Annotated in this window: 116 protein-coding genes and 1 tRNA gene (1 of these 117 running past the window's edge); 70 read left to right on the top strand and 47 right to left on the bottom strand. The window is 65.3% G+C overall.

Going from position 1 to position 108192, the window contains the following annotated elements:
* A protein-coding gene (locus ROH8110_RS07760) for an Rv1443c family protein (protein ID WP_085817206.1) crosses the window boundary here: on the bottom strand, positions 1–23 show its 5' end (the start). Its footprint begins 475 nt before the window's first position; 23 of the gene's 498 nt are visible here — the first part of the coding sequence; the start codon lies at positions 21–23; its stop codon lies beyond the left edge, outside the window.
* Between the two features lie 179 nt (positions 24–202).
* Positions 203–1579 carry a cytochrome P450 gene (locus tag ROH8110_RS07755; RefSeq protein ID WP_245962820.1) on the bottom strand — a complete coding sequence of 459 codons (1377 nt, stop codon included), beginning with the start codon at positions 1577–1579 and terminating at the stop codon, positions 203–205.
* Positions 1580–1792: 213 nt separating this feature from the next.
* Here ROH8110_RS07755 and ROH8110_RS07750 point away from each other — a divergent pair, with 213 nt between their 5' ends.
* The 4 genes from ROH8110_RS07750 to ROH8110_RS07735 are packed head-to-tail and all read left to right on the top strand — an operon-like array spanning position 1793 to position 9243.
* Positions 1793–4033, top strand: a complete 2241-nt coding sequence (locus ROH8110_RS07750) for an acyl-CoA dehydrogenase (RefSeq protein ID WP_085817205.1) — start codon at positions 1793–1795, stop codon at positions 4031–4033.
* Entirely contained in the window at positions 4030–5322 is a 1293-nt protein-coding gene (locus ROH8110_RS07745; RefSeq protein ID WP_085817204.1) for an acetyl-CoA C-acetyltransferase, read from the top strand. Before ROH8110_RS07750 ends, ROH8110_RS07745 begins: the two co-directional genes overlap by 4 nt.
* Positions 5319–7406, top strand: coding sequence for a 3-hydroxyacyl-CoA dehydrogenase NAD-binding domain-containing protein (locus ROH8110_RS07740; RefSeq protein ID WP_085817203.1), 2088 nt, complete (start codon positions 5319–5321; stop codon positions 7404–7406). The genes ROH8110_RS07745 and ROH8110_RS07740 overlap by 4 nt, the downstream gene beginning before the upstream one ends.
* A complete protein-coding gene (locus ROH8110_RS07735; protein WP_254903756.1) occupies positions 7399–9243 on the top strand; it encodes an acetyl-CoA hydrolase/transferase C-terminal domain-containing protein in 1845 nt (614 codons plus the stop codon). The genes ROH8110_RS07740 and ROH8110_RS07735 overlap by 8 nt, the downstream gene beginning before the upstream one ends.
* On the opposite strand, the gene ROH8110_RS07730 is transcribed toward ROH8110_RS07735, so the two are convergent.
* The 3 genes from ROH8110_RS07730 to ROH8110_RS07720 are packed head-to-tail and all read right to left on the bottom strand — an operon-like array spanning position 9240 to position 12657.
* On the bottom strand, positions 9240–9560 hold the full coding sequence (locus ROH8110_RS07730) for a hypothetical protein (RefSeq protein ID WP_085817201.1): 321 nt from the start codon (positions 9558–9560) through the stop codon (positions 9240–9242). The two genes, ROH8110_RS07735 and ROH8110_RS07730, sit on opposite strands and share 4 nt — an antisense overlap.
* On the bottom strand, positions 9557–12040 hold the full coding sequence (gene ctaD, locus ROH8110_RS07725) for a cytochrome c oxidase subunit I (protein ID WP_085817200.1): 2484 nt from the start codon (positions 12038–12040) through the stop codon (positions 9557–9559). Before ctaD ends, ROH8110_RS07730 begins: the two co-directional genes overlap by 4 nt.
* Complete coding sequence (locus ROH8110_RS07720) at positions 12037–12657, bottom strand: cytochrome c oxidase subunit II (protein ID WP_085817199.1); 621 nt, start codon at positions 12655–12657, stop codon at positions 12037–12039. Before ROH8110_RS07720 ends, ctaD begins: the two co-directional genes overlap by 4 nt.
* A 66-nt stretch (positions 12658–12723) precedes the next feature.
* On the opposite strand from ROH8110_RS07720, the gene ROH8110_RS07715 reads away from it, so the two are divergent.
* Positions 12724–13245 (top strand): DUF2231 domain-containing protein, encoded by a 522-nt coding sequence (locus tag ROH8110_RS07715; RefSeq protein WP_245962821.1) that lies wholly within the window; start codon positions 12724–12726, stop codon positions 13243–13245.
* Here the strand turns inward: ROH8110_RS07715 and ROH8110_RS07710 are convergent.
* Together ROH8110_RS07710 and ROH8110_RS07705 are read right to left on the bottom strand one after the other, a co-directional pair.
* On the bottom strand, positions 13215–13727 hold the full coding sequence (locus ROH8110_RS07710; protein WP_085817197.1) for a CopD family protein: 513 nt from the start codon (positions 13725–13727) through the stop codon (positions 13215–13217). The two genes, ROH8110_RS07715 and ROH8110_RS07710, sit on opposite strands and share 31 nt — an antisense overlap.
* Positions 13721–14422: a cytochrome c oxidase assembly protein gene (locus tag ROH8110_RS07705; protein ID WP_085817196.1), complete on the bottom strand. Its 702-nt coding sequence runs from the start codon at positions 14420–14422 to the stop codon at positions 13721–13723. Before ROH8110_RS07705 ends, ROH8110_RS07710 begins: the two co-directional genes overlap by 7 nt.
* 314 nt (positions 14423–14736) lie before the next feature.
* Between ROH8110_RS07705 and ROH8110_RS07700 the strand changes: the two genes are divergently transcribed.
* The gene (locus tag ROH8110_RS07700; protein WP_170156494.1) at positions 14737–15741 is read left to right on the top strand and encodes a PAS domain-containing HWE histidine kinase family protein; all 1005 of its coding nucleotides are present in this window, start codon (positions 14737–14739) and stop codon (positions 15739–15741) included.
* A gap of 156 nt (positions 15742–15897) precedes the next feature.
* Here the strand turns inward: ROH8110_RS07700 and trxB are convergent, their stop codons facing one another.
* Positions 15898–16842, bottom strand: a complete 945-nt coding sequence (gene trxB, locus ROH8110_RS07695; RefSeq protein ID WP_085817194.1) for a thioredoxin-disulfide reductase — start codon at positions 16840–16842, stop codon at positions 15898–15900.
* Between the two features lie 163 nt (positions 16843–17005).
* Positions 17006–17752: a DUF1194 domain-containing protein gene (locus ROH8110_RS07690; RefSeq protein ID WP_170156495.1), complete on the bottom strand. Its 747-nt coding sequence runs from the start codon at positions 17750–17752 to the stop codon at positions 17006–17008.
* A gap of 295 nt (positions 17753–18047) precedes the next feature.
* Here ROH8110_RS07690 and ROH8110_RS07685 point away from each other — a divergent pair, with 295 nt between their 5' ends.
* The gene (locus tag ROH8110_RS07685; protein ID WP_085817192.1) at positions 18048–18548 is read left to right on the top strand and encodes an Lrp/AsnC family transcriptional regulator; all 501 of its coding nucleotides are present in this window, start codon (positions 18048–18050) and stop codon (positions 18546–18548) included.
* A gap of 24 nt (positions 18549–18572) precedes the next feature.
* On the opposite strand, the gene ROH8110_RS07680 is transcribed toward ROH8110_RS07685, so the two are convergent.
* The 4 genes from ROH8110_RS07680 to lgt all read right to left on the bottom strand — a co-directional run bounded on the left by ROH8110_RS07680 (position 18573) and on the right by lgt (position 22693).
* Positions 18573–19358 carry a Hint domain-containing protein gene (locus ROH8110_RS07680; protein ID WP_085817191.1) on the bottom strand — a complete coding sequence of 262 codons (786 nt, stop codon included), beginning with the start codon at positions 19356–19358 and terminating at the stop codon, positions 18573–18575.
* 628 nt (positions 19359–19986) lie between these two features.
* Positions 19987–20742: a peptidoglycan editing factor PgeF gene (gene pgeF / locus ROH8110_RS07675; RefSeq protein ID WP_085817190.1), complete on the bottom strand. Its 756-nt coding sequence runs from the start codon at positions 20740–20742 to the stop codon at positions 19987–19989.
* Entirely contained in the window at positions 20739–21809 is a 1071-nt protein-coding gene (locus ROH8110_RS07670; RefSeq protein ID WP_085817791.1) for a class I SAM-dependent methyltransferase, read from the bottom strand. Before ROH8110_RS07670 ends, pgeF begins: the two co-directional genes overlap by 4 nt.
* Complete coding sequence (lgt, locus tag ROH8110_RS07665; RefSeq protein WP_085817189.1) at positions 21806–22693, bottom strand: prolipoprotein diacylglyceryl transferase; 888 nt, start codon at positions 22691–22693, stop codon at positions 21806–21808. The genes ROH8110_RS07670 and lgt overlap by 4 nt, the downstream gene beginning before the upstream one ends.
* Positions 22694–22789: 96 nt before the next feature.
* Here lgt and ROH8110_RS07660 point away from each other — a divergent pair, with 96 nt between their 5' ends.
* From ROH8110_RS07660 to ROH8110_RS07625, 8 genes are all read left to right on the top strand, one after another.
* Positions 22790–23035, top strand: coding sequence for an accessory factor UbiK family protein (locus ROH8110_RS07660; RefSeq protein ID WP_085817188.1), 246 nt, complete (start codon positions 22790–22792; stop codon positions 23033–23035).
* Between the two features lie 478 nt (positions 23036–23513).
* Positions 23514–24014, top strand: coding sequence for a type III secretion system chaperone family protein (locus ROH8110_RS07655; RefSeq protein WP_085817187.1), 501 nt, complete (start codon positions 23514–23516; stop codon positions 24012–24014).
* Between the two features lie 84 nt (positions 24015–24098).
* Positions 24099–24914 (top strand): pyrroline-5-carboxylate reductase, encoded by an 816-nt coding sequence (proC, locus tag ROH8110_RS07650; protein ID WP_085817186.1) that lies wholly within the window; start codon positions 24099–24101, stop codon positions 24912–24914.
* Complete coding sequence (locus ROH8110_RS07645; protein WP_085817185.1) at positions 24907–25248, top strand: tRNA-binding protein; 342 nt, start codon at positions 24907–24909, stop codon at positions 25246–25248. Before proC ends, ROH8110_RS07645 begins: the two co-directional genes overlap by 8 nt.
* Entirely contained in the window at positions 25245–26204 is a 960-nt protein-coding gene (locus ROH8110_RS07640) for a 2-hydroxyacid dehydrogenase (RefSeq protein WP_085817184.1), read from the top strand. Before ROH8110_RS07645 ends, ROH8110_RS07640 begins: the two co-directional genes overlap by 4 nt.
* Before the next feature lie 97 nt (positions 26205–26301).
* On the top strand, positions 26302–27423 hold the full coding sequence (locus ROH8110_RS07635) for a beta-ketoacyl-ACP synthase III (RefSeq protein WP_085817183.1): 1122 nt from the start codon (positions 26302–26304) through the stop codon (positions 27421–27423).
* Positions 27424–27748: 325 nt separating this feature from the next.
* On the top strand, positions 27749–28207 hold the full coding sequence (locus tag ROH8110_RS07630; RefSeq protein ID WP_085817182.1) for a phage regulatory CII family protein: 459 nt from the start codon (positions 27749–27751) through the stop codon (positions 28205–28207).
* Between the two features lie 287 nt (positions 28208–28494).
* The gene (locus ROH8110_RS07625; protein ID WP_085817181.1) at positions 28495–29151 is read left to right on the top strand and encodes a hypothetical protein; all 657 of its coding nucleotides are present in this window, start codon (positions 28495–28497) and stop codon (positions 29149–29151) included.
* Positions 29152–29153: 2 nt separating this feature from the next.
* Here the strand turns inward: ROH8110_RS07625 and ROH8110_RS07620 are convergent, their stop codons facing one another.
* Entirely contained in the window at positions 29154–30113 is a 960-nt protein-coding gene (locus tag ROH8110_RS07620; RefSeq protein ID WP_085817180.1) for a LysR family transcriptional regulator, read from the bottom strand.
* A gap of 111 nt (positions 30114–30224) precedes the next feature.
* Here ROH8110_RS07620 and ROH8110_RS07615 point away from each other — a divergent pair, with 111 nt between their 5' ends.
* The 10 genes from ROH8110_RS07615 to ROH8110_RS07570 all read left to right on the top strand — a co-directional run bounded on the left by ROH8110_RS07615 (position 30225) and on the right by ROH8110_RS07570 (position 39537).
* Entirely contained in the window at positions 30225–31091 is an 867-nt protein-coding gene (locus ROH8110_RS07615; RefSeq protein WP_085817179.1) for an ABC transporter permease, read from the top strand.
* Positions 31091–31894, top strand: coding sequence for an ABC transporter permease (locus ROH8110_RS07610; protein ID WP_245962823.1), 804 nt, complete (start codon positions 31091–31093; stop codon positions 31892–31894). Before ROH8110_RS07615 ends, ROH8110_RS07610 begins: the two co-directional genes overlap by 1 nt.
* A 58-nt stretch (positions 31895–31952) precedes the next feature.
* Complete coding sequence (locus ROH8110_RS07605) at positions 31953–33095, top strand: extracellular solute-binding protein (RefSeq protein ID WP_085817789.1); 1143 nt, start codon at positions 31953–31955, stop codon at positions 33093–33095.
* 85 nt (positions 33096–33180) lie between these two features.
* Positions 33181–34254 (top strand): ABC transporter ATP-binding protein, encoded by a 1074-nt coding sequence (locus tag ROH8110_RS07600; protein ID WP_085817178.1) that lies wholly within the window; start codon positions 33181–33183, stop codon positions 34252–34254.
* Between the two features lie 4 nt (positions 34255–34258).
* A complete protein-coding gene (locus ROH8110_RS07595; RefSeq protein WP_085817177.1) occupies positions 34259–35611 on the top strand; it encodes an aminotransferase family protein in 1353 nt (450 codons plus the stop codon).
* Between the two features lie 18 nt (positions 35612–35629).
* Positions 35630–36556, top strand: coding sequence for a 3,5-dioxohexanoate:acetyl-CoA acetone transferase (kce, locus tag ROH8110_RS07590; protein WP_085817176.1), 927 nt, complete (start codon positions 35630–35632; stop codon positions 36554–36556).
* 2 nt (positions 36557–36558) lie between these two features.
* Positions 36559–37047 carry a GNAT family N-acetyltransferase gene (locus ROH8110_RS07585; protein ID WP_085817175.1) on the top strand — a complete coding sequence of 163 codons (489 nt, stop codon included), beginning with the start codon at positions 36559–36561 and terminating at the stop codon, positions 37045–37047.
* Positions 37044–38066 (top strand): histone deacetylase family protein, encoded by a 1023-nt coding sequence (locus ROH8110_RS07580; RefSeq protein WP_085817174.1) that lies wholly within the window; start codon positions 37044–37046, stop codon positions 38064–38066. Before ROH8110_RS07585 ends, ROH8110_RS07580 begins: the two co-directional genes overlap by 4 nt.
* Complete coding sequence (locus ROH8110_RS07575) at positions 38063–39187, top strand: NAD(P)/FAD-dependent oxidoreductase (protein ID WP_085817173.1); 1125 nt, start codon at positions 38063–38065, stop codon at positions 39185–39187. The genes ROH8110_RS07580 and ROH8110_RS07575 overlap by 4 nt, the downstream gene beginning before the upstream one ends.
* The gene (locus tag ROH8110_RS07570; protein ID WP_085817172.1) at positions 39184–39537 is read left to right on the top strand and encodes a RidA family protein; all 354 of its coding nucleotides are present in this window, start codon (positions 39184–39186) and stop codon (positions 39535–39537) included. The genes ROH8110_RS07575 and ROH8110_RS07570 overlap by 4 nt, the downstream gene beginning before the upstream one ends.
* Before the next feature lie 111 nt (positions 39538–39648).
* Here ROH8110_RS07570 and ROH8110_RS07565 read toward each other — a convergent pair whose 3' ends face one another.
* Both ROH8110_RS07565 and trpA read right to left on the bottom strand, forming a co-directional pair.
* On the bottom strand, positions 39649–40815 hold the full coding sequence (locus tag ROH8110_RS07565; RefSeq protein WP_085817171.1) for an alpha-hydroxy acid oxidase: 1167 nt from the start codon (positions 40813–40815) through the stop codon (positions 39649–39651).
* 115 nt (positions 40816–40930) lie between these two features.
* A complete protein-coding gene (gene trpA, locus ROH8110_RS07560; RefSeq protein ID WP_085817788.1) occupies positions 40931–41722 on the bottom strand; it encodes a tryptophan synthase subunit alpha in 792 nt (263 codons plus the stop codon).
* A gap of 124 nt (positions 41723–41846) precedes the next feature.
* Between trpA and ychF the strand changes: the two genes are divergently transcribed.
* On the top strand, positions 41847–42944 hold the full coding sequence (gene ychF, locus ROH8110_RS07555) for a redox-regulated ATPase YchF (RefSeq protein WP_085817170.1): 1098 nt from the start codon (positions 41847–41849) through the stop codon (positions 42942–42944).
* Positions 42945–43054: 110 nt separating this feature from the next.
* Positions 43055–43144, top strand: a tRNA-Ser gene (locus ROH8110_RS07550).
* A 193-nt stretch (positions 43145–43337) separates the two neighbouring features.
* On the opposite strand, the gene ROH8110_RS07545 is transcribed toward ROH8110_RS07550, so the two are convergent.
* Positions 43338–44606, bottom strand: a complete 1269-nt coding sequence (locus tag ROH8110_RS07545; RefSeq protein ID WP_085817169.1) for an MFS transporter — start codon at positions 44604–44606, stop codon at positions 43338–43340.
* A 319-nt stretch (positions 44607–44925) separates the two neighbouring features.
* Here ROH8110_RS07545 and ROH8110_RS07540 point away from each other — a divergent pair, with 319 nt between their 5' ends.
* The 5 genes from ROH8110_RS07540 to ROH8110_RS07520 are packed head-to-tail and all read left to right on the top strand — an operon-like array spanning position 44926 to position 50796.
* Entirely contained in the window at positions 44926–45966 is a 1041-nt protein-coding gene (locus tag ROH8110_RS07540) for a BMP family protein (protein WP_085817168.1), read from the top strand.
* Positions 45967–47532, top strand: coding sequence for an ABC transporter ATP-binding protein (locus ROH8110_RS07535; protein WP_085817167.1), 1566 nt, complete (start codon positions 45967–45969; stop codon positions 47530–47532). It begins immediately after the preceding gene.
* On the top strand, positions 47522–48571 hold the full coding sequence (locus ROH8110_RS07530; RefSeq protein ID WP_085817166.1) for an ABC transporter permease: 1050 nt from the start codon (positions 47522–47524) through the stop codon (positions 48569–48571). Before ROH8110_RS07535 ends, ROH8110_RS07530 begins: the two co-directional genes overlap by 11 nt.
* 3 nt (positions 48572–48574) lie before the next feature.
* On the top strand, positions 48575–49519 hold the full coding sequence (locus ROH8110_RS07525) for an ABC transporter permease (protein WP_085817165.1): 945 nt from the start codon (positions 48575–48577) through the stop codon (positions 49517–49519).
* Positions 49519–50796 (top strand): amidohydrolase family protein, encoded by a 1278-nt coding sequence (locus tag ROH8110_RS07520; RefSeq protein ID WP_085817164.1) that lies wholly within the window; start codon positions 49519–49521, stop codon positions 50794–50796. Before ROH8110_RS07525 ends, ROH8110_RS07520 begins: the two co-directional genes overlap by 1 nt.
* A 7-nt stretch (positions 50797–50803) precedes the next feature.
* Here the strand turns inward: ROH8110_RS07520 and ROH8110_RS07515 are convergent, their stop codons facing one another.
* Positions 50804–51370, bottom strand: a complete 567-nt coding sequence (locus tag ROH8110_RS07515; RefSeq protein ID WP_245962825.1) for a YqgE/AlgH family protein — start codon at positions 51368–51370, stop codon at positions 50804–50806.
* Between the two features lie 132 nt (positions 51371–51502).
* Between ROH8110_RS07515 and ROH8110_RS07510 the strand changes: the two genes are divergently transcribed.
* The gene (locus tag ROH8110_RS07510) at positions 51503–52312 is read left to right on the top strand and encodes a protein-disulfide reductase DsbD domain-containing protein (RefSeq protein WP_085817163.1); all 810 of its coding nucleotides are present in this window, start codon (positions 51503–51505) and stop codon (positions 52310–52312) included.
* Between the two features lie 24 nt (positions 52313–52336).
* Here the strand turns inward: ROH8110_RS07510 and moaB are convergent, their stop codons facing one another.
* The 4 genes from moaB to ROH8110_RS07490 are packed head-to-tail and all read right to left on the bottom strand — an operon-like array spanning position 52337 to position 54918.
* Entirely contained in the window at positions 52337–52879 is a 543-nt protein-coding gene (gene moaB / locus ROH8110_RS07505) for a molybdenum cofactor biosynthesis protein B (RefSeq protein WP_085817162.1), read from the bottom strand.
* Positions 52880–52883: 4 nt separating this feature from the next.
* Entirely contained in the window at positions 52884–53507 is a 624-nt protein-coding gene (locus ROH8110_RS07500) for a LysE family translocator (protein WP_085817161.1), read from the bottom strand.
* Positions 53504–54103, bottom strand: coding sequence for a metallophosphoesterase family protein (locus ROH8110_RS07495; protein WP_085817160.1), 600 nt, complete (start codon positions 54101–54103; stop codon positions 53504–53506). The genes ROH8110_RS07500 and ROH8110_RS07495 overlap by 4 nt, the downstream gene beginning before the upstream one ends.
* Positions 54100–54918, bottom strand: a complete 819-nt coding sequence (locus ROH8110_RS07490) for a uracil-DNA glycosylase (RefSeq protein ID WP_085817159.1) — start codon at positions 54916–54918, stop codon at positions 54100–54102. The genes ROH8110_RS07495 and ROH8110_RS07490 overlap by 4 nt, the downstream gene beginning before the upstream one ends.
* Positions 54919–55034: 116 nt before the next feature.
* On the opposite strand from ROH8110_RS07490, the gene ROH8110_RS07485 reads away from it, so the two are divergent.
* From ROH8110_RS07485 to plsY, 5 genes are read left to right on the top strand one after another with little or no spacing between them, the layout of a single operon-like run.
* On the top strand, positions 55035–55985 hold the full coding sequence (locus ROH8110_RS07485) for an aspartate carbamoyltransferase catalytic subunit (RefSeq protein ID WP_085817158.1): 951 nt from the start codon (positions 55035–55037) through the stop codon (positions 55983–55985).
* Entirely contained in the window at positions 55982–56518 is a 537-nt protein-coding gene (locus ROH8110_RS07480) for a hypothetical protein (protein WP_085817157.1), read from the top strand. Before ROH8110_RS07485 ends, ROH8110_RS07480 begins: the two co-directional genes overlap by 4 nt.
* 20 nt (positions 56519–56538) lie before the next feature.
* Entirely contained in the window at positions 56539–56967 is a 429-nt protein-coding gene (locus ROH8110_RS07475; RefSeq protein ID WP_170156499.1) for a hypothetical protein, read from the top strand.
* Positions 56964–58244 (top strand): dihydroorotase, encoded by a 1281-nt coding sequence (gene pyrC / locus ROH8110_RS07470; RefSeq protein WP_085817155.1) that lies wholly within the window; start codon positions 56964–56966, stop codon positions 58242–58244. Before ROH8110_RS07475 ends, pyrC begins: the two co-directional genes overlap by 4 nt.
* On the top strand, positions 58244–58849 hold the full coding sequence (gene plsY, locus ROH8110_RS07465; RefSeq protein ID WP_085817154.1) for a glycerol-3-phosphate 1-O-acyltransferase PlsY: 606 nt from the start codon (positions 58244–58246) through the stop codon (positions 58847–58849). The genes pyrC and plsY overlap by 1 nt, the downstream gene beginning before the upstream one ends.
* Positions 58850–58943: 94 nt before the next feature.
* On the opposite strand, the gene ROH8110_RS07460 is transcribed toward plsY, so the two are convergent.
* The 3 genes from ROH8110_RS07460 to ROH8110_RS07450 form a co-directional block, all read right to left on the bottom strand.
* A complete protein-coding gene (locus ROH8110_RS07460) occupies positions 58944–60314 on the bottom strand; it encodes a glutamate--cysteine ligase (RefSeq protein WP_085817153.1) in 1371 nt (456 codons plus the stop codon).
* 62 nt (positions 60315–60376) lie between these two features.
* Positions 60377–60889: a hypothetical protein gene (locus tag ROH8110_RS07455; protein ID WP_085817152.1), complete on the bottom strand. Its 513-nt coding sequence runs from the start codon at positions 60887–60889 to the stop codon at positions 60377–60379.
* The gene (locus ROH8110_RS07450) at positions 60886–61611 is read right to left on the bottom strand and encodes a 16S rRNA (uracil(1498)-N(3))-methyltransferase (RefSeq protein ID WP_085817151.1); all 726 of its coding nucleotides are present in this window, start codon (positions 61609–61611) and stop codon (positions 60886–60888) included. Before ROH8110_RS07450 ends, ROH8110_RS07455 begins: the two co-directional genes overlap by 4 nt.
* Before the next feature lie 11 nt (positions 61612–61622).
* Between ROH8110_RS07450 and ubiA the strand changes: the two genes are divergently transcribed.
* The 3 genes from ubiA (at position 61623) to ROH8110_RS07435 (ending at position 64880) form a co-directional block, all read left to right on the top strand.
* Positions 61623–62588 carry a 4-hydroxybenzoate octaprenyltransferase gene (gene ubiA, locus ROH8110_RS07445; protein ID WP_085817150.1) on the top strand — a complete coding sequence of 322 codons (966 nt, stop codon included), beginning with the start codon at positions 61623–61625 and terminating at the stop codon, positions 62586–62588.
* 62 nt (positions 62589–62650) lie between these two features.
* Positions 62651–64567, top strand: a complete 1917-nt coding sequence (locus ROH8110_RS07440) for an OmpA family protein (protein WP_085817149.1) — start codon at positions 62651–62653, stop codon at positions 64565–64567.
* Complete coding sequence (locus ROH8110_RS07435) at positions 64554–64880, top strand: hypothetical protein (protein WP_085817148.1); 327 nt, start codon at positions 64554–64556, stop codon at positions 64878–64880. Before ROH8110_RS07440 ends, ROH8110_RS07435 begins: the two co-directional genes overlap by 14 nt.
* 6 nt (positions 64881–64886) lie before the next feature.
* Here ROH8110_RS07435 and ROH8110_RS07430 read toward each other — a convergent pair whose 3' ends face one another.
* The 3 genes from ROH8110_RS07430 to ROH8110_RS07420 form a co-directional block, all read right to left on the bottom strand.
* Positions 64887–65825, bottom strand: coding sequence for a sterol desaturase family protein (locus ROH8110_RS07430; protein WP_085817147.1), 939 nt, complete (start codon positions 65823–65825; stop codon positions 64887–64889).
* Positions 65822–66214 carry a hypothetical protein gene (locus tag ROH8110_RS07425; RefSeq protein ID WP_085817146.1) on the bottom strand — a complete coding sequence of 131 codons (393 nt, stop codon included), beginning with the start codon at positions 66212–66214 and terminating at the stop codon, positions 65822–65824. Before ROH8110_RS07425 ends, ROH8110_RS07430 begins: the two co-directional genes overlap by 4 nt.
* A 62-nt stretch (positions 66215–66276) precedes the next feature.
* The gene (locus tag ROH8110_RS07420) at positions 66277–67179 is read right to left on the bottom strand and encodes a DMT family transporter (protein WP_085817145.1); all 903 of its coding nucleotides are present in this window, start codon (positions 67177–67179) and stop codon (positions 66277–66279) included.
* A 267-nt stretch (positions 67180–67446) separates the two neighbouring features.
* Here ROH8110_RS07420 and ROH8110_RS07415 point away from each other — a divergent pair, with 267 nt between their 5' ends.
* From ROH8110_RS07415 to gnd, 3 genes are all read left to right on the top strand, one after another.
* Entirely contained in the window at positions 67447–68631 is a 1185-nt protein-coding gene (locus ROH8110_RS07415) for an aspartate aminotransferase family protein (RefSeq protein ID WP_085817786.1), read from the top strand.
* A gap of 93 nt (positions 68632–68724) precedes the next feature.
* The gene (gene argF / locus ROH8110_RS07410) at positions 68725–69651 is read left to right on the top strand and encodes an ornithine carbamoyltransferase (RefSeq protein ID WP_085817144.1); all 927 of its coding nucleotides are present in this window, start codon (positions 68725–68727) and stop codon (positions 69649–69651) included.
* Positions 69652–69694: 43 nt separating this feature from the next.
* Positions 69695–71104 (top strand): NADP-dependent phosphogluconate dehydrogenase, encoded by a 1410-nt coding sequence (gene gnd / locus ROH8110_RS07405; RefSeq protein ID WP_085817143.1) that lies wholly within the window; start codon positions 69695–69697, stop codon positions 71102–71104.
* Between the two features lie 12 nt (positions 71105–71116).
* Here the strand turns inward: gnd and ROH8110_RS07400 are convergent, their stop codons facing one another.
* The 3 genes from ROH8110_RS07400 to hrpB form a co-directional block, all read right to left on the bottom strand.
* Complete coding sequence (locus tag ROH8110_RS07400) at positions 71117–72598, bottom strand: inorganic phosphate transporter (protein WP_085817142.1); 1482 nt, start codon at positions 72596–72598, stop codon at positions 71117–71119.
* 92 nt (positions 72599–72690) lie between these two features.
* Positions 72691–73116, bottom strand: coding sequence for an NUDIX hydrolase (locus tag ROH8110_RS07395; RefSeq protein WP_245962826.1), 426 nt, complete (start codon positions 73114–73116; stop codon positions 72691–72693).
* Between the two features lie 106 nt (positions 73117–73222).
* Positions 73223–75679 carry an ATP-dependent helicase HrpB gene (gene hrpB, locus ROH8110_RS07390; RefSeq protein WP_085817785.1) on the bottom strand — a complete coding sequence of 819 codons (2457 nt, stop codon included), beginning with the start codon at positions 75677–75679 and terminating at the stop codon, positions 73223–73225.
* A 126-nt stretch (positions 75680–75805) separates the two neighbouring features.
* Here hrpB and meaB point away from each other — a divergent pair, with 126 nt between their 5' ends.
* Positions 75806–76780 (top strand): methylmalonyl Co-A mutase-associated GTPase MeaB, encoded by a 975-nt coding sequence (gene meaB, locus ROH8110_RS07385; protein WP_085817140.1) that lies wholly within the window; start codon positions 75806–75808, stop codon positions 76778–76780.
* A 3-nt stretch (positions 76781–76783) separates the two neighbouring features.
* Here the strand turns inward: meaB and cuyB are convergent, their stop codons facing one another.
* From cuyB to ROH8110_RS07370, 3 genes are all read right to left on the bottom strand, one after another.
* A complete protein-coding gene (gene cuyB, locus ROH8110_RS07380; protein WP_085817139.1) occupies positions 76784–77464 on the bottom strand; it encodes a cysteate racemase in 681 nt (226 codons plus the stop codon).
* Positions 77465–77501: 37 nt separating this feature from the next.
* The gene (hisD, locus tag ROH8110_RS07375) at positions 77502–78809 is read right to left on the bottom strand and encodes a histidinol dehydrogenase (RefSeq protein WP_085817138.1); all 1308 of its coding nucleotides are present in this window, start codon (positions 78807–78809) and stop codon (positions 77502–77504) included.
* Between the two features lie 142 nt (positions 78810–78951).
* Positions 78952–79395: a low molecular weight protein-tyrosine-phosphatase gene (locus ROH8110_RS07370; RefSeq protein WP_085817137.1), complete on the bottom strand. Its 444-nt coding sequence runs from the start codon at positions 79393–79395 to the stop codon at positions 78952–78954.
* Between the two features lie 43 nt (positions 79396–79438).
* Here ROH8110_RS07370 and ROH8110_RS07365 point away from each other — a divergent pair, with 43 nt between their 5' ends.
* The gene (locus ROH8110_RS07365) at positions 79439–80131 is read left to right on the top strand and encodes an NAD-dependent deacylase (protein WP_085817136.1); all 693 of its coding nucleotides are present in this window, start codon (positions 79439–79441) and stop codon (positions 80129–80131) included.
* A gap of 53 nt (positions 80132–80184) precedes the next feature.
* On the opposite strand, the gene ROH8110_RS07360 is transcribed toward ROH8110_RS07365, so the two are convergent.
* From ROH8110_RS07360 to rpmB, 3 genes are all read right to left on the bottom strand, one after another.
* On the bottom strand, positions 80185–80622 hold the full coding sequence (locus ROH8110_RS07360; protein WP_085817135.1) for a copper chaperone PCu(A)C: 438 nt from the start codon (positions 80620–80622) through the stop codon (positions 80185–80187).
* Between the two features lie 47 nt (positions 80623–80669).
* The gene (locus ROH8110_RS07355) at positions 80670–81020 is read right to left on the bottom strand and encodes a hypothetical protein (RefSeq protein WP_139837393.1); all 351 of its coding nucleotides are present in this window, start codon (positions 81018–81020) and stop codon (positions 80670–80672) included.
* Between the two features lie 106 nt (positions 81021–81126).
* Positions 81127–81417, bottom strand: coding sequence for a 50S ribosomal protein L28 (gene rpmB / locus ROH8110_RS07350; RefSeq protein WP_085817784.1), 291 nt, complete (start codon positions 81415–81417; stop codon positions 81127–81129).
* A 350-nt stretch (positions 81418–81767) separates the two neighbouring features.
* On the opposite strand from rpmB, the gene ROH8110_RS07345 reads away from it, so the two are divergent.
* From ROH8110_RS07345 to ROH8110_RS07335, 3 genes are all read left to right on the top strand, one after another.
* Entirely contained in the window at positions 81768–82175 is a 408-nt protein-coding gene (locus ROH8110_RS07345) for a (R)-mandelonitrile lyase (protein ID WP_085817133.1), read from the top strand.
* A gap of 158 nt (positions 82176–82333) precedes the next feature.
* Positions 82334–82648 carry a hypothetical protein gene (locus ROH8110_RS07340; protein ID WP_085817132.1) on the top strand — a complete coding sequence of 105 codons (315 nt, stop codon included), beginning with the start codon at positions 82334–82336 and terminating at the stop codon, positions 82646–82648.
* A gap of 51 nt (positions 82649–82699) precedes the next feature.
* Complete coding sequence (locus ROH8110_RS07335; RefSeq protein WP_085817131.1) at positions 82700–83590, top strand: dihydrodipicolinate synthase family protein; 891 nt, start codon at positions 82700–82702, stop codon at positions 83588–83590.
* An 11-nt stretch (positions 83591–83601) separates the two neighbouring features.
* Here ROH8110_RS07335 and ROH8110_RS07330 read toward each other — a convergent pair whose 3' ends face one another.
* Entirely contained in the window at positions 83602–84576 is a 975-nt protein-coding gene (locus tag ROH8110_RS07330) for a glutathione S-transferase family protein (RefSeq protein ID WP_085817130.1), read from the bottom strand.
* 304 nt (positions 84577–84880) lie between these two features.
* On the opposite strand from ROH8110_RS07330, the gene ROH8110_RS07325 reads away from it, so the two are divergent.
* The 9 genes from ROH8110_RS07325 to ROH8110_RS07285 all read left to right on the top strand — a co-directional run bounded on the left by ROH8110_RS07325 (position 84881) and on the right by ROH8110_RS07285 (position 92790).
* Entirely contained in the window at positions 84881–85111 is a 231-nt protein-coding gene (locus ROH8110_RS07325) for a DUF6732 family protein (RefSeq protein WP_085817129.1), read from the top strand.
* Positions 85108–86373, top strand: coding sequence for a sirohydrochlorin chelatase (locus tag ROH8110_RS07320; RefSeq protein ID WP_085817128.1), 1266 nt, complete (start codon positions 85108–85110; stop codon positions 86371–86373). Before ROH8110_RS07325 ends, ROH8110_RS07320 begins: the two co-directional genes overlap by 4 nt.
* A gap of 72 nt (positions 86374–86445) precedes the next feature.
* Positions 86446–87084: a precorrin-8X methylmutase gene (locus tag ROH8110_RS07315; RefSeq protein ID WP_085817127.1), complete on the top strand. Its 639-nt coding sequence runs from the start codon at positions 86446–86448 to the stop codon at positions 87082–87084.
* A gap of 69 nt (positions 87085–87153) precedes the next feature.
* On the top strand, positions 87154–88356 hold the full coding sequence (gene cbiE, locus ROH8110_RS07310; RefSeq protein WP_085817783.1) for a precorrin-6y C5,15-methyltransferase (decarboxylating) subunit CbiE: 1203 nt from the start codon (positions 87154–87156) through the stop codon (positions 88354–88356).
* 79 nt (positions 88357–88435) lie between these two features.
* Positions 88436–89137 carry a precorrin-2 C(20)-methyltransferase gene (cobI, locus tag ROH8110_RS07305; RefSeq protein ID WP_085817126.1) on the top strand — a complete coding sequence of 234 codons (702 nt, stop codon included), beginning with the start codon at positions 88436–88438 and terminating at the stop codon, positions 89135–89137.
* Complete coding sequence (cobJ, locus tag ROH8110_RS07300) at positions 89128–90936, top strand: precorrin-3B C(17)-methyltransferase (protein WP_085817125.1); 1809 nt, start codon at positions 89128–89130, stop codon at positions 90934–90936. Before cobI ends, cobJ begins: the two co-directional genes overlap by 10 nt.
* Positions 90937–90970: 34 nt before the next feature.
* The gene (cobM, locus tag ROH8110_RS07295) at positions 90971–91744 is read left to right on the top strand and encodes a precorrin-4 C(11)-methyltransferase (RefSeq protein WP_085817124.1); all 774 of its coding nucleotides are present in this window, start codon (positions 90971–90973) and stop codon (positions 91742–91744) included.
* Positions 91745–91828: 84 nt separating this feature from the next.
* Positions 91829–92179, top strand: a complete 351-nt coding sequence (locus ROH8110_RS07290; RefSeq protein ID WP_085817782.1) for a hypothetical protein — start codon at positions 91829–91831, stop codon at positions 92177–92179.
* 20 nt (positions 92180–92199) lie between these two features.
* Positions 92200–92790: an AAA family ATPase gene (locus tag ROH8110_RS07285; protein WP_306372204.1), complete on the top strand. Its 591-nt coding sequence runs from the start codon at positions 92200–92202 to the stop codon at positions 92788–92790.
* A 50-nt stretch (positions 92791–92840) separates the two neighbouring features.
* Here ROH8110_RS07285 and ROH8110_RS07280 read toward each other — a convergent pair whose 3' ends face one another.
* Together ROH8110_RS07280 and ROH8110_RS07275 are read right to left on the bottom strand one after the other, a co-directional pair.
* A complete protein-coding gene (locus ROH8110_RS07280; RefSeq protein ID WP_085817780.1) occupies positions 92841–93380 on the bottom strand; it encodes a DUF3833 domain-containing protein in 540 nt (179 codons plus the stop codon).
* Between the two features lie 83 nt (positions 93381–93463).
* On the bottom strand, positions 93464–94636 hold the full coding sequence (locus ROH8110_RS07275) for a MalY/PatB family protein (RefSeq protein ID WP_085817123.1): 1173 nt from the start codon (positions 94634–94636) through the stop codon (positions 93464–93466).
* Between the two features lie 256 nt (positions 94637–94892).
* Here ROH8110_RS07275 and def (ROH8110_RS07270) point away from each other — a divergent pair, with 256 nt between their 5' ends.
* From def (ROH8110_RS07270) to ROH8110_RS07250, 5 genes are read left to right on the top strand one after another with little or no spacing between them, the layout of a single operon-like run.
* Positions 94893–95417 (top strand): peptide deformylase, encoded by a 525-nt coding sequence (gene def, locus ROH8110_RS07270; RefSeq protein WP_085817122.1) that lies wholly within the window; start codon positions 94893–94895, stop codon positions 95415–95417.
* 3 nt (positions 95418–95420) lie between these two features.
* Entirely contained in the window at positions 95421–95918 is a 498-nt protein-coding gene (def, locus tag ROH8110_RS07265) for a peptide deformylase (protein ID WP_085817121.1), read from the top strand.
* Positions 95919–95931: 13 nt separating this feature from the next.
* Complete coding sequence (gene fmt, locus ROH8110_RS07260; protein ID WP_085817120.1) at positions 95932–96837, top strand: methionyl-tRNA formyltransferase; 906 nt, start codon at positions 95932–95934, stop codon at positions 96835–96837.
* 15 nt (positions 96838–96852) lie between these two features.
* Positions 96853–97095, top strand: coding sequence for a hypothetical protein (locus tag ROH8110_RS07255; RefSeq protein ID WP_085817119.1), 243 nt, complete (start codon positions 96853–96855; stop codon positions 97093–97095).
* A gap of 12 nt (positions 97096–97107) precedes the next feature.
* Entirely contained in the window at positions 97108–97350 is a 243-nt protein-coding gene (locus ROH8110_RS07250) for a GlsB/YeaQ/YmgE family stress response membrane protein (RefSeq protein WP_085817118.1), read from the top strand.
* 1 nt (position 97351) lies between these two features.
* Here the strand turns inward: ROH8110_RS07250 and ROH8110_RS07245 are convergent, their stop codons facing one another.
* A complete protein-coding gene (locus ROH8110_RS07245) occupies positions 97352–97873 on the bottom strand; it encodes a winged helix DNA-binding protein (RefSeq protein WP_085817117.1) in 522 nt (173 codons plus the stop codon).
* Positions 97874–98072: 199 nt separating this feature from the next.
* Here ROH8110_RS07245 and ROH8110_RS07240 point away from each other — a divergent pair, with 199 nt between their 5' ends.
* The 6 genes from ROH8110_RS07240 (at position 98073) to ROH8110_RS07215 (ending at position 103504) form a co-directional block, all read left to right on the top strand.
* The gene (locus ROH8110_RS07240) at positions 98073–99038 is read left to right on the top strand and encodes a TRAP transporter substrate-binding protein (RefSeq protein ID WP_370738115.1); all 966 of its coding nucleotides are present in this window, start codon (positions 98073–98075) and stop codon (positions 99036–99038) included.
* A 67-nt stretch (positions 99039–99105) separates the two neighbouring features.
* Complete coding sequence (locus ROH8110_RS07235) at positions 99106–99654, top strand: TRAP transporter small permease (protein WP_085817779.1); 549 nt, start codon at positions 99106–99108, stop codon at positions 99652–99654.
* A gap of 9 nt (positions 99655–99663) precedes the next feature.
* A complete protein-coding gene (locus ROH8110_RS07230; protein WP_085817115.1) occupies positions 99664–100959 on the top strand; it encodes a TRAP transporter large permease in 1296 nt (431 codons plus the stop codon).
* Positions 100960–100967: 8 nt separating this feature from the next.
* Positions 100968–101708: a 5-oxoprolinase subunit B family protein gene (locus ROH8110_RS07225; protein WP_085817778.1), complete on the top strand. Its 741-nt coding sequence runs from the start codon at positions 100968–100970 to the stop codon at positions 101706–101708.
* Positions 101705–102721: a 5-oxoprolinase subunit C family protein gene (locus ROH8110_RS07220; RefSeq protein ID WP_085817114.1), complete on the top strand. Its 1017-nt coding sequence runs from the start codon at positions 101705–101707 to the stop codon at positions 102719–102721. The genes ROH8110_RS07225 and ROH8110_RS07220 overlap by 4 nt, the downstream gene beginning before the upstream one ends.
* A gap of 9 nt (positions 102722–102730) precedes the next feature.
* Positions 102731–103504: a LamB/YcsF family protein gene (locus ROH8110_RS07215; RefSeq protein WP_085817113.1), complete on the top strand. Its 774-nt coding sequence runs from the start codon at positions 102731–102733 to the stop codon at positions 103502–103504.
* Between the two features lie 15 nt (positions 103505–103519).
* On the opposite strand, the gene rnhA is transcribed toward ROH8110_RS07215, so the two are convergent.
* The 6 genes from rnhA to ROH8110_RS07185 all read right to left on the bottom strand — a co-directional run bounded on the left by rnhA (position 103520) and on the right by ROH8110_RS07185 (position 107451).
* Positions 103520–103975 carry a ribonuclease HI gene (rnhA, locus tag ROH8110_RS07210; RefSeq protein WP_085817112.1) on the bottom strand — a complete coding sequence of 152 codons (456 nt, stop codon included), beginning with the start codon at positions 103973–103975 and terminating at the stop codon, positions 103520–103522.
* Positions 103968–104588: a glutathione S-transferase family protein gene (locus ROH8110_RS07205; RefSeq protein WP_085817111.1), complete on the bottom strand. Its 621-nt coding sequence runs from the start codon at positions 104586–104588 to the stop codon at positions 103968–103970. The genes rnhA and ROH8110_RS07205 overlap by 8 nt, the downstream gene beginning before the upstream one ends.
* Before the next feature lie 64 nt (positions 104589–104652).
* The gene (locus ROH8110_RS07200) at positions 104653–105105 is read right to left on the bottom strand and encodes a DUF3429 domain-containing protein (RefSeq protein WP_085817110.1); all 453 of its coding nucleotides are present in this window, start codon (positions 105103–105105) and stop codon (positions 104653–104655) included.
* Complete coding sequence (locus tag ROH8110_RS07195; RefSeq protein ID WP_085817109.1) at positions 105102–105716, bottom strand: LysE family translocator; 615 nt, start codon at positions 105714–105716, stop codon at positions 105102–105104. The genes ROH8110_RS07200 and ROH8110_RS07195 overlap by 4 nt, the downstream gene beginning before the upstream one ends.
* A gap of 62 nt (positions 105717–105778) precedes the next feature.
* Complete coding sequence (ispH, locus tag ROH8110_RS07190; RefSeq protein WP_085817108.1) at positions 105779–106732, bottom strand: 4-hydroxy-3-methylbut-2-enyl diphosphate reductase; 954 nt, start codon at positions 106730–106732, stop codon at positions 105779–105781.
* Between the two features lie 146 nt (positions 106733–106878).
* A complete protein-coding gene (locus ROH8110_RS07185) occupies positions 106879–107451 on the bottom strand; it encodes a LabA-like NYN domain-containing protein (protein WP_085817107.1) in 573 nt (190 codons plus the stop codon).
* 143 nt (positions 107452–107594) lie between these two features.
* Here ROH8110_RS07185 and folK point away from each other — a divergent pair, with 143 nt between their 5' ends.
* On the top strand, positions 107595–108161 hold the full coding sequence (gene folK, locus ROH8110_RS07180; protein WP_085817106.1) for a 2-amino-4-hydroxy-6-hydroxymethyldihydropteridine diphosphokinase: 567 nt from the start codon (positions 107595–107597) through the stop codon (positions 108159–108161).
* Positions 108162–108192: the final 31 nt, after the last annotated feature.

The following is a 108192-nucleotide window of genomic DNA, read 5'->3' as shown; positions in this document are numbered from 1 at the left end:
TTGACGAACAGGTTTGCCGCCATAATGTCACCTCATCAAAAGCTATAGGTTTGAAATGGCCGGCAATCTGAATCGCGGCACTTGAACGCCCGGCGCGACAGGCGTGTCCTTTGACGAGGCGTATTTTCTCAAAGAGGCGACAACATGGCGGTTTTGCGCCGGAAATGACACGATCCGGTCACGGCGGCGCTTGCGCCGGGCCTTACGCGTCGAGCGGTCTGGCTTTCAGGATGATAGGCCCGCTCGGGCGCATCGTGAAGGTAAGCGTGGGTTCGGGAATGGGATGGTCGGTCAATCCCAGCGACACCTGTCTCAGGATCGAAGCGACCAGCACCATGATCTCGGTCTCGGCATATTGGGCTCCGATGCAGATCCGCGGCCCGGCTCCGAACGGCATGTATTGCCCGCGACCGTATCGTTTCCCGAGAAAACGCTCGGGGTCGTATTCGTCGGCCGCGTTCCAAAGCAGGGTGTTGCGATGCAGGGAATAGACCGGAAACATGATGACATCTCCCTTGCGGAAGGTCACGCCGCCGATTTCGGTCTCATGCGTCGCGTCGCGTGCAAACAGGGCACCGGAGGGGTAAAGGCGCAGCGTCTCGCGAATATGCGCCAGCAACCGCGGCATCTGCGGCAAGGTCTCAAAGGTGATGGGACCGGTCGGGCAGGCCTCCATGACCTCGCGCCGCAGTCTCTCCTGCGTGTCCGGAAACATCGCCATGAGATACAGCGCCCAGGCGATCGTATTCGCAGACGTTTCGTAACCGGCGGCGACGAATGTCAGCAGGTTGTCGACCGTTGTGTCGATATCCTCGCGGTCGGTTTCCAGCGCCTCGATCAGCAGGTCCAGGAAATCCTGAGGTTCCTCGTTCCGCTCGGCCCTGCGGTTTTCGATCACGTTATGCGTAAGCTGCCTGACATCCGCGATGACCTGCTTGCTGCGCAGCCATTTCCACCGCGGCACCCATTTCGGCAGGCCCATCAGGTCGAACAGCGACATGTAGCTGATGTAATCGTTGAACCGGCGCATCCCGTCGCGGATTTCCCGTTTGCTGACCGACTCCGTTCCCGAGAACATGACCCGCGATATATTCATCAGCGTCGCTTCCTGCGCTGAATCGGCGACATCGACTTCGCCTTCGGCCATCCTCAGGAACGCTGCCAGCTCCTCGCCGGTTTCCGCGAAATGCGCCGTCAGGATGGGCAGGTTTCGCGCCGCGAAGATCGGCGCATAGCGGTGTCTTTGTTCCCGCCATTTCTCACCCTCCGACAGGATCATCCCGTTGCCCACGGCGGGGCCGATGACATTTCGCGTGAACTGGGATTTTGGAAAACTGCGCCCGACCCCGGCCAGAAGCTCGGTGATCATGTCTGGCTCACATACATAGTGGATATTGGCGGGGCCGCGCAGGTAACTCTGTGTTCGCGTCTCGTCAGGGATGACCGAAAAGATGTTCTTCCCGGCCTTGCGCGCGAAATCGATCAATCCGATGTCTTTCGTGGCCAGGGGCGCCGCAACCGGGATGTCCCGGCAATGGTCCTCGCGATATTCCATTTTCGGCAGGGTGCTTGATGCCATTGGGGTCATTCCTCGCGTCTGAAAGCACTTGATGCTCATCGCCCGCGTCGTGTCCGACGTGGCAAGAGCCCGGAATCGCATGGATTTAAAAATGAAACTTGTCGTGAACTCGGATTGTCGAACGATCTACGATTCTTCGCATTATGTCCACATTGTGGCAACGGGTCCGGCATCGCGTGCGGAACCAACGCGGCATTTATTCGTTGAAGGGTCATGGGAACCCTACGTCAGAAACTGACCAAACCGATTCACGGATGGGCGCGCAAGGCGCTGCCATCGCTCTCGGATACGGAACGCGAGGCGCTCGAAGCCGGCGATGTCTGGTGGGAGGGCGAGCTGTTCTCCGGCAATCCCGACTGGTCGAAACTGCAAAGCGTCAAGGCACCGGAGCTGAGCGCGGCGGAACAGGCCTTCATCGACGGGCCATGCCGCGAACTCTGCGCCATGATCGACGATTGGAAGATCAATCAGGAAGACGCGGACCTGCCGCCCGAGGTCTGGGACTTCCTGCGCGTCAACCGCTTCTTCGGGATGATCATTCCCGAGGCCTATGGCGGTCTGGGCTTTTCGGCCTATGCCCATTCGGTCGTGGTGCGTTTCCTGTCCACACGCTCGGTCGCGGTGGCGGTCACCGTGATGGTCCCCAACTCGCTGGGGCCGGGCGAGCTGCTCATGCAGTTCGGGACCGAAGCGCAGAAGGACCACTGGCTGCCCCGGCTGGCCAGGGGCGATGAACTGCCCGCTTTCGGCCTGACCAGCGCCGAAGCCGGGTCCGATGCCTCGGCGATGGCGGATGAGGGCATCGTATGCAAGGGCGAGTGGAACGGCGAGGAGGTGCTGGGCATCCGTCTGAACTGGTCCAAGCGATACATCACTCTGGCGCCGGTCTGCACGGTGCTGGGGCTGGCCTTCAAGATGCGCGATCCCGATAGGCTTCTGGGCGGCGACGAGGATATCGGCATTACCTGCGCGCTGGTCCCGACCGACCTCGAAGGGGTCGAGACCGGTCGCCGCCACCTGCCGTCCTCAACCATGTTCATGAACGGCCCGACCACGGGCGAAGACGTGTTCATCCCTCTCGACAATATCATCGGCGGGCAGGATTGCGCCGGTCATGGCTGGACCATGCTGATGAGCGCGCTCGCCGCCGGTCGGGGCATTTCCCTGCCCTCGATGGGTTGCGCGGCCATTGCGCTTTCGGCCCATACCACAGGGGCCTATGCGCGCATCCGCCAGCAATTCAACCTGCCCATCGGCAAGTTCGGCGGCATACAGGCGCGGCTGGGGCGTCTGGCGGCGGATGCCTATGCGATGGACGCGGCGCGCAACCTGACCTGCGCGGGCCTCGACGAAGGCCGCGCGCTCTCGGTGATCTCGGCGATCATGAAGACCCACGCGACCTTCCGCATGCGTGATGCCCTGAACGATGCGATGGATGTCCATTCGGGCAAGGCGGTGATCGACGGGCCGTCGAATTACCTGCTGCCCTTCTATCGCGCGGTGCCCATCGGCATCACCGTGGAGGGCGCCAATATCGTGACGCGCAGCCTGATCATCTTCGGTCAGGGCTCGATCCGCGCGCATCCTCATATGCTGGACAACATCCAGGCGCTCGGGATCGCCGATGACGAAGAATCGCTGCGTCGTTTCGATGAAAGCCTCTGGGCGCATATCGGCCATACCACGCGCACCTTTTTCCGTGCCTGGGGCCGCGCCTGGACCGGCGGGCGTTTTGCCCCCGCACCAGCGAATGCCGGACCGCTCGCGCCGATCTACCGGCAGCTTTCGCGCTGGTCGGCAGCCTATGCCCTGACCGCGGATTTCGCTTTTCTGACGATGGGCGGCGCACTCAAGCGCAAGGAAATGATCTCGGGCAGGATGGGCGATATCCTCTCCGAGATGTATATCCTCTCGGCCACGTTGAAACGCTGGGAGGACGAGGGGCGCCAGGAGGCGGATCTGCCGGTGGTGCGCTTTGCCGCCGCGCGCGGGTTCCGCGCGATCCATGAAGCGATGGATGGCGTTCTGGCGAACTTCCCGGCCCGTTGGGCCGCTTGGGTCCTGCGCTTCTTCACGCTGGCCGGTCGTGCTCCGGCCCTGCCCGACGACAGGCTGACCGAAGAGTGCTCCGACCTGATCTATACCCCCTCCGAAAGCCGCGACCGCATTGTTGGGCACATCTTCGAGGGTTGCCATTCCGAGGGGATCGAATTGCTCAATCGCTGCTACGCGGCGGTGACCGGGGCCGCGCCGCTGATGAAAAAGCTGCGCGATCTCGGCAAGACACCCCAAGAGGCGCATGAAGCCGGCGTGCTGAGCGACGCGGATATCACCCGATTGAACGAAATGGATGCGTTGGTGGCCGAGGTTGTGGCGGTCGATGACTACACGCCCGAGGCATTGTCCAAGCTGTTCCCCGGCCTGCGCAAACCGGCTGCGAGGGCTGCGGAATGACGGAACGTCCGGTCTATCTTGTCGATGGCGCCAGAACACCTTTCCTGAAGGCGCGTGGCGGGCCTGGCCCCTTCACCCCGGTCGATCTGGCGGTTCAGTGCGGGCGGCCGCTGCTGATGCGCCAGCCCTTCGACAAGACTGCCTTCGATCTGGTCATCCTGGGCTGCGTCAACGTGATCGCCGACGAGATGAACCCCGCGCGCGTCGCGGCGCTGCGCCTCGGGATGGGCGAGCAGATGGTCGCCTTCACCACGCAGATCAACTGCGGCTCGGGAATGCAATCCATCGATACGGCCTTCCGCTATATCCGCGAGGGCACGCACGATCTCGTGCTGGCCGGTGGTGCCGAGGCCCTCAGCCATGCGCCGCTGGTATTGCGCCAAAGCGCGGTCGAGTGGTTCGGCGAGATGAACGGCGCCAAGGGCCCGGTGGAACAGGCGCGCGCGATGACCGGGCTGCGGCCCGAATTCTTCAAGCCGGTGATCGGCCTCGAGCGCGGTCTGACCGACCCGATCACATCGCTCAACATGGGCCAAACCGCCGAGGTGCTGGCGCATCGTTTCGGCATCGAACGCGAAACGGCGGATGCCTATGCGATGGACAGCCACCACCGGCTTGCCCATGCGCAAAAGGAAGGCTGGCTTGCCGATGAGGTCATGACCGCTTTCGACAGCGACGAAGGCCGCGCCTATGACCACGACGACGGTGTGCGCCCCGACAACAACATGACATCGCTGGCGAAACTCTCACCCGCCTTCGAGAAACCCTATGGCAAGGTCACGCCCGGCAATTCCAGCCAGATCACCGACGGGGCGTCCTGGGTGATCGTCGCCTCCGAGGCCGCGGTCGAGGAACACGACCTGAAACCGCTGGCGCGGATCGTCGACAGCGAATGGGCGGGGCTGGACCCCTCGGTCATGGGGCTCGGCCCGGTCCTGTCGGCCACGCCCCTGGTGACGCGCAACGGCCTGGACCTTGACAGCGTCGGCCTCTGGGAGCTGAACGAGGCATTTGCCGCTCAGGTCCTGTCCTGTATCGCGGCATGGGACGACCCCGGCTTCTGCCGCGATGTTCTGGGCCTCGATCAGGCTTTCGGCCTGATCGACCGTGACCGGCTCAACGTCGATGGCGGCGCGATCTCGCTGGGCCATCCGGTCGGCACCAGCGGCAACCGTATCGTGCTGCACCTTGCCAATGCCATGAAACGGCGCGGGGCAGGGACCGGCGTGGCAACCGAATGTATCGGCGGCGGACTGGGCGGCGCGATGTTGCTGGAGGCTGTGGCATGACCAAACCTGTCCTGGACCATATGGGCGAAACGAAACTGGCGCTGGGGCCGCTCGGTGATCGGCCCGGCGCGGCAGAGGGTGACGATTGGCTGAGCGGCATCGACGAGACCGGCATCGCCTGGCTCGCGCTCGACCGGCAGGGCCACAGCGTGAACACGATCTCGCAATCCGTGCTGCGCGGCCTTGCGGATCATCTGGACCGGTTTGAACAGGACATGCCCAAGGCCGTTGTGATCCGCTCGGCCAAGATGACAGGTTTCGCCGCGGGGGCGGATATCACCGCCCTTGGCGATATGTCGGACGAAGGCGCCGCGGACCTCCTGAAACAGGGTCACGATGTGCTCGACCGGCTTGCCGCGCTCGATTGCCCGACGATCTGCGTGACGCATGGCGCGGCCCTCGGCGCGGGGTTTGAACTGGCGCTCGCCTGCGACTGGAGGATCGCCGTCGAGGGCGCGTCCTTCGGATTTCCCGAGGTGAAACTGGGTCTGCACCCCGGCCTCGGCGGCAGCTTTCGCCTGCCCGCGCTGATCGATCCGACCGAGGCCATGACCCTGATGCTGACGGGCAAGAGCGCGCATACCGCAAAGGCGAAGTCGCTGGGCATTGCCGATGTGGTCTGCCCAGAACGCCATGTTGCGGCCGCCATCGCCGCCATCGTCGCGGGCGACGTGCGGCGCGACGGCGCGGGCCTTGTCTCGCATGCCTTCAAGCTCGGCCCGGCGCGCGCCTTCGCCGCCAGAAAGATGCGCGCGAGGACCGCCGAACAGGCGCCGCCCGAACAGTATCCGGCGCCCTATGCGCTCATTGATCTCTGGGAGGAGCACGGCGACGATCCGGGCGCCATGCAGCAAGCGGAGATCGCCTCCTTCGCGCATCTGCTGACAAGCGAAACCTCTCGGAACCTGCGTCGCGTGTTCTTCCTGCGCCAAGGCCTCAAGGACAAGGCCCGCGGCGACGACGGTATCGCCCATGTGCATGTGGTAGGCGCCGGTTCTATGGGCGGCGAAATCGCCGCCTGGGCCGCCCTGAAAGGCAAATCCGTCACCCTTGGCGATGTCGAAAGCGATCCGTTGGCGGCGGCGATGAAGCGCGCACGCGAGATATGCGGCGACAAGCACCTCAACCGCGCCGAAACCCGTGACGTGCTCGACCGGCTGGTGCCAGACCCTCAGGGATACGGCATCGAGCGCGCCGATCTGGTGATCGAGGCGGCACCCGAACAGCTGGAACTGAAACGCCGGATATTCGCGGATCTCGGCGTGCGCATGAAGCCGGACGCGATCCTTGCGTCAAACACCTCAAGCCTGCCGCTGACGGAACTGGCGGATCAGGTCACGCGGCCCGACCATTTCGCGGGGCTGCACTTCTTCAACCCGGTGTCCAGGCTGGAACTGGTCGAGGTGGTCGCCCATGCAGGGACGGCAAAGCCGGTGATGGACCGGCTCGCGGCCTTTTGCGGTGCCATCGACCGGCTGCCGGTCCGTCTGCGTGATTATCCGGGCTTTCTGGTGAACCGCGCGCTCACGCCCTACCTGATGGAAGCGATGGTCCTGATGGACGAAGGCATCGCCAAGGACGTGATCGACCGCGCCGCCATCGATTTCGGGATGCCGATGGGGCCGGTCGCGCTGGCCGACCAGGTCGGGCTCGATATCTGCCTGCATGTGTCCGAAAGCCTGAAGGCAAATCTCGACAAGCCCATGCCCGACATATCCGCGGCGCTGCGCGAGAAAGTCGAGGCAGGCGAAACCGGCAAGAAGGCAGGCCGGGGCTTTTACGACTGGTCCGAGGGCACACCCCACCCCGAACCTAGGGCCGAAGGCCCCGATGGCTTGGCCGACAGGCTGATCCTGCCGATGCTCGATGCCTGTGTCGAATGCCTGCGCAAGGACGTGGTCGGCGACCCTGACGAGGTCGACGCCGCGCTCGTCTTCGCGACCGGGTTCGCTCCCTTCCGCGGCGGGCCGATGCATTACGCAAGGTCGCGCGGGCTCTCCGAGGTGGCCTCCAAGCTCTCGGAACTGGCCGAACGGCACGGCCCGCGCTTCACGCCCGACGCGGGGTGGTCCGGCTTTGGCTGACGCCCCCCGGATCATGACCGATGCGGATGCGTTGGCCGCACGGATCGTCGCCGATACCGGCGGCGACATCCGGCTGGCCTTGCCACTGGGGCTGGGCAAGCCGGTGACGCTGCTCAATGCGCTGACGCGCGCGGCCTGCGAAGATCCCTCCATCCACCTCTCGATCTTCACCGCCCTGACGCTTGAGCGCCCGTCGCCGGGGTCGGATATCGAAAAGCGGTTTCTCGAACCCGCGATGGACCGCCTCTTCGGAGCCTACCCCGACATCCTCTATGCGCGGATGCTGCGCGAAGGCAGCCTGCCGGCGAATATCGAACTGCGCGAATTCTTCCTTCTGGCGGGCCGCTGGCTGGGCGTCGAGCGGATGCAGCAGAACTATATCTCGGCGAATTACACCCATGCGCGTGATGTGCTGATCGCGCAGGACCCCAACGTCCTGATCCAGCTTCTCGCGCGCGACGGAGATGGCTACTCGCTCTCCTGCAATACCGACATCACCGCCGATCTTCTTCAACGCCGCGCGGCGGGGCAGATGGATTTTCTGATGGCGGGCGAGATCAACGATCAGCTGCCCTTCATGCACGGTCCCGCCGCCGAAATCGACTCCGCGACATTGCAATACTGCCTCGATCCGCCGCGCCAGTTTGAACTGTTCTCGGCCGTGCGCCAGCCGGTCTCGGATGACCATCACGCTATCGGCGCCCATGTCGCGGGGCTGGTCCGCGATGGCGGCACGCTGCAACTGGGTATCGGCAAGACGGGCGATGCCGTCGCCCATGCCCTCATCCTGCGCCAGAAAGGGCGGTTCGCGCCCCTGCTCGACGATCTTTCGCCCGGTGCCGACGCCCGGACAACCGGTTTTGAAACCGGGCTTTATGCGGCGGCAGAAATGCTGGTCGGGGGGCTTCTGGCCCTCTTTGAGGAAGGGATCGTCAAACGGCAGGTGGACGGCGCCGCCATTCACGCGGCCTTCTTTGTCGAGGATCGCGATTTCTATGCCAGGCTGCGCGACATGCCGCCTGATCGGCGCGCGCAGATCCAGATGCGTGCGGTCAGTTTCACCAACGCGCTTTACGGCGACGAAGCCGCCAAGCGCGCTGCCCGGCGCGATGCCCGCTTTGTCAACAGTGCGATGAAAGCCAGCCTTCTCGGCGCTGTCGCGTCGGATGTGAAAGACGACGGGCAGGTCGTCAGCGGCGTCGGCGGGCAGTTCAACTTCGTCGAGCAGGCCTTCGCGCTCAAGGGCGCGCGCTCGATCCTCACGCTGCCCTCGACCCGCGAAAGCGGCGGCAAGACGGTGTCGAATATCGTCTGGGAGCTGCCTTTTGCCACCGTCCCCCACCATATGCGCGACATCGTCGTCACCGAGTATGGCGTCGCCGACCTGCGCGGTCAGCCCGACCACGAGGTGATCGCGCGGATGCTGGCAATCACCGATGCGCGCTTTCAGGAGCCGCTCCTGAAAGCGGCGCAGGAGGCCGGAAAGATCAGCAGGAATTTCCGCCTCGGCGCGCAATCGAACACGCCCCAGCGGCTCAAGGAATGGCGCGACGCGCATCGTGCGGACCTGCCGGATTTCCCCTTCGGCACCGATTTCGACAGGCTGGAGCGCAAGTTGCTCCCGGCCTTGGCGCGTCTTTCGCGGGCGCGTCACAGCCCGGCCTCTCTCGCCCGGCTGATCGCGGCGAGCCTGTTTCGTGCCGCGCCCGCACACGAGGCCGACGCGATGTCGCGCATGGGGTTTGCGCGAAAGGCGCGCCTTGGTGAGGCGCTGACGGCGCGCGCGCTGCGCGGGGCGCTGCGTCTTGAACCTGCGCGCCACCCAGATGGCGGCTAAAGGCAGGACGAGGTCACGGCCACCGGAAACAGCGTGTAGCCCGCCGCGACAAGACCGGCCCAGCCCGTGATGCGGCTCACGAAACGCACGAAGCCCGAGCGCGCCGCCAGACGCGGATGATACAGCGCCGCCAGCAGCGCAGCCTGCAACAAAATGGCAAGCCCATAGGCCGCAATCAGAAGCACGCGGGGCAGCGACAGGCCCAGCACGGTGCCGCCGATCCCATGCCCGCAGATCAACCCCAGCAACCCATAGACCGCGCTGAACGCCGCAAGCCACAGCAAGGGCGCGATCAGGATGCGCAGGATGTCCTTCATGACAGAAGACCGGGCAAATATGCTGCCAACAGGACCAGAAGACCGATAACCGAAAGGTAGTCGATCCATAGGCTCACGATCGAGAACTCCGCCTGCCGCACGCGCGAGGTGAAGCCACGCAGCACGCGCGCCGCCAGGAATCCCGCCATCAGCGCGCCCAGACCCGCATGGAAAAGCCCATAGCCTCCCAGCACTAGCAGCGTCGCGCCATAGGCATGCCCCATCGGCGCAGGGGTCTGAACCATCACCGCCGCACAGGCGGCCGCGACGGCCAGCGCACCGACGAGCGCGAGGCCGATGCCGGGCAGCGCGGTGTCGCCGCGCCGGTTGGCACGGATCGCCTGCCGCATCGCGGCAGGCCCAATAAGCGCCCCGAACCCGCCGATCCCGGCCATCACCATCGCGCCTGCGAACCACTCCGGCGGCGGCCAGCCCGGCGCGACGGTCCACAGAAAGGCAAAGCCGAACAGCAGCGCGCCAAAGAAGGTGGCATCGGCACTGAGCAGGAACAGCGTGCCCCACCATCCCGGCGAGCGCCGGGCCGTGGCGGCATTCGCCAGCGTGATCCCCTCGCGCACCTGCACTGGCTCGGGGTCTTCCCTGCGGCCGTTCCCCCAGACCCATTTGCACGCCAGGATAGCGACACCGGCCAGCGCCAGCGGCACGGTCCAGTAGAATTTCACAAGCAGCGACAGGAAGAAGACCCCGGTAAGCGCCGACATGGTGACCGGCAGGCGGGTATTGGCCGGATAGACGACATGCATGTCCGGTCGCCCGCTGGCGATGTCCACGCAGAGCGTTTCGCGCGCGCCCTCCCGAGGCGTCGCCAGATAGCCCTCGCCGCGTGCCAGCCGGACCGCGAGGTGCGGATCGTCGGCAAGCGGCGTGCGGCTGTCCACCTGCGGAAGGCTGGCAAAGGTATAGGCCGGGGGCGGGGTCATCATCGCCCATTCCAGCGTCCCCGCGCGCCAGGGATTGCGCTTGCCCCGCGCGGCGATCAGCACATGCAGGACCACGTCGATCAGGATCATGGCAAGGCCGATCGCCAGCACGAAGCTACCGACCGACGAGATCAGGTTGATCGCGGTCCAGCCATCTTCGGGCGCATATGTGGGAATGCGCCGCCGCTGACCCATCAGGCCAACCCAGTGCATCGCCAGGAACGTGACGTGAAACCCCAGGAACACGAGCGCAAATGCAACCTCGCCCAGGCGAAAGACGCGCCGCTGACCGGTGACATGGGGCAACCAGTAATAGACGCCCGCCAGGATCGGAAATACGAACCCGCCAAACAGCACGTAATGCAGATGCGCGGTGATGAAGGCCGTGTCATGCGCCTGCCAGTCGAACGGCACCACCGCCACCATGACCCCGGTCAGGCCGCCGATGACGAAGGTGCAGAAAAACCCGAGGATGTGCAGCATCGGCAGATGCAGCTCCGGGCGGCCTTTCCACATCGTCCCGATCCAGGCGAAGATCTGCACCGCCGTCGGCACCGCCACAAGCGTCGATGCCGCCGAAAAGAAGGCCAGCCCCATATGCGGGATGCCGGTGGTGAACATGTGATGCACCCAGAGCCCGAAGGACAGGAACGCCAGCCCCACCGCCGCCGCGACGATCCACCCGTAACCCAGAAGCGTCGTGCGGCACATCACCGGCAGCACGGTCGAGATGACGCCCGCCGCAGGCAGGAAGATGATATAGACCTCGGGATGGCCGAACAGCCAGAAGAGATGCTGCCAAAGCAGGCTGTCCCCACCCAGCTCCGCCTGAAAGAACGGCAGCCCGAATGCGCGCTCAAGCTCCAGCAGCACAGATCCCAGGATCAGCGGCGGAAAGCCGGTCAGGATCATCAGCGCGGTGATCAGCGCATACCAGGCGAAGATCGGCATCTTGTCCAGCGCCATGCCGGGCGCGCGGTATTTCAGGACCGACACGGTGATCTCGACCGCCGCGGCGATGGCGGAAATCTCGACGAAGGTGATGCCGATCAGCCAGAAATCGGTATTGATGCCGGGCGAATGGATCGCCCCCGACAGGGGCGGGTAGATGAACCAGCCGGCATCGGGCGCGATCCCGAGCAGCATCGCCACCAGCAGCATCACGCCGCCAAAGACATAACACCAATAGCCATAGGCGGTCAGGCGCGGAAAGGCGAGGTCGCGGGTGCCCAGGATCTTGGGCAGCAGATAGATCGCCAGCCCCTCGAAACAGGGAATGGCGAACAGGAACATCATGATCGTCCCGTGCATGGTGAAGATCTGGTTGTAGATCTGCGGCCCCGCAAAGGCCGAATGCGGCGTCGCAAGCTGCGCGCGGATCAGCATCGCCAGCAGGCCGCCGATGCCAAAGAAGACAAAGGCGGTGAGCAGGAACATCCGGCCCAGATCGTTGTGGTTAACTGTCGAAAGCCAACCCCGCATCCCCGGCTCGGATGCCCAGATCGCGCGCAGCCTGCGGTGACGTTCAAGCGCATTCATCGCTCTGTGTCCTCCACGAACGCGGCCCAACCGGCGGCATCATGGGCACTGACCAGAAAGGTGAACCCGCCATAGCCCGCGCCGCTGAATTCGGCGCTGAGCCCCCGATAGGTGCCGGGCCGGTCGGCCTCGATCCTCAGCGTGTTGACGTGCCCCGGTATCGCGTCGAGCTTGCCCGCAAGGCGCGGCACCCAGAAACTGTGGATCACGTCGGCGGTCGTGATCGCCACATCCACGGGCCGCCCGGCCGGAATATGAAGCACGCCCTCGGTTCTGCGTCCGGGCGCGTCCTCATAGGTGAAACGCCACGTCCACCTGCGCGCTTCGGCGCTGACGCGTATCACCTCGGGCTCTTCCCGCGCCAGCAGCCGCTCGCCGATGACAAGCCCATAAGCCAGAAGCGCACCCAGAACCGCCAGCGGAAAGACAAGCCCAAGCCCGATAACCCAGACCCTCAGCTGGCGCGCCTCGCCGCCCGCAGGCGCGCGGCGGGTGAAGGACAGCAACAGCAGGACCATCACCAGGGCGAAGATAAGCGCACCCCCGGCCAGCATCGCGCACCACAGCGCCGCGATGGATCGCGCCGCCGGTCCGGCGGGATCAAGCGTCGAATGCATTCCTTCGCAACCAGAAAGCGCCCCAAGCGTTATGAAAAGGATGGGAAGACGAAAGAGGATGCCGCCGTGACGACGCAAACGACAGAAGACGAGACCGCGACCGAAGACCTGATCGACCCGATCGCGGAACTTCCAGGGTTCAACGAGACTGAGTCGCGGATCGCCGTGCTCGGCCACCCGATCCACGCCATGAGCGTCGCTTTTCCGGTCGCTCTCACCTTCTGCGCCCTGGGGGCGGATGCGCTTTACTGGTGGACCGGTCAGACCTTCTGGGCGCGGGCCGCTCTCTGGGCTGCGGGCACCGGGTTCCTCTTTGGCATGTTCGCCGGGCTCTCCGGCACGGCGGAGCTTCTGCTTGTCTCCGGCATCCGTGTCCGCGCCCCCGCATGGACCCATTTCATCATCGCGGTGACGCTTCTTGCACTTCTTGGCGCGAACTGGGGCTATCGGCTTTACGGGTATGAACAGGCGGTGCTGCCCTATGGCATCCTCTTGTCGGGGCTTTGCGTGCTGGTGGTGGGGTTCACGGGTTGGCATGGTGGCAAGCTCGTTTTCGACTATCGGCTCGGAACCTCGAAGGGCATCTGACCGCCCCTCGGTTCCAGCAGCCAGTCGGGAAAGACGACCCAGTCCATTGCCGGTTTGGCCAGCACGAGGGTCAGGATCGCGATCATCGGCAGAAATGCGGCCGTCAGCGCAATGGCCGGGTCGGGCGGGCGGTGGTTTTCGGGCGCCTCGGCGACCCGCGCGACGTGGTCGCCGAACCAGGCATGAACCACCACAAGCAGCGCGACAAAGACGAGCTTGGCAAAAAGCCACGGCACAAACGCCTCGCGCAGAAAGATCAGCCATGTTCCGGTGATGACCGCGATCACCGCCGCCGGCGTGACGCAAAGCGTATAGGTGACATGCGTTGCCCGGCGAACAAGACGGTATTCCTCGGACACGAGGGCCGGACGATGACGGGCCAGCATCAGGGGCAGCACCAGAAGACCGCCGCACCAGATCGCCAGCGCGGCGATATGCACGCTCTTGAAGATCGGAATTGCCCTGAGAAGCCACTCTACCACACCGCGCCACCCCTCAGCCGTGTCCAGTGTCGCCGCGCCAGAAACGCCGCCGCCACGCCATAGGGAACGCCCGCAGGCACCCACATCAGCAGCCCGCCCAGCTGTTGATCTTGAAGTGGCGTCAGCCCCCAGTCGAACGGCGCCAGCGCGTGCGCGGCGTAAAGCGGCTCCGGCGCAAAGGTCAGAAGCGCGCCCAGCATCCCCATCTGTGCAAAACCGGCAACGATGAACAGGATACGCTCCACTGGCGTCCCGCCCGCCGCGAAAACCGCCCCCCAGAACCAGACCGCGCTGCCCAGAAGCGTGATCTGCATCAGCCAGTAGATCGCGATATTGGCAAGCGCCAGGTCGTAGGCGGCCGGATGATGCCACGCCCAGAGGATCAGGCTCGACACCGCAAAGGGCAGGGCGATCGCGCCGTGCCGCGCAGGACGCAGCGCCAGCGCCAGCAAAGGCGCCGCCACCGCGACCAGCAGCACATGATGCACGACCCGCGCCGAAAACAGCGCCGAAGACAGCGCGCAAAGCGGCGACACGAAGGCCAGGGTCAGGATCGCGACCGCGCCCATCCCCGCCGGTTCGCGCCGCAACACGACCCCCATCGCAACCAGCGCCGCCAAGAGCACCGGATCGACGTTCCAGCTTGTCCAGATCGCCTCCGGCAGAGGCGGCGGTCCACAATATGTCCCTTCCATCTCGGCCAGCTCCTGGTCTCCGTATGAAGGCGTCTCTCTGCTATGAACGCCTTGAGGGGCGTTCGGTTCTCCCGTGACCCGGAAAAGAACACGCACCCGTGCTGTTTCAGTGCTGCAATGGCTTGGCCGACAGTGCCGCAGAGGCAATGGATCTGCCGGGATATCGTCGCCATTGTCAGGCGTGCCGCCATGCTTCCCATCGGTCCTGCACGGCTGCGCACAGGCCCGCGATCCACCGCGCCCGTCGACTTGCGGCGCGCCCCCGTTCTTGTATCCTGCCGGCCAAAGCAAGAATAACATCGGGCGCGTTCACCATGCACAGATCGGAAAGCCTCCAGCAACATCTGGCCGCAATCGTCGAAGGCTCGAGCGACGCGATCATCACCAAGAGCCTCGACAGCATCATCCTGAGCTGGAATCCCGCCGCCCAACAGCTCTTCGGCTACGCCGCCGACGAGGTGATCGGCCAACATATCACGATCATCTTCCCCGACGATCTCAAGGATGAAGAGGCGGATCTCATCGCCCGGCTGCAACGCGGCGAGCAGATCGCGCATTTTGAAACCACGCGGCGGCGCAAGGACGGCACGCTCGTGCCCATTTCCCTGACGGTCTCCCCGGTGCGCGACTCCGCAGGCCGGGTCATCGGCGCCTCATCGATCGCCCGCGACATCTCCCTTCAGAAAGAGGCCGAGGAACGCCAGCACCTGCTCCTGTCGGAAATGCGCCACCGCGTCGGCAACGCCTATGCCCTCGCCGGGGGGCTGCTCGCCGTCACCGCCCGTCAGACACACTCCGTTCCCGATCTCGTCTCGGCGATGCGCGACCGGCTCAACGCCCTGGCCTCGGTCCATACCCTCGCGCTCAGCGCTCCCACCGATGCAGCCCCCGAGAGCAAGCGGCTCGAAAACATCCTGGCCCTGATCCTCGAGCCCTTCACCGGCGACGCGCCCGTCGAGCTCGACCTCCCCGACCTGCCGGTCTGCTCCGCCGCGATCACGCCCCTGACCCTGGTGATCTATGAACTCGCCACCAACGCCGTGAAATACGGCGGCCTCTCCGAATGCGGAGGCGGTCTCATCATTCGCGCAGAGTGCCAGCTCGAGCGTCTGAAGATCCGCTGGACCGAGCGCTTCGATGGCTGCTCAAGCCTGTCACAGCCGCATGTCGAGGGCTTCGGCACACGGATGTGCCACAGCACGGTCGAGTCCTCGCTGGGCGGCAGCTTCAGCCGCGCCTTCTCGTCCGAAGGGATGACGGCCACGCTCGATCTCGACCTGAACATCGTGGCAGGCCCCCTCGCGCAAAGCGCCGAATGACCCCCGGTGCCTAGGATCGCGGCCCGGCCGCAGGTCCGTCCTGCCCGTGAATCTTCGGCATGCGTATTTTCAGCAAGATGAAGCCGGGGCGTTCAGGCCTTCATCTGGCGTGAAATACCTCGGGGGTCCGGGGGCAGAGCCCCCGGCCTGTCCGGTTCAGTCATCCATTTCGGCGATGAATTTCTCGGCATCGAGCGCCGCCATGCAGCCCATGCCCGCGCTGGTGACCGCCTGGCGGTAGATGTGATCGGTCAGATCGCCCGCCGCGAAGAGGCCGGGAATCGAGGTGCGGGTGCTGCCCGGCTCGACCTTGACGTAATCGCCGTGATGCATGTCGACCTTGCCCTTGACCAGCTCGCTGGCGGGGGCGTGGCCGATGGCGATGAACACGCCCTTGCAGGGGATGTCGGTCGTCTTGCCTGTCCGGTTGCTTTTCACGCGCACGCCGGTGACGCCCTTGGGGTTCTCCTCGCCCAGCACCTCTTCGAGCTCGTGAAACCACAGGGTCTCGATCTTGGGATGCTTGAGCAGGCGGTTTTGCAGGATCTGTTCGGCGCGCAGTTCGTCGCGGCGATGGATCAGGGTGACTTTCGATGCGAAATTCGTCAGGAACAGCGCCTCTTCAACGGCCGTGTTGCCGCCGCCGATCACCACGATCTCCTCGCCGCGATAGAAGAACCCGTCACAGGTGGCGCAGGCGCTGACACCAAAGCCCTTGAACGCCTCTTCGCTTTCAAGCCCCAGCCACCTGGCCCGCGCCCCGGTCGCCATGATCACCGCATCGGCCGTATAGACCGCACCGCTGTCACCCTTCGCCACGAAGGGGCGGCTCTGCACATCGAGATCCGTGATGATGTCGCCGATGATCTCGCAGCCCATCGCCTTGGCGTGGGCCTCCATGCGCAGCATTAGGTCCGGCCCCTGCACCTCGTTGTCGCCGGGCCAGTTCTCGACCTCGGTCGTGGTGGTCAACTGCCCGCCCGGTTCGATCCCCTGCACAAGGATCGGCTCCAGCATTGCGCGGCTGGCATAGACCCCGGCGGTATAGCCGGCAGGCCCGGATCCGATGATCAGGCATTTGGTGTGACGGTTCTCGGCCATGGGGAATCTCCGGTGTTGCGGGTCAGGCTGCATATAACCCTCCCGCTGGCCGGTAGAAACCCCATCATCGCCGCATGTCGCGATTGTCATGTCTGGGGGCATGAAAAAGGCCCGCGCGGTGATCCCGGCGGGCCTTTCCCTTGATGATTTTACGAGGGCCGTATCAGGCCTTCTTGCGCCGGCGCAGTGCTGCCAGCCCACCGATACCGCTCAGCAGAAGCCACGCACCTGCGGGCAGCGGGATCGGGTTGGTGCCGGTGATTTCGGCTTTCAGCTTGCGCTTGATCGCCGAGTCGAAAGCATCGAAATCCGACGCGAACAGGCTGAAGGAATTGGTGCCACCCACGACATTGTTGTCGAAATAGGCTTGCAGTGTGGTCGATTGGATCGCGATCGCGTTGATCGCATCCACATCGGCGGCAAGCGCGGCATCACGCGCCACCGAGGGGGACACGCCCGCGTTGTTCGTCCCATCGCCAGAGACGTCGATCACCGCGCGGCCTGCACTGTTGTTCTGCAGCCAGCTGGAGATCGTCGTTGACGCCAGTTCGATACCCTCGCCGACACCGGTCGAATTGCTGTTGAAACGAGAGACGTTGCTAATCAAGTCGGCGAAGGCGTTCGCCGCCGCGGCTGAGTCAATCAGCGTAAATCCGATCCGCTGCGAAGCCGTGGTGCCGAACTGGATCAGGTTGACCGCGATCGAGCCATTGCGGCCATCGGACGTGTCGGTGATCGCATTCTGGATGCCGCTATCGCGGAACGCGTCCTCGTAGCCCTTCATCTGCAGATTGTATTCTGTCGAGTCGATGCTGCCGGACACGTCGATCACCAGTGACAGGACCGTATCCACAGTGGCAGCGCTGGCAGCGGTCAGCGAGCCAAAGGCAAGGCCGACAGAAAGCGCCACTGATTTGAGAATTGTATTGGGCATGGTTATCCCTCCGATAATACAGTTGAAAAAAATAGACCTACCGAAAAATGGCAAAGCACACTCTGCGTAACATAATAACCAGAGAGTCGACATTTTTAAATCATAATTCCGCCTCATTCCTGCAATCCTGGGGAACAAAACCGCATGTTTTGAGTATTGTATCTTATCTGGAAACAAGAACCCCCTAAGAAAATTGCCAAACCTTGAAACATTATTGCGCGCGCCCGCAGGTGGTTTATAACTTTTCCGAATTCACTGCTTGGAGCGAATCATGGCTGCCACCCGCCTCGACGAGATCGACCGCAAGATTCTTGCCGAACTTCAGGCCGATGGGCGCATGACCAATGTCGAACTGGCCCGACGGGTCGGAATCTCGGCGCCACCCTGTCTGCGACGCGTGCGCACCCTCGAGGAACAGGGCTATATCCGGGGCTATCATGCCGATGTGGACGCGCGCGAGCTCGGATTCGAAGTCCAGGTCTTCGCGATGGTCGGCCTGCAAAGCCAGGCCGAGGCGGATCTGAGTGCCTTCGAGACCCGCTGCCGCAACTGGCCGCTGGTGCGCGAGTGTCACATGCTCAATGGCGAGGTGGATTTCATCCTGAAATGCGTCGCCCCCGATCTGAGCACATTTCAGCGCTTCCTGACCGAGGAGCTGACCGCCGCCGACAATGTCGCCAGCGTCAAGACATCGCTGGTCATTCGCGGCGCCAAGGATGAACCGGGCGTGCCCTTCGACATCCTCGAGGAACGGCTCAAGCGGCTGGCGTGACGGGCGGCGCGCAGGCCACCCCGCTCAGGCCGCATCCATCGATGTGGCACCCGAGAACGGCAGGCGCAGATGCGACACGCTGCCGAAATCGCTCGCCTCGCGGATATGCGGAAAGAACGACAGGAACAGGGCCAGAAGGTTCGGGCTCATATGCCGCTCGAACCCGGCGCCGGGGTGGAAGGTCTCGAACTCGAGGCCGCCGGCGGTGATCGTCGCGTGGTCGCGCAGGCACAGGTGATAGACCGCGACCGAACTGGGCGGCGTGACCTCGACGACATTCATGCCATCGGCCAGGTCGCGCGGCGGGGTCAGCAAGCGTTCGCCGCCGAAACTGTCGCGCAGGCTGGGCGGCCGCGCCAGCAGCCGCGCGCCCGGTCCGGCCATCATGTTGGTCATCGGACGCTCCATGCCGAAAGCATCCGGCATGATCCGGGTGATCCGGCAATCCTGCGGCGCCAGCCCCTCGGCATCGGGCACCAGCGTCATCGACCCGATCCACAGCAATTGCGACGGCCCGTGCTCGGCGGTGATCAGCATCATGCCCGGCTCCAGATCCTCGACAGCGACCGGCCCGGTCGTGGTCTTGATCAGCGTGCCACGGGCGAAGGCGGAAAAGGCCTTCTCGAAAACGGGCGTGGCCGGGCCGATATTCTCGGTCTCATGCACGGATCCGTCCTCGCGCAGCGACCGGATCCGGTAGCGTCGCATCATCCGCGCCTTGCGCACGGCATCCGGTCTCGTCTTGCTGACGGACGCGGGCGGAGTTTTCATATCCTGGGAAAAGGACGCAGCCGTATTGGGGATGGACATGTTGTGTCACCTTCGAGGTAGTCACAACCGCGCCGGCCCCCACCGACAACGACAGAAGGACATTAAATATTAATTTCTTCTACGCTCGATAGGTCGCCGAAAAGCCTGATTTATGTCAAATTTTCAGGGCTATTGTTTCTCTTGTCCACAAAATGACGCGGGCGGGGATGGGTTTGTCCCGCCAGCGTGAACCGGTTTGCCACATTTCACCACACGGGGCGGCGAATCGCTTCGCTCTCAGGCGCTGCGCAGCTTGCGCGGCGCCGCCGCGGCGACACGGGCCTTGCGCCCATAGGGCAGGGGCGGCAGGGCCTGCTGGCTGGTTTCGATCACCGATTTCATCCAACGCTTCTTCATCTGTCTTTCCTCTCGTCTGCTCGGCGGTTGATCCGCATTTGCCGATACTATGGCGTCGCTTTGGGGCCGGGATTTGGCACGCACAAAGATTTTTCACGCATATTTTCACAGGGCGCCGCATGAAATGTGAACAGCCGCAGCCCCTCTATCGGAAACGGCGAAACATTGAATAAATTGAGAGAAATTCTAGCCCCCCGGCACGCAAGGCGCCTCCGCTGCGCCATCAAATCGGGCGGGATTGTGGGCCGCTCTGCCCCCATCCTGCCCGATTTCAGAGCCGGATCGCCGAGATCAGCCGCCCGTAATCCGCCTCGCCCGCGTGACAGGCGCGCCGATAGGAAAAGAACCGCGCCGGGTCTGCATAGGTGCAGTGGCGGGTCCATTCCGCACGGCCCACACCCGCCGCGCGCAGCCGCTCCAGCCCATAGCCGGGCAGGTCGAACAGGTAACGTCCATCCTCGCCATTGGCGAAGAAGCGCGTGTTGCCGGGATCTTCGGCAGCGAAGGTCTCCAGGAACTCGGGGCCGACCTCATAGGCCGCCTGGCTGATCGCGGGGCCGATCACCGCGATGATATCCTCGCGACGCGCGCCCAGATCCGCCATCGCGTCCAGCGTCGCCTCCAGCACGCCGTCCAGCGCTCCGCGCCAGCCCGCATGGGCCGCGCCCACCACGCCCGCCTTCGCATCCGCCAGCAGCACTGGCTGGCAATCGGCGGTCAGCACCGCCACCGCCACACCCGGACTGGCCGTGACCAGCGCATCCGCGCGCGGCCGCTGCTCCAGCGGGCGATCCACCGTGACCGCATCCGCCGAATGCACCTGGTCGAGCGTCAGCAGATGGTCGCTTGCCACTCCCATCGCTTCGGCGACGCGGGCGCGGTTGATGCGAACGATCTCGGACTGGTCGGACGACCCCGGCCCGCAATTGAGCCCCTCGAACACACCCGAAGACGCCCCCCCGCGGCGGGTAAAGAACCCGTGCCGGAACGGGGACAGACTGTCGGCGGTGATGATTTCCAGCGTCATGCGTCACATCCGGGCGGCGGCGCCGCATTGGGAGGGTAAAGTCCTAGCACCTGAAAGAGCGTCCCCATTTCCTGCGGATGGGTCAAGCGCCGATGTGCGGCAATATGGCTTTCCAGCGCCTCGCCTTCCAACGCCTTCGCCAGAACCTGCGCGCGCGCCGTCACGCCCAGCCGCTCGAGGACCACGCCCTGCGGCGTCGGGCGCGTGTGCTTTGCCGGGGCCGCCGCCCGCGCCAGCGCCTCGAAATCCACATGCGCCGTCAGGTCGGCCATGCCGGGCGCCTCGAACGGATCGGCGCGCTGATGACGGCGCACCGCCTGGAACGTATCGCCCAGGGTGCGCCAGCCGCCGTAATCCACGATCAGCGCCGCGCCGCCATGCGCCGCGATACGCGCACCGATCACGTCGGCAGCCGCCTCGCCCGCCTCACAGATCTCGACGACATCGCCCTCGCGCGTATCCTCAAGGCGGCGCGCCAGCTGCGCCACCTGCGTTGGTGCGCCCGCTTCGGGCACCAGCTTGCCGTCACTGACGCCCACGCAGCGCTCGCACCAGCCCGCGCCTGCACCCGCACGTATGAACTGCCGGATCGGCAGCGCGTCGAAGAACTCGTTCGCGATGAGGAAAAGCGGCGCCTCGGGCAGATCCGCAACCTCATCAAGCCATGTGACGTCATCACGCCCCAGCGTGGCCCGCTGCACCGCCCGCAGCGCGGGCGAGGCCTCGACCAGATGCAGGCGCATCGCCGCGTGAAATCCCGGCACGCCCCGCGTCGCGCGCAGAAGATCCGCCATCAGCGTGCCGCGTCCGGGGCCGCATTCGGCCAGCGTGAAGGGCGCGGGCGCCCCCTGATCCAGCCACGCCTGCGCCAGCGCAAGGCCCATCAGCTCTCCGAAAAGCTGGCTGATTTCCGGCGCGGTCGTGAAATCCCCCGTCGCGCCCAGCGGGTCGCGCGTGGCGTAGTAGCCATGTTCGGGGTGCATCAGGCACTCCGCCATGTAATCCGCCAGAGGCATCGCCCCGCCATCCCGGATGCGCGCGATCAGGATATCGCGCAGCGCCGTCATGCCGGATGCCTGCGCGCCCACAGGATAAAGACCAGTCCCAGCACCACCATCGGCAGCGACAGAAGCTGCCCCATGCTCAGGCCCACGCCGCCCGCATGAAGCACATAGCCCATCGGGTTGTCAGGCGTGATGAATTGCGGATCGGCCTGGCGCACGAACTCGACCATGAAACGCGACAGCCCGTAACCGGCGAAAAAGACGCCCGTTGCCAGCCCCGGAAATTTCAGCGCCCCGCGTGCCCAGACCAGCCACAACAGCACAGCGCCCAGCACCAGCCCCTCAAGCCCCGCTTCGTAAAGCTGCGAGGGATGGCGCGCGCAAGGCCCCTCGAGGCCGGGGCAATCCTGCGCGGCGGCGCGCGGGAACACCACGCCCCAGGGCAGGTCCGTTGGCCGCCCCCAAAGCTCGGCATTGATGAAATTGGCGATGCGTCCCAGCAACAGGCCCGCAGGCGTCGCCATGCACAGCACATCCGCCACCGACAGCCAGCGGATGCCGCGCCGCCAGGAAAACAGCAGGCAGGCCGTGACCACGCCCAGCAAGCCGCCATGAAACGACATACCCCCCTGCCAGACCTGCAGGATCTCGATCGGGTTCGCCAGGTAATAGGCCGGCTGGTAGAAGATCACGAAGCCCAGCCGTCCGCCAAGGATCACCCCGAGGATCACCCATGTCAGCAGGTCCTCGACCGCGCGCGCATCCATCGGTGGCGTATCATTGGCCCACAGATGCGGGCGCCTGACCGTGGCGACCACCAGCCGCCAGCCGATGACGATGCCCACGATATAGGCCAGCGCATACCAGCGCAGCGCGAATTCCATGCCGAAAAGGCTGACCGAGAAAATCTCGGGCGAGATGTCGGGAAAGGGGATCATGGCCTGCATGTGCGTCTCTGTGCCTCTGGTTGATCGGGGAAGTCAATCCTTGTCCCGAAGGGGTTGCGCGCTCATATAGGGGAAAACAGTTTTCCGGAGAATGACATGCAGACCCGCAACAAGGTGCTGGACGATATATCGCAACTGATGACCAACGCCATGGGCGTGGCGCAGGGCGCGCGCGAAGAGGCCGAAACGGCGATGAAATCCATGATCGACCGCTGGCTGGCCGATCGCGATTTCGTCACCCGCGAGGAATTCGACGCCGTGCGCGCAATGGCCCAGAAAGCCCGCGAGGAAAACGAGGCCCTCAAGGCCCGCCTCGACGCGCTCGAGTCGGCGAAGAAATAGCAACTGGCTTCTTGCCGGGACGCGCCCGTTCGCGTCGCGGCCTTCAGGCGGTGAACGGCAGGCGTCAGAAGGCACCTGTCACCCGCCCGGCCGCGCTGCGGCTTCATGCTTCCGGCGGGGCGATGATGGCCGGTCGGATCGCCCGTCTGAGGGGCGCTCAAAACCCTTCCGAAATCGTTTTGTACCAACTTCCGCCGCGACGTGCCGGAATCCGTACAAAACCACAGTACAAAACAGACGTTTTGTACGGAATCCAAGCTGTCGGGGCAGGCTGGAAAAGGAGTTGCCCGATCTTGCGGCGCTTTTGATTTCATCCACAACTTATTGTGTTTATCCCCAACAAATAGCTTTACAGGTTCTTTCAAACCGCGCACCATATCTTGTAGGACACGGAGGAATTCTCCCCTGTCCTTAGAGCAGGCACCTAGCGCTTGGGGCGCTGCAACGCCCTGACGCTACAACTCAAAGAGGTGGCGCCATGGCACTGTCCGAGCAGTTCATGCAGGAAGACCTTCATCCCATTGATATCGTTGAACATCTGGCCGAACATCACGACTGGGATTTCGACCGTATAGGCGACGATCAGATCGCGATGGCCGTCGAAGGCCTCTGGCGCACCTACTCCATCACCCTCGCCTGGTCCCCATTCGACGAGACCCTGCGCATGGTTTGCACCTTCGAGATGGAGCCCCCCGAAGATAAACTTTCCGTTTTGTATCATATGCTTAACGATGTGAACGATCAGTGCTGGGCGGGCGCTTTCACCTACTGGGACGAGCAGAAACTGATGGTCTATCGCTATGGTCTGGTGATGACCGGCGCGCAGGCCGTGAGCCCCGACCAGGTGGATACCCTCATCCGCGCCGCCGTCACCAATTCAGAGCGATTTTATCCGGCATTTCAATTGGTTGTATGGGGCGACCGCACACCGCAACAGGCGCTTCAGGCCGCCATCGCCGAAGCCTACGGCCGCGCCTGACACGCGCGGCGCCATTGCACACCCCCCGCGCCGCGCGTATCCCTGCACCTGTGCAAACGGAAAAACAGGCAGAGGGATGACCGCATGAATATGGATGATGTCGCGCGCAATGGCCTTGTTTTATTGGGCTGTGGCAAGATGGGATCGGCCATGCTCCAAGGCTGGCTGGCAAGTGGATTGCCGCCCGGATCGGTCTGGGTGATCGACCCGAAACCGTCGGAGTGGCTGAAGTCGACCGGGGTCAAGATCAATGCCGACCTACCCGCATCCCCCGCCATCGTCCTGATTGCTGTCAAACCCCAGATGATGGGCGACGCGCTCCCCACGATCGCGGCGATGGGAAACGGCGCGACACTGTTCATTTCGGTTGCAGCCGGAACGCCAATTTCTTCATTGGAACAAACACTTGGCGCCCAAAGCCCGATCATCCGCGCGATGCCCAACACCCCCGCTGCGGTGGCGCGCGGAATCTCGGCGATCATCGGCAACGTCCATGCCGGCGCTGGCCATCTGGACCTAGCCGAGGAACTCTTGTCCGCGGTCGGGCAAGTGGTGCGTCTCGATAGCGAGGACCAGATGGACGCCGTCACCGGTGTCTCCGGCTCGGGTCCGGCCTATGTGTTTCACATGATCGAATGCCTCGCCAAGGCCGGGGAGGCCGAGGGCCTGGCGCCCGATCTCGCGATGCAGCTGGCCAAGGCGACGGTCGCCGGCGCCGGCGCGCTGGCCGAGGCCGCGGATGAAACCCCCGCGCAGCTTCGGGTCAACGTGACAAGCCCCAACGGCACCACGCAGGCCGGACTCGAGGTGCTGATGGACGAGGCGCGCGGCCTGCCACCGTTGATGAAAGATACGGTCAGGGCCGCTGCGGGCCGCTCAAGGGAGTTGCGCAATGGCTGATCTGATCGGGATCGAGGATTTCCTCAAGGTCGACATCCGGGTCGGCACCGTGACGCGCGCGGAACCCTTCCCGGAGGCGCGCAAGCCTGCCATAAAGCTCTGGATAGATTTCGGCCCGGACCTGGGGGAAAAGAAGACCAGCGCTCAGATCACCGCGCATTACACGCCTGACGATCTGCCCGGCCGACAGGTGATCGCCGTCACCAATTTTCCGCCGCGCCAGATCGGGCCATTCATGTCCGAGGTCCTGGTTCTTGGGCTTTCGGACGAGCAGGGCGAGATCGTCCTGTTGCGTCCAGACAGCCCGGTCCCCAACGGGGAGAGAATGCATTGAGCCGTGTCTACCTGACCCGTCCATTGCCCGAAACCGTACTTACACGCGCGCGCGAATTGTTCGAGGATATCGAGGTGCGCGAGGAAACCGCGCCGTTGAAGATCGGTCAGATGCGCGCCGCGCTCGCGCTCTATGACGGTGTCCTGCCGACCTTGGGGGATATGTTCTCGGCTGAGGTTTTCCGCGATACCGAGAACCCGCGCTGCAAGGTGCTCGCGAATTTCGGGGTTGGTTACAATCACATAGATGTCGCCGCGGCCAAGGCTGCCGGGGTGATCGTCACCAATACGCCTGGCGCTGTCACCGACGCCACGGCGGATATCGCGATGACCCTGATCCTGATGAGCGCGCGTCGCGCCGGTGAGGGCGAGCGGCTCGTGCGCGCGGGCCTTTGGAAGGGCTGGCACCCGACCCAGATGCTGGGTCTGCATGTGACGGGCAAGACGGTCGGGATCATCGGCATGGGACGCATCGGCCAGGCGATCGCGCGCCGCTGTCATCATGGCTTCGGGATGGACGTGGTCTATTTCAACCGCTCGCAGAAAAGCCTCGATTTTCCGGCCAGCCGGGCCGAGACCCTTCTGGATCTGGCGGCGGTTGCGGATTTCGTCGTGGTTGCCGTGCCCGGCGGAACCGAGACCCACCACATGATCGGCGCCGACCTGTTCTCCGCGATGAAGCGCAGCGCCTATTTCATCAACATCGCGCGTGGCGATGTGGTCAAGGAGGTGGCGTTGATCGCAGCACTTCAGGTAGGGCGGATCGCTGGGGCCGGGCTCGATGTTTACGAGCATGAACCCAAGGTTCCCGATGCGTTGCGCGTCATGGAGAATGTGACCATCCTGCCGCATCTTGGCACGGCGGCGCTGGAGGTGCGCGAGGCTATGGGGCTGATGGCGGTCGAGAACCTTCATGCGGCGCTGAGCGGTGCCGAGCCGCCCAATCGGGTCAATTAGACAGGCGGAGCCTGGCACGGAGCGCCTGCCGTTCCGTCACACTTGACCCCGCGGCACCCTTGGTATGATCTGGCCCGACCAATCTGGGAGAGTTTCCATGCATGTACCCGCGATCAGCGGCACCGGCGTCTACACACCAGACCAGGTCATCACCAATGACGAACTGGTCGCCGCCTTCAACGCCTATGCGCAAAGGTTCAATGCCGAAAACGCCGACGCCATCGCGGCAGGTGACCTGGAAGCCAAACCGCAATCGTCCTCCGACTTCATCCTCAGCGCCTCGGGGATCCAACAGCGCTTCGTGATGGACAAGACCGGTGTTCTTGATCCCAGCGTCATGCACCCGCTCTTGCGACAACGCAGCGATGAGGAGCCGTCGATCATGGCCGAGATGGCGCTCGAGGCTTGCAACAGCGCCCTGGCGCAAGCGGGGCTTGGTGCCGATGCGATCGACCTGGTGATCTGTGCGGCCTCGAACCACGAGCGCCCCTATCCGGCGGTGGCGATCGAGATACAGGATCTTCTGGGGGCGGGCGGATTCGCCTTTGATATGAACGTGGCCTGTTCCTCGGCGACCTTCGGTATCCAGGCGGCGGCGGACATGATCCGCGCGGGCTCGGTCCGCCGCGCGCTGGTGGTCAATCCCGAAATTTGCTCGGGGCATCTGGAATGGCGCGACCGCGATTGCCACTTCATCTTCGGCGATGTCTGTACCGCTGTTGTTCTGGAACGCGCCGAGGACGCGCAAGGCGCGCATTTCCTCGTGCGCTCGACCCGCTGCGCGACACAGTTCTCGAACAACATCCGCAACAATAACGGTTTTCTGCGCCGCAACCGGCCCGACGGCATGGCTGACAGGCGCGACATGCTCTTCATGCAGGAGGGCCGCAAGGTCTTCAAGGAGGTGCTGCCGCTGGTATCGGCCCATATCGCAAGCCATCTGGCGGATGAAGGCATCGAGGCCGGGCAGCTCAAGCGCCTGTGGTTGCATCAGGCCAACAAGTCGATGAACGATTTCATCGGCCGCAAGGTTCTGGGCCGGGTGCCGGAAACCGACGAGCAGCCCAATATCCTTCAGGACTATGCCAACACCTCTTCGGCGGGCTCGATCATTGCGTTTTCCAAGTATTCCGAAGACCTTGCGGCGGGCGACAAGGGTCTGATCTGTTCCTTCGGCGCAGGATATTCGGTGGGTTCCGTGCTGGTCGAGCGGGCCTGAGACCAAAGCCGTTGGCAGGGCAGGCCAGTCACATTGGCGATCGTCTGAAAAGCGAAGTGGGGTGAGGTCATGACCTCCCGCCGTCGCGCCTGTGCTGGGATTTGACTCCCGGGGATGGGCACATGCGCCGCGTCGAGAGGTTGGACACGGGGCCGAAACCCCGGAAAATGCCCGACCCCACCCCGTCCCGCAGCGAACCGCGGGACATCAGGCTCCCGGTCATCGCCGGGATTGCGTTTCAATGACATTTCAAGCTAAACGCCATAATGGGAAACGACCTTTCGGTTTCCCCTGCCCCTTGATGGCGTTCGGTAAGGATGAGTGAATGTCGACCATTCGGAGTTATCTCAAGAAGCATACAGAGGCGCTTGTGAAGGATGTGGGTATCGAACCGGCCTGCGCGTTGACAGGCAAATCCAAAGCGACTTTGGGGCGATATTACTCGGATCATGATGAGCATGCGGATCGGTTCATGCCGGTGGATGCGGTGGCGGCTTTGGAGGAGGCGGCGTCTTATCCGCATGTGACGGCGGCACTGGCCGAGCTGCGGGGGATCAGCCTGAGCTTTGATGGTGCCGATCGCAAGAACCGCCGCAGCAACGGGATCAATAGCGATGTGATCGCATTATCCCAACGATTTGCGATGCTTATGGCCGAATACCAGCAGTCGATCGAGGATGGAGTCATCACCGTGAACGAGGCCAAACGGCTGTTGCGGGAGACCACTCATCTGCAGCAGGTATTGATCGACATGAAGCTCCATCTGGAGGATGAAGCGAACTGATCCGACCGTGCGCAGACGTACAAAACGTCCGTTTTGTACGCCGGTTTTGTACGAAAGCCGAAACCCACGCCTGACCCCCTGATGCTGCTCGCGCCGGTCCGTGTGAAACTCCGCGCAGTAGCGCACGTCCGGCCTCGGTTGTGACCTTTTTGAACCACCTGAAAAGGCCGTGCGGAAACTGCCTCGGCGCAACTTCTATTCGGCGCGCTTGATGGCTATCCGATCGAACCATCCGGGCTCGCGTCAAAGTGCCTGCGCCGGACCAACGGTTCCATCAGAGGTGTATCATGAAACTCAGAACGTCATTTTCGATTCTCATCGTCTCCGCGCTGACGCTGACCGCCTGTGGCGTGTCAATGTCACCGGAGGAAGAGCAACGGCGGATCGAGGATTGGCGCCAGCTGGGCGAGACCCGCCGGCACGACCTGAGAGAGCATACTGACGACCTGATCCAGGCCTGTGTGGCGCGGATGGAGGGCCAGCGGGTGAATGATGCTGCTCTGAGCCGCGCCCCGTTCAAGAAGACGGTGAAGGGCGACCAGAACATCTATAGTGGTCATTGGCAGGGCGAGTATGTCGCCAAGATCGACTCGACGCTTCTGGTCACCGAGCCCGGCGAATGCCAATTCAGTATCGGTTCGAGTGAACAGCCGGTCGAGGGCCGCAAGCTCGTGTTTTACCAGCTGACGCCTGAGTTCGAGGTCGGGCTCCGGAATGCGGGCTATCGTCTGACGAAAGTCCGTCATCCGTCGCTTGGCGCCGTATTCGCCAGTGCATCGCTGCGCGCGCTTATCCCTGGCCCGAACATCAAGAAAGCGGAGGGTCAGTTGACTGCGGTCAAGGGGGCGCACAAGCTGGACATCTCGATCTACACATACCGCTCGAAGCAGGATCAAAGCGTTCAACGCGCAATCGTCGAGGTTACCAAGGCGCAAGGGTCATAGGATCAGCGATAGGTGCGCTGGTCCATCGGGGTCGCTTCGATACGTTCGAGCAGCCTGTCGAGCAGGGATTGTTCGGCGCGGTTGAGCGTCGCCTTGGGGTTCCAGACCACATGAACGTCGATGGGGGGCGGATTGTCATAGGGGGGTAATTGCCACATGACACCGTCATCCACATCGCGCTTGGCGACATGGACGGGCAGGGGGCCGATGCCCAGACCCGCGATCACCATGCGGCGGACCTCTTCGAGATGGCTGGAGGTGCCGATCACTGCCTCGCCCATATCGGCCTCGGCGCGCATCAGGGCCACGGGTTTGAGCGCGTCCTGAAGGCGGTCGGTGTCGAAGCTGACGGCGGAATGCCCGGCAAGGTCGGCGCGGGTCAGGTTCTTGCGCCCGAAGAGCGGATGCGGCGGGCCGCAGAACAGGCCGAAGAACTCGCGGTAGATGCGCAGGTATTCCAGCTTGGGATTGCGCTCATGCACAAGACAGACCGCGAAGGACGAGAATCGCCCCGTGACCGAGCCGATCGCCTCGGCCGAGGAGAGCACCTCGATCGAGAGGGTCGCGCGGGGGTGCTCGGCGTGAAATTCGGAGAGCACGCCATCAAGCAGCGGGCAGACCACGTGGCTGGCCAGCGCGATGCGCACATGGCCTGTCACCTCGTCGGTCATTTCGCGCATCAGGGTCGAGAGACGCAGGATCGAACCCTGGATGTCCACCGCCTCGCGGTAGAGCAGCTCGCCAGCGCGCGTGAGTTCGAAATGCCCCGGTTTGCGGTCGATGAGGCGTCGCCCCACGCGGTCTTCCAGCCGTTTGAGCGCGGTCGAGACCGATGGCTGGGTCAGGCGCAGCTTGTGGGCGGCCTCGGTCACCGAGCGGGACTGTGCCAGCACGACGAAACTGCGCAAGAGGTTCCAGTCCAGATCCCGCATGAAACGGTCGGCGTGGTCGGGGACGTCCATTGATTTCATCTATAGTGAAAATTCCAATTATCTATTTGATAAATGATTGCCCCCTTTGCATCGTGAAAGCAAGCCCGGCCAAAAACGGGCGCGCGACAGGAAGGGAAGCATATGTCGGTCGAAGCCCGAGAGGCGCGGCAACCTTGGATCTTGTTGTCACCGGCCCTGACGGCGGTGGCGCTGCTGCTGTTCGTGCCGCTGATTTTCATCGTGATCTATTCATTCTGGCTGCGCACGGCGACGGGCGCCGACGAGGTGGGCTTTTTCCTCGACAACTGGCAGGAGGCGTTGAGCGACGCGTTCTATCGCGACATCCTGCTCAACACGCTCAAGATCGCGGCGATCACCACCTTCGTCTGCGCCGTGATGGGCTATCCGGCGGCGTATTTCATCGCCCGCGCCAAGGGCAACAAGGTGATCCTGCTGCTGTTGCTGATGCTGCCGTTCTGGATCAGCTACATCATCCGCACGATGAGCTGGATCAACATCCTGGGCGTGTCGGGCGCGCTGAATTCGGCGCTGATCTGGCTGGGCCTGATCGATGATCCGATCCAGATGCTTTACAATGAAACCACCGTGATCCTGGGGCTCGTGCACTTCCTGCTGCCCTTCATGGTGCTGAACGTCTTTGTCAGTCTCGACGGGATCGACACCAATCTCGAGGATGCCGCCAATTCCCTGGGCGCGACGCGCTGGCAGGCGTTCCTGCAGGTGACGCTGCCGTTGTCGCTTCCGGGCCTGGCGGCGGGCGGGCTGCTATGTTTCGTGCTGGGCGCAGGCACCTATATCACGCCGCTGGTCCTGGGCGGGCCGAGCGATGCGATGTTCGCGAATCTTGTCTTCGAGGCGATCATCACGCAGCTCAACTGGCCGCTGGGGTCGGCGCTGAGCCTGATGCTGCTGGCGGTGCTGGGCGCACTGGTGCTGATCTACAACCGCTATCTGGGCATGGCGCAACTGATGAAGGGGCTGGGCTGATGCGTGAGGGGGCTTCGATCGGCTGGAACCTGGTGCGCGCCTGGACGGTGCTCGTCTATATCTTCATGTTCCTGCCGGTGGCGGTCGTGGTTCTTCTGAGCTTCAACGCCAGCCAGTTCGGCAGCTTCCCGATGACCGGGTTTTCGTTTCGCTGGTTCGTGGAACTGGCGCAGAATGACGCGATCCTGCGGGCGTTCCGCACATCGGTTGTCCTGGGCCTGCTGACAGCGACCATATCGACCACGCTGGGGGTTCTGGCGAGCCTTGCTCTGGTCCGTTACCGGGTGCCGGGGGCGAACATGATCTCGACGTTGCTGATCGCGCCGATCCTGGTGCCCGAGGTGGTGCTGGCGGTGGCGCTGCTCTTGTTCCTGAACTTCCTTCAGATCAACAAGAGCTTTACCCTGCTGCTGCTGGGGCATGTCATCTTTACCCTGCCTTTCGTGATCCTGGTGGTGCAGGCGCGGCTGGTTTCGATCAAGCGCGATGTCGAAGAGGCCGCGATGAGCCTTGGCGCCAGCCCGCGCCAGACGTTTTTCCAGGTGACGCTGCCCCTGATGCTGCCGGCAGTTCTGGCGGGGGCGCTGTTCGCCTTTACGATCAGTTTCGACGACATCACCGGCACGCTGTTCTGGAAGCCGGGCGGCGTCGAGACCGTGCCGACGCAGATTTTCGCGATGCTGCGCAATTCGATCAGCCCCGAGATCAACGCGCTGGGCACGGTGATGATCCTGATGACCGTCGGCCTGCCCCTGCTGGGGCTGGCGCTGGCGCGCAAACTGTCAACCAAGAGCGGCGGCTAGAGCCGGTCGCGACATAATAAAAACCCATCTCAACAAGGAGTGATCGATGACCAAGAAGATGGACAACACCACACGCTACGAGCGGTTGCGCGAGCGTTACATGAACGGCGATCTCGACCGCCGCTCCTTCCTTGGCCTGATCGGCGCGGCCGGTTTGGCTTATGGCGTCACCACGCCCTTTGCACGCTATGCCAATGCCCAGACCGTGAGCCAGGTGCGGTTCGACGGCTGGGGCGGCGTCGTGTCCGAGGCGTTCCGCGAACATGCCTTTGATCCCTATACCGCCAAGACCGGGATCGAGGTGGTGGACGGCACCTTCGGGGGCGGCGACGAGTATCTGAGCCGCGTCAAGGCCAGCCAGGAGGGCGAATACAACATCGCCCACCTGTCGGGCGTGTTCGATTACGCGCGTTATCACAACCTGGGCCTGAGCGCCGAGCTGAACGAGGACAACATCCCGAACCTCGAATTCGTCATCCCCAAGCTGGTCGACGTGTTCCGCAAGGTGAGCGATGGCAAGCTGTCCTGTGTGCCCTATGACTACGGCACCACCGGTATCGCCTATAACCGCAAGCATATCTCGGACGAGGAGGCCAAGGAAAAGGGCGCGATGCTGCTGATCGACGAGGCCTACAAGGGCAAGATCGCGGGCTGGAGCGACTGGCGCACGCGGCTCTGGTATGCGGCGTTGCAGACCGGGCAGGACCCCAACAACATCGAGGATATCGAAGCCGCTTGGGATGCCGTGCGCAAGCATCGCGACCTCAGCCTCAAATACTGGGGCTCGGGTGCCGAGCTGATGAGCCTGCTGGCCGAGGAAGAGATCTATGTGACCGAGGGCTGGTCGGGCCGCATCTATGCGCTTCAGGAGCAGGGCCACGATATGGGTTACATCGACCCGCCCAACGGCATGGGCTGGCAGGAATGCCTGTTCGTGATCAAGGGCAGCCCCATGGAGGCCTGCGAGGAGCTGCTGAACTTCATGCTGGCGCCCGAGACCTCGATCGCGGTGGCCGAGGGGCAGAACTATCCGCCGGCGCTTGACCCGCAGAAGGTGGATCTGGGCGACAAGATCCCGACCCTGCCCGCCTTCGATCCGACCGGCAAGCTGGACGGGCTGACCTTTGCCGATCCGGCCTACTGGAACGGCAACGAGCAGGAATGGTCCAAGACCTTCGGGCGCGTCCAGAAGGGCTACTGAGCCGAGCGAAACGGCGGCGGTTCCGGCCCATGTGGTGCCGGGATCGCCCGACGACACCTGAATTTCCTGCCGCAGGAGGCCCTGGATGAGCGCCGTCACCCTGAACAACATCGTCAAGCGTTTCGGCAATTTCACCGCCGTGCACCGGTCTTCTCTGGAGATCGCCGAGGGCGCTTTCGTCACGCTGCTGGGGCCGTCGGGTTGCGGCAAGACCACCAACCTGCGGATGATCGCGGGGCTGCTGGACCCGACCGAGGGAGAGATCCTGATCGGGGGCAAGCGCGTCAACGACGTGCCGATCCACAAGCGCAACCTGGGGCTGGTGTTCCAGAACTACGCGCTGTTTCCGCACAAGACCGTGGCCGAGAACGTGGCCTTCGGGCTGAAATACCGCGACGTGCCGTCGAGCGACATTCCCCGCCGCGTGCAGGAGGCGCTGGAACTGGTGCAGCTGCCCGACGTGGGCGACCGTTATCCCAAGGCGCTGTCGGGCGGGCAGCAACAGCGCATCGCGCTGGCGCGCGCCATCGTCATCGAACCTGACGTGCTGCTGCTTGACGAGCCGCTGTCGGCGCTTGACGCGAACCTGCGCGAGGACATGCGCGTCGAACTCAAGCGCATCCAGGAGCGGATCGGCGTGACCACGGTTTTCGTGACCCATGACCAGTCCGAGGCGCTGGCCATGTCGGATCAGATCGTGGTGATGTCGGCGGGCCGGGTGGAACAGGTCGGCGCGCCCGAGGAGGTCTACAACACCCCGTCCAGCGAATTTGTCGCCAATTTCCTTGGCGCCTCCAACATCCTCGAAGGCAAATGCACCGACATCGGCGCCGACAAGGTCGCCATCGAGGCGCCGATCTTCGGCAAGCTGGCGATTCCGGCCGAAAAGGCGCCGCTCATCAAGGGGCCTGGCCCCGCCAAGCTGGTGGTGCGCGCCGAGAAGCTTCAACTGTCGCAATCCCCCGCCCCCGATGGGGTCGTGAGTGTCCCGGCATACGTGGAAACCGTGGATTACCAGGGCCAGGCTGTGCGCTATTTCGTGCGCGCAGGCGACACGCAGCTTCAGGCGATCAACATGATCGACGGCCACCCCTTTGCCGAGGGCACCGAGGTCAATCTCCTTTTGCGGCCGCAGGATTGCGCCGCCTTGCCGGGGTAAGAAGATGAATCAAAGACCAAGCCATCTGTTCTATCAGGGGCGTCAGCGCCGTCCGGTGCTGGACCAGGCGCGCGGCGTCTACATGTGGGATGTGGACGGCAAGCGTTACCTCGACGGCTCGAGCGGGGCGATGGTGTGCAATATCGGCCATTCCAACGAGAACGTGCTGGAGGCGATGCGCCGCCAGATGGAGAAATCCACATTCGGCTATCGCCTGCATTTCGAGACCGAGGCATCCGAGGAACTGGCCGCCAAGACCGCCGCGCTGTGCCCCGAGGGGCTGAATCGGGTGTTCTTTGTCTCGGGCGGGTCCGAGGCGGTGGAAAGCGCGATGAAGATGGCGCGGCAATACGCGCTGGCAAGGGGCGAGGGCAGCCGCTGGAAGATCATCAGCCGCGCGCCCAGCTATCACGGTTGCACGCTGGGGGCGCTGGCGATCACGTCCTATGAGCCGCTCACGCAGCCCTTCGCGCCGATGATGCAGGCCATGCCCAAGGTGCCCGCGCCGCGCGCCTATCTTGACGGGCTTGATCCCGACGACGAGGCGACCGGGCATCATTACGCCGATATGCTGGAGGCCAAGATCATCGAGGAAGGCCCCGAGACCGTGCTGGGCTTCATCGTCGAGCCGGTGGGCGGGGCATCGACCGGGGCGTTGCCGCCGCCGCGCGGATACATGGAGCGGGTGCAGGAGATCTGCCGCAAATACGGCATCCTGTTCATTCTCGACGAGGTCATGACCGGCGCGGGGCGCACCGGCGCGTTTCTTGCGGCGGATCACTGGAATCTCAGCCCCGATATCATCGTCATGTCCAAGGGCTTTGCCGCCGGTTACGTGCCGCTGGGCGCGATGGTGGTGCATGAGCGGCTGGTCGAGACCGTGCTGGATGATGGCGGTTTCCTGCATGGCTATACCTATGCCGGAAACCCGCTGGCCTGCGCAGCCGGTGTCGCCGTGATCGACGAGATCGAGCGACAGGGCCTGACCCGCAACGCCGCGATCATGGGCGATAGGCTGATCGAGCGTCTGGAAGGGTTGATGCAGCGCTATGGCATCATCGGCGACGTGCGCGGCAAGGGCCTGTTGACGGCGTTCGAATTCATGGCCGACCGCGGCAGCAAGGCGCCGTTGCCCAAGCATCTGAAGGCCTTCGACCGTTTCGTGAACATTGCCTATGACAACGGGCTGATCGTCTACTCCCGCCGCACCCGCGACGGGGTGGAGGGCGACCATATCATCGTCGCCCCGCCGATGATCGTCACCGAAACGCATCTCGACGAGATCACCGAAATGCTGGATGTGTCGCTGGCGCAATTCACCGACGAGATCCGCCCCGAGCTGGACCGGATCGCCTAAGGCAGGACAGGATAGACCATGTCGGACATCATCATCACCTGTGCGGTCACGGGTTCGATTCACACGCCCTCGATGTCGCCGCACCTGCCGGTGAGCGCCGAAGAGATCACCGAACAGGCCGTCGGTGCCGCCGAGGCGGGCGCGTCGATCCTGCATCTGCATGCGCGCGACCCGGACACCGGGCGGCCTTCGGCGGAGGTGGATCATTTCATGGCCTTCCTGCCGCGGATCCACCAACGCTGTGATGCGGTCTTGAACCTGTCGACCGGGGGCAGCGCGATCATGAGCCTCGATCAGCGTCTGGCTGCGCCCTTGCGGGCCGAGCCCGAGATGGCCTCGCTCAACATGGGGTCGATGAATTTCGCCCTATACCCGGCGGCGGAGCGGATTACCGAATGGAAACACGACTGGGAGAAGCCGTTCCTTGAGGACTCTGACGACCTCGTGTTCAAGAACACGCCGCGCGACATCGCGCGCATTCTGAGCGAGCTGGGGCAGGAGCGCGGTGCGCGGTTCGAGTTCGAGTGCTATGACTTGTCGCATCTCTACATGCTGAAGCATTTCGTCGATCGCGGGCTGGTGCGCGCGCCGCTGTTCATCCAGTTCGTGTTTGGCGTGCTGGGGGGCATGGGTGCCGACCCCGAGAACCTGACCCATATGATCCGCATCGCCGACAAGCTTTTCGGCAAGGATTACATGTTCTCGGTGCTGGCGGCGGGGCGTCACCAGATGCCGCTGATAACGATGGCGGCGGCGATGGGCGGTCATGTGCGCGTCGGTCTGGAAGACAGCCTGACAATCGCGCGCGGCCAGCTGGCGCGCAGCAATGCCGAACAGGTGGTGAAGATCCGCGGCATCGTCGAGGCGCTGGGCCGGACGGTTGCATCACCCGCGAAGGCGCGCGATATGCTGGGGCTGAAAGGCGCGGACAGAACTGCGATTTGACCATGAAAGACATTGTCCTTTGCCCTGCGACGACCGAGCGCGACCTTGATCTGCTGGATCAGGCGCTGCGCCGCCTGAGCGGCGATCTGGGCGATTCCCATGTGGCCGGGCGCGCGGCGCTGGCGCGCGCGCTGGGCGGCGCGCATCCGGCGGCGCACGGGATGCTGGCGCTCGAGGATGGCGCGTTGCGCGGTGCGGCGCTGTTCAGCCCGGTGTTTTCGACTGTGCGCGGTGCGGCTGGCGTGTATGTATCGGACCTGTGGGTGGCGGATGCGGCGCGCGGTCTCGGGCTGGGGCGGCGTCTGCTGGGCGCGGTGGGTGTGCGCGCCGGGCGGCTGTGGCGCGCGCGGTGGCTGACGCTTGCGGTCTACGACCATTCGACCGCCTCGCGGCGGTTCTATGACAGGCTCGGCTTTGAGCCGCAGACCGATGCGACGGTGATGAAGCTCGGGGCCGAGGGATTTGCGGAACTGATGAGGAACGCAGGATGAAAGCGGTATTCGACGACCGGCAATGGCGCCATGACCCCAAGCATTTCATGGCCAATGGCAAGCTGCTGCCAAGCCCCGAGCAACCCGCGCGTATCGAAAAGCTGCTGAGCGGCGCGCGCGAGGCGGGCTGCACCATGCAGGGGCCGGGCGATGCCGGGATGGGGCCGATCGCGGCGCTGCATTCGCCCGAATACCTGACCTTCCTGCAAAACATCTATACCCGCTGGCGGCGCATCCCGGATGCCGGCGAAGAGGTGATCCCCAACATCCACCCCGCCAATCGCAGCGACAGCTATCCGCGCTCGGCGGTGGGGCAGGCGGGGTATCACCAGGCCGATACCGCCTGTCCCATCGGCGAGGGCACATGGGAGGCGGCCTATTGGTCGGCGCAGGTGGCGGTGACGGGCGCCGACCTGCTGGCGGCGGGCGAGCGCGCCGCCTATGCGCTGTCACGTCCGCCGGGGCATCACGCCTTCGGCGATCTGGCCGGGGGCTTCTGCTTTCTCAACAATTCCGGGATCGCCGCCGAGCGGCTGCGGATGCGTGGGCTGCGCCCGGCGATCCTTGATGTGGATGTGCATCACGGCAATGGCACGCAGGGCATCTTCTATGATCGCGACGATGTGCTGACGGTGTCGCTCCATGCCGACCCGGTGCGCTTCTACCCGTTCTTCTGGGGCCATGCCGACGAGCGCGGCGCGGGGCGGGGCCTTGGCTACAACCTCAACCTGCCGCTGGCGCGCGGCACCGATGACGACGCCTTCCTCAAGGCGCTCGATACCGGGCTCGCGCGGATCGAGGCGTTCGGCGCGGATGTCGTGGTGGTGGCTCTTGGCCTTGATGCCTATGAGGGCGATCCGTTCCAGGGTTTCGCCGTCACCACCCCGGGTTTCGGCCGGATCGGCGCGGCCATCGCCGGGCTGGGCCTGCCGGTGCTGTTCGTGCAGGAGGGCGGGTATCTGTGCGACGAACTGGGCGAGAACCTGACATCGGTCCTGACCGGTTTCGAGGGCGCATGAGCCTGCATCCCGATATCATCGTCATCGGCGGCGGCATCGCCGGGGTCAGCGCGGCGGCGGAACTGGCCGCCCATGCCAATGTCACGCTGATCGAGGGCGAGGCGCAGCTCGGCTATCATTCGACCGGGCGCTCGGCGGCGATCTTCATCCGCAATTACGGCAATGCCACGCTGCGCGCGCTCAACGCCGCCGCCGCGCCGGTGTTCGAATCCCCCGAAGGCATCTCGGACCGCTCGCTCCTGTCGCCGCGCGGCGAGCTGATGATCGCCACCGAAGAAGAGCTGCCGGTGCTCGACGCCTATTGCGAGGGCGCGACAGGGATCGAGCGGCTGGACGCGGCGCAGGCCGTCGAACTGGTGCCGATCCTGCGCCCTGGTCCGATCGCCTCCGCGATGCTGGAGCGCGATGCGCAGGATATCGACGTGGACCGCATGTTGCAGGGCTATGCGCGCCTCTTGAAGGCGCGGGGCGGCGAGGTGGTGACCGGCGCCCCGGTCAACGCCATCACGCGCGCCCATACATCCTGGCAGGTGACGGCGGGCGGCGAGACCCATAGCGCGCCGGTGCTGATCAATGCCGCCGGGGCCTGGGCCGATGCGGTGGCGCATATGGCCGGGGTCGCGCCGGTGGGCCTGAGTCCGATGCGCCGCTCGGCGGCGATCCTGCCCGCGCCCGAGGGCCACCGGGTCGATCACTGGCCCCTCTTCGGCGCGATCACGGAGCGCTGGTATGCCAAGCCCGAGGCGGGCAAGCTGATGGTCTCGCCCGCCGACGAAGACCCGGTCGATCCGCATGACGCTTGGGCCGATGACATGGTGCTGGCCGAGGGGCTGGATCGCTATGAACAGGCCGTGACCGTGCCGGTCACGCGGGTCGAGCGCAACTGGGCGGGGCTGCGCAGCTTCGTGCCTGACCGCACCCCGGTGGCCGGTTTCGCCCCCGATGCCGAGGGCTTCTTCTGGCTGGCGGGACAGGGCGGCTACGGCGTTCAGACCGCCCCCGCGCTGGCGCGCCTCAGCGCCGCGCTGATCACCGGCGGGCGCACCGACCTTTCCGCTGCCACCCTCGCGGCGCTGTCGCCGCAACGCTTTCATCAACCCCGAGAAGGACAACCCCAATGACAACCGAGATCACCCGCCACCATACTGGCGAGCGCATGAGCCAGATGGTCATCCATAACGGCACCATCTACCTGGCGGGCCAGGTGGGCAATCCCGGCGACAGCGTCGCCGACCAGACCCGCACCTGCATCGAGAAAGCCGAGGCGCTTCTGGCCGAGGCCGGTTCGGACGCGACACGCATCCTGCAATGCACAATCTGGCTGGCCGACATGGCCGATTTTGCCGAGATGAATGCGGTCTGGGACGCCTGGGTGCCCAAGGGTCACGCCCCCGCGCGCGCCTGCGGCGAGGCGAAACTGGCCACGCCCGACTACCGCGTCGAATTGCTGATCACCGCCGCACAGGGCTGATCGCGCTTTCGCGGGCCTTGCCGCCTTGCTGCGCGGCCCGCTTGCTTCATCTTGCCCCAAATACTCCCGCCGGAGGCGCCCGTCCGCGCCATCTGCGCTGGCGCGCGAAATCTATGCCTGCCAGCGTCCCTCGAACCCTTCCGGGATCATCAGGATATCGCGGTCGAGATCGCGCACGTCGCGGCGCCCGCACAGCGCCATCGAGACGTCGAGTTCCTTGTGGATCACCTCGAGTGCGCGGGTCACGCCCGCCTGCCCCATCGCTCCCAGCCCATAGATATAGGCGCGCCCGACATAGGTGCCCTTGGCCCCCATCGCCAGCGCCTTGAGAACGTCCTGACCGCTGCGGATGCCGCTGTCGAGATGCACCTCGATCCGGTCGCCCACGGCGTCCATGATCGCGGGCAGGGCGCGGATCGCGCTGAGCGCGCCATCGAGCTGCCGCCCGCCATGATTGGACACGATGATCGCGTCGGCCCCCACATTGAGCGCCTCGCGCGCGTCGCGCGCATCCATGATGCCCTTGATGATCAGCGGCCCGTCCCACATCTTGCGGAATTCGCGGATACGGTTCCAGTCAAGCGAGGGATCGAACGCCTCGGCGGTCCATGTGCTGAGCGAGGAGGGATCCGCCACGCCCTTGGCATGACCCACGATATTGCCGAAGAAGCGCCGCTTGGTGCCCAGCATCCCAAGGCCCCATTGCACCTTGGTCATCATGTTGGCGACCGAGGCCGGTGTGAGCTTGGGTGGCGCGCTCAGGCCGTTCTTGAGGTCGCGGTGGCGCTGTCCCAGCACCTGAAGATCCACGGTGATCATCGCGGCCGAGCATTTCGCCTCGCGCGCCCGGTCGAACAGGCGCTGCATGAAATCATCGTCCTTGAGCGTGTAGACCTGCATCCAGAACGGTTTGCTGGTGTTCTCGGCAATGTCCTCGATCGAGCAGATCGACATGGTCGAAAGGGTGAAGGGCACGCCGAAGGCCTCGGCGGCGCGGGCGGCCTTGATCTCGCCGTCGGCATGCTGCATCCCGGTGAGCCCCACCGGGGCCAGCGCCACCGGCATCGAGACATCCTGCCCGATCATGGTGCTGGCGGTGCTGCGCCCGGCCATGTCCACGGCGACGCGCTGGCGCAGGTAGATGTCGGAAAAATCGCTGCTGTTCTCGCGGAATGTCTGTTCGGTCCAGCTGCCGGACTCGGTGTAGTCGTAGAACATCTTCGGCACGCGGCGGCGATAGATGCGTTTGAGATCGTCGATACAGGTGATGACGGGCATGATGCACTCCGGCGCAAAACTGGTCTGGTTTCATTACCAGTCGCTCGGGGCGGGCGCAATGTGCTGCCCCCTCACGCCCCGTCAGCCCCTGCCGCAATCGCCAGGGCGGCGCGGTTCAGGCCGAATGCGCCCCGTCCGCGAGCCCCTTGACGAAGGCCAGCACCTCGGGGACGGGCATGCCGTCGGCCAGCTTGCCGACGATGGCCGAGCCCACCACGGCGCCATCGGCCACGCCCGCGATGGCGCGGCTGGTTTCGGGGCTGCGGATGCCGAAGCCCACGATCACCGGCAGGTCGGTCTGCTTCTTGATGCGGGTCACCTCGGGGGCGACATCGGCGGCCTCGGCGGCGGCCGCGCCGGTGATCCCGGTGATCGAGACGTAATAGACGAAGCCGCTCGTGTTCTCGAGCACCTTGGGCAGGCGCTTGTCGTCGGTGGTGGGTGTGGCGAGGCGGATGAAGTTCAGCCCGGCCTTCTGCGCGGGTATGCAGAGCTCGTCATCTTCCTCGGGGGGCAGGTCGACCACGATCAGCCCGTCGATCCCGGCTGCCTTGGCATCTTCGAGGAACTTGTCGACACCGCGATTGTAGATCGGGTTGTAGTAGCCCATCATCACGATCGGGGTGGTGTCGTCCTCCTTGCGGAAGGCCGCGGCCATCGCGAGGGTCTTTTCAAGCGTCTGCCCGCCCGCCAGGGCGCGTTGCCCCGCCAGCTGGATCGTCGGCCCGTCGGCCATCGGGTCGGTGAAGGGCATGCCCAGTTCGATGATGTCCACGCCTGCGCCGGGCAGCCCGCGGATCACCTCGAGCGAGGTGTCGTAATCCGGGTCGCCCGCCATCACGTAGGCCACGAAGGCTTTTTTCCCTGCGGCTTGCAGTTCGGCGAATTTGGCGTCGATGCGGGTCATGCGAATATCCTGAGCTTGGTCGCACCGGGTTTGGCCGAAACGCGGGGCAAAATCAATGCCCAGCTTGACCTTGCCCCGCCTCGCGCCGTAGATGCGCGCAATTCGCAAACAGGAGGGGCCGGTCATGGGCTTCAAGATGGGGATCGTGGGCTTGCCCAATGTGGGCAAGTCGACGCTGTTCAACGCGCTGACGAGAACCGCCGCCGCGCAGGCCGCGAATTTCCCGTTCTGCACGATCGAGCCCAATGTGGGCGAGGTGAACGTGCCCGATGCGCGGCTGGATACATTGGCCCGGATCGCCGGGTCCGCCAGCATCATCCCGACCCGGATGACCTTTGTCGATATCGCCGGGCTGGTGAAGGGCGCCTCCAAGGGCGAGGGGCTGGGCAACCAGTTCCTGGCCAATATCCGCGAGGTCGACGCGATCGCCCATGTGCTGCGCTGCTTCGAGGATGGTGACGTGACCCATGTCGAAGGGCGCGTCGATCCGGTGGCCGATGCCGAAGTGATCGAGACCGAGCTGATGCTGGCCGATCTGGAATCGATCGAAAAGCGCCGTGCGGGCCTCGTGCGCAAGCTGAAGGGCGGCGACAAGGAAGCCGCCCAGCAGGAGCGCCTGCTGGCCGCCGCGCAGGCCGTGCTGGAAGACGGCCAGCCTGCCCGCGTGGTCGACGTCTCGGATGAGGACCGGAAGGCCTGGAAGGGGCTGCAACTGCTGACCACCAAGCCGATCCTCTATGTCTGCAACGTGGACGAGGGCAGCGCCGCCAGCGGCAATGCCTTTTCCGCGCAGGTCGAGGCGATGGCGGCGGAACAGGGCGCCGCGAGCGTGGTCATTTCTGCCCGCATCGAAGAGGAAATCAGCCAGCTCGACGCCGAAGAGGCCGAAATGTTCCTCGATGAGATGGGCCTTGCCGAGGCCGGGCTCGACAGGCTGATCCGCGCGGGATACGAGCTTTTGCATCTCGAGACCTATTTCACCGTCGGCCCCAAGGAGGCGCGCGCCTGGACGATCCCGACCGGCACCCCCGCCCCCAAGGCCGCCGGCGTCATCCATGGCGATTTTGAAAAGGGCTTCATCCGCGCCGAAACCATCGCCTATGACGATTTCGTCGCCTGCAATGGTGAACAGGGTGCCAAGGAAGCGGGCAAGATGCGCGCCGAGGGCAAGGCCTATGTGGTCAAGGACGGCGACGTGCTGCACTTCCTGTTCAACACCTGAGGCCGTCGCGGCGGTGGCGAAGGCACGCGTTCACCGCCCGCGCCGCCGCCCGGCAATTTCCTGAAATTTCGCCTTGTAAAGCTTGCACCTGCCCGGCTATACGCGTCGGCGGAGACGTGGCCGAGTGGTCGAAGGCGCTCCCCTGCTAAGGGAGTAGGCCCGGAAGGGTCTCGTGGGTTCGAATCCCATCGTCTCCGCCATTTTCCTACCGAAATGCCAGTCGTCCGGGTTCTTCGGACTGCGTGGGTGTCGTGGTGTCCTGGAGCCGGGTCGCCAAGGTATGCTCAGTCGTGGCCGGGACACGCGAGGAACCCCAAGAGATCGTCTTGGGGATTGGGCGGATAGCGTTTCTGCACGGATCGGGTGCCAGGTCCATGGCCGGACGCCGCGGGGTCAGGGTTTGTCGTCTCCGGTGTCGGAGTCGGATTCGGCTTGCTGGGCGGCCCAGGCGGTGGCCGCTTCCACGGCCACGGTCGATGCGGTCGGCAGGACGCCAAGGTAGCTTTCGGTTTCTTCTACCGGGATCATGGAGCGTTGCGTCATGCGATAAAGCGCGTAGATCGCGATGAGCCCGAATGTTGCGCCAAGCACCAGCCAGAATGCGAACGGGCCGAGCCACTGCATCGCCCAGCCGGTGACAAGCGGGCCGGCGATCGCGCCAAGACCGAAGGTGAAGACGAGACCGCCTGACGCGGCGGGCATGTCTTCGGCTGAAAGGGCATCATTGGTATAGGCCAGGAACAGCGCGTAGAGCGGTGTCGTCACGCCGCCCGCAAAGAAGGCGGAGGCCATCAGGGGCCAGAGCCCGCCACCGGTGATCCAACCGGCGCCGCAGGACGCGGCACCGAGGGCGGCTGCGCCGAAGATCAGCTTTCGCCGGTCCATCCGGTCGGAAAGCCAGCCGATCGGATACTGCATCAGGAGCGCTCCGGCAAAAAGCATCGCCACGAACAATGCGACCTGCGCCGCCGTCAGGCCGATCTGGCTGCCGAACACCGCCCCCATGCCCGATTGCGTTGCATAGACATTGCCCAGGAGGAAGATGCCGACCGTGCCGAGCGGCGAGCCTGTGAAAAGGTCGCGCAGGGGCATCGGGCGTGCTACCTCGGCGGCCGGAACGGGGGTGACGGAGAGAAGGATCGGCGTCAGCGAGAGCGACACAAGGACAGAGGCGCCGATGAACAGCACCGCGGTGCCCGCATCGCCCAGGGTCAGCAGGCCCTGCGCCCCGATAATGCCAAGCGTCTGCGCGATCATGTAGGCCGACAGAACCTTGCCGCGCGTCTCGTTGTTGGCGGCGTCATTGAGCCAGCTTTCGGCGGTGACATAGACACCGGACATGCAGAAACCGACGAGAAGGCGCAGCACGGTCCAGGCCCAGGGTTCGGTGATCAGCGGAAAGGAAATCAGCCCCGCGGACATCAGGCTGCCCAGGGCCGCGAAGACACGCACATGCCCCACCCGCCGGATCAGAACCGGGCTGAGCCGCGCGCCCGACAGGAAACCCACGAAATACCCCGAGGTGATGATTGCCAGTTCCGAGGCCGAGAACCCCTCGATCCCGCCGCGCAGGCCGATCAGGGTGAAATGCATGCCGTTCCCGAGCATGATGAACACGATACCGAGCAGAAGGGCCCAGACTGCGGACAATACCTGAAACATGAAATGTCCTTTCGGGCGTTGGGGAATTCCCTCGTGCCGGGGCTTTGCACGGCTCATCTGTCTGCGTCCTCGCAAGAACGCCGCCTGTCTCTGCATTTGCGACATTTGGCGGGTTCCGGCGCGCTATATTTCCCGCTAGACCCGAACCCGACGTGGTGGATGCCCAATCGCGATGCAAATCGGGGTTGGCTGCACAGAAAACGGGCTTTGACCTCTGGACTCCATGCGGGGTGCTGCCGTCTATTGGCAGATAGCCGAAATGAGTTTACCGTTTGGTCAAACATCGGGGCGCGGAGCGCACAACAAGGGGGATTACCATATGGATCAATCACGCAAGCAGAATGCCGGGGGCCTGTCGCGCCGCCGTTTCATGGGAAGCACCGCTGGCGGCGCGCTTGTCGTCGCGCTGGCGGCGTCGGGCCTGCCGGGCAGGGCGCGCGCGGCCGAGCCGCTCAAGGTGGCGGGCATCTATACCGTACCGGTCGAGCAGCAATGGGTCAGCCGTATCCACAAGGCCGCCACCGCCGCTGAGGCGCGGGGCGACGTGGAATACGTGTTCTCGGAGAATGTCTCGAACACCGATTACGCCCGCGTGATGCGCGAATATGCCGAGCAGGGCTATCAGCTCATCATCGGCGAGGTCTTCGCCGTCGAGCAGGAGGCGCGCGAGGTCGCGGCGGAATACCCCGACATCGCCTTCCTTATGGGCTCGAGCTTCAAGCATGACGATGCGCTGGGCAATTTCGCGGTGTTCGACAATTACATCCAGGACGCCTCGTATCTGAGCGGCATCATCGCCGGGTCGATGACCGAGACCGCCAATATCGGCATGGTCGGGGGCTTTCCGATCCCCGAGGTGAACCGCCTTATGCACGCCTTCATGGCGGGCGCGCGCGAGATGAACCCCGACATCACCTTCCAGGTCAGCTTCATCGGCAGCTGGTTCGATCCGCCCAAGGCCAAGGAAACCGCCTATGCGATGATCGAGAACGGCGCCGACATGCTTTATGCCGAGCGGTTCGGGGTTTCGGACGCGGCGCAGGAAAAGGGCGTTCTGGCGATCGGCAACGTGATCGACACCCAGGCGGATTACCCCGACACGGTGGTCGCCTCGGCGATCTGGCATTTCGAGCCGACGCTGGACAAGGCCATCGCCGAGGTTCAGGCGGGCATGTTCAAGGCGGCCGATTACGGGGTCTATTCCTTCATGCGCGAAGGCGGCTGTTCGCTGGCGCCGCTGGGCACGTTCGAGGGCAAGGTGCCGCAGGCCGCGCTGGACCTGGTCGAGGAGCGCCGCGCGCAGATCCTTGCGGGCGACTTCACGGTCGAGATCAACGACGAAGAACCCAAGTCTTCCTAAATGACCGATAACGGGACGGCGCGGGTCGTCCTGCGCCTTGACGGCATCACCAAACGCTTCGGCAAGCTGGTCGCGAATGACGCGATCAGCCTGTCGCTGCATGAGGGCGAGGTGATCGCCCTGTTGGGCGAGAACGGCGCGGGCAAGACGACCCTGATGAACATCCTGTTCGGCCAGTACACGGCCGATGAAGGCACGGTCGAGGTGTTCGGCCGCACCCTGCCGCCGGGCAATCCGCGCGCCGCGCTCGATGCGGGCGTGGGCATGGTGCACCAGCATTTCACGCTGGCCGACAACATGACCGTGCTGGAGAACGTGACGCTTGGCACGCAAAGCCTGTTGGCGCTGAGCCAGCGGCGCGCGGGTGCACGCGAAAAGCTGGCGCGCCTCTCGGCGGATTTCGGGTTGCAGGTGCATCTGGATGCCAAGGTCGGCAGCCTGACCGTGGGCGAGCGCCAGCGGGTCGAGATCCTGAAGGCGCTTTACCGCGATGCCCGCATCCTGATTCTTGACGAGCCGACAGCGGTGCTGACCCCGCAGGAAACCGAAGATCTGTTCGCCACCCTGCGCAAGGCGGTCAGGCTGGGCCTGTCGGTGGTGTTCATCTCGCACAAGCTGCATGAGGTCATGGCGATCTCGGACCGGGTGCTGATCCTGCGCCACGGCAAGCTGGTGGCCGAGCGCCCGATTGCCGAGGTCGACAAGGAAAAGCTGGCCGCGCTGATGGTCGGAGCCGAGGTGAGCGCCCCGCGCGTCGAGCCCGGCACCCCCGGCGCGGTCTTGATGCAGCTTGACGATGTGACCACGCCCGACCGGGGCAACGCGCCGGGGCTGAAATCGATGTCGTTGGCGCTGAGGGCGGGGCAGATCACCGGGCTGGCCGGGGTTTCCGGCAACGGGCAGGGCGCGCTGGCCGACCTGATCGGCGGGCTGGTCAGCCCTGAAACGGGGCGCATGGAGCTGGACGGTGCGCAGCCGACGGGCTGGTCGCCGCGCGTGGCGGTGCAATCGGGTATCGCCCGCATCCCGGAGGACCGCCACCGGACCGGCACCATCGCCGCCTTCGACCTCACGGAAAACGCCATCCTGGAAACCTACGCGCAGCCCCCTTACAGCCGCTCGGGCTGGATGAACTGGGCGCGCGCCGAAAGTTTCACCCGCCAGATCATCGACACATACGATGTGCGCTGTCCCGGTCCCGGCACGCGCATCGGCCTGCTGTCGGGCGGCAACATGCAAAAGCTGATCCTTGGCCGCGTGCTCGAGGCCGCACCGCGCATCATCCTGGCCAACCAGCCGGTGCGCGGGCTGGATATCGGTGCGGTGAACTATGTTCACGGGCAGCTTCTGGCGGCACGCGACCGGGGCGCGGCGGTGCTGCTGATTTCAGAGGACCTTGACGAGATCATGGCCCTCTCGGACGTGATCCACGTCATTTCCGAAGGCCGCCTGTCGCCCGGATTTCCTCGTGGCCGGATGACTCCGGCGGAGCTGGGCGTCTGGATGGCGGGCCAGGGTTTCGAGCCTCATGAAGCCGAGCAGGAGGACAGTGCACATGCGCCTTGAACCCATCGCGAGGCCGACGATCTGGCGCAGCACCCTGCCGCCCGCGATCGCCATCGGCGCGACCGTGGTGATCGCCTCGCTCTTGGCAATGGCCGCCGGGGGCAATCCCTTTTCGGTGCTGGGGCTGATCATCAAGGGTGCGTTCGGTTCCAAATTCGCGCTGCTCGAAACGCTCAATCGCGCAACGCCCTTGATCTTCACGGGCCTTGCCGTGGCGGTCGCCTTTCGCGCCCGTCTGTGGAATATCGGCGCCGAGGCGCAGCTTTATGCCGGGGCGCTGATGACGGTGGTTCTGGGCACCGGCTTGCTGCCCTGGAGCGGCTTTGCCCTGTTGCCGGTGCTGGTCATCGCGGCGATGCTGGCGGGGGCGCTGGTGCTGCTGGTTCCCGCACTTCTGAAGGTGCGTTTCGGCGTCGACGAGGTGGTGACGACGCTGCTGTTCAACTTCATCTTTCTCTTGTTCGTCTCGATGCTGCTTGAGGGGCCGCTCAAGGACCCGATGGGTATGGGCTGGCCCAAATCCGAGCGCCTGATCGCCGAAGCGCGCCTGCCGCGCATCGTCGACGGGCTGCGCCTGCATTGGGGTTTCGGGCTGGCGCTGATCGCGGCCGGCGTGATCTGGGTGATCGAGCGGCGCACGACGCTCGGCTATGAAATGCGCGCCGTCGGGCTGAACCGCGAGGCGGCGGGTTTCGCGGGCATCCCGGTGAACCGCGTTCTGGTCAAGACGGCGCTTCTGTCGGGCGGGCTGGCGGCGCTTGCGGGCTTTTCCGAAGTGGCCGGGCTGAAGGGGAACCTGACGCTCGATCTGAGCCCCGGCTTTGGCTACACCGGGATCATCGTGGCCATGCTGGCGCTGCTCAATCCGCTGGCGGTAGTGGCGGCGGCACTGTTCGTGGCGGGTATCTTCGTGGGTGCGGACAGCATGAGCCGCGCCGTCGGCGTGCCCAGTTACCTTGCGGATATCATGCTGGCGACCGCGCTTCTGCTGATGGTGGTCGCGATCCTGCTGACACGATTCCGCGTGGTGAGGGAATAGGCCATGGATTTTTTCGACATCCTGATTTCCGCCAGTTTCTGGACCGCAGCGATCCGCATCGCGAGCCCGCTCATCTTCGCCACCCTGGGCGAACTGATCTGCGAGCGCGCCGGGGTTCTCAACCTCGGGATCGAGGGGATCATGGTGGCCGGGGCCTTTGCCGGCTGGATGGCTGTCTATTCGGGCACCGGCCTTTGGACAGGCGTGGCGGTGGCGATGGCGGTGGGCATGCTCTTTGGACTGGTGCACAGCCTGCTGACGGTGCCATTCGGCCTCTCGCAGCATGTGGTCGGTCTGGGGGTCACGCTGCTGGCGACATCGCTGACCTATTATGCCTACCGGCTGGCCCTGCCCGAGGTCACAAGCCCGCCCAAGATCGAGGCGTTCCAGCCCTTCGAGATCCCGATTCTGTCGGATATTCCGCTGATCGGTCCGGCGCTGTTCTCGCAGACGCCGCTGACCTACCTGGCCTTCATCCTGGTGGGGGTGGTGGCGTTGGTGCTTTATCGCACGCCCTTGGGGCTGGCGCTCAGGGCGGCGGGCGAGAACCCCGCGGCGGTGGCGGCGCAGGGCCTTTCTGTCACCGCGATCCGCATGGGCGCCGTGATGGTGGGCAGCGGGCTGATGGCCGTGGGCGGCGCGTTCCTGACCATGTCGGCCTTTGACAGTTTCTTTTTCGAGATGGTCAACGGGCGCGGCTGGATCTGCATCGCGCTGGTGGTGTTCGGTGCATGGAAACCCGGCAAGGCGCTTCTGGGGGCGATCCTGTTCGCGGCCTTCGACGCGCTGCAGATCCGCATCCAGCAAACCCCGCTTGGCGCCGACATTCCCTACCAGGTCTTTCTGATGATGCCCTATTTCCTGTCCATCCTGGCGTTGATCGTGATGTCGCGCCGCGCCGAGGTGCCCGCCGCGCTGATGGTGCCGTTCAACAAGGGAGAACGCTGATGTTCGATCTGATCGTCAAGGGCGGGACGCTGCCCGATGGCCGTATCGCCGATATCGGCATCAGGGGCGACCGCATCGCCGCCATCGAGGACCTGTCGGGCGCCGAGGCGGGCGAGGTGATCGAGGCCGCGGGCGATCTGGTCAGCCCGCCTTTCGTCGATCCGCATTTCCACCTCGATGCGACGCTTTCCTATGGCCTGCCGCGCATCAACGCCTCGGGGACGCTCTTGGAGGGGATCGGCCTTTGGGGCGAGCTCAAGCAGATCGTGACGCATGATGAGATGGTCGCGCGTGCGCTGACCTATTGCGACTGGGCCGCCAGCATGGGCCTTCTGGCGATCCGCAGCCACGTGGACACCTGCGACGACCGCCTGCTGGGGGTCGAGGCGATGCTGGAGGTGCGCGAGCGCGTCAGCCCCTATATCGACCTGCAACTCGTGGCCTTTCCGCAGGACGGCTTCTATCGCGACCCGAGCGCGCGCGACAACACGCTGCGCGCGCTCGACATGGGCGTCGACGTGGTCGGCGGCATCCCCCATTTCGAGCGCAGCATGGCCGATGGTGCGCGTTCGGTGCGCGAACTTTGCGAGATCGCGGCGGCGCGCGGGCTGATGGTCGATCTGCATTGCGACGAGACCGACGACCCGATGAGCCGCCATATCGAGACGCTGGCCTTCGAGGCGCAGCGCCTCGGCTTGCAGGGCAGGGTGGCGGGCAGTCACCTGACCTCGATGCATTCGATGGACAATTACTATGTCTCCAAGCTGCTCCCGCTCATGGCAGAGGCCGGGATTGCCGCGATCCCCAATCCGCTGATCAACATCACGCTGCAGGGGCGCCACGATACCTATCCCAAGCGCCGCGGCCTGACCCGCGTCAAGGAAATGCAGGCGCATGGCATCACCGTGGGCTGGGGACAGGATTGCGTGCTGGACCCGTGGTATTCGCTCGGCACCGGCGACATGCTGGATGTGGCGTTCATGGGGCTGCACGTCGCGCAGATGACCAGCCCCGACGAGATGGCGCGCTGCTTTGACATGGTCACGACGCAGAACGCGCGCATCATGGGGCTTGATGACCTGGGCCTTGCGCCCGGCAAGAGCGCCTCGCTGGTGGTGCTGGATGCGGGCGCGCCCATCGAAGCGCTGCGCTTGCGCCCCGCGCGCCTGGCGGTGGTGTCGAAAGGCAACGTGATCAGCCGGATGCCGCGCGAGGATGCCACCCTGTCACTGCCCGGTCGCCCTGGCACGCTGCGCCGTCGCCACAGCGCGGGCTGAGCGCGCCTCAGGCCCGCCCGGCGCTCGCCGAAAGGGCCAGCGCATCGACACCCAGCGTCTTGAGCGCGGCCTCCCATTTGCCGTGATCGGGGGTTTCGAACACCAGCGCCTTCTCGGCCTCGCAGGTCAGCCAGCCGTTCTGCGCGATCTCGGCCTCAAGCTGCCCCGGCCCCCAGCCGGCATAGCCAAGCGCCATCAGCGCATGGGCCGGACCGCGCCCGTCGGCCATGTCCTCGAGAATGTCGAGCGTCGCCGTCATGGCGAAATCGTCATTCACATCCAGCGTCGAGATCGACGAGTGATAGCCGTAATCATGCAGCACGAAACCCCGGCCATGTTCGACCGGCCCGCCGAAATGCACCGGCAGGTTGCGCATGTCGTCGCCGGGGCTGATCGTCAGCTGGTCCAGAAGGTCGCTCAGCCGCAGGTCGGTAGTGGGCTTGTTGATGACCAGCCCCATCGCGCCCTCGTCGGAATGCGCGCACATGAAGACGAGCGAATGCTCGAATCTGGGGTCGCCCATGCCCGGCATGGCGATCAGCAGTTTTCCGGTGAGGTCGATATCCGAGGTCAAGGTATGGCTCCGGTTGCTTTACCAACAATGGAGGCGCGGCGCGCCCAGTTCAAGCATTGCCCGGTACGGGTTGTGACATTTCTCGCTGGAAAGTGAATTGGCATTTCAGCCCGGATCACCCATTTGAGAGTCATGACAAAACGCATCCTTCCCGTTCTTGCCACCCTTGGCGGCCTGGTCCTGACGTCGCTTGCGGCCCATGCCGATGAGGCGATGGTCAAGGCGCGCATACTCACTGGCTGGAGCCAGCAGGACGGCCAGCATGTCGCCGCGCTGCAGTTGACCATGCAGGATGGCTGGAAGACCTATTGGCGCGCGCCGGGCGATGCAGGCATTCCGCCGCGCTTCGACTGGCGCGGATCGCGCAACCTTGCCGGTGTGCAGATCACCTGGCCGACGCCGCGTTCGATCGGGCAGGGGGGACAGCGCAGCATCGGCTATGGCGATACGGTGACCCTGCCGCTGACCCTGACACCGCAAAGGGCGGGACAGCCGATCAACCTGTCGGGCACCATCGAAATGGGCGTCTGCAAGGATATTTGCGTGCCGGTCACGCTGCGCCTGTCGCAGGACCTGCCACTTGGCGAGACGCGGCGCGACCCGCAGATCGTCTCGGCACTGGCCTCGCGCCCTGCATCGGCGCAGGAGGCGGGCGTAACGGATGTGCATTGCACCGTCAGCCCGATGGAGGGCGGCCTGCAACTGACCGCCGAACTCAGGATGCCACGGATCGGGCGCGACGAGATCGCCGTCGTCGAATCCGCGAATGAGGCGATCTGGGTCGCGCAACCCAGGACCGAACGCCAGGGCGACCGGCTGGTGGCGCGCGCCGAGCTTTACCATGTCGAGGGCCGCGCATTCGCGCTGGATCGCTCGGGCATTCGCATCACCGTGCTTGGCGGCGACAGGGCGGTGGATATCAGGGGCTGCCCGGCGCGCTGATCGTGCGCGCCCTGGCCGTGGCGGCTACTTGCGCCGCAGGTGCTCATCCAGGCGCGGCAGGATCTCGACGAAATTGCAGGGCTTGTGACGGTAATCCAGTTGCTTGCACAGGATCTCGTCCCAGGCATCCTTGCAGGCGCCGGGGCTGCCGGGCAGGGCAAACAGGTAGGTGCCGTTCGCCACGCCGCCGGTGGCACGCGACTGCACGGCGCTGGTGCCGATCTTCTGCATCGACACCATGGTGAAGACCGTGCCGAAGGCGTCGATCTCTTTCTCATAGACATCGCGATGCGCCTCGACGGTCACGTCGCGCCCGGTCAGGCCGGTGCCGCCGGTCGAAATCACCACATCCACCTTGTCCGAGGCGATCCATTCGCGCAGCTGATCGGCGATCTGGTCGCGCTCGTCGCGCACGATCATCCGGTCGGCCAGCACATGGCCTGCCGCTTCGAGCCGGTTCACCAGCACCTCGCCCGAGCGGTCCTTCGAAATATCGCGGCTGTCGCTGACCGTCAGCACAGCGATGCGGATCGGCACGAAACCGGTGCTTTCGTCGGTGGGGCTCATGGGGTCAACTCCTCTGAAGAAGGGCAAGTCGCGCGGCAAGTCCGGCGAATATCAGCGCACTCGCATAGCCCAGCCCGCGTGTAAACCGAGCCGAACCCGCCAGCCGCCGTCCGAGGCCGCCCGCGAAAACGCCGACGGCGGTATTGATGACAAGCCCGCCAAAGGCAAGGATCAGGCCGAAGATCAGGAACTGCCCGAGGATCGCACCGCGCGCGGGATCGACGAACTGCGGCACGAAGGCCAGCACGAACAGGATCACCTTGGGATTGAGCAGGTTGACGATCAGACCGTCGCGAAAGGCGCGGCGCGCAGGCATCGCAAGCGGGGTGGCAGCCTGGATGGCGGGACGGCGCAGCGCGCCGAGCGCGAGCCACAGAAGATAGGCCACGCCGACCCAGCGGATCGCATCGAACAGCCACGGCATCGCGGCCACCGCCGCACCAAGGCCCAGACCCGCCAGCGTGACATGCACGATGCCGCCCGCCGCGACACCGGCACTGGCCGCGGCCGCCGCGCGCGGCCCCGCCCGCAGCCCCAGCCCGAGGCAGAACATCATGTCGGCCCCCGGCGTCAGGTTCAGCGCCAGCGCGGCGGGAACGAAGGCCAACAGGACAAGTGGGTCCATCATGCCGGAATCTCGAACCAGTTGGGATCGGGGCCAAGGTTATGCACGCCGGTTCGCCCGATCCTGCCGGTGACGCCCCAGCTGTCGTGGATATGGCCGCAAAGCGCCAGTCGCGGCTGTAGCCGCTCGATCGCAGCGCGGATCGCGTCCGAGCCAACCGACGCGCCTTGCGAGGTCGTGTCGCCAACGCCCTTGGGCGGGGAATGGGTGATCAGGATGTCGGCGCTCTCGCAGCGCGAGAGCAGCGCCTCGGCCTCATCTTCGGTCAGATCGCAGGACCAGTCGCCAAAGGGTGTGACCGGCACGCCGTAACCCAGCCCGAACACCCGCAGCCCGTCGAACGTGGCGCCCTCGCCGTGCAGCACCGTGGTTCCGTCCGGTGCGGCGGCGGCCAATTCGGATGCGCTCTCGTGATTTCCCGGCACCGCCACAAGCGGCGCGGTGATCCCGCCAAGAAGCTGCATCGCCGCATCGAGGCCCGCGCGCGTCCGGCAGAAATCGCCCGCCGCGATCACGAGGTCCGCTGTCCGGCTGGCCCGGACCAGGGTTTCCGCGTGCGGCGCCGAATGGTGCAGGTCGGAAAAACCCAGGATCTTCATGACGTCTCCCGAAGCCGCGCCTGAAGCTCGAGCAGGTCGGCCCAGGCCTCGCGCTTGGCGTTGGGTGTGCGCAGCAGGTAGGCGGGGTGGAACATGGGCAGCGTCGGCTTGCCGTAGCTTTCGGTCCAGTTGCCGCGCAGCCGGGTGATGCCGCGCCGTCCCAGACCCGCCTGGCAGCTGATATTGCCCATCAGCACGATGATATCCGGCGCCACCAGATCGACATGGCGCTGCATGAAGGGCAGCATCATGGCGATCTCGTCGGGCTTCGGGTCGCGGTTCTGGGGCGGGCGCCAGGGCAGGATATTGCTGATATAGACCGACCTGGCCGGATCGGTCGCGTCCCGCGCCATCCCGATTGCCGCCAGCATCCGGTCAAGCAACTGTCCCGCGCGCCCGACAAAAGGCCGCCCCTCGCGGTCCTCCTCGCGCCCCGGCGCCTCGCCGATGATCATCACGCTTGCATCAGGGTTGCCATCGGCAAACACGAGGTTGCGCGCGCCGCGCTTGAGGTCGCAGCCGTCGAAGCCCGCGAGTGCCTCGCGCAGCGCCTCGAGACTGTCCGCGCCCTCCGCCGCCGCGCGTGCATCCGCGACAGGGTCGGCATCGCGCATGGCAGGGGCCGGGCGGGGTGCGGTGGCACCGGCACCGGCACCGGCAGGGGCGGCAGCAGCGGCCGCAGCCGCCGGTTTGGGCAGCGACTCGGGCAGCCCATAGCGATCGACCGGCGCATCGCAGATCGCCTCGGTCGCGCCAAGCTCGATCTGCCAGTCCAGAAGCGCCCTCGCGGCGTGATATTGATAAGCCGATTCCATTGCGCCACAGGCTACCGCCCCCATGCGCGACTTGGAAGCACGCAAAGCGCCACCACACCTTGCCCCTTGCCGCGACGCTTTCTATAAGCGGTCAGGATCACGGAACGGAGCGGCGGATGACCTTCTCACACTCGCACCTGCTGGGGATCGAACCCCTTGCCCCTACCGAGATCACCACGATTCTGGACCTCGCCGAGCAATATGTCGCCCTCAACCGGCGCGAGATGAAACATGCCGACGCCCTGGCGGGCCTGACCCAGATCAACATGTTCTTCGAGAATTCGACCCGCACCCAAGCCAGTTTCGAACTGGCGGGCAAGCGGCTTGGCGCCGATGTGATGAACATGGCGATGCAGGCCAGTTCGATCAAGAAAGGCGAAACCCTGATCGATACGGCGATGACCCTCAACGCCATGCATCCCGATCTTCTGGTCGTGCGCCACCCGCATTCCGGCGCGGTCGACCTCTTGTCGCAAAAGGTGAAATGCGCGGTTCTCAATGCCGGGGACGGGCGGCATGAACACCCCACCCAGGCGCTGCTGGACGCGCTGACGATCCGGCGCGCCAAGGGGCGGCTGCACCGGCTCAACATCGCGATCTGCGGCGATATCGCCCACAGCCGGGTGGCGCGTTCCAATATCCTTCTGCTGGGCAAGATGGAGAACCGCGTGCGGCTGATCGGCCCGCCCACCCTGATGCCCGCCGGTATTGCCGAATTCGGGGTCGAGGTGTTCGACGACATGAAGGAAGGCCTGCGCGATGTCGACGTGGTGATGATGCTGCGCCTTCAGCGCGAGCGCATGGACGGCGGCTTCATCCCCTCCGAGCGCGAATATTATTTCCGCTACGGGCTGGACGCCGAGAAACTGTCTTATGCCAGGCCCGATGCCATCGTCATGCATCCGGGGCCGATGAATCGCGGGGTCGAGATCGACGGCGAGATCGCCGACGACATCAACCGCAGCGTGATCCAGGAACAGGTGGAAATGGGCGTCGCCGTGCGCATGGCGGCGATGGACCTGCTGGCGCGCAATCTGCGTGCGCGCCCGCGCGAGGTGCTGGCATGACCGACAGGATCGAGATCAAGCCGACCGAACACGGCGTTGTGCGCGTGTTCCGCGTTGACCTGCCCGAGGACGAGATCGCCGCCTTCAATCGTCACAATGGCAGCTGGCCCCTCCAGCGCGCGCTTGGCGCCGAGACGTTGGACAGCGCCCATGTCGACCTCTTTGCGGTATCGGACCTCGAGGAGCTGGGCCTTTTCCATTACCTCAAGGAGGGGCATGGCGTGGCCGAGGATACGCTCAGCGATATGCGCGGACGCCTCGATGCGCTGACGGGTCATGTCCTCGTCATCCCTTCGCGCGCATTTTGCGGGCAGGGCCAGACCCTCACGCCAAGGCACCCCCTGCGCCTTGTCGCGACCCTGGACGAGCGCGCCGAACCCGTCAGCTTCGCGCCGCTGCCCTCCGAGGGCGCAAAAGGCATCACCGGGGGTAAATCCGCCCCAAGCAACGCCGCCATGTCGGGCCGCATCGCCAGTATCGCGCTGCTGGTGCTGTTCCTGCTGGTGGCCATCATGATCTGGATAGCGGCATGAACGACGGGCTGTTTTATTCGATGACCCCCACCACCCGGCTGGCGCCGGGTGAGCAGGTGATCCACGCCTTCACCCCCGACAAGGGCGCCTACTGGCGCGACCATGCCTGGATCGCCGCCGTGGCGATGGCGTTGGGGATGGCGATCCTCTGGGCCATCGGCAACCCGCATGTCTGGACCGGGGCCATCGGCGGATTGGCGGCTGTGGCGGTGCGGGCCTTTTATGTGGCGTCAGACGAAATGCAGGCCCGCTGGGACCTGACCGACCGCCGCCTCTTGGGGCCGCAGGGCCGCGCCGTGCCGCTGAGCGAGATCGCCACGCTCCGCACCCTCGGCAGCGCGGTGCAGGTGGTCACGCGGGGCGGCGACAAGCACCTTCTGAAATACCAGGCTGATCGCAACGCCACCCGTGCCCGGATCGAGGCGGCGATGAGCGGAGCCAGCGCATGACAAGCACGCTTTTCACCAATGCCCGCCTGATCGACCCCGAACAGGGCACCGACGCGCCCGGCTGGCTGCTGATCGAGCAGGGCGTGATCAAGGCCGTCGGGTCGGAGAGCGACGCGCCGGACGCGGACGAGGTGGTGGATTGCGCCGGACACTGTCTTGCACCGGGGATCGTCGATATCGGCGTCAAGGTCTGCGAACCGGGCGAGCGCCACAAGGAATCCTATCGCTCGGCCGGGCTGGCGGCGGCGGCGGGGGGCGTGACCACGATGGTCACGCGGCCCGATACGCAGCCCTCCATCGACAGCCCCGAGGCGCTGGAGTTCATCGCGCGGCGCGCCAATGCCGCGGGGCCGGTCCATGTGTTGCCGATGGCGGCCCTGACCAAGGGGCGCGAGGGACGCGAGATGACCGAGATCGGCTTCCTGATGGATGCCGGGGCGGTGGCCTTTACCGATTGCGACCACGTCGTCACCAACACCAAGGTGTTGTCGCGCGCGCTGACCTATGCCCGCGCGCTTGGCGCGCTCGTCATCGCCCATCCGCAGGAACCGGGGCTGAGCGCGGGGGCCGCGGCCACCAGCGGCAAGTTCGCCTCGCTGCGGGGCTTGCCCGCCGTGTCGCCGATGGCCGAGCGCATGGGGCTTGATCGCGACATCGCGCTTCTGGAAATGACCGGCGCGCGCTATCACGCCGACCAGATCACAACTGCCCGCGCTCTGCCCGCGCTGGAACGCGCCAAGCGCAACGGGCTCGACATTACAGCAGGCACGTCCATCCATCACCTGACGCTCAACGAAATGGACGTGGCCGACTATCGGACCTTCTTCAAGGTCAAGCCGCCGCTGCGCTCGGAAAGCGACCGCCAGGCCGTGATCGAGGCGGTGCGCAGCGGGCTGATCGACGTGATTTCCTCGATGCATACGCCGCAGGACGAGGAATCAAAGCGCCTGCCCTTTGAAGAGGCTGCCAGCGGCGCGGTCGCGCTGGAAACGTTGCTGCCCGCCGCCTTGCGCCTCTATCATTCCGGCGATCTGGACCTGCCGACGCTGTTCCGGGCGATGGCGCTCAACCCGGCGAAGCGGCTGGGGCTGGCCTCGGGGCGGATCGCGGCGGGCGCGCCTGCCGATCTGGTGCTGTTCGATCCCGACAAGCCTTTCGTCATGGATCGCACCACGCTCAGGTCGAAATCGAAGAACACTCCGTTTGACGGTCAGCGCCTTCAGGGTAAGGTGCGGGCAACCTATGTCGCCGGACGACCCGTTTTCGAGGCCCCCTGATGCCACCCATCGAGACCAGCCTGACGCTTCTGATCCTCTGGGCCGTTCTTGGCTATCTGCTGGGATCGGTGCCCTTCGGGATGGTGCTGGCACGGGCGATGAATCTTGGGAACCTGCGCGAGATCGGATCGGGCAATATCGGCGCAACAAACGTGCTGCGCACCGGCAGCAAGAAGGCGGCGGCGGCCACGCTGCTTCTGGACGGCGGCAAGGGGGCCGCGGTAGCTTTGCTGGCGCGCTATCTCACCGGCGAGGACGCCGCGCAGATCGCCGGGCTGATGGCATTCCTGGGCCATTGCTATCCGGTCTGGCTGCGCTTCAGGGGCGGCAAGGGGGTCGCGACGTTCCTCGGCCTTCTACTGGCGCTGGCATGGCCGGTCGGGGTGGCGTGCTGCCTAACATGGCTCGTGGCCGCGCTGTGGAAGCGGATGTCGTCCTTTGCCGCGATCACCGCCGCGGCGATGTCGACGATCTGGGTCATCCTGCTGGGGCAGGGTCAGATCTTTCTTCTGGCGGCGATCCTGACCTTGCTGGTCTATTGGCGTCACCGCAGCAATATCGCGCGCATCCGCGCCGGGACCGAGCCGAAAATCGGCCAGAAATGACCCGTGCGCGCCGCGCAGGATGCCGAAACGATACCGACGCGATACTGACGTGAAACCGCCGCGATACCGAAGCGGTTTTTCGTTTTCTTTCAAGTCAGTATGAATATTCCGAGTAGATCCGGCTCAGATCGCCCTGCCAATCGCCATGGTAATGCGCCAGCAGCTCGTCGGCCGGAGCCTGCCCGCTTTCGACGCTTTCCTTCAGCGTATTGAGGAAATGGGTCTCGTCCGGGATCAGCCCGTTCGCCCCGCTGCGCGCCCGCGCCTTCAGGCCGGCCTCGGACAGCGCCAGCACCTCGCGCGCCAGCTCATGCATGTCGATACCCTTGACCCTGGCCTGCAAGGCATCCTTGCCCGCCGCCACCCGCAGTTCCTCGCGGGTCTCGGCGTCCCAGTCCTTGACCAGGTCCCAGGCGGCATCGAGGGCGGACTGGTCATACATCAGGCCGACCCAGAACGCGGGCAACGCACAAAGCCGCCGCCAGGGGCCGCCATCGGCGCCGCGCATCTCGATGAACTTCTTGATTCGCGCCTCGGGGAAGATCGTGGTCAGGTGGTCGGCCCAGTCCGACAGGGTCGGTTTCTCACCCGGCAGCGCGGGCAGTTCACCCTTGAGGAAATCACGGAAGGATTGCCCGAGCGCGTCGATATAGACCCCGTCGCGATAGACGAAATACATCGGCACATCGAGCGCGTATTCGACCCAGGATTCAAAGCCGAAGCCCTCGTCGAAGACGAAGGGCAACATGCCGGTGCGGTCCGCATCCAGATCCCGCCAGACGCGCGCGCGCCATGATTTGAAGCCCGTCGGCTTGCCCTCGAAGAAGGGCGAATTGGCGAACAGCGCGGTGGCCACCGGCTGCAGCGCCAGCGCCACGCGCAGTTTCTGAACCATGTCCGCTTCCGAGCCGAAATCCAGGTTCACCTGCACGGTGCAGGTGCGATACATCATGGATTTGCCCATCGTGCCGACGCGGTCCATGTAGTCGGTCATCAGCTTGTAGCGGCCCTTGGGCATGCGGGGCATGGCCTCGTGTTCCCAGACCGGTGCCGCGCCCAGCCCGATGAAGCCGACGCCGACCTTGTCGGCAATGTCCTTCACGTCGCGCAGATGGGCGTTAACCTCGTCGCAGGTCTCGTGGATCGACTCGAGCGGTGCGCCGCTCAGCTCCAGCTGCCCACCCGGTTCGAGGCTGACATTGGCGCCGTCCTTGGTGAGACCGATCAGCTTGCCCGCCTCTTCCAGCGGTGCCCAGCCATGTCGGTCACGCAGACCCTCGAGCACTGCAAGAACACTGCGCTCGCCCTCGTAGGGGATGGGCTTGAGCGTGTCCTTGCAATAGCCGAATTTCTCATGCTCGGTGCCGATACGCCAATCCTCGGGCGGCTTGCAGCCGCTTTCGAGATACTCCGCGAGCTGTTCATGCCGCTCGATGGGCCCGCCGCCTGATTGGGGTATGGACATGAACTTTCTCCTGCCTTGCGCGCGTCAATGGCTGTCACAAGTGGCGCTATTTCCCCGGGGTGTCAATGCAGGCGGGCTGTGTGTTTTTGCCAGATCACGACAGGATGATCGCCGGGACGGCGCATCAACGCGAGCATCCGTTCGGTGCGGATTCCGGGAAGCGTGGCGAAGGCGTCGAACAGATCGTCGGCGCCACGCGCGCTGAGCGGAATCGCCAGATCGGGCTGACCGGGCTGGCTGATCAGCCAATGCGGCGGCTTGCCGGTTGGATCGAGGCAAATCCGCGTGATTTCGCCAAGGGCCACAGCGCCGCCCGTCAGCGGCCCGAAATAGGCGATCCGTCCCTCATCGACGCTGACCACTCCCGGCCCGTTGCGATCACCGCGAAACCGGCCGCGCTGCACACCGCTGACGATCAGCACCGAGGCAATCGCGCAGGTGGCATAGCCAAGCCAATGCAACAGCCCCGTGGTGCCCAGCATCCACCAGAGGCCAAGGCAGAGCACGCCGGCCCCCGTGATGACCTCGCGCCAGCGTCGGATCGCGTCCATCGCTTCGGGACGCACGAAGCTCATGTCCAGTCCCCAAGCGCCATCTGCCAGAGCGTCATCGCGGCGACGGCTGCGGTATCGGCGCGCAGGATGCGCGGACCGAGGCTGATGGGGTGGGCGAAGGGCAGGGCTCTGAGCCGGTCGCGCTCGGACGGGGAAAAACCGCCCTCCGGCCCGATCAGGATCGCCCATTTCCCGCCGGACGCCCCGCTGAGCGAGGTCGCCTCGCCCGCCAGCGCCTCGTCACAGAACATCAGCTGCCTGTCATCCGGCCAGTCCGAAAGGAGCCGGTCCAGCTTTTGCAGGTTGCAGACCTCGGGGACATAGGTGCCGCCGCATTGTTCGGCGGCCTCGACGGCATGGGCCTGAAGGCGGTCTTGGCGGATGCGTTCGGAATTGGTGAAATCCGCCTGTATGGGCAGGATCCGAGCAGCACCCATCTCGGCGGCCTTTTCGACGATGAAATCGGTGCGGGCCTTCTTGATCGGCGAGAACAGCAGCCAGACATCCGGCGGCATCCGCTGCGGTCCCGATTGCGAAACGCACAACAGCGAACCTGCGCGTTTGCCCGCCTCGGCAACAGTTGCAAGCCACTCGCCATCGCGCCCGTTGAACAGCAGCACCGCATCGCCCGCGCTGCGCCGCATCACCCCGAAGAGATAATGCGCCTGGTCGCGGTCCAGAGGAACCGTTTGCCCTTCCCCCAAGAGGTGATCTACAAAAAGCCTGATCTTCGCATCTGTCATGAGGGCACCATATGACCGGCAAGAACCAGACGCCAGAGGCGGCAGGCCCGGTGGCCGATGCGGTCACCGGCAATTGGGTGGACCGGCTGGCGCCGCCGCGCACAAGGCCCTATCTGCGGCTTGCGCGGGCCGACCGGCCGATCGGCACCTGGCTATTGCTGCTGCCCTGCTGGTGGGGGCTTTTGCTGGGGATGCTGCATGACGGGCGCGCAGGCTGGCACGATCTGTGGATATTTGCCGGCTGCGGGATCGGCGCGTGGCTCATGCGCGGCGCCGGCTGCACCTGGAACGATATCACCGACCGCCATATCGACGGCAGCGTGGCGCGCACCGCGCAAAGGCCGATTCCTTCGGGACAGGTGAGCGTCAAGCAGGCGCTGGCCTGGCTGGTGGCGCAGGCGCTGGTGGCGTTGTGCATCCTGTTGACCTTCAACATGGCGGCGATTGCACTTGGCGTGCTGGCGCTGTTGCCTGTGGCGATCTATCCCTTTGCCAAGCGGTTCACCTGGTGGCCGCAGATCTTTCTTGGCCTCGCCTTCAACTGGGGCGCGCTTCTGGCCTGGACGGCGCATACCGGGCGGCTGGAGTGGCCTGCGGTGGTTCTCTACCTGGCCGGGATCGCGTGGACCCTGTTTTATGACACGATCTATGCCCATCAGGACAAGGAAGACGACGCGCTGATCGGGGTGAAATCCACCGCGCGACTGTTTGGCGCACGGACCCCGAAATGGCTGTCGATGTTCCTGATCCTGAGCGTCATCCTGCAATCGCTGGCGGTGATCCTGGCGGCGGTCGGCGGCAGCTCCCCGGCGTTGCTGGTCGCGCTTCTGGGGCCTTGGGCGATGGGATGGCACATGCAATGGCAGATGCGCAATCTGGCGCTGGACGACAACGACAGGTTGCTAATGCTGTTCCGCTCCAACCGCGATGCGGGTCTGTTGCCCCTGCCGTTTTTCGCCGTCGCGCTGCTCCTGTGATTGCACTTGCGGTCGGCAGAGCCTAAACACGGGCGCGACAACAATTTACGGGCCCCGACACCATGCGCCTGTCTTCGATCTTCACCATCGCCGCGACATTTCTGGCCGCAGCCGTGTTCTGCCTTCTGATTGCGCGTCTTGCCGTGACCGTGATCGAGGACAGCTCACGCGCTTCGGTGCGCCAGGAACTGGACATGAACGGGATGACCTGGACCGAGGTCGATGCCGACGGGTTGCAGATATTCCTTGGCGGGACCGCTCCCAGCGAGGCGATGCGCTTCAAGGCGCTGTCGCTGGCGGGACGAATTGTCGATGCGGCGCGGGTGATGGACCAGATGCTGATCGAGGACACAAAGGGCATCGCGCCGCCGCGGTTCTCGATCGAGATCCTGCGCAACGACAGCGGCACATCGCTGATCGGCCTGGTGCCCGCCTCGACCGACCGCGACGCGCTGATGGAGGACATCGCCGATGCCACTGGCGAAGGCGATGCGACGGACCTTCTGGAATCGGCGGATTACCCGCATTCCGAAACCTGGGAAGAGGCGTTGGACTACGCCATCGAGTCGCTGGAACTGCTGCCGCGCGCCAAGATTTCGGTTGATGCCGAACGCGTCCTGATCAAGGCGATGGTGGACAGCCCCGAGGCGAAACGCCGGCTTGAGGTCGAACTGGCACGCAACGCGCCCGAAGACCTGCGCCTGTCGCTGGATATCTCGGCGCCGCGCCCGGTGGTCACGCCCTTCACGCTCCGCTTCCTGATCGAGGATGGCGTGGGGCGTTTCGATGCCTGCTCGGCCGATACCGAGGCGGCGCGCGACCGTATCCTGAGCGCCGCCGGACGCGCCGGCCTGAGCAGCAAGGCCGACTGCACGCTTGCCCTTGGGGTGCCCTCACCCCGATGGGGCGAGGCTGCCGAAATGGCGATTGATGCGCTCGACAAGCTGGGCGGCGGGAGTCTGACCTTTTCGGATGCGGATATTTCGATGGTCGCCCTCGAAGGCACATCGGAGAGCACCTTTGACGATGTGATCGGGCGGCTGGAAACCTCGCTGCCGGATGTCTTTGCGCTGCATGCGGTGTTGCCCCGCCCCGAGGATGCCAGCGCGCCGGTGGCACCGGAGTTCGTGGCGACGCTTTCGCCTGAAGGGCTGGTGCAGATCCGTGGCCGCGTCAGCAGCAAGCTGGCGCGCGAGACCGTGGACAGTTTCGCCAAGGCGCGGTTCTCGTCTGAGTCGGTTCGCACCACGGCGAGGGTTTCCGACGGGTTGCCGAAAGATTGGTCGCTGCGCACACTGACCGGGCTCGAGGCGTTGAGCCATGTCGCGAACGGCGTCGTCACAGTCACCCCTGATTCCCTGACGCTGATCGGCAAGACCGGGCAGAAGGATGCATCCGCGCGCGTCTCGCGTCTCCTGTCCGAAAAGCTGGGCGAGGGCGCGACCTTCTCGATCAAGGTGACCTATAGCGAGGCGCTCGATCCGGTCGCCAGCATACCGACACCAGAGGAATGCGAGGCCCGGATCGCCGAGATCCAGTCGGAGAAGAAGATTAATTTCGAACCGGGATCGTCGACCATCGAAGGCGGTGGTGCCGCGATTCTCGACGATATCGCCGAGGTGCTGAGCGAATGCGGTGACCTGCGCATGGAGATCGGCGGTCACACCGACAGTCAGGGCCGCGAGATCATGAACGAGAGGCTGAGCCAGGACCGCGCCCAGGCGGTTCTCAATGCGCTGCGCGAGCGGCGCATCCTGACCTCGTCCTTTACCGCCAAGGGTTACGGCGAATCCGAGCCGATCGCCGACAACGACACCGAAGCGGGACGTGAGGCGAACCGGCGGATCGAATTCCGCCTGATCCGCCCCGAGGCGGCAGAAGAAGACCCGACAAGTCTTGAAAGCGCCGACGAACAGGGCGAAGAAGATAACCAGGCCGAAGAACCATCGCAGGAAGACAAGCCCGATGAACAGAACTGAGTTTATCATCGCCACGGCAATCATACTTTTCGTGGCGTTCTGTCTGGGGTGGTTCGCCAACTGGCTGGTGCATCGCTTCATTCGCGTCAACCAGTCGGATGTCGGCGAGCTCGAGAAGATGGCGCAGGAGCTGCACGAGGCCGAGGAGACACGCGATCAGGCGATCACCTATCTTCAGCAGCGCGAGGCCGAGCTGACCAACCAGCTCTCGCAGACCGAAGCCGAACTCGCCGCCACGATGGACGGTCTGCGCGAGGCCCGCCACGAGACCGAGGAACTGCGCTCATACCTTGAACGCAGCAGCGCAGGCTGATGACCGCTATTCAGGGGCGGTAAAGCCCGGCGAGCCGCGATCCGAAGGATGCTTCGCAAGATGCTTGCGCTTGATGTCCGCTGAAGTGTCGCGGCTGGCGTCATGGCTCCAGCCCGGCGGCGCGACGCAATACATCAACCGTTCGCGCCATGTCAGCCCCGGCTGGATCACATCGCGCAGGATTCCGACCCATTCGTGAAACACCACCCGGATCGGGTTGAAGGTGCCGAGGTTGTGCACCAGCCCGTAATCGGGTTTCTCGTGGTCCAGTTCCGGCACGAAGGTGCCGAACATCTTGTCCCAGATAATGAAGACTCCGGCGTAATTGGCATCGAGATAGCGCGGGTTGCGCCCGTGATGGACGCGGTGATGCGAAGGCGTGTTCATCACGGCCTCGAACCAGCGCGGCATACGGCCGATGGCCTCGGTGTGGATCCAGAACTGGTAAATCAGGTTCAACCCGCCGCAAAACAGAACCAGCGCCGGGTGAAACCCCAGCAGAATCAGCGGTGCGCGCACCACCATCATGAAGGTGAATGTGCCGGTCCATGTCTGTCGCAGCGCTGTGGTGAGGTTGTAATGCTGGCTGGAGTGGTGGTTCACATGGCTGGCCCAGACCCAGCGGATGCGGTGCCCGAAGCGATGCACCCAGTAATAGCGCAGATCGTCCAGCACGAAGCAAAGCGCGATCACCCACCATGACGTGCCCAGATCCAGCGGCGTGATCGCCCAGAGCGCCATGAAGAACCCATAGGCGATGAAACCCAGCAAGACGCCCGACGCCACGCTGCCCGCACCGAGGATCAGCGAGGTTACCGCGTCGCGCGTCTCATAGCGTCCGCCACGTCCCTTGAGGACGATCCACAGCAACTCGATCAGGATGGCCGCGATGAAAAACGGCACCGCCCAGTTGACGACATCGGGGAAAGTGATCTGGTCGCTCATGCATCTTGCTCCTCGGGGGCTGCCCAGACCCCGGTTTCGGCTTCGTCCAGCACCAGGTCGATGCGGGGCGCGGTATAGTCGGGCAGGGAGATGCGCAGCCCTTCTGCGCGGCGGGTGATGCGCGCGCCTGTCAGGTAGCGCGCAGTGGTGTCAGCCCCCATCGGCCAGACGACCCCCCGACCCTTCGGCGTCTCGACCAGCGCGGCCATCCGGTTTCGGCTGAGAAGGACCCGCAATGGCGCATCGTCCGGGAACTCGCTGAGCCATGCATCGCGCGCTGCTGACTCATCGGACAGCGCAACAGGGCGCGACAGCCCCAGCAGATGCAAGAGCAGGGCGATCCCGAGGATGCCGACCGTCACCAGCGGGACCAGAATACTCAGCGGCATGGTGTCTCCTCCGCCCCGAAGTTAGCCAAATCCGGCGCGGGTTTGTCAAAGGTGGCGTGGCGTCACTCGGCGACAGGGGGCTGATGCGGTCTGCGCCGCCCCTCGCGCCACGCCAGCAGTCCCGCGCCCGTCAGGATGATGACCGCCCCCAGGATCGAGACGGCATCGGGCAGCACCGCGAACACCGCCGCGTCATAGATCGTCGCAAAGACCAGCGCGGCATAGAAGAAGGGTGCGACGAAACTTGCATCGGCCCGCGCCATCGCGTTGACAAAACAGGCCTGCGCGGCCGCCATGAGCACGCCGATCCCGGCCAGTGCCAGCCATTGCTGCACATTCGGCGCACGCCACACCAGCACCACCGCCAGCGTCGCGATCACGAGCCCGATCAGGTTGTTGATGAACAGGATCTGAAGCGGCCCCTCGCGCCCGGAAAGCCGCTTGATGAAAATCAGCTCGGTTCCCAGACACAGCGCCGAGCCGAGCGCCAGAACCGCTCCGAAGGCGATTGCCCCGTCGCCAGGGCGGGTCAGCACCACCGCTCCGACCAGCGCGATGGCCGCCGCACCCCAGCGGACCGGCCCAACCTTTTCGCCCAGCAAGGGCACCGCCAGCATCATCCCGAAAACCGGGTTGAGAAAGCTGATCGCCGTGGCGTCCGACAGCGGGATGAAGGTGGCGGCGGCGAACATAAGGGTCACGCCACCCCAGCCGAAAGCCGACCGCCCGGCGTGCAGCCCCAGATGCGGGCGGCTCATGCGCGGTCGCATGACGGTTGTCACGGCCCCGATGGCCAGCAGGGCGAACAGGAACCGGCCGTGGCTGATTTGCAGCGGATGCATCGCTGGCCCCAGAACGCCGGTGCCAAGCGCCTTGGCCAAGAGGGTCGTGCCCGCGGCAAAGGCCGAGGCCGCCAGCGTCAAGAGCGCGGCAAGCGCGGGGTTCGGGGCGCGGGGGCTGAACATGTCTGCAAGCGGTATGCGCAAAACATCACGCCGACAAGGCGTTTGCCAAGGCGTCGCAGATTCCGCTTCACGTCGCGTCAGGATCGGGCTAAAGCGATGCCATGATCAAACGCCAAGCATACGCCATCGCCCGACGCCGACGCATCCGCGCCTGACGTCCCGGTCGCTTGATCGCTGGCGCGCCCGCGCGCCGCACCCTTCCCGAAAACATTGACTTGCCCAAGCCTCTAAGGCACTCAAAGGGCTTCTGAAACAAAGGATATGCAGATGATCCCGTCCGTTCTTCCGACCTATAATCGGGCACCCCTGACCTTCGTCAAGGGTGAAGGCAGCTGGTTGATCGAGGCGGATGGGCGCCGATTTCTGGACATGGGGGCCGGGATCGCGGTGAATGCGCTTGGCCATGCCAATCCCGATCTTGTCGCCGCGCTGACCGAACAGGCGGGCCGGTTGTGGCACACGTCGAACCTCTATCAGATCCCGCAACAGCAGGCGCTGGCGGACAAGCTGGTCGATGCGACTTTCGCCGACACGGTCTTCTTCACCAATTCGGGCACGGAGTCCTGTGAATTGGCGATCAAGATGGCGCGCAAGCATTTCCATGCCAAGGGCCAACCCGAGCGCATCGGCATCATTGCCTTCGAGGGGTCCTTTCACGGCCGCTCGCATGCCGCCATCGCCGCTGCGGGGTCCGAAAAGATGACCAGCGGCTTCGGCCCGCTCCTGCCCGGCTTCAGCCATGTCGCCTGGGGCGATCACGACGGGCTCCATGCCGCCATCGACGAAACCACCGCGGCGATTCTCATCGAACCTGTGCAGGGCGAAGGCGGGATACGCCCGCTTCCCGACCAGTGCCTCAAGGGCTTGCGCGATCTCTGTGACGAAAAGGGCATCCTTCTGATCCTCGACGAGGTGCAATGCGGAATGGGGCGCACCGGGCGTCTTTTCGCGCATGAATGGGCGGGCATCGAGCCTGACATCATGATGGTCGCCAAGGGCATCGGAGGGGGCTTCCCGCTGGGTGCGGTGCTGGCCTCCGAAAGCGCCGCCAGCGGCATGACCGCAGGAACGCATGGATCGACCTATGGCGGCAACCCACTGGCCTGCGCCGTGGGTGCACGCGTCATGGACATCATCGCCGACCCCACCTTTCTGCAAGAGGTCAACGAAAAGGCCGGGCGCCTGCGCCAAGGGCTCGAAGGGCTTGTTGCCTCCCATCCCGATGTGTTCGAGGAGGTGCGCGGCAGCGGGCTCATGCTTGGCCTGAAATGCAAGGCGCCCAATGCGGATGTCCTCGCCGCCGCCTACGCCGAACAGCTCATCACCGTTCCGGCGGCGGACAACGTCATCCGCCTCCTGCCGCCGCTCAACATGTCAAACGAGGATCTTTCCGAGGCGCTTGCCCGTCTTGACGCCACCGCAACCCGGGTCGAAACGGGCAATGGGTCCTGATCTTTCACCTTTCCGGAAATACTCCGGGGGAGTCGCGCGGCACGCGCGGCGGGGGCGGCGCCCCCTTCCCCCTTCAGCCAAGGTCACCACGCCATGAAGCACTTTCTCGATATCCACAAGACAGACCCGGCCGAGTTGCGGTCGATGATCGACAATGCCCGCGCCATGAAGGAGGCACGCAAGGGGCGCCCGCGCGGCACCCCGGACGAGGGCTCGCCGCTGGCGGGGCGCATGGTCGCGCTGATCTTTGAAAAGCCCTCGACCCGCACAAGGGTCAGCTTTGACGCGGGCGTGCGCCAGATGGGCGGACAGACCATGGTGCTGTCGGGTGCCGACATGCAGCTTGGCCACGGCGAGACCATCGCCGACACCGCCCGCGTGCTGAGCCGCTATGTCGACCTGATCATGATCCGCACCTTCGACGAATCCGTGCTGCTGGAGATGGCCGAATACGCCGATGTCCCGGTGATCAACGGGCTGACCGATCGCACCCATCCCTGCCAGATCATGGCCGACGTCCTGACTTACGAGGAACATCGCGGCCCGATCACGGGCAAGAAGGTTGTCTGGTCGGGAGACGGCAACAACGTCTGCGCGTCTTTCCTGCATGCGGCGGGGCAGTTCGGCTTCGATCTGACCTTCACCGGCCCTTCGCAACTAGACCCCGAGGACGAATTCGTCGGACTGGCGCGCAAGAGCGGCAGCACCGTCCAGATCGAGCGCGACCCCGTCAAGGCGGTTAAGGATGCGGATCTCGTGGTCACCGATACCTGGGTCAGCATGCATGACAGCCAGTCCACCAAGGAGCGCCGCCACAACATGCTGCGCCCCTATCAGGTGAACGAGGAGCTGATGTCGCACGCGCGCCCCGATGCGCTGTTCATGCACTGCCTGCCCGCCCACCGCGAGGACGAGGCGACCAGTGCCGTCATGGACGGGCCGCATTCGGTGATCTGGGACGAGGCCGAAAACCGACTGCACGCGCAGAAGGCGATCATGCGCTGGTGTCTCGGAGTCTGAGCCTTTAGCATCCCTCCGACACCGGCGAAGGTTGGGGGGATGTATGGCACGCGCGCAGATCGGTCTTTACGGGCTTGGCACGATGGGCAGCGCCTTGGCGCTGAACCTGGCGCAACAGGGCCTCGACGTGGCGCTGGCCAATCGCGAGGTCGAGGTATTCGAACCTTTCCTTGCAGAGGCGGGCGCGCTGAGCGAACGGCTTCATCCGCATGCGACGCTTGAATCTTTCGTTGCTGACCTCGACGTGCCGCGCATCGTGCTGTTCATGATCCCTTCGGGGCCGCCAATGGACGAGATGATCGCCCGGATCGCGCCCCTGCTGGCGCCGGGCGACATGATCGTCGATGCGGGCAATGCCGATTTCCACGACACGCGGCGGCGCAGCGCGGCACTGGCCAAAAAGGGGCTCGACCTCGTCGGCATGGGCGTTTCAGGGGGCGAAGAGGGCGCGCGCAACGGTCCCTCGATGATGGTCGGGGCCACCACGGACAGCTGGGCGCGGCTGCAACCGATCCTCGAACGCATCGCGGCGCGCTACGAGGGCGATCCCTGCGTCGCGCGACTTGGTCCTGACGGGGCAGGGCATTTCGTCAAGACCGTGCATAACGGCATCGAATATGCCGACATGCAGATGATCGCGGAGGTTTACAGTCTTCTGCGTTTCGGCACCGGTCGCAGTCCGACCGAGATCGGCGCGCTGTTCAGCGCGTGGAATGGCGGCGCGCTGCGATCCTACTTGCTGGAGATCACCTCGGATATCCTGCAAAGCAGCGATCCGGTTACCGGCCACCCGGCGGTCGATGTGATCAAGGATAGCGCCGGACAAAAGGGCACGGGCCGATGGACCGTGATCGAGGCGCTGCGCCTGGGGCAATCGGCCAGCACCATCGAGGCGGCGGTCGGTGCCCGCAGCTGGTCAGCCGAAAAGGACACGCGCCAGGCGGCCGAAGCGATCCTGGGCGGTGCCCGGCTGGCACTGGGCCTTTCACCCGAGGTTCTGGCGGATGCGCTGAAGGCGGGGCGCATCCTTGCCCATGCGCAGGGTTTCCGCCTTCTGACGGCGGCCTCGCGGGAATATCAGTGGTCGCTCGATCTGGCCCGGATCGCCGAGATCTGGCGCGCCGGGTGCATCATCCGGTCGGCGCTGCTGAATGATCTGGCCGACGCCCTGCGCGCAGACGGCGCGGGAGAACCACAGGGGCATCTGATCCTGGCGCCTGCCATCGCGGAGGATCTTGCGGCATCGGTGCCGGCCCTGCGCGAGGTGGTGGCGGCGGCGGTTCATGCCGGTCATGCGCTGCCGTCGCTTTCAGCGGCGCTGGCCTGGTATGACAGCATGCGCCAAGGGTTCGGCACGGCCAATCTCATCCAGGCACAGCGCGATGTCTTCGGGCGTCACGGCTTCGAGAGGCTGGGTCAGGAGGGCCGCTTTCATGGCCCCTGGTGGGGGTGAGCGACCTGCGCGTCAGCGGATCACCGTTTTGAGGAACAGGAAGATCACCGCCGACATCGCTCCGGCGGCGGGCACCGTGACGACCCAGGCCGCGACGATCGTCATGAAATGGCTGCGCCGCACCAGTTTGCGGCGGCGGCGTTCCTCGAGCGGGATGCGCTTGGCGGTTCCGCCATTGCCGGAATTATTGCGCAGGCGCTTTTCCATATACCATTCGCGAAAGAACCCGACGCCGAACACGCCGCCCACGGCGATATGCGTCGAACTGACCGGCAGACCCAGCCAGCTGGCCACGATCACGGTGATCGCCGCGCTGAGCGCGACGCAATAGGCACGCATCGGGTTCAGCTTCGTGATCTGGCTGCCGACCATGCGGATCAGCTTGGGTCCGAACAGGAACAGGCCGAAGGAAATCCCGAATGCACCGATCACCATGACCCACATCGGGATCGCGACCTGCCCGGAAACGACACCAAACTCATTGGCGTGCACGATGGCGGCCAGCGGCCCCACGGCGTTGGCCACATCGTTGGCGCCATGCGCGAATGACAGCAATGCCGCCGACAGCACCAGCGGCAAGGCGAACAGGGATTTGAGCGAGCGGTTGCGGTTCTCCATGCCGGCTGACTGCCGACGGATCATGGGGCGCGCAAAACCATATGACACGACCCCGACGCCCAGCCCGATGAGCAGCGCGGCGCCGAGATTGACGGACACCACGCGCGACAGCCCCTTGAGCCCAAGGTATGTCGCAAAGGTGCCGGCCATGATCCCGACCAGCACCGGAACCCAACGCTGCGCCGACGCGATCTTGTCCTCGCGATAGATGATCCTGCTCTTGATGAACGCCAGGAACGCCGCCGCGATGGCTCCGCCCAGCACCGGCGATATCACCCAGCTGGCCGCGATCGCGCCCATCGTGGGCCAGTTCACCGCCGTCAGCCCGGCCGCCGCGATCCCGGCACCCATGACCCCGCCCACAACCGAGTGTGTGGTCGAGACCGGCGCGCCGATACGGGTCGCGAGGTTCACCCAGAGGGCCGCGGAAATCAGCGCCGCCATCATCGCCCATGTGAATATCTGCGCCTCGGAGACGCCCGCGGGGTCGATGATCCCTTTCGAGATGGTCGAGACCACGTCGCCCCCGGCCAGCAGCGCCCCGGCGCTTTCGCAGATCGCGGCGATCACGATGGCGCCGCTCATGGTCAGCGCATTCGCACCGACCGCCGGACCCATGTTGTTGGCCACATCATTGGCGCCGATATTGAGCGCCATGTAGGCCCCGAACACGGCGGCGACGACGACGACGGTGTTGTTGGGATAGGTTCCAAAGAACAGCGCCGCACCCAGTCCTGCGATCACCATGAAGACCAGGGCGATCCCCGGTGCGATCAGGGGGCGCGCGACATAAGACGTCGCGTATTCGATCTGGGAGATGCGCCTCAGATCCTTGTCCAGTGTCTTCCACTGGTTGCTGTCGGGTGTGTCGGGCACCGGCCCCTCCCAGGCAGAACATTCGCTGACAGCGCTAGTGGCAGATCCTGATCAGATCAATGGCGGAAGCTCATGAAACCGTTACAAAACGGTTACATTTCCTGAAAAATCGCTTTCAGCCCCGGCTCATTCACCATTTCGGCGGCTTGTGCGGGGCTGACCCACTTGCGCTCGCGCTCACGTGCCTCGGGGTAGATGTCGGAAAGTTCGCTGACATCGAGGTAGAAAACCTGCACTTCCACCGGCGCGCGATAACCCGTGTCGAGGCGTTTTTCATATGCGAATGTGCCCACCGGCACCGGCGTCAGCATCGCTGTCTTGACGCCAGCTTCTTCCCAGGCTTCCTCGCGCGCGGCTTCGGCGGCGGATTTGCCATCCATCAGCCAGCCCTTGGGCACGATCCAGCGCCCGCTGTCGCGGCTCGTAATCAAGAGCACCTCGATCCCGTCATCGCTCTGGCGGCCGCACAAGGCCGCCACCTGCACCTCGGGAGGGCGGCGCAGCAAGGGTTGGACCATTTCGGCCCACGCTTTTTTCAATCCCTCAGTCATGGGGTTCGGTTCGCCTGCTCATGTTAATTTCTTGTTATCGCTCCAATATAGCGATACCAGCGCAGAATTCAAATCACGGCTTGCGGCGCCGGCTGGCACGCAGTGTCGGATCGGCCACGGTCGGGTCTTCGGGCCAGGGATGCCTGGGGTAGCGCCCGCGCATGTCCTTGCGCACATCTGCATAGCTGGTGGCCCAGAACCCAGGAATGTCGGTGGTCGTCTGCACCGGACGACCTGCGGGCGACAGAAGTGTTACGCGAAGCGGGGTCCGGCCCACGCTGGGATGGGTCGTTTGTCCGAACATCTCCTGCAGGCGCAGGCTGATTTCCGGGGCCTCGCCGCCGTAATCTATCGGAATGCGGCGCCCGAGCGGCGTGGTGAACTGCGCCGGGGCCTGCTTGTCGAGCCGTTGCATCTGGTCATGGCTCAGCCGCGCGCGCAAGGCTTCGAGCATGTCGAACCGCTTCCAGTCCTGCGCTGTGCGCACTCCGGACAGAAAGGGCAAAAGCCAATCCTCGAGTTGCTCGAGCAGCGCGGGTTCACGCATGTCTGGCAGGTCATCGCCAGCCGCGCGCAAGAGCTCCACGCGCGCAACAAAGCGGCGCGCCGTATCCGACCAGTTCAATCCCAGGTCGCGCACTCCGTCCAGCATCGCGCGGGCTACCGCGTTGTCGGGGGCATCTTTCCAGACCCGGTCATCCAGCAACAGCGCCCCGAACCGTTCCTGCCGCCGCGAGGCCACGCGGCGTTCGCGCCTGTCCCAGAGGCAGACATCATGCCAGGCGATCTGATCGGCGAAGAGCCCGCGCAGCGCGGCCTCGTCAATGCGGATCGCCTGACGGATGCGCGCCTCGCGCGGGTTGCCGTCAAGATCGGTGGCCACGATCAGGCGCGCGCCTGACATGTCGTCGTCATCCGGCATCACAGCACCCTTGCCACCCGAAAGCACATAGCGCGGCGCATCCCCCTTGCGGCGCAAGCCGATGCGGTCGGGATAGGCGAGGGCTGCCATCTCTGCATCGTCCAGCTGGGGTTTTTGCGCAGGGGTCGCCTGACGGGCCAGCCGCCTGGCTTCGCTGCGGATGCGTTCAAGCGCGCCACGATTGACGCTGTGGGAATGTCGCGTCTGGAAATCGCGCAGATTGCGCAGCGCCGAGAGGCGCAGCGACAGATCCACCGGCGCGCCCCGCGCGAGCGGATCGCGGTCCGACAGAAGGGCGGCAGGCAACGCGGCGTCGGCCCCGGCCAGCGCCATCATATGCGCAAGTCTCGGGTGGAGCGGCAACGCCGCCAGCACCTTGCCATGCGCGGTGATCCGGTTGGCATTGTCCAGCGCGCCCAGCATGCGCAGCAGAGCCTGTGCCTCGGCATAGACGCCGGGATTGGGTGGCGTCACGAAGGCGAGATCACCGGGCGCGGCTCCCCAGAGCGCGAGCTCGAGTGCCAGCCCGGACAGGTCCGCGGCCTCGATCTCGGCAGGGGGGAAGGCCGGAAGTGCGCCATCCTCGCCCTTGGTCCAGAGGCGATAACAGACACCTTCTGCCACGCGGCCTGCGCGCCCTGCGCGCTGTGTCGCCTCGGCGCGTGTGACAGGTTCGGTTACCAGCCGCGACATGCCGCTGCCCGGATCAAAGCGCGCCCGCCGCGCCCGCCCGCCATCGACCACGACGCGGATATCGGAAATGGTCAGCGATGTTTCCGCGATGGCAGTGGACAGGACGACCTTGCGGCCGCTTTGGGCGGGGGCGATGGCAGCGCGCTGCTTGCTGAACTCCATCGCGCCGAACAACGGGCGCAAGTGGCAGTCTTCCGGCAGGCGGTCACGCAGCAGCGCCTCGACGCGGCGGATCTCACCCTCGCCAGGAAGGAACACGAGAATCCCGCCCCCGGTCTCGGATGCGGCGTCGAGGACCAGATCGGCCAGCGCCTGCTCGAACCGGCGCGTGGCGGGAACGGGGCGGTCAAGCCAGCGGATATCCACCGGGTAACTGCGCCCCTCCGACGTGACGACCGGTGCGTCATCCATCAGCGCCGCTACCGGTGCGGCGTCAAGCGTCGCCGACATCGCCAGCAGGATCAGGTCTTCGCGCAGTGCACCGGCCACCTCTAGGCAGAGCGCCAGCCCCAGATCGGCATTGAGCGAACGTTCGTGGAACTCGTCGAAGATCACCGCGCCGATGCCGCTGAGCGCCGGGTCGGATTGCAGCATCCGCGTCAGGATGCCCTCGGTCACCACTTCGATCCGCGTGGCGCCGGACACCTTTGCCTCGCCGCGCACACGATAGCCGACGGTCTGGCCCGGTGCCTCGCCCAGGGTCTGCGCCATGCGCTCGGCGGCGGCGCGCGCGGCAAGGCGGCGCGGCTCCAGCATCAGGATGCGTCCACCGGTCAGTCCGGCCTTGAGCATTTCAAGCGGAACCACGGTGGTCTTGCCCGCGCCGGGCGGCGCCTGAAGCACCGCGCGACCGCGGGCACGCAGCGCGTCGAGCAGCGGTGAAATCGCTTCATGGATGGGCAATTGCGTGGTCATGCCCGCCTTATCGGCCATGCGCTGGCATATTTCCATAGCCTGACGGCGGCGGCCGGTCTGGACATTAGGGGGCGCGGCGCGTCATGTAGGCGCCCGGAACACATCAACAACGGGTCTGCTGCCGCCATGGATATCGACACAATCAGCGAAAAGATCGTCGCCGGTGACCGCAGGGCGCTGTCGCGAGCGATCACCCTGATCGAAAGTTCACGCAAGGATCACCGCGAACAGGCGGCGCTGTTGATGGAGCGGCTGAAGGGCGCGGAGCGGCAGGCCATCCGTATCGGCATGTCGGGCACGCCCGGTGTGGGAAAATCCACCTTCATCGAGAGTTTCGGCACCATGCTGACCGCGCAGGGCCTTCGGGTGGCGGTTCTGGCGGTGGACCCGTCGAGTGCGCGCTCGGGCGGCTCGATCCTGGGCGACAAGACCCGGATGGAGCAGCTTTCGCGCGATCCCAATGCATTCATCCGGCCCTCGCCCGCGCAATCGCATCTGGGCGGCGTCGCACGGCGCAGCCGCGAGGCCGTGGCGGTCTGCGAGGCGGCGGGCTTTGATGTTGTGCTGATCGAGACCGTGGGCGTCGGGCAGTCCGAAACCGTCGTTGCCGAGATGTCTGACCTGTTCATTCTGCTGCTGGCCCCGGCGGGGGGGGATGAGTTGCAGGGCGTGAAGCGCGGTATCATGGAGATCGCCGACATCATTCTTGTCAACAAGGCCGATGGCGATCTGAAACCGGCGGCAACGCGCACCTGCACCGATTATGCCGGGGCGCTGCGCCTGTTGCGAAAACGGCCCCAGGACCCTGCCGGGTTTCCCAAGGCCATGATGGTATCGGCCATGCAGCAGGAGGGCCTGGAGAAGGCCTGGGAGGAAATGACCGCGCTGGTCGAGTGGCGCCGTGAAAACGGGTTCTTCGATGCGCGGCGCGAGGAGCAGGCGCGCTATTGGTTCGAGCAGGAAGTGCGTAACGGGCTTCTGGCGCGCCTTGAAACGCCGCAGGCCCGCGAGGCGATGCAGGACTACGCCGCGCGCGTCGCCGAAGGGACGATCACACCGACCGTCGCCGCGCAGGAAATGCTGGACGGGCTCAAGGGCTGAGCCTCAACCCTGCGCGAAATCGACGATCCCCTCGACCAGGCAATCGAGGCTGTCCGTCCAGCCGATACCATCAGGCAGCGCGCCGGTCAGAAAGGACAGCTCGGTGCAGGCGACCAGCAGGTGATCGGCGCCCGCATCGGCCAGCCGGTGCGCCTGTCCGTTCATACGTGGCGCCAGCGACTCCGGGTCTTCCCCGGCCTTGACGGCGCGGATGATCGCCAGCAACTCGCTGTCATCGCTCAAGGAGACTGGCTCTAGCCCGCGGGCACTGAAGGGCTGCAGGAACACCCCGGTCAGCCGCGTCGCGGGCGAGGCCAGAAGCCCCACCTTGCGCGCACCCGCGCCCGCCAGAGCCGCGGCGGTGAGGTCGAGCATGTTCAGGAATGGCAAGCTGGTCGCGCCCTGAAGCGCATCCGCGTAGTGATGGGCGGTGTTGCAGGGCATCGCGAGCGCCTTGGCTCCGGCGCGTGCAAGATCGTCCGCCATGCGCGCCAGAACCGGCGCGGGGTCTTCGCCGTTACCGTCGATCAGGGCCTTGATGCGGCTTGGAACCTGCGGGTTCTGGTGCACGATGAGAGGGATGTGATCGCCGTCATCGCGCGCGGGCACGGCATCAAGCACCTTCTGCATCAGAAGTATGGTGGCCTCTGGCCCCATCCCGCCCAGGATTCCGACAGTTCGCATTCTTACCGCTCTCCCCTTTGCCTATCGTGGCGCGGGGTCAGCCCCCGACGCGCGCGGGCATCTTGGCGCTTGCCGCGAGCTTGTCCAGCCGAATGTCGGCCGAGCGCGCATGGCCTTCCATGCGCTCCTCGCGGCTGATGCGGGCGCTGATGCGTGCCAGGTCCGGCAGGGCGCGGGTATCCACCTGTTGCCAGGTTACAGTCTTGAGGAACTTGTGCACGCTGAGCCCGCCGGTATAGCGCGCCGCGCCCGAGGTGGGCAGCACGTGATTGGGGCCGGCCGCCTTGTCACCGAATGCCACGGTGGTTTCCTCGCCAAGGAAAAGCGACCCATAGGCCCGCAGCCGCGCGCGCCACCAGGGCAGGTCAGCGGCCTGAACGTGCAGATGTTCCGGCGCCTTCTGATCGGCATATTGGGCCATCGACTCGCGGTCGGGGCAGAGAACCACCTCGCCGAGGTCACGCCACGCGGCCTGCGCGGCGCTGCGGTTGGGTTCGGGCAAGCTGTCGATGACCGACGGTATCGCTGCGATCACCGCGTCGGCCAGCGGCCTGTGCGTGGTGGCCAGCCAGACCGGGCTGGTTGCGCCATGCTCGGCCTGCCCGACAAGGTCGATGGCGACGGTCGCGGGATGGGCGGTTTCGTCGGCCAGGACAAGACTGTCGGTGGGACCGGCGAACATGTCGATCCCGATGGGGCCGAAAAGCTGCCGCTTGGCCTCGGCGACATAGGCGTTGCCAGGGCCGACAAGGATATCCGCAGGCGGTGCACCGAACAGGCCGAACGCCATCGCCGCCACACCCTGCACACCGCCGATGCAAAGGATGCGCGAGGCCCCCGCCACATGCATCGCATAGAGCATCGGCGCGGGAATGCCCGCTGCGCCGTTGGGCGGCGAACAGGCGGTGATGTCGGGCACGCCCGCTTCGCGCGCGGTGGCGATGGACATGAGCGCCGATGCGATATGCGTGTAGCGCCCGCCCGGCACATAGCAGCCAGCCGCCGAAAGCGGGATCTGCCGCTGACCGGCGATCAGGCCGGGGCGAAGTTCGACCTCCATGTCTTGCGCGGTGGCACGCTGCGCAGCGGCGAAGCGGCTGATATTCTCATGCGCCCAGTCAATGTCGTCCTTGAGATCCTGGGGCACCTCGGCGATCGCCTGTGCGATCTGCTCGGCGCTGACAGCGATTTCGCCGCTCCAGCCATCGAGGCTGCGCGCATATTCCAGCGCCACCTGCGCCCCGCCGGCGCTGAGCCGCGCCAGCATGATCTGAACCGTATCGGCGACATCGGCGATGGCTTCGGGCGGTTGGCCGGGGGCGGATTTGATGAATTCGAGAGGCATGGCGAAATCTCCTTGGCCCCTTGAATGTGGGCAAACGACATCGCCGGACAAGGCGTTTTCGGCGGGGCCGTGCCGGTTTTTGCGCGCGCCGAAACAGGGTTTCGGCAAACCTGAAAAGCCAGTCACCTTCCCGGCGTAACCTTCAGAGTGTCGCCCTCAGTCCGCGCGCCGCATGCTCGATCAGATCCAGAACGCCGTCGAAATCGCGGGTATAATAGGGGTCCGGCACATGGCTCATGCCGGTTTCGGGGGCAAAATCGGTGAACAGCCGCACTTGTGTCCCTGCGCCGGCGGGGCGCAGAGCCTCGATCCGTTGCAGGTTGTCCTCGTCCATCGCGACGATCAGGTCGAATTCCTCGAAATCGCCCGCATGGAACTGGCGCGCGCGCAGCGAGGAGAGGTCGTGCCCGCGTCGCCGCGCGGCTTCCTGCATTGGCCCGTAGGGCGGTTCGCCCAGATGCCAGCCGCTGGTGCCTGCGCTGTCAATCGTAAGCCCGAGATCGGGCGTGAGCGAACGCAGGACTCCTTCGGCTGCGGGCGAGCGGCAGATGTTTCCAAGGCAAACGAACAGGATACGGGTGGTCATGCGGAGCTCCTTTGGGCAAGAAGTGTTAAGGCAAGGAGGTGACATGGAAAAGATCGTCATTCTGACCGGTGCGGGAATTTCCGCGGAAAGCGGCCTTGGGACATTCCGCGACGAGGGCGGGTTATGGGCGCTGCACGCGATCGAGGACGTCGCGACGCCCGAAGGGTTCGCGCGCGATCCGGGTCTAGTGCATCGCTTCTACAACGCCCGCCGCGCGCAGGCGGCGCAGGCCACGCCCAACCCCGCGCATGAGGCGTTGGCGCGGCTTCAGGCCGGGTTCCACGGCGATTTGTGGATCGTCACGCAGAATGTCGATGACCTTCACGAAAAAGCGGGCAGTTCCAATGTGTTGCATATGCATGGCAGCCTGAGCGGCGCGCTCTGCGGGGCCTGCGATCATCGCTGGCCCGCGCCGCTTGAGATGGCGCCGGGTGACCAATGCCCGGATTGCGGCGCGCCTGCTGCGCGGCCTGATATCGTATGGTTCGGCGAAATCCCCTATCACATGGAACGGATCTGGGAGTTGGTCGAGACCGCGGATATTTTTGCCGCGATCGGCACGTCGGGGCAGGTATATCCGGCGGCGGCCTTCGCGCAGCATGCCGGACGTGCCGGGGCGCATTGCGTGGAACTCAACCTGGAGGATTCGATCAATGCCCGCGACTTTGCCGAGACCCGCCGCGGACCGGCGTCGACGCTGGTGCCAGAATGGGTTGATGAGATTCTAAGTCATTGACGTAAAATAAAAAGGCCGGGCGCGAGGCCCAGCCTTTCTGTTGCCGTTCGGGGTCAGCGTTCGAGATCGACGGGAACCTCGACCGAGATTTCGCCGGCGGTCTCGAAGGTCAGCGTGAGGGGGACGGTTGCGCCTTGCTCGAAGGGCGCTTCGATGCCCAGGAACATGATGTGGTTGCCGCCGCGCTCCAGCATGAGAGTTTCTCCGGCGGCGATCGGCAGGCCTTCTTCGACATGAATCATGCGCATCACGCCGTTTTCGTCCTGCTTGTGCGTATGCAGTTCCACCTTTTCCGATACGGGCGAGGCGGCGGCGATCAGGCGGTCATCGGTGCCGCTGTTGTTGGTGATGGTCATGAAGGCCGCGCCCGAGGTGGCCATCATGGCCGAGCTGCGGGCATAGGGGTCATTCACGGTGATGTCCTGCGCAAAGGCGGGAAAGGCGAGGGCGGTGGCGGCGAGAGCGGCCGCGATGGTGGTTTTGAAAGACATGGTTTTCGTCCTGACATGATTGGAAGAGTTTGACTGCGAAAGGTCGTTCAGGCCGCGAGAGGGGGCGCACGCGCACATGGCGATACCGCTGATGCAGTCGAGATATGTTGTGTAAATTCAATGGTTTCAACGGGCATCCAGCGCAGCTTGCGCAGCAGGAGCGGGCCGTCGGAAGAGGTAATCGCCTGGAACAGCGCCAGCGCGCATTCGGGGCAGATATGGGTGGCGCCGGTGGGCTGGCCATCGGCGTCGACGATCACGGTGACAGGCCCCGAGCCGGTGCAGATCTCGATCTGGCCGGCCGCGTCGGGGGCGGCGCGCGCCACGGCGAGGGCCTGGCCCGCGAGGACCATGACCAAGGCGAGGGCGATGCCCAGATATGCGCGAAGTCCTGTCATATTCATCCACCATATACGCCTTGTGCGCAGAGAAGGGGAAGCGACAAAACGAAACAGCCCCGCCGCAAGGGCAGGGCTGTCAATCCGGTTCGGAAGATCGTTTGGCTCAGGCGCTGGCGGCCTGGGCTTTGGCGATTTCCTTTTTGACTTTCAACGCGTTGGCGGAAAGTTCATCATCCTTCGCCTTGGCGAGGAAAAGATCCAGACCGCCGCGGTGATCGACGCTGCGCAGAGCGGCTGCGCTGATCCGCATCTTGATGGGGCGGCCCAGGGTCTCGGACTGGAGCGATACGTCCTGCAGATTGGGCAGGTAGCGGCGCTTGGTTTTGTTGTTGGCGTGGCTGGAGTGGTTGCCAGACATGGGGCCTTTTCCGGTCAGTTCGCAGCGGCGCGACATGGGTTCATCCTCGTCTTGGGTCAAGGGGGCAACGCGCCCCTGCTCAATGCAAATGGGCACCGCCAGTGGCAGCGCCCCGAATTCATCGCTGGGTCTTTACGTCCAAAGTCGCGGGGCGTCAAGGGATTCGACAGGGGAATTCGCGCCCGTGAAGGCATGTACGAAACGTCCGGTTTGTACATCGGTTTTGTACCGACTTCGCGCCGCCGGTCGCGGAAATTGTACAAAACCGGCAAGACCGCCTGCGGCGGGACGCTGCCGGGGCGGTTGTGGGCATCGCGGGAGGGGGCTAGGCTGCGGGGCGAACGACGGCTGAAGCGCGAGACCGAGAGAGAGCAGGAGGGAGCGTCATGGAGATCATCACCGCCGGGACCACGCCGGACAGGCTGGCGAAGCCCGACTGGTTCACCGGACGGGTCTGGCAGACGCCCATCGTGGAGGCCCCGGCCCCGGCACGGGTGCGCGCGCTGCGCGTCAGTTTCGAGCCGGGCGCGCGCACTGCGTGGCATACGCACCCGCTGGGGCAGACGCTGCATGTCCTTTCGGGCATCGGGCTGGTGGGGCTGCGCGACGCGGCGCCACGGGTGATCCGGCCCGGCGACACGGTCTGGATTCCGCCCGGCGAGGAGCATTGGCATGGCGCGACCCCCGAATCGATGATGTGCCACATCGCGATCCAGGAGGCCGATGCCGAGGGTCAGGTGGCCGACTGGCTGGAGCATGTGAGCGATGCCGACTACCGGCGCGCGCCCGATTAACCGGCTGGCAAGGCTGCATGGTGTTGGTTGGACGGGTTCACGAGGGCGTGGGCGTTTTCGGCGATGGGTGCGCTTGAAGAGCGCGCGAGGGATGCGCAGATAGATTGAGACGGGTGCCTTACCCCGGACCCGCGAAAGCAGGAACAAGGAGCGCGACCATGCAATTTCAGTTCAACACGGATTCGAGCATCGAGGGCAACGAGGACCTGGCCGCCTCGGCGGAAGAGACCGTGACGTCGGCTCTGGGCCATCTCTGTGACCGCCTGTCGCGGGTCGAGGTGCACCTGGTCGATGCCAATGGCGCGAAGGGTGGTGCAGATGATATCCATTGCACCATCGAAGCGCGCCCAGAGGGGCTGAGGCCACAGACCGTGACCCATGCCGATGCCGACATTCCCGCCGCCCTGCGCGGCGGTGGCAAGAAAATCCGCGCGCTTCTGGAAAGCGAGTTCGGCAAGCTGTCGCGGCGCTGACAGGATAATGCCAGACGCGCCCGAGGGCGTGGTGCAAGGGAGGGCGGGAGAATGACGGATGTGAGGGACTTGCGGGGTGTCGTGCCCTATCTGCCAACGCCGCTGACGCGCGAGGGCACGGTGGATGAGGCGGCGCTGAAGCGGCTGGTCAACCACCTGATCGCCGAAGGGGTGCACGGCCTGACGCCGCTGGGATCGACCGGCGAATTCGCCTATCTGGACTTCGCCGCCAAGGAGCGCGTCGTCGCCGCCACGGTCGAGGCCGCGAAGGGCCGGGTGCCGGTGATCGCGGGCGTTGCCGCCACCACTACGCTTGACGCGGTCAGGCAGGCGAAACGCTGGGCCGAGCTGGGCGCGGATGGCATCCTGGCCGTGCTCGAGGCCTATTTCCCGCTGAACGACCAGAACGTGATCGACTATTTCACCGCCATCGCCGATGCGACGGACCTGCCGGTCACGCTTTATACCAACCCGAATTTCCAGCGCGTGGACCTGTCGCTTCAGGTGATCGAGCGGCTGTCGCATCATCCGCGTATCGTTTTCCTCAAGGATGCGTCGACCAATACCGGGCGGCTGATGTCGATCATGGGGATGACCGAGGGGCGGCTTGGAATCTTTGCGGCTTCGTCCCATATCACCGCGGCCGTCATGCTGATCGGCGGGCGCGGCTGGCTCGCGGGGCCGTCCTGCCTTATTCCGCGCCAGAGCGTGCGCCTGTTCGAGCTGTGCGAGGCGGGCGACTGGAGCAGCGCGATGGAGCTGCAACGCGAACTCTGGGCGGTGAACCAGGTCTTCGCGCGTTTCAACCTTGCCGGGGCGATCAAGGCAGGTCTGAAATTGCAGGGGTTCGACTGCGGCGATCCCGCACCGCCCCAGGCTGCGCTGAGCCCTGAGGCGGTGGAGACGCTGCGCGATGTGCTGAAGCGCGTGGGTGCGCTTTAGCCGATATCGCCTCAGCCGCGCCCGTGCGGTGCGTCGAGGTCGAGATCGGGTCCGACGGGGATGATCCGATGCGGATTGATCATGTCGTGGCTGTAATAATAGTGCCGGGTGATATGATCGAAATTCACCGTATCTGCCACTCCGGGCCATTGGTAAAGCTCGCGCAGATAGCCCCACATGTTGGGATAATCCACGATCCGCGCGCGGTTGCACTTGAAATGGGTGTGGTAGACCTTGTCGAAGCGGATCAGCGTGGTGAACAGCCGCCAGTCGGCCTCGGTCGCGTCCGCGCCGGCCAGGTAGCGGTTGGACGACAGGCGCTGCTCGACCTTGTCGAGCGTCTGGAACAGGGGCGCGACCGCGTCGTCATAGGCCTCCTGGCTGGTGGCGAAACCCGCCTTGTAGACGCCGTTGTTCACGTTGGAATAGATCTCGGCATTGATCGCGTCGATCTCGTCGTGCTTGTCCTTGGGGTAGTAATCGTCACTGTTGCCGGTGATAGCGTCGAAGGCCGAGTTGAACATGCGGATGATCTCGGCGGATTCGTTCGAGACGATGGTCTCGCGTTCCTTGTCCCAGAGAACCGGCACGGTGACGCGGCCCGAAACCTCGGGGTCGGCCTTGGTGTAGAGGTCGCGCAGGAAGGGCAGGCCGTAAAGGTCATCGCCCGTTGCGCCGGGGTAATCGCTGCGCAGTTCCCAGCCTTCGCTGAGCATCTCGGGATGCACGACGGACAGGCCGATGTGATCGGTGAGGCCTTTCAAGCGGCGCATGATCAGCGTGCGATGCGCCCAGGGGCAGGCCAGCGAGACATAGAGGTGATAGCGCCCGGATTGCGCGGCGAATCCACCCTCGCCCGAGGGGCCGGGGCTGCCATCGGCGGTGATCCAGTTGCGGAATTTCGACGTGTCGCGCACGAATTTGCCACCTGTCGAGTCGGTGTCATACCATTCGTCGTGCCATTCGCCTTTGACCAGTTGTCCCATGTTCGGTCCTCCTTTGCCCGATTGAGATAGGGCCGGGGCCTTCGGGCGTGAAGCCGGATGGGCGCGCATCGCCCGTGCATCGCCGCACATCGGTCATTTTCGGTGTTTGCGTGCCGGGACATGGCGGCCTATAGACGGGGAGACGATGCCCGTCAGGCGGGCCGGAAAGATGTGCAGGCGCGGCCGACCCAATCCGGGGGCTCTGGCGGCTGTGATCGTCGGGACATCGGCGCCTATCAAGGGCGCCTTGCCCCCGTTTTTTCCGGTGCGCGACGGGCGAATGCCGGGAAAAGGGGAGAGACCCATGCGAAACCTGATCTGTGCCGCCGCCCTCGTGGCGGGAACGCCCGCGCTGGCCCATCCGGGCCATCTGAGCGAAGTCGCGGGCCACGGTCACTGGCTCGGCGCGGCGGCGATCGGCGCGGCCATCGCGATCGGGCTCTGGGCCGGGCTGCGGGGGCGCAAGGACGCTGCCGAGAACGACGCGGCCGGGGCGCAGGACGGCGCCGGCGACGACGAAGCCCAGGAGGCATGAGCATGGAGAACGGCGCGGAAAAGACCGGGGTGATGATCTGCGGGCATGGCTCGCGCAGCCAGTCGGCGGTGGATGAATTCGCCACCCTCGCCGACAAGCTGCCTGCCCATCTGCCTCCAGACTGGCAGGTGGAATACGGTTATCTCGAATTCGCCAACCCGGTGATCCGCGACGGTCTCGACCGGCTGCGCGATGCGGGATGCAGCCGGATCCTGGCGGTGCCGGGGATGCTGTTTGCCGCGATGCATTCCAAGAACGACATCCCGACGGTGCTCAACTCCTACGGCGCCGAGCACGGGATCGACATCCGCTACGGGCGCGAACTCGGTGTCGACCCCAAGATGGTCGCCGCCGCGGCCGCGCGTATCCGCGAGGCGGTGGCGCAGGCCGACAGCGAAGACGGCGAGGTGGCGCTGCATGACACCTGCCTTGTGGTGATCGGGCGCGGCGCATCGGACCCGGACGCCAACAGCAATGTCGCCAAGATCGCCCGGCTCTTGCAGGAAGGGATCGGTTTCGGCTGGTGCGAGACCGGCTATTCCGGCGTTACCTTTCCGCTGGTCGCGCCCTGCCTCGAGCATGTGGCGAAGCTGGGTTACCGGCGGGTGGTGGTGTTTCCCTATTTCCTCTTTTCGGGGATCCTGATCGACCGCATCTACGGCTTTACCGATCAGGTCGCGGCGGCCCATCCCGAGATCACCTTCGTCAAGGCGGGGTATCTCGGGGATCATCCCAAGGTGCTGGAAACCTTCGCTGAACGCGTGCGCGAACAGGCCGGCGCCAACCCGCCGCCCAATTGCGCCACCTGCCAGTATCGCACCCAGATACTGGCGATCGGCGGCGAACCCCCGCGCGAGATCACGCCCGAACAGCGCGCCGCCTTCGCCGCAGCGCGCGGCGCGGGTCATCCCGCCTTCAGCGACGTGCCGCCGCCCACCTGCGTGATGTGCAAATATCGCGTTGCGGTGCCGGGGTTCGAGGCCGAGCTGGGCGCGGTGCAGGAAAGCCATCACCACCATGTCGAAGGCCAGGGCGCCAGCGCGCCAGGCTCGAACGTGGCGGATTGCAAGCTGTGCGATACGTTCTGCACCGGGCTTTGCCGCCTCGAGATGCAGGATCATCATCACCACCATCATCATCACGATCACCACCACCACGACGGCGATCACGGCCATCACCACGACCATCATCACCACCACGCGCAATATCCCCACGCGGATCACCCCTTGGGGCCGCAAAGCGCGCGCAAGGCGCGGGGGTGACGGGGCTTCATCTTGCCTCAAATACTCCCGCCGGAGGCTCCCGCACCATCCACACAGAGCAAAGGCCGATCATTGCGCCCCTATGAAAAGACCCCTTCGGCGATCTATGCCCAGAGCTTCGCCACCGTGCGCCGCGAGGCGCGGCTGGATCGCTTTTCTCCCGGCATGGAGGCGCTGGCGATCCGCGTGATCCATGCCTGCGGCATGGTCGAGGTGGCGGACCGGCTGGATTTCTCGCCGCTGGCCGATGCGGCGGGTCGCGCGGCGCTGGCGGCGGGGGCGAAGATCCTGTGCGACTGCGAGATGGTGGGCGCGGGCATCATCCGCCGTCACCTGCCGCGGGACAACGAGGTGATCGTCACCCTGAACGATCCGCGTGTGCCGGGGATCGCCGCCGGGATCGGCAATACCCGTTCGGCGGCGGCGGTGGAGCTCTGGGCGGATCACCTCGAGGGTGCTGTGGTGGTGATCGGCAATGCGCCGACGGCGCTGTTTCATCTGCTCGAACTGCTGGACGAGGGCGCGCCGAAACCGGCGCTGATCCTGGGCTTCCCGGTGGGGTTCGTGGGGGCGGCGGAAAGCAAGGCGGAACTGGCCGCGCGTCCGCGCGGCTGCGATTTCGTGACCCTGCGCGGCCGGCGCGGGGGGTCGGCGATGGCGAGTGCTGCGCTCAATGCGCTGGCGGCGGGCCTGCCCGAGGACATATCATGAGAGCGGCGCCAGGGGCAGCAAAGGGCGGTGCGCCCTGTGCGGGGCGCGCGTGCAACGGAGGGACGGGAGATGGCTGAGGCGTGGTTGCATGTGGTCGGGATCGGCGAGGATGGCATGGAGGGGCTCTTGCCCGCCACCCGCGCGGTCGTCGAGGCGGCGGAAATCATCATCGGCGGCGAGCGCCATCACGCCCTGTCGGACAGTGTCGGCGCCGAGCGCATCGCCTGGCCGTCGCCTTTCGATGCGCTGATCGACCAGCTTAGGTCGCTGCGCGGGCGGCGCGTCGTGGTGCTGGCGACGGGCGATCCGCTGTGGTTCTCGGTGGGTGCGCGGATCGGCCGGGCAATCGACCCTGCCGAGATCGTCTATCACCCGCAACTGTCGGCCTTTCAGCTGGCGGCGGCGCGGATGGGCTGGTCATTGGCCGATGTCGAGACGCTGACCGTCCATGGCCGTCCGGTCGAGCAGATGATCGCCTTCATCCAGCCCGATGCGCGGCTGTTGATCCTGACCACGGGCGCGGAGACGCCGGGACGGATCGCCGAGTTCCTGACCGAGCGCGGCTTCGGGCGCGCCAGGATGACGGTGCTGGCCAATATGGGCGGTGCGGGCGAGGCGCGTTTCGACGGGCTGGCCGAAAGCTGGGATCATGCGGTGCCGGATTTCAATACGCTGGCGGTGGATTGCGTGGCGGCGCCGGATGCGGCCCTGTTGCCGCGTGTGCCGGGTCTGCCGGATGCGCTGTTCCAGCATGACGGCACCATGACCAAGCAGGAGGTGCGCGCCGCCACGCTCGCCAAGCTCATGCCGATGCGCGGCGCGCTGTTGTGGGATATCGGCACCGGCTGCGGTTCGGTGGCGGTGGAGTGGATGCGCGGCGCGCGCTATGCCCGCGCGATTGGCATCGAGCCGCGCGCCGACCGGCGCGCCATGGCCGCCGCCAATGCGCTGGCTCTGGGCGCGCCCAAGCTGGAACTGATCGACGGGCGGGTGCCCGAGGCGCTGGCCGGGCTGGCGCCGCCCGATGCCGTCTTTATCGGCGGCGGTCTCAGCCGCGAGACGTTCGAGGCCGCCTGGGAGGCGCTGCGCCCGCTGGGGCGGCTGGTCTGCAATGCCGTCACGCTGGAAAGCGAGGCGCTGCTTCTGGCGCTTTACAAGGAGCGGGGCGGGCAACTGGTGAAGCTCATGGTCAACCGCGCCGAGCCGGTGGGCAGCATGACGGGCTGGCGGCCGCTGATGCCGGTCACCCAGTGGAGCCTGGTGAAGCGATGATCGGGTGGTGGCGCGCGGGGCAGGCGGCGGACGCCTCCGGCGGGAGTATTTCCGGCAAGGTGAAGCCGGGGAACAGGCCATGAGTGCCGTGCTTTATGGTGTCGGGCTGGGGCCGGGGGATCCTGATCTCATGACCCTGCGCGCCCATCGCCTGATCGCGGGGGCGGATGTGATCGCCTATCCGAGCCTTGCGGGGGGCGCGAGTTTCGCCCGCGCCATCGCGGCGGCGGCGATCCGGCCGGGGGCGGAGGAGATCGTGATGGAGGTGCCGATGAGCACCGCGCGCGCCCCGGCCCAGGCGGCCTATGACACGGGCGCGGCGCGGATCGCCAAGGTGCTCGATTCGGGGCGTGACGTGGTCTGTCTTTGCGAGGGCGACCCGTTCTTTTATGGCTCGTTCATGTATCTTTTCGCGCGTCTTGCGGCGCGTTACCGGGTGGAGGTGGTGCCGGGGGTGACGTCGCTGACGGCCTGCGCGGCCCGCGCCGCGATGCCGCTGGTGGCGCGCAACGAGCGGCTGACGGTCCTGCCGGGGCCATTGCCCGAGGATGAGCTGCGCGCCCGCATCGAGGGCGCGGAAAGCGTGGCGATCATGAAGGTGGGGCGTCACATGGCCAAGATCCGCGGCGTGATCGAGGCCTTGGGCCTGACGGCGCGGGCGGTCTATGTGGAGCGCGCGAGCCTGCCCCAGGAGGTGGTCTGCCCGCTGTCCGAAGCGCCAGACGATGCGCCGTATTTCTCGATGATCCTGCTGGTAAAGGGGGGCGACCCGTGGCTGTGAAACCTGTGGTTCTGGCGTTGAGCCGGTCGGGAGAGGCGGTGGCGCATCGCGTGGCCCGGGATCTGGGCGCCGCCTTGCATGGGCGCGAGGGGCGGGTGGATCACGCGGATGCCTGGTTTCCCGATGCGCTGGCGCATGTCCGCGACCTGTTCGCCGCCGGGGTGCCGGTGGTGGGGGTCTGCGCCAGCGGTATCCTGATCCGGGCGGTCGCGCCGCTTCTGTGTGAAAAGCGTGTCGAGCCGCCGGTCCTGTCGGTGAGCGATGACGGGTCGGTGGTGGTGCCGCTGTTGGGCGGGCATCGCGGTGCCAACCGGCTGGCGGCGCGGATCGCCGAGGGCCTTGGCGCGCAGGCGGCGGTGACGACGGCGGGCGATGTGGCGATGGGGGTTGCGCTTGATGCGCCGCCCGAGGGGTATCGGCTGGCCAATCCCGAGGATGCGAAAGCGGCGATGGCGTCGATGCTGGCGGGCGAGGGTGTACGTGTGATCGGCGAGGATATCCTTGGCATCGGGGGCGATGTCCACGGCCAGGTCGAGCTGGTGGTGAGCGAGGCGCCCGAGGCGGGCGATGCGAAACGGCTGGTCTATCATCCGCAGCGCTTCGTGCTGGGTCTCGGATGCGCGCGCAATTGCGACCCTGCCCAGATGTGGGCGCTGGCCGAGGCCACGCTTGCGGAGGCCGGGATCGCGCCGGGAGCGGTGGCCTGTGTCGCCTCGATCGACCTCAAGGCGGACGAACCCGCGATCAACGCGGTGGCGGCGCGGTTGGGTGTGCCCTTGCGGCTGTTTGATGCCGGGACGCTCGAGGCCGAGGCGGGGCGGCTGGCGAACCCCTCGGAGGTCGTGTTCGCCGAGGTGGGCTGTCATGGCGTGGCCGAGGGCGCGGTGCTGGCGGCGGGCACGGAGCTGGCGGTGGAGAAGCGCAAGAGCGCCAATGCCACCTGTGCGCTGGGGCGCGCGGATCAGCCGATCGTGGCGATGCCGGGGCGCGCGCGCGGGCGGTTGAGCGTGGTCGGCATCGGCCCCGGACAGGCATCGTGGCGCACGCCCGAGGCCTCGCGCCTGATTGCCGAGGCCGACGAGCTGGTGGGCTATGGCTTGTATATCGACCTGTTGGGGCCGCTGGCGGCGGGCAAGGCGCGGAGCGATTTCCCGCTGGGCGGCGAGGAGGCGCGCTGCCGTCATGCGCTGGAACGCGCCGGTGAGGGGCGCAACGTGGCGCTGGTCTGTTCGGGGGATGCGGGGATCTATGCGATGGGGGCGCTGGTGTTCGAGCTGCTGGACAGGGGCACACAGGCGCAGGGCGTGAGCGATGCGGCGCGGCGCGTCGAGGTGGTCTGTTCGCCCGGTGTGTCGGCCCTGCAGGGCGCGGCGGCGCGGGCCGGTGCGCCCTTGGGGCATGATTTCTGCACCATCAGCCTGAGCGATCTGTTGACCCCGCGCGAGGATATCCTGCGCCGTTTGCGCGCCGCCGCCGAGGGGGATTTCGTGATCGCCTTCTACAACCCGGTCTCCCGGACACGGCGCACCCTGTTGGCCGAGGCGCGTGATATCCTGCTGGCGCATCGTCCGGGCGATACGCCGGTGATGCTGGCGACCTCATTGGGGCGGTCCGAGGAACATCTGCGCTATCGGCGGCTGGATGCGCTGGAGGTGGACGAGGTGGACATGCTGACCGTGGTCCTGGTGGGGTCGAGCCAGTCGCGGCTGGCCGAACTGGGCGAGGGGGCGCGGATGTTCACGCCGCGCGGCTATGCGCGCAAGATCGACGGCGATCTGGCGGCGGGCGGCACGACATGAGTATTTCAGGCAAGATGAAGCGAGGGGTGCGGCGATGACCGTCTATTTCATCGGGGCGGGGCCGGGCGACCCGGAATTGCTGACACGCAAGGCGGAGCGGGTGATCGGGGAATGCCCGGTCTGCATCTATGCCGGGAGCCTTGTGCCTGAGGAGGTGGTGGGCTGTGCGCCGGAGGGGGCGCTGGTGATGGACAGCGCGGCGATGACGCTGGACGAAACCCATGCGGCGATCCGCGTGGCCCATGAAAAGGGGCAGGACGTGGCGCGGGTGCATTCGGGCGATCCGTCGCTTTATGGCGCCATCGCCGAGCAGATCCGGCGCTTGCGGGCAGAGGGCATCGATTATCGTATCATTCCCGGCGTGCCGGCCTATGCGGCGGCGGCGGCGGCGCTGGGACAGGAGCTGACGGTGCCGGAGGTGGCGCAGTCCATCGTGCTGACACGGGTGTCGATGAAGTCGACCTCGATGCCTGCGCGCGAGACGTTGGAGAATTTCGCCCTGAGCGGCGCGACGCTGGCGATTCATCTCGGCGTGCGGGCGATGCGTGAGATCGAGCGCGCGCTCATTCCCCATTACGGTGCGGATTGCCCGGTGGTGGTGGCCTGTCGCGTGGGCTGGCCGGACGAGCTGTTCATTCGCGGCACGCTTGCCGATATCCGCGAGAAGGTGCGCGCCGAGAAGATCACGCGCACCGCGCTGATTCTGGTGGGACCGGTATTGGGCGACATCGCGGATTTCAGGGAGAGCGCGCTTTACGATCCCGCGCATCCGCATGTCTTGCGCCCGAAAGCGACCGCGCGGCGCTGATTTGCGAGTATGGGATGCAACTTTTTACGTGACGGTTACGTTTTGCTGCGACAGACTGGAGCGGTATTGGAAAGAAGCGTGATCATGACGACATATTTACCCCCCGATGTTCAGGCGGGCCTGGATGAGGCGCGCAAGAAAGGCTGGAAGGCGAGCCACCGTTTGCGGGTGCGCGCCGGTGAGGAGGTCTATCGCGTGCTGCGCGCCTGGGACGGCGGTTTCGCGCTGGAGGCCGAGACCGCACCGCATCTGCGCGGGCTGGTCGATCTTTACGATGGTCCCAAGCACCTGTCGCAATGCCTGATCGTGGCCACGGAGGAAGACGGCGGCGAGATGCGATTCGAGCTCAAGCGCGTGACCGAGGCCAGCGAACGCCAGCCGGTGGATTTCGTGCGCGACCCGGAGGCGCCAGTCGCGCTGATCGCCAAGGATTGAGGCCACGCCGCAGCAGGCTGATGCTGGCCGATACGTATCTTGCAAGAGCGGCATGGAAGGAACGCGTGATGCGCGGTGACGGCGAGAGTCGGCACGTCATCCTGTCGGGATGTTCGGGCGGCGGAAAGTCGACCTTGCTGGCCGAGTTGGGGCGGCGCGGTTTCGGCACCGTCGAGGAACCCGGCAGACGGATCGTCGCAGAGGAACTCTGCGGTGAAGGCGAGGCGCTGCCATGGGTCGACCTTGCCGCCTTTGCGCGGCGCGCCATCGAGATGGCAGAGGATGACCGGAAGCGTTTGAAGCAATCAGACGGTTGGGTCTTTTTCGACCGCGGGCTGGTGGACGCGGCGTTGACGCTGGAACATGCAACAGGGCTGGCGGCGACCGAAACCCTTGCGGGGCGAAGCCCCTTTCACAGGAAGGTCTTTCTGACGCCGCCCTGGCCGGAAATCTACCGGACGGACAGGGAGCGACAGCACGCCATGGCGGAGAGCATCGCGGAGTATCATCGGCTGCTCGATGGCTTTGACCGGCTCGGTTACGAGACCATCATCCTGCCGAAGACCGACGTCGCGGCCCGCGTCACATTCGTTCTCGACAGACTGTGCTGAGCGCCGAAGGTTCAGATCCGCTAACGCGGAGCGGGTCTGTTCCGGCGCCGTCAGGGCTGCTTTTCAAAGATGATGATGACCGAGCCCAGCGTCACGCCCGCCTTGCGCATATAGGCGCGGTTCAGGACGCGGGTATCGGAGAGCTGCCACATCCAGTCATCGAAATGCACCCGCGTGGTGCCGTCGCGCGTGGGCAGGTCGATCAGGTAGGTCCAGTTGAAGGTATCGCCCTTTTCGGTGCCGCGCGCGGTGCCGATCACGCCGGGGGCACTGCCTTCCCAGCTTTCGGGGCCGGTCTGGCGCAGGGTCCAAATGCGCTGTTCGGCGCTGCCGTCGGCATAGGTGAAATCCTCGGTCAGGGTGAGGGTTTCGCCGTCCCATGTGCCGTCGATCTGCACCTCGAAGCGGCGCCGGACGGTGCCGAAGCGGTCCTGGAACTGGCCATGCGCCACGGTCGTACCCGCGAAGAATTCCTGCAGTTCAAAATCGCGGCTGCTGAGGGCGGGATCATCGAGCGACGGGCGCCCCGTGCAGGCGGCCAAAAGGGTGAGGGCGGCAAGGCCGAAAACTGTGGCGAGGGCGCGGATCATCGATGACTCCGATTGCGTGCTTCGCGCCATAGCTAGGCCGCGGCGCGCGCAGGGCAAGAGCCGGGCGCGCCGCGGTCCCGGTATCATTGCAGGTCGGCGAAGGCCTCTTGCAGGCGGGAGACGGCCTCTTGCACGCGGGCGCGGGGGGTGGCCAGGTTGAAGCGCAGGAAGCTTTCGCCGCCAGTGCCGAAGGTGGCGCCGTGATTGACCGCGATGCGGGCATCCTTTTCGACACGGGCGGTGAAGTCGCCCGCATCCATGCCGGTGCCCGCGAAATCGACCCAAGCGAGATAGGTGGCCTCGAGCGGCATCGAGGCGAGGCCGGGGATCGTGGCGATCCCGGCATCAAAGAGCCGCCGGTTGCCATCGAGATACTGCGTCAGCGCATCGACCCATTGCGCGCCCTCGGTGGAATAGGCGGCCTCGGCCATGACGAGACCGAAGGAGTTGGGCGACATGCCAAGCGCGCCCATGCGGGCGGCGAAACGGGCGCGCAGGGCCTCGTCGGCAATGATGACATTGCCGGAATGCGCCCCGGCGATGTTGAAGGTCTTGGTGGTGGCGGTCATCATCACCAGCCGGTCGGCGATGCGGTCATCCACCAGCGGCATGGCGATATGGGAGTGGTCGGGCATGACGAGGTCGTGGTGGATCTCGTCCGAGACCAGGATGAGGTCATGGCGGCGGGCGAAATCGGCGACGCCCTGAAGTTCCTCGCGGGTCCAGACGCGGCCGCCGGGATTGTGGGGCGAGCAGAGGATGAGCATCTTTTCCGAGCCGTCGAGCATGTCGTCATAGGCGTCGAAATCCATGACGTAGCGGCCGTTTTCGGTGGCCAGCGGGCATTCCACCACGCGCCGTCCCGCCGCTTTGATGACGCGGGCGAAGGAATGGTAGACGGGGGTGAAGAGCACCACGCCGTCGCCCGGTTCGCTGAAGGCGTCGACGCAGAGGCCGGTGCCGTTGACGAGGCCGTGGGTGGTGAAGACCCATTCAGGTTCGACCCGCCAGCCGTGGCGTTCCTGCATCCACCAGCGGATGGCGGAGAGGTAGCTGCGATCATCGCCGTAATAGCCGTAGATGCCGTGATCGACCATGCCCTGCAGCGCGTCCGAGATGCATTGCGGCGGCTGGAAATCCATGTCGGCGACCCACATCGGGATGCCGTCGCTGGCGGGGACGCCATAGATCTTTTCCATCATGTCCCATTTCTGGGAGTGGGTGCCGTGGCGGTCGATGATGCGGTCGAAATCCATGCGGGTCTCCTTGCTGGTTCTGCGGGCAGGCTATACGCTGTTGGCGCGAGGGTGTAGGGCGGATGCTACGGCGACGGATATTCTGATATTATGCGTCTGATTGGAAGGGTGTTCTGTTCTATAGTTCAAGAACGGGACAACGTTCTATTGGTGTTTGAATAAATGGGACAATATTCCTTGCGGGGGTGTCCGCACCACGACCTGCCGAAAGATTGGCCCATTGCGCGGCCAGCGGGCATGACCTAAATCCTCCCGCATGATACGGCCCATTCTGATCCACCCCGATCCGCGCCTCAAACGGATCTGCACGCCTGTCGACGATCTGTCGGACGGGTTGCGCGCGCTGGCCGATGACATGCTGCAAACCATGTATGATGCGCCGGGCATCGGGCTGGCGGCGCCGCAGGTCGGGGTGATGGACCGGCTGATCGTCATGGATTGCGTCAAGGAAGAGGGCGAGGCACCGCGCCCGCTGGTGATGTTCAACCCCGAGATCCTGGCCGCGTCGGACGAGACCAATGTCTATGAGGAAGGCTGCCTTTCGATCCCGGAGCAGTATGCCGAGGTCACGCGACCGAGTGCCGTGGACGTGCGCTGGATCGACCGGGACGGCAACGAGCGGCAGGAGACGTTCGACGGGCTGTGGGCGACCTGCGTGCAGCATGAGATCGACCACCTGAACGGCAAGCTGTTCATTGATTACCTGGGGCCGATGAAGCGGCAGATGATCACAAGGCGAATGCAGAAGCTGAAGCGCGAGCAGGCGAAGGCGAGGGCCTGAGCCATGACCGTGCGCCGCTGTCTTGCATGGCCGGACCGGCGGTTGCGCGCCCGCGCCGAACCGGTCGAGGCGATCAGCGACGAGATCCGCGCCATTTGGGACGACATGATCGACACGATGGAGGCGATGCCGGGCGTCGGGCTGGCGGCGCCGCAGATCGGGGTGATGCAGCGCCTTGCGGTCGTGGATGCCAGTGACAGGCGCGGGCAGGCGGTGCGCATGGCCAATCCCGAGATCCTTCATGCCAGCATCGAGCTGCGCGCCCATGAGGAAGCCAGCCCGAACCTGCCGGGTGTCTCGGCGCAGGTGAAGCGCCCGCGCGCGGTAACGGTGCGGTTCATGAATACCGAAGGCGAGACCGAGGAGCGCGATTTCATCGGGCTCTGGGCGACCAGCGTGCAGCACCAGATCGACCATCTGGAGGGCAGGATGTATTTCGACCGGCTGAGCAAGGTCAGGCGCGACATGCTGTTGCGCAAGGCGAAGAAACTGGCGGGATAGGGCAGGCGAAGCGATGCGCGTGATTTTCATGGGAACGCCGGATTTCTCGGTGCCGGTGCTGGAGGCGCTGGTGGCGGCGGGGCACGAGGTGGCGGCGGTCTATTGCCAGCCGCCGCGCCGGGCCGGGCGCGGCAAGCAGGCGCGTCCGACCCCGGTCCATGCGCGGGCGCTGGAACTTGGCCTTGAGGTGCGCCATCCCGAGAGCCTCAAAGACGCGGTCGCGCAGGCCGATTTCGCCGCGCTTGATGCGGATGTGGCGGTGGTGGTGGCCTATGGTCTGATCCTGCCGCAGGCGGTTCTGGATGCGCCGCGCCAAGGGTGCGTCAATATCCATGCGAGCCTGTTGCCGCGCTGGCGCGGGGCCGCGCCGATCCATCGCGCGATCATGGCGGGGGACCGCGAAACCGGCATCTGCATCATGCAGATGGAGGCGGGACTGGATACCGGGCCGGTGCTGTTGCGCCGCGCCACCGCGATCGGCCCCGAGGAAACCACCGGCGAATTGCATGACCGGCTGTCGAAGATGGGCGCCGAGGCGATCATCGAGGCATTGGCGCAACTGGATCACCTGACGCCCGAGCCTCAGCCCGTGGCGGGTGTCACCTATGCCGCGAAGATCGATAAATCCGAGGCGCGCATCGACTGGACCCGGCCCGCCGCGGAGGTGGACGCGCAGATCAGGGGCCTGTCGCCCTTTCCGGGCGCGTGGGTCGAGCACGAGGGCGCGCGCATCAAGCTGCTGGGCTCAAGCATCGCCGAAGGGCAGGGCGCGCCGGGTGAGGTTCTGGATGACCGGCTGACCGTGGCCTGCGGCAGCGGCGCGGTCAGGATTTCGCGCTTGCAACGGGCCGGGCGGGCGGCGCAGGATGCCGAAAGTTTCCTGCTGGGGCATGCGCTGCCGGTGGGTGCGCGCTTGTAATGGAAGGTTAGGGCCATGTTTCCGACGCTGATCGGCACGGTGGTGATTGCGGGCATCGTGGGCTACCTGTCGGAAAAGACGGGCTTTACGCGCAACGGCTATGTGCAATCCATCATCATCTGCGTGGGCGGCGCGTTCCTGTTCTATTTCCTGCGCATCATGTTCGGGATCCGGTTCGGCGCGCCGGGGGTGGATGCGGTGCTGTCGTCGATCGGCGCGTTGATCATCGTGCCGACCCATTGGCGGCGCAAGAGATAAGGAAGCAAGGCGATGAGCGTGGTCTACCTGATCATCATCGGCGCGGCGGCGGGTTTCCTGGCGACGCGGCTGATGCGGATGGAAACCGATATCGTCACCACCATCGCCATCGGCATCGCCGGGGCGCTGATCGGCGGGCTGGTGTTGCAGGTGATCCTGACGGTCGCCGGGCTGCTGGGCGGGCTGATCGGCGCGGTGCTGGGCGCCTTGCTGCTGATCTGGGCCTACCGGACCTATATCGCGCGCCGAAAATAGATCACAGCGAGGCCGCCGCGCGGCTGGCCTGATCGTATTGTCCCGAAAGCCCGCGCAGCACGCGGGCGAGCTGGCGCAGATCTTCGCCCGAGAGATCGCCACCCGACATCCCTTCGAGCAGGCATTGGCGGCGCACGTCCCGATAGGCCTGGCACAGCGCTGCACCATCGGGCGAGGTGCGATAGAACACCTCCTTGCCGCGTTTCTCGGTTTCGATCAGCCCGGCCTTGACGAGCTTGCGCAGCGCGTAATTGACGGTGTGGGTGTCCTCGATATTGAGCAGGAAGCAGATATCCGAAAGCCGCTTGTCGCGGTTGCGGTGATTGGTGTTGTGCAGGATCAGGATCTCCAGGGGGCTGAGATCGGAATGGCCGGACGCGGCCATGCAGCGCGTCATCCAGCGCGAAAAGGCGTTGAAGGCGATGATCAGGCCGAATTCGAGTTCGGACAATTCCCAGCCTTCGCCGTCGGCAAGATGGCGGGAAGAGACGATTCGCCGCCCGTCGGGTTTCTGTTCGCTCATGCGCTGCCCTTTCCTTGGCCGGTGCCGGAAAACGCCTGCGTTTCCCGCTAAGTCCCCCGGATGCCTTGAACCTTTGGCAAATGTCCAGAGCCCGGTCGCTTCTGTTGTAGACATCAGGATGACATAACGTTGACAAATTATCAACGTTATGCCTTCATGAGGTAATGATAATCAATGACAGGGAGTTTTCGAGATGAAGATGACACGCTATTTCACCGGCGCCGTAGCGGCGCTTGCCGGGATGGCCATGCAGGTTCAGGCCGAGGCATGGGACATGCCGACGCCCTATCCGGACGCCACCTTTCACACGGTGAATGTCCATGAATTCGCCAAGGACGTGAACGAGGCCACCGACGGCGCGCTGGAAATCAAGGTGCATTCCGCCGGGTCGCTGTTCAAACACCCCGAGATCAGCAAGGCCGTGCGCAGCGGGCAGGTGCCCGCGGGCGAGTTCTTTCTTTCGCTGCTGGCCAATGACAACCCGGTCTTCGGCGCGGATTCGCTGCCGTTCCTGGCGACCAGCTATGACCAGGCCGAGCGGCTTTGGGCGGCGCAGAAAGACGTGATTTCGGATCTTCTGGACGAGCAGGGCATGATGGTTCTTTATGCCGTGCCGTGGCCGCCGCAGGGGCTTTACACGACCAAAGAGATCACCTCGGTCGACGATCTGTCGGGGCTGAAGTTCCGCACATACAATGCCACGCTGGAAGAGTTCGCGAACCTTGCGGGTGCCGCGCCGACGCAGGTCGAGGTGCCCGACATTCCGCAGGCCTTCAGCACCGGGCGGGTCGAGGCGATGATCACCTCGCCCTCGACAGGTGCGAATTCCAAGGCCTGGGATTTCCTGTCGCATTACACCGACATCCAGGCATGGATTCCCAAGAACGTCGTGGTGGTCAACAAGCGTGCGTTCCAGCGTCTTGATGAAGGCGTTCAGCAGGCAGTGCTGGATGCGGCCGCCAAGGCCGAAACCCGCGGCTGGGAGATGAGCCGCGCCGAGACCGACGAAAAGGTCGCCATCCTCGAAGAGAACGGCATTACCGTGGTCGAGCCGAGCGATGAGCTGATGGAGGGTCTGCGCGATATCGGTGCGCAGATGCTGGAGAACTGGAAGGCCGATGCCGGCGATGCGGGTGCGGCTCTTCTGGATGCCTATCAGCAGTAAGCGGCGATGACATGCGCCCGGACGCCGCCAATGGTGTCCGGGCCGATCCCAGGGGAGGATGGATGCCATGCGGCCTGTTCTGACGTCGATCTATCGTTTCGCGGGCGGGCTTGCGGCCTGTTTCATCCTGGCCATCGTGGTGCTTGTCTTTGCGCAGGTCTGTCTGAACCTTGCCGACAAGATCGCCGCCGCGCTGACCGGGCAGGGGATCGGACTGACGATCCCGTCTTACGCCGATTTCACCGGCTTCTTCCTGGCCGCGTCGGCCTTTCTGGCGCTGGCCTATACGCTGCGCGAGGGCGGGCATATCCGGGTCACGCTGGTGGTGATGCGCCTGCCCGAGCGGGCGCGCCACATGGCCGAGATCATGGTCACTTCCATCGCGTTGGCGATGAGTGCCTTCGCGACGGTCTACATGGTCCTGCTGGTGCTGGAATCGCATGAATTCGGCGATCGCAGCGCGGGCATGGTCTCGGTGCCGCTGTGGATCGTGCAGATGCCGGTGGCGCTGGGTCTTGCGATCCTGACGCTGGCGCTGGCGGACGAAATCTACGGCCTTTTGCGCGGTTCCCGGCCCTCCTGGGCGGGGAAGGGCGAAAACCTTCTGAACGAATAGGAGACGGATATGTCCATCGCCCTGCTGTCCGTCATTCTTCTGGTGCTGCTCTTTGCCTTTCTCGGCTCGGGGCTGTGGGTCGCGTTCTCGCTCTTGGGGGTGGGGATCGCGGCGATGGCCCTGTTTACCGAGGCGCCGCTGGGCCTTGTCATGGCCACGACCCTCTGGGGGCACAGCAATTCATGGGCGCTGGCGGCGCTGCCGCTGTTCATCTGGATGGGCGAGATCCTGTTCCGCTCGCGCCTGTCGGAGGACATGTTCGCGGGGCTGTCGCCCTGGATGAACCGGCTGCCGGGGCAGCTGTTGCATGTGAATGTCTTTGCCTGCGGGATCTTCGCGGCGGTGTCGGGCTCGTCGGCGGCGACGGCGGCGACCATCGGCAAGCTGTCGATCCCGGAGCTGACACAGCGGGGCTATCCCGAGAAGATGGTGATCGGCACGCTGGCGGGGTCGGCGACGCTGGGCCTGCTCATTCCGCCCTCGATCATCCTGATCGTCTACGGCGTCGCGACCGAGCAGTCCATTGCGCGGCTGTTCGTGGCCGGGGTGTTGCCGGGGGTGCTGCTGGTGTCGCTTTTCGTGGGCTATGTCGCGCTTTGGGCGCTGGTGAACCGCAAGAGCCTGCCCGACGAGGCGCTGCATGTGGGCTTCGGCGAGAAGCTGCGCCGCTCGCGCCGGCTGTTGCCGGTGATCGCGCTCATCGCCGGGGTGATCGGGTCGATCTACACGGGCCTCGCCTCGCCTACGGATGCGGCGGCGGTGGGCGTGGTGCTGGCACTGGTCCTGTCCTGGAGCACGGGCACCCTGAGCCGCAAGAGTTTCATCGAGGGGCTGATGGGCGCGACGGTGACCTCCTGCATGATCGCCTTCATCCTGGCGGGCGCGTCCTTTCTGACGGTGGCGATGGGCTTTACCGGCATTCCGCGGATCCTGGCCGAATGGATCGGGGGCATGGAGCTTTCGACCTATACGCTGCTGGCGGCGCTGACCGTGTTCTTCGTGGTTATGGGGTGTTTCCTTGACGGGATTTCGGTGGTGGTGCTGACGGCCTCGGTGGTGATGCCGATGGTGCAGGCGGCGGGGATCGATCCGCTGTGGTTCGGGATATTCTTGGTGGTCGTGGTCGAGATGTCTCAGATCACGCCGCCGGTGGGGTTCAACCTGTTCGTGCTGCAATCGCTGACCGGGCGCGACATCCTGAGCGTGGCCGTCGCGGCGCTGCCATTCTTCGTGCTGATGGCGGTGGCGCTGGTGATCATCGTGATATTTCCCGGCATCGTGACCTATCTTCCGGGCCGGATGTGACCGGCGCGATGGAACAGGAAACGGCCAAACCCCCGATTATTCGCAGCGTCGGCGTGGACGGGATGCTGGTATCCTTCGCCGACCGGCTGAGCGAGCCGGCCAACCGCGCGGCGCTGGCCCTGAGCGCGGCGCTGGAGCGCGAGAACTGGGACGGGGTCGAGGAAGTGTCGTCGTCCCTCGTGTCGAGCTTTGTGCGGTTCGATCCGCTTCACCTGAGCCACGCGGATTTGCGCGAGAAGCTGGCGGCACTGGTCGAGGGCTGCGAGTGGCGGGCGGCGGCGCTGCCCGAGGGGCGGCGGCTCTGGCATATTCCGACGGTGTTCGGCACCGAGCTTGCGCCGCAACTGGGACAGGCGGCAGAGGCGGCGGGCATGAGCGAGGCCGAGGCGGTCAAATCGCTGTCGGAGGCACGGGTCAGGGTGCAGGCGATCGGCTTTGCGCCCGGTCAGCCTTATCTGGGCGAGTTGCCCGAGCCTTGGGACATCCCGCGCCAGAGCAGCCTGACGAAGCGCATTCCCGAAGGCGCGCTGGCGGTGGCGATCCGCCAGATGGTGCTGTTCTCTGTAAGCGCACCGACCGGCTGGCAGCATGTCGGCCAGACCGCGATCCGGCTGTTTCAGCCAGAGGCCGACCAGCCCTTTCTGCTGCGCCCCGGCGACGAGGCGCAATTCACGCCTGTGGATGCCGAGACGCTTGCCTCGATGCGCAGCGACCCCAAAGGCGGGGCCGAAAGCGAGCCGATCCGATGAGTCGCGCGCTGACCATAGGCCGGGTCGGGCCGGGCGTGACCCTTCAGGACGAGGGGCGCGCGGGCTATCTGGGGTTCGGGCTGTCGCGCGGTGGCGCGGCGGACCGGCTGGCGCTGGCCGAGGGTGCGACGCTCCTGGGACAGGGGCGCGATCTGGCGGTGCTGGAGATGGCCGGGATGGGTGGCGACTTTACCGCCGAGGACGACATGCGCATCGCCCTGACCGGCGCGCCGATGCAGGTGACGCTGGATGGCGCGGCGCTGGCATGGAATGCCAGCCACGCGATGCCGAAGGGCGCGGTGCTGTCGATCGGCGGTGCGCGAACGGGCAGCTATGGTTACCTGCATGTGGGCGGCGGTTTCGATGCGCCCAAACGGCTGGGCGCGCGCGGCGCGCATCTGGCGGCGGGTCTGGGCGCACCCCTGGAACAGGGCGCGCGGCTGGAACTGGGCGAGGACAGAGGGCGTGGAACCGGCCTGACGCTCGATCCCGGCGAACGTTTCGGGGGTGGCACGGTCCGCATCGTGGAAAGCTTTCAGACCGCGCTGTTCCCGCAGGACGAGGTGGCGCGGTTCACCGCCACCGAATTCAGGCGCGGGGCGCGCGGCAACCGGATGGGCGTGCCCCTGGAACAGGAGGGCGCGGGGTTCACCCTTGAGGGCGGGCGCAACGTGCTGTCGGATGTGGTGGTGCCGGGCGACATCCAGATGACCGGCGACGGCACGCCCTATGTGCTGCTGGCCGAGTGCCAGACCACGGGCGGGTATCCCCGGATCGGCACGGTGTTGCCCTGCGACATGCCGCGGCTGGTGCAGGCGGGGCCGGGCGCGCCCTTGCGGTTTGTCTTTGTCTCGCTGGAGGAGGCGGTGGAGCTGGAGCGCGCGGCGGCGCGCCATGTCGAGACGCTCGACAAGCGGCTGAGCCTCCTGTTGCGCGATCCCCAGCGGATGGCCGACCTGTTATCCTATGACCTGATCAGCGGCGTGAGCGCCGGAGACACACACAAGCATTGAGGTGAGACCATGGAACCGACCGTCGATCTGAACGCCGATATGGGCGAGAGCTTTGGCCCCTGGGTGATGGGCGACGATGCGGCGCTTCTGGATATCGTCACATCGGCCAATATAGCCTGCGGGGTGCATGCGGGCGATTGGGACGTGATGGCAGAGACCATGCGCAGGGCGGTGGCGGGCGATGTGGGGATCGGGGCGCATCCCGGATTTCCCGACATCCAGGGCTTTGGCCGCCGCCGGATGATCCTGCCGCATGAGAGCCTTGGCAACCTTGTGCGCTACCAGGTGGGTGCGGCGCAGGCGATGGCACGCGCCGCCGGGGGCGAGGTGCGCCATGTGAAGCTGCATGGCGCGCTGTCGAACATGACATCGCAGGACGAAGCCATGGCGCGGGCCTGCTACGAGGCGGCGCTGTCGGTTGCGCCGGATGTGATCATCATGGTGCTGGCGGGCACGAAACAGCAGGATGCGGTGCGCGATCTGGGCTGCCGGGTGGCCTGCGAGATTTTTGCCGACCGCGCCTATAATGACGATGCGACGCTGGTCGACCGCAGCCAGCCGGGCGCGGTGATCCACGATGCCGCGAAGGCGGGTGCGCGCATGGCCGAGATGGTGCGCGAGGGCGCGATCATCACCGAGAGCGGCAAGCGCATTCCGACGCGGATCGACACGATCTGCCTGCATGGCGACACGCCGACGGCGGTCTCGATTGCCGGAGAGGTGCGCCGCGCCCTGACCGAAAGCGGTGTGCGCCTCAAGCGGTTCGAGGGCGTGCCGGTCTGAAGGGCCGCGCCGTATTCAACCGGGTTTGAACGGCGCCATCCCGGCGCGTGCCAGCGCGTCGGCGCGTTCGTTTTCGGGGTGGCCGGCATGGCCCTTGACCCATTCCCATGTCACGTCGTGGCGGGCGCGGGCCGCATCGAGGCGCTGCCAGAGTTCGACATTCTTGACCGGCTTTTTCGCTGACGTCTTCCAGCCATTGCGCTTCCAGCCGTGAATCCATCCGGTGACGCCGTTCTTCACATAGGCGCTGTCGGTGACGATGGTGATCGCGCTGGGTTTCGAGAGGGCCTCGAGCGCGGCGATGGCGGCTAGAAGTTCCATCCGGTTGTTGGTGGTTTCTGCCTCGCCGCCCTGCAGTTCGCGTTCGCGCAGGACGGTGTCGCCCTCGACCGCCTGCAAGAGCGCGCCCCAGCCCCCTGGTCCCGGATTGCCCGAACAGGCGCCATCGGTATAGGCGAAAAGCTCAGGCATCCTGGAACAGCTCCACATGGCCGGGCAGGGCGTGCATCCGGGCGCACCAGGCGTTGATCGAGCCGAAGGGCGCCATGTCGAACCCGCCGCGCGACCCGGCGCTGTGGGTATAGGCGTAAAGCGCGATATCGGCGAGGCTGGGCGTATCGCCCAGCAGCCAGTCGCGCCCCTGAAGGGCCTGATCGAGCAGCGAGAGGATCGCGTTGCCCTCGTGGAGCAGGGCGGCCATGCGTTCGGGCGTGGCGTCGGGCGCGCGGTGCGCATAGCAGCGCAGCGAGGCGCGCACGGCGATGACCGGCTCGTGGCGGTTCTGCTCGAAGAACATCCAGGCCAGCATCTGCGCCTGGGCCGTGGGATCGGTGGGAATCCAGGCGCTGCCCTGGGCGAGATACCAGAGGATCGCGTTCGATTCCGACAGGATGGTGCCATCGGGCAGGTGCAGCGCGGGCAGCTTGCCCAGCGGCAGGCGGCCTTCGGCCTGCGCGCGCTCCAGTGCCTCGGAGGCGGCCTCGCAGGGGATGTGGCGATAGGGGCGTCCCAGCAGGGATAGCAGCAGCCGCACCTTGTAGCTATTGCCCGAGGAGGGCATTGAATAGAGCGTGAGATCGGTCATGGCGTTCCTGATGCAGGCTGGATGGGAGGCTGTCAATCGGTGTGGCGGGGCGGGTGCAGCGGGGTCAGAAGAACACGCCGATTCCAAGGCATGTCACCACCACCGCGGTCAGCGGCAGGCGCAGGGCCATCCACCATTCGGGTGCAGCGCCATGATACCAGAACAGCCAGTCGAGCCCCAGAATGCCGATGAACCCCATCATCAGCGAGACCCCCGAGCCGGTCGGCCCGCCCCCCGTCATGAAGAACGCCCAGAGCGCGGGCAGAACGGCGAGCCCATAGCCGGTTGCGGCCTGTGCACCCTTGAGCCGCGTCGCAAAGCCCCAGAGCGCCCCCGACATGAAGCTGAGGATCACCGCGCCGTAGAACAGCATGACGTATGGCCCGACGAAGCGCCCGCCGAGGGTCTGGCTGGTCCAGATGCCGAGATCGGGGATGAGCACCGTCAGCGCCCCCCAGACAAATGGGATCAGCCCGGCAAGGCCAAGCAGCAAGGGGGCGCGGGGGATGGTCGTCATGCGGCTTTCTCCAGTGCGAGGCGTGCCGCCAGCGCGCCGAATATCGCGGCGAAGCTGCGATTGAGCCAGCGCATCGCGCGCGCCGAGGACAGGAGCCGGTCACGCATGGCAGCGGCGAAGCTGCCATAGATCGCGAAGACGGCGAAGGTCAGCCCCATGAAGATCGCGCCAAGGCCCATCATTTCGGCGGCGGCGGTGGCGGGATTGCCGGAAAGGAATGGCGGCAGCAGCGCGAGGAAGAAGATCGAGAGCTTGGGATTGAGGATGTTGATCAGCGCGCCGCGCCGGGCGATGGCAAGTCCGGGTTCGGGGCGTGCTTCGGGGCGAAGGCTGAGCGCGCCGTCGGATCTGAGCGCCTGCCATGCCAGCCAGAGCAGATAGGCCACGCCGGCGAATTTCACGACCTGAAACAGCAGCGCCGACATATGCAGCAGCGTCGCCAGCCCCAGCACCGCCGCCAGCAGGGCCGGGACGATGCCGAGCGTGCAGCCAAGCGCCGCCATGAGCGCGGCGCTCCGCCCCTGCCCGAGCCCGATGGCCAGCGTGTAGATGACGCCCGTTCCGGGCGCGATGACCACCACGAGGGCGGTGATGAGAAACTGAAGGCTCATGCGCCCCCCTTTCGTGAGACCGTTCAAGAGGGGCCACAGCCGCGCGGGGCTGTCAAGCCGCGTCAGGCGGTTTCGCGCATCACGCGGGGCACCTTGAACTCGACATTCTCCTGCGCGGTCTCGACCAGTTCGATGGTCACGTCATAGCGGTCGCGGAAGGCGTCGATCACTTCGTTCACCAGCACCTCTGGGGCGCTGGCCCCGGCGGTGATGCCGATCGATGCGATGCCATCGAGTGCGCGCCAGTCGATGTCGCCCGCGCGTTGCACAAGCTGAGAATAGCCGCACCCCGCCTTGGCGCCGACTTCGACGAGGCGGCGGGAGTTCGACGAGTTGGGCGCGCCCACCACCAGCATCGCGTCCGCATGAGGCGCCATCGCCTTGACCGCCTCCTGACGGTTGGTGGTGGCGTAGCAGATGTCTTCCTTGTGGGGGCCTTTGATGGAGGGGAAACGCGCCCTCAGGGCGGCAACGATATCGGCGGTGTCGTCGATCGACAGGGTCGTCTGGGTGACGAAGGCCAGCCGCTCGGGGTCGCGCACATCGAGGGCGGGCACGTCTGACGGGGTTTCCACAAGCAGAACCTCGCCGTCGGGCAGTTGCCCCATCGTGCCGATCGTCTCGGGATGACCGGCATGGCCGATCATGACGATCTGGAGCCCATTCTCGTGGTGGCGCTCGGCCTCGATATGGACCTTGGAAACCAGCGGGCAGGTCGCGTCCACATAGAGCATCTGGCGGTTGGCGGCCTCGGCGGGGACGGATTTGGGGACGCCGTGGGCGGAAAAGATGACGGGGCGGTCATCGGGGCATTCATCGAGTTCCTCGACGAATACCGCCCCCTTGGCGCGCAGGTCATCGACGACGAACTTGTTGTGAACGATCTCGTGACGCACATAGACCGGCGCGCCCCATTTCTGAAGCGCCAGTTCGACGATCTTGATGGCGCGATCCACGCCCGCGCAAAAGCCGCGCGGCGCCGCAAGGTATAGCGTGAGCGGGGGTCTGGTGGTCATGGCGGTCTCCTGTCTGGCCCAGACCTAAGGTCAAGGGCGCAGCACGTCCAGAGGCGATCGGGAGAAAGCCGGGTCGTGAAGCTGCAAACCCCGCGATGCGGAGCATGGCGGGGTTTGCGCTGTGACGTTGTCGGTATTGGCCGGGCTCAGTCTTCTTGTTCGAAGACGTCCTCGCGGCTGTTCGTCGACTCGCGCGGCGGGCGGCCGATCACGTCCTTGAGATCCTCGAGTTCGATGAAATTATCGGCCTGACGGCGCAGGTCGTCGGCGATCATCGGCGGCTGGCTGCGGATGGTCGAGACCACCGACACGCGCACGCCCTGACGTTGCAGGCTTTCGACCAGCGGACGGAAATCGCCATCACCCGAGAACAGCACGATATGGTCGATCCGGGGCGCAAGTTCCATCGCGTCCACGGTCAGCTCGATATCCATGTTGCCCTTGACCTTTCGCCGGCCCTGGCTGTCGGTGTATTCCTTGGCGGGTTTTGTCACCATGGAGAAACCGTTATAATTCAGCCAATCGACCAGCGGGCGGATCGGCGAATATTCGTCATTCTCCAGCATCGCGGTATAGTAGAAGGCACGCAACAATTTGCCACGGCGCATGAACTCGGCGCGTAGCAGTTTATAATCGATGTCGAACCCAAGCGCCTTTGCCGCCGCATATAGGTTGGAACCATCGATGAACAGCGCAAGCCGTTCGTCCTTGTAGAACATACACAAAATCCTTCCGGTTTATCGTCTCCGCCCCTGAAATTTACTAAGTGAGTGGGTCGAACCGGGCCGAAGATAGCTGGCGAAACTAGGCGTTGTGACGAGATAAGCAATAGTGTTTACACATCCATAAGGATAGGTTGGTGATGTTTTTTGACAAATCCCATCTGGTCGCATTGGGCGGAAACATGCCTTCTGCAAAAGGTGAATCGGTTGAGACTCTGCGTGCGGCGCTGGATCGGATTGCATCCAGCGGTTGTGAATTGCTGGCGGTCAGCCGGTTCTATCGCACGCCCTGTTTTCCGCCCGGTGCCGGCCCCGATTACGTCAATGCCGCGGCGAGGATCGCCTGTGACGCTGCGCCCGAAGCGGTCTTGAACCTGCTGCACCGGGTCGAGGCCGAATTCGGGCGCGAACGCGTGAAACGCTGGGGGCAGAGGACGCTGGACCTGGACCTGATCGGGGCGGGCGATGCGGTGCTGCCGGATGCTGCCACCTATCAGGCCTGGCATGACCTTGCGCCCGATGCGCAGCAGAGCGAGGCCCCGGATCGCCTGATCCTGCCGCATCCGCGGATGCACGAGCGCGCCTTCGTGCTGGTGCCGCTGGCCGATGTGGCGCCGGAGTGGCGCCACCCGGTGCTGGGGCGAACGGTGGTCGAGATGCGCGACGCCTTGCCCGACGACGCATTGTCGGAGGTGGTGGCGCTTTAGCCTCAAGATGGCGGGTTGCATTCGGCTGGGC

It is taken from the genome of Roseovarius halotolerans, assembly GCF_900172255.1.
In the GTDB taxonomy this organism is placed as follows: Bacteria; Pseudomonadota; Alphaproteobacteria; order Rhodobacterales; family Rhodobacteraceae; genus Roseovarius; species Roseovarius halotolerans.
This window is presented reverse-complemented; position numbering and strand designations above follow the sequence as displayed.

What these genes read in the sequence shown, in the direction of transcription:
- ROH8110_RS07755 (WP_245962820.1), bottom strand. Translation starts at nt 1,579, where the DNA reads ATGGCATCAAGCACCCTGCCGAAAATGGAATATCGCGAGGACCATTGC.
- ROH8110_RS07750 (WP_085817205.1), top strand. Translation starts at nt 1,793, where the DNA reads ATGGGAACCCTACGTCAGAAACTGACCAAACCGATTCACGGATGGGCG.
- ROH8110_RS07745 (WP_085817204.1), top strand. Translation starts at nt 4,030, where the DNA reads ATGACGGAACGTCCGGTCTATCTTGTCGATGGCGCCAGAACACCTTTC.
- ROH8110_RS07740 (WP_085817203.1), top strand. Translation starts at nt 5,319, where the DNA reads ATGACCAAACCTGTCCTGGACCATATGGGCGAAACGAAACTGGCGCTG.
- ROH8110_RS07730 (WP_085817201.1), bottom strand. Translation starts at nt 9,560, where the DNA reads ATGAAGGACATCCTGCGCATCCTGATCGCGCCCTTGCTGTGGCTTGCG.
- ctaD (WP_085817200.1), bottom strand. Translation starts at nt 12,040, where the DNA reads ATGAATGCGCTTGAACGTCACCGCAGGCTGCGCGCGATCTGGGCATCC.
- ROH8110_RS07720 (WP_085817199.1), bottom strand. Translation starts at nt 12,657, where the DNA reads ATGCATTCGACGCTTGATCCCGCCGGACCGGCGGCGCGATCCATCGCG.
- ROH8110_RS07705 (WP_085817196.1), bottom strand. Translation starts at nt 14,422, where the DNA reads ATGGAAGGGACATATTGTGGACCGCCGCCTCTGCCGGAGGCGATCTGG.
- ROH8110_RS07700 (WP_170156494.1), top strand. Translation starts at nt 14,737, where the DNA reads ATGCACAGATCGGAAAGCCTCCAGCAACATCTGGCCGCAATCGTCGAA.
- trxB (WP_085817194.1), bottom strand. Translation starts at nt 16,842, where the DNA reads ATGGCCGAGAACCGTCACACCAAATGCCTGATCATCGGATCCGGGCCT.
- ROH8110_RS07685 (WP_085817192.1), top strand. Translation starts at nt 18,048, where the DNA reads ATGGCTGCCACCCGCCTCGACGAGATCGACCGCAAGATTCTTGCCGAA.
- ROH8110_RS07680 (WP_085817191.1), bottom strand. Translation starts at nt 19,358, where the DNA reads ATGTCCATCCCCAATACGGCTGCGTCCTTTTCCCAGGATATGAAAACT.
- pgeF (WP_085817190.1), bottom strand. Translation starts at nt 20,742, where the DNA reads ATGACGCTGGAAATCATCACCGCCGACAGTCTGTCCCCGTTCCGGCAC.
- ROH8110_RS07670 (WP_085817791.1), bottom strand. Translation starts at nt 21,809, where the DNA reads ATGACGGCGCTGCGCGATATCCTGATCGCGCGCATCCGGGATGGCGGG.
- lgt (WP_085817189.1), bottom strand. Translation starts at nt 22,693, where the DNA reads ATGCAGGCCATGATCCCCTTTCCCGACATCTCGCCCGAGATTTTCTCG.
- ROH8110_RS07660 (WP_085817188.1), top strand. Translation starts at nt 22,790, where the DNA reads ATGCAGACCCGCAACAAGGTGCTGGACGATATATCGCAACTGATGACC.
- ROH8110_RS07655 (WP_085817187.1), top strand. Translation starts at nt 23,514, where the DNA reads ATGGCACTGTCCGAGCAGTTCATGCAGGAAGACCTTCATCCCATTGAT.
- proC (WP_085817186.1), top strand. Translation starts at nt 24,099, where the DNA reads ATGAATATGGATGATGTCGCGCGCAATGGCCTTGTTTTATTGGGCTGT.
- ROH8110_RS07645 (WP_085817185.1), top strand. Translation starts at nt 24,907, where the DNA reads ATGGCTGATCTGATCGGGATCGAGGATTTCCTCAAGGTCGACATCCGG.
- ROH8110_RS07635 (WP_085817183.1), top strand. Translation starts at nt 26,302, where the DNA reads ATGCATGTACCCGCGATCAGCGGCACCGGCGTCTACACACCAGACCAG.
- ROH8110_RS07630 (WP_085817182.1), top strand. Translation starts at nt 27,749, where the DNA reads ATGTCGACCATTCGGAGTTATCTCAAGAAGCATACAGAGGCGCTTGTG.
- ROH8110_RS07625 (WP_085817181.1), top strand. Translation starts at nt 28,495, where the DNA reads ATGAAACTCAGAACGTCATTTTCGATTCTCATCGTCTCCGCGCTGACG.
- ROH8110_RS07620 (WP_085817180.1), bottom strand. Translation starts at nt 30,113, where the DNA reads ATGGACGTCCCCGACCACGCCGACCGTTTCATGCGGGATCTGGACTGG.
- ROH8110_RS07615 (WP_085817179.1), top strand. Translation starts at nt 30,225, where the DNA reads ATGTCGGTCGAAGCCCGAGAGGCGCGGCAACCTTGGATCTTGTTGTCA.
- ROH8110_RS07610 (WP_245962823.1), top strand. Translation starts at nt 31,091, where the DNA reads ATGCGTGAGGGGGCTTCGATCGGCTGGAACCTGGTGCGCGCCTGGACG.
- ROH8110_RS07605 (WP_085817789.1), top strand. Translation starts at nt 31,953, where the DNA reads ATGGACAACACCACACGCTACGAGCGGTTGCGCGAGCGTTACATGAAC.
- ROH8110_RS07600 (WP_085817178.1), top strand. Translation starts at nt 33,181, where the DNA reads ATGAGCGCCGTCACCCTGAACAACATCGTCAAGCGTTTCGGCAATTTC.
- ROH8110_RS07595 (WP_085817177.1), top strand. Translation starts at nt 34,259, where the DNA reads ATGAATCAAAGACCAAGCCATCTGTTCTATCAGGGGCGTCAGCGCCGT.
- kce (WP_085817176.1), top strand. Translation starts at nt 35,630, where the DNA reads ATGTCGGACATCATCATCACCTGTGCGGTCACGGGTTCGATTCACACG.
- ROH8110_RS07585 (WP_085817175.1), top strand. Translation starts at nt 36,559, where the DNA reads ATGAAAGACATTGTCCTTTGCCCTGCGACGACCGAGCGCGACCTTGAT.
- ROH8110_RS07580 (WP_085817174.1), top strand. Translation starts at nt 37,044, where the DNA reads ATGAAAGCGGTATTCGACGACCGGCAATGGCGCCATGACCCCAAGCAT.
- ROH8110_RS07575 (WP_085817173.1), top strand. Translation starts at nt 38,063, where the DNA reads ATGAGCCTGCATCCCGATATCATCGTCATCGGCGGCGGCATCGCCGGG.
- ROH8110_RS07570 (WP_085817172.1), top strand. Translation starts at nt 39,184, where the DNA reads ATGACAACCGAGATCACCCGCCACCATACTGGCGAGCGCATGAGCCAG.
- ROH8110_RS07565 (WP_085817171.1), bottom strand. Translation starts at nt 40,815, where the DNA reads ATGCCCGTCATCACCTGTATCGACGATCTCAAACGCATCTATCGCCGC.
- trpA (WP_085817788.1), bottom strand. Translation starts at nt 41,722, where the DNA reads ATGACCCGCATCGACGCCAAATTCGCCGAACTGCAAGCCGCAGGGAAA.
- ychF (WP_085817170.1), top strand. Translation starts at nt 41,847, where the DNA reads ATGGGCTTCAAGATGGGGATCGTGGGCTTGCCCAATGTGGGCAAGTCG.
- ROH8110_RS07545 (WP_085817169.1), bottom strand. Translation starts at nt 44,606, where the DNA reads ATGTTTCAGGTATTGTCCGCAGTCTGGGCCCTTCTGCTCGGTATCGTG.
- ROH8110_RS07540 (WP_085817168.1), top strand. Translation starts at nt 44,926, where the DNA reads ATGGATCAATCACGCAAGCAGAATGCCGGGGGCCTGTCGCGCCGCCGT.
- ROH8110_RS07535 (WP_085817167.1), top strand. Translation starts at nt 45,967, where the DNA reads ATGACCGATAACGGGACGGCGCGGGTCGTCCTGCGCCTTGACGGCATC.
- ROH8110_RS07530 (WP_085817166.1), top strand. Translation starts at nt 47,522, where the DNA reads ATGCGCCTTGAACCCATCGCGAGGCCGACGATCTGGCGCAGCACCCTG.
- ROH8110_RS07525 (WP_085817165.1), top strand. Translation starts at nt 48,575, where the DNA reads ATGGATTTTTTCGACATCCTGATTTCCGCCAGTTTCTGGACCGCAGCG.
- ROH8110_RS07520 (WP_085817164.1), top strand. Translation starts at nt 49,519, where the DNA reads ATGTTCGATCTGATCGTCAAGGGCGGGACGCTGCCCGATGGCCGTATC.
- ROH8110_RS07510 (WP_085817163.1), top strand. Translation starts at nt 51,503, where the DNA reads ATGACAAAACGCATCCTTCCCGTTCTTGCCACCCTTGGCGGCCTGGTC.
- moaB (WP_085817162.1), bottom strand. Translation starts at nt 52,879, where the DNA reads ATGAGCCCCACCGACGAAAGCACCGGTTTCGTGCCGATCCGCATCGCT.
- ROH8110_RS07500 (WP_085817161.1), bottom strand. Translation starts at nt 53,507, where the DNA reads ATGATGGACCCACTTGTCCTGTTGGCCTTCGTTCCCGCCGCGCTGGCG.
- ROH8110_RS07495 (WP_085817160.1), bottom strand. Translation starts at nt 54,103, where the DNA reads ATGAAGATCCTGGGTTTTTCCGACCTGCACCATTCGGCGCCGCACGCG.
- ROH8110_RS07490 (WP_085817159.1), bottom strand. Translation starts at nt 54,918, where the DNA reads ATGGAATCGGCTTATCAATATCACGCCGCGAGGGCGCTTCTGGACTGG.
- ROH8110_RS07485 (WP_085817158.1), top strand. Translation starts at nt 55,035, where the DNA reads ATGACCTTCTCACACTCGCACCTGCTGGGGATCGAACCCCTTGCCCCT.
- ROH8110_RS07480 (WP_085817157.1), top strand. Translation starts at nt 55,982, where the DNA reads ATGACCGACAGGATCGAGATCAAGCCGACCGAACACGGCGTTGTGCGC.
- ROH8110_RS07475 (WP_170156499.1), top strand. Translation starts at nt 56,539, where the DNA reads ATGACCCCCACCACCCGGCTGGCGCCGGGTGAGCAGGTGATCCACGCC.
- pyrC (WP_085817155.1), top strand. Translation starts at nt 56,964, where the DNA reads ATGACAAGCACGCTTTTCACCAATGCCCGCCTGATCGACCCCGAACAG.
- plsY (WP_085817154.1), top strand. Translation starts at nt 58,244, where the DNA reads ATGCCACCCATCGAGACCAGCCTGACGCTTCTGATCCTCTGGGCCGTT.
- ROH8110_RS07460 (WP_085817153.1), bottom strand. Translation starts at nt 60,314, where the DNA reads ATGTCCATACCCCAATCAGGCGGCGGGCCCATCGAGCGGCATGAACAG.
- ROH8110_RS07455 (WP_085817152.1), bottom strand. Translation starts at nt 60,889, where the DNA reads ATGAGCTTCGTGCGTCCCGAAGCGATGGACGCGATCCGACGCTGGCGC.
- ROH8110_RS07450 (WP_085817151.1), bottom strand. Translation starts at nt 61,611, where the DNA reads ATGACAGATGCGAAGATCAGGCTTTTTGTAGATCACCTCTTGGGGGAA.
- ubiA (WP_085817150.1), top strand. Translation starts at nt 61,623, where the DNA reads ATGACCGGCAAGAACCAGACGCCAGAGGCGGCAGGCCCGGTGGCCGAT.
- ROH8110_RS07440 (WP_085817149.1), top strand. Translation starts at nt 62,651, where the DNA reads ATGCGCCTGTCTTCGATCTTCACCATCGCCGCGACATTTCTGGCCGCA.
- ROH8110_RS07435 (WP_085817148.1), top strand. Translation starts at nt 64,554, where the DNA reads ATGAACAGAACTGAGTTTATCATCGCCACGGCAATCATACTTTTCGTG.
- ROH8110_RS07430 (WP_085817147.1), bottom strand. Translation starts at nt 65,825, where the DNA reads ATGAGCGACCAGATCACTTTCCCCGATGTCGTCAACTGGGCGGTGCCG.
- ROH8110_RS07425 (WP_085817146.1), bottom strand. Translation starts at nt 66,214, where the DNA reads ATGCCGCTGAGTATTCTGGTCCCGCTGGTGACGGTCGGCATCCTCGGG.
- ROH8110_RS07420 (WP_085817145.1), bottom strand. Translation starts at nt 67,179, where the DNA reads ATGTTCAGCCCCCGCGCCCCGAACCCCGCGCTTGCCGCGCTCTTGACG.
- ROH8110_RS07415 (WP_085817786.1), top strand. Translation starts at nt 67,447, where the DNA reads ATGATCCCGTCCGTTCTTCCGACCTATAATCGGGCACCCCTGACCTTC.
- argF (WP_085817144.1), top strand. Translation starts at nt 68,725, where the DNA reads ATGAAGCACTTTCTCGATATCCACAAGACAGACCCGGCCGAGTTGCGG.
- gnd (WP_085817143.1), top strand. Translation starts at nt 69,695, where the DNA reads ATGGCACGCGCGCAGATCGGTCTTTACGGGCTTGGCACGATGGGCAGC.
- ROH8110_RS07395 (WP_245962826.1), bottom strand. Translation starts at nt 73,116, where the DNA reads ATGGTCCAACCCTTGCTGCGCCGCCCTCCCGAGGTGCAGGTGGCGGCC.
- hrpB (WP_085817785.1), bottom strand. Translation starts at nt 75,679, where the DNA reads ATGACCACGCAATTGCCCATCCATGAAGCGATTTCACCGCTGCTCGAC.
- meaB (WP_085817140.1), top strand. Translation starts at nt 75,806, where the DNA reads ATGGATATCGACACAATCAGCGAAAAGATCGTCGCCGGTGACCGCAGG.
- cuyB (WP_085817139.1), bottom strand. Translation starts at nt 77,464, where the DNA reads ATGCGAACTGTCGGAATCCTGGGCGGGATGGGGCCAGAGGCCACCATA.
- hisD (WP_085817138.1), bottom strand. Translation starts at nt 78,809, where the DNA reads ATGCCTCTCGAATTCATCAAATCCGCCCCCGGCCAACCGCCCGAAGCC.
- ROH8110_RS07370 (WP_085817137.1), bottom strand. Translation starts at nt 79,395, where the DNA reads ATGACCACCCGTATCCTGTTCGTTTGCCTTGGAAACATCTGCCGCTCG.
- ROH8110_RS07365 (WP_085817136.1), top strand. Translation starts at nt 79,439, where the DNA reads ATGGAAAAGATCGTCATTCTGACCGGTGCGGGAATTTCCGCGGAAAGC.
- ROH8110_RS07360 (WP_085817135.1), bottom strand. Translation starts at nt 80,622, where the DNA reads ATGTCTTTCAAAACCACCATCGCGGCCGCTCTCGCCGCCACCGCCCTC.
- ROH8110_RS07355 (WP_139837393.1), bottom strand. Translation starts at nt 81,020, where the DNA reads ATGACAGGACTTCGCGCATATCTGGGCATCGCCCTCGCCTTGGTCATG.
- rpmB (WP_085817784.1), bottom strand. Translation starts at nt 81,417, where the DNA reads ATGTCGCGCCGCTGCGAACTGACCGGAAAAGGCCCCATGTCTGGCAAC.
- ROH8110_RS07345 (WP_085817133.1), top strand. Translation starts at nt 81,768, where the DNA reads ATGGAGATCATCACCGCCGGGACCACGCCGGACAGGCTGGCGAAGCCC.
- ROH8110_RS07340 (WP_085817132.1), top strand. Translation starts at nt 82,334, where the DNA reads ATGCAATTTCAGTTCAACACGGATTCGAGCATCGAGGGCAACGAGGAC.
- ROH8110_RS07335 (WP_085817131.1), top strand. Translation starts at nt 82,700, where the DNA reads ATGACGGATGTGAGGGACTTGCGGGGTGTCGTGCCCTATCTGCCAACG.
- ROH8110_RS07330 (WP_085817130.1), bottom strand. Translation starts at nt 84,576, where the DNA reads ATGGGACAACTGGTCAAAGGCGAATGGCACGACGAATGGTATGACACC.
- ROH8110_RS07325 (WP_085817129.1), top strand. Translation starts at nt 84,881, where the DNA reads ATGCGAAACCTGATCTGTGCCGCCGCCCTCGTGGCGGGAACGCCCGCG.
- ROH8110_RS07320 (WP_085817128.1), top strand. Translation starts at nt 85,108, where the DNA reads ATGAGCATGGAGAACGGCGCGGAAAAGACCGGGGTGATGATCTGCGGG.
- cbiE (WP_085817783.1), top strand. Translation starts at nt 87,154, where the DNA reads ATGGCTGAGGCGTGGTTGCATGTGGTCGGGATCGGCGAGGATGGCATG.
- cobI (WP_085817126.1), top strand. Translation starts at nt 88,436, where the DNA reads ATGAGTGCCGTGCTTTATGGTGTCGGGCTGGGGCCGGGGGATCCTGAT.
- cobM (WP_085817124.1), top strand. Translation starts at nt 90,971, where the DNA reads ATGACCGTCTATTTCATCGGGGCGGGGCCGGGCGACCCGGAATTGCTG.
- ROH8110_RS07290 (WP_085817782.1), top strand. Translation starts at nt 91,829, where the DNA reads ATGACGACATATTTACCCCCCGATGTTCAGGCGGGCCTGGATGAGGCG.
- ROH8110_RS07285 (WP_306372204.1), top strand. Translation starts at nt 92,200, where the DNA reads ATGCTGGCCGATACGTATCTTGCAAGAGCGGCATGGAAGGAACGCGTG.
- ROH8110_RS07280 (WP_085817780.1), bottom strand. Translation starts at nt 93,380, where the DNA reads ATGATCCGCGCCCTCGCCACAGTTTTCGGCCTTGCCGCCCTCACCCTT.
- ROH8110_RS07275 (WP_085817123.1), bottom strand. Translation starts at nt 94,636, where the DNA reads ATGGATTTCGACCGCATCATCGACCGCCACGGCACCCACTCCCAGAAA.
- def (WP_085817122.1), top strand. Translation starts at nt 94,893, where the DNA reads ATGATACGGCCCATTCTGATCCACCCCGATCCGCGCCTCAAACGGATC.
- def (WP_085817121.1), top strand. Translation starts at nt 95,421, where the DNA reads ATGACCGTGCGCCGCTGTCTTGCATGGCCGGACCGGCGGTTGCGCGCC.
- fmt (WP_085817120.1), top strand. Translation starts at nt 95,932, where the DNA reads ATGCGCGTGATTTTCATGGGAACGCCGGATTTCTCGGTGCCGGTGCTG.
- ROH8110_RS07255 (WP_085817119.1), top strand. Translation starts at nt 96,853, where the DNA reads ATGTTTCCGACGCTGATCGGCACGGTGGTGATTGCGGGCATCGTGGGC.
- ROH8110_RS07250 (WP_085817118.1), top strand. Translation starts at nt 97,108, where the DNA reads ATGAGCGTGGTCTACCTGATCATCATCGGCGCGGCGGCGGGTTTCCTG.
- ROH8110_RS07245 (WP_085817117.1), bottom strand. Translation starts at nt 97,873, where the DNA reads ATGAGCGAACAGAAACCCGACGGGCGGCGAATCGTCTCTTCCCGCCAT.
- ROH8110_RS07240 (WP_370738115.1), top strand. Translation starts at nt 98,073, where the DNA reads ATGACACGCTATTTCACCGGCGCCGTAGCGGCGCTTGCCGGGATGGCC.
- ROH8110_RS07235 (WP_085817779.1), top strand. Translation starts at nt 99,106, where the DNA reads ATGCGGCCTGTTCTGACGTCGATCTATCGTTTCGCGGGCGGGCTTGCG.
- ROH8110_RS07230 (WP_085817115.1), top strand. Translation starts at nt 99,664, where the DNA reads ATGTCCATCGCCCTGCTGTCCGTCATTCTTCTGGTGCTGCTCTTTGCC.
- ROH8110_RS07225 (WP_085817778.1), top strand. Translation starts at nt 100,968, where the DNA reads ATGGAACAGGAAACGGCCAAACCCCCGATTATTCGCAGCGTCGGCGTG.
- ROH8110_RS07220 (WP_085817114.1), top strand. Translation starts at nt 101,705, where the DNA reads ATGAGTCGCGCGCTGACCATAGGCCGGGTCGGGCCGGGCGTGACCCTT.
- ROH8110_RS07215 (WP_085817113.1), top strand. Translation starts at nt 102,731, where the DNA reads ATGGAACCGACCGTCGATCTGAACGCCGATATGGGCGAGAGCTTTGGC.
- rnhA (WP_085817112.1), bottom strand. Translation starts at nt 103,975, where the DNA reads ATGCCTGAGCTTTTCGCCTATACCGATGGCGCCTGTTCGGGCAATCCG.
- ROH8110_RS07205 (WP_085817111.1), bottom strand. Translation starts at nt 104,588, where the DNA reads ATGACCGATCTCACGCTCTATTCAATGCCCTCCTCGGGCAATAGCTAC.
- ROH8110_RS07200 (WP_085817110.1), bottom strand. Translation starts at nt 105,105, where the DNA reads ATGACGACCATCCCCCGCGCCCCCTTGCTGCTTGGCCTTGCCGGGCTG.
- ROH8110_RS07195 (WP_085817109.1), bottom strand. Translation starts at nt 105,716, where the DNA reads ATGAGCCTTCAGTTTCTCATCACCGCCCTCGTGGTGGTCATCGCGCCC.
- ispH (WP_085817108.1), bottom strand. Translation starts at nt 106,732, where the DNA reads ATGACCACCAGACCCCCGCTCACGCTATACCTTGCGGCGCCGCGCGGC.
- ROH8110_RS07185 (WP_085817107.1), bottom strand. Translation starts at nt 107,451, where the DNA reads ATGTTCTACAAGGACGAACGGCTTGCGCTGTTCATCGATGGTTCCAAC.
- folK (WP_085817106.1), top strand. Translation starts at nt 107,595, where the DNA reads ATGTTTTTTGACAAATCCCATCTGGTCGCATTGGGCGGAAACATGCCT.